The organism is Novosphingobium sp. BL-A-28-Hi1-0D (assembly GCF_055521755.1).
The window spans coordinates 1,392,711-1,503,417 of sequence record NZ_CM145502.1 but is presented as its reverse complement, the minus strand read 5'-3'; the positions used below and the strand labels follow the sequence as shown (position 1 = coordinate 1,503,417).

Sequence of the window (110,707 nt, the reverse complement as noted above, 5' to 3'; positions counted from 1 at the left end):
GCATCGGTCAGCTGGATCTCGCCACCTGCACCCTTTTCCTGGCTTTCGAGCGTGCGCATCACCTCAGGCTGGAGAATGTAGCGGCCAGAGATGATCAGGTTAGACGGGGCATCCTCGCGCCTGGGCTTCTCGACCAGACCGGTCACTTCCGTGAGCGTATCAGAAACGCGCGCGCCCGGCGCGATCACGCCATAACTTGAAACCTCTTCCTCGGGCACTTCGAGCACCGAGATCAGGTTGCCGCCGACTTCGTTGTAGGCATCGACCATCTGCTTCATGCAGCCGGGGCTGCCGACCATCATCTCGTCGGGCAGGAAAATGGCGAAGGGTTCGTCGCCGACCACGGCGCGGGCGCACCAGATCGCGTGACCGAGGCCCATCGGCACCTGCTGGCGCACGGTAACGAGGTTGCCGGGCAGGATACGCGTGGCGTCAAGCACTTCGAGGTGCTTGCCACGATCTTCCATCGTCCGCTCGAGTTCGTAGGCGGTGTCGAAATGCTCGACGATCGCCGTCTTGCCGCGACCGGTCACGAAGATGAGTTGCTCGATACCGGCCTCGCGCGCTTCGTCGACCGCATACTGAATCAGCGGGCGGTCGATGATCGGCAACATTTCCTTGGGGATGGCCTTGGTGGCGGGAAGAAAGCGGGTGCCAAGCCCTGCAACCGGGAAAACGGCCTTGCGGATCGGCTTTTGTGCCACGTTCAAACTCATTTGCCTGCGGTATCCGTGATTTGTTGCACCCTCATGATGCACTGCACAATTACTTAGGTTGAATGTCAAGCACGTGGCACAACGTTAACGTATGCCCCAAGCTTGCACAGGCCCGCAAACCGGTTAAACGGCAGCGATGGACAAGATCATTATCCGCGGCGGCAAGCGCCTTTCGGGAACGGTACCGGTCTCCGGTGCAAAGAATTCGGCACTCACCCTGCTGCCATGCGCGCTGCTGACCGACGAGCCGGTGACACTGCGCAACCTGCCGCGCCTGGCTGACATCGACGGTTTCCAGCACCTGATGAACCAGTTCGGCGTCTCGACCTCGATCGCGGGCGCACGGCCGGAAGACTTCGGCCGCGTGATGACGCTGCAGGCGACGCGCCTGACCTCGTCGGTCGCGCCTTACGATCTCGTGCGCAAGATGCGCGCCTCGATCCTCGTGCTCGGCCCGATGCTGGCGCGTGCGGGCGAGGCCACGGTTTCGCTCCCCGGCGGCTGCGCCATCGGCAATCGTCCGATCGATCTGCACCTGAAGGCGCTTGAAGCGCTCGGCGCGCAGATCGAACTGGCTGCCGGTTACGTGCGCGCGATTGCGCCTGATGGTGGCTTGCCGGGCGGGCGCTATTCCTTCCCGGTCGTGTCCGTCGGCGCAACCGAGAACGCGCTGATGACCGCTGTGCTGTGCAAGGGCAAGTCCACCCTGCACAACGCTGCGCGCGAGCCGGAGATCGTCGATCTTTGCAACCTGCTCGTCGCCATGGGCGCGCAGATCGAAGGTATCGGCACGTCGGATCTGACGATCCATGGCGTCGACCGCCTGCACGGCGCGACCTACATGGTCATGCCTGACCGTATCGAGGCGGGCTCCTATGCCTGTGCCGCGGCGATCACCGGGGGCGAGGTCATGCTGCAGGGTGCGCGCATCGAGGAGATGGAAGCGACGGTGCAGGCGCTGCGCGATGCAGGCGTGCACGTGGAACCGCGCAAGGGTGGCATCTTCGTGGCGGCTGAAGGGCCGCTCAAGCCCGTGACGCTTTCGACCGCGCCTTACCCCGGCTTTGCCACCGACATGCAGGCGCAGCTGATGGCGATGCTGTGCCTTGCCAAGGGATCGTCGGTGCTGACCGAGACGATCTTCGAGAACCGCTACATGCACGTGCCCGAACTCAACCGCATGGGCGCGCGGATCGAGACCAAGGGCCGCACCGCCGTGGTCCATGGCGTTGAAAAGCTGACCGGCGCCGAAGTGATGGCGACCGACCTTCGCGCCTCGATGAGCCTGGTGATCGCCGGCCTTGCTGCCGAGGGCGAGACGCAGGTGCACCGCCTGTACCACCTCGACCGTGGGTACGAGCGGCTTGAGGAAAAGCTGTCATTGCTCGGCGCGGAAATCGAGCGCGTCGGCGGGGATTAATCCAGCCGCACCTTGCCGCGCCCGGCCTTTACCGCGCCTCTGATCTTCTTGCCTGCCAGCCGCTCGGTCTTGCCGACGCGGTTGAGGCGGGTCTTGGCGCGCTTTTGCGGCAGGTTGCAGGCCTCGCGCAGCAGTTCGGACAGGCGCTTCCTTGCGTCTTCGCGGTTCTGTTCCTGCGTGCGGTAGCTGCGCGCGGTCAGGACGATTTCGCCCTTGGCGGTCATCTTGCTGCCCGCAAGGGTCTTGAGGCGGTGGAAGATCTCCGGCGGCAAGCGCAGCATGAAGACGTCGAGCCGCAGCTGGACTGCCGTGGCCACCTTGTTGACGTTCTGACCGCCCGGCCCCGCCGATGCGATGAAGCTTTCTTCGACCAGCGTCAGCGCATGGGCGACGAGAGCATCGGGCGACATTTCAGGCCCCAGTGTCAGGTCGTTCGGCGGCCGGCTGATCGCCGTCTGTCTGTTCAGCCACTGGCAGTTCGAAAGCAAAGGCAGCGAAATCGAGCGGCATCGGCGAGTAGGCGTCAATCGGCTCCTTGCCTTCGCGCATGACCTTCAGTTCCGAAGCGTGGAGCATCGTGCGCCAGGCGACCTTGCCGTCACCATAGACCGGATCGCCGACCAGCGCATGACCCAACCCGGCCAGCGCATGAATGCGGATCTGGTGGGTGCGGCCGGTCTCGGGGCGGAATTCCACCAGCGTCATGCCGGGCTTGCGCGACAGGACTTTCCAGTGGGTGACCGAAGGCTTGCCCTTCTTCGCCGGGATCATCCGCCAGCCCTTTTCGGCCGAGCTGATCTTCGAAAGCGCAAGGTCGATGGTGCCGCTCTCGCCCTGAACTTCACCGGCGACGATGCCGAGATAGACTTTCTCCACCTCGCGCGCCTCGAACGCGGCGGCAAAACGCTTGAGCGCCTTGGGATTGCGGGCGAGCAGCAGGCAGCCCGAGGTGTCCTGATCGAGACGGTGGACGGGATGCGGTTCGCGCTGGAAACCGAAGCGCAGGGCATCGAGGTGGTCCTCAAGGCACGGGCCGCCTGCGCGTGGACGGTCGAGCGGCAGGCCCGCAGGCTTGTCGATGACCAGGGCTTCGCCGTCTTCGAACAGGATGGAAAAATCGATCACGCTACGGCCTTTGCTATACGCCGGAGCGCTTCTTCGAGTTTGGATTCATCAGCGGCAAAGCTGATACGGAAGCCGTCCTTGCCGCCAAATGCGGAAGCCGGAACAACCGCCACGCCGCTTTCCAGCAGGTGCAGGCACAGCGCCTCGTCATCCCCGAAGCGCGCCATCAGCGGGGCGGCATCGACCATGCAGTAGAATGCGCCATCGGGGATCGGGGTGGAGAGGCCGGGGATCGCGTTGATCGCCGAGCAGACCATGTCACGCCGCGCGCGGAAGCGTTCGCGCCAGTCGAGCAGGAATTCCTGCGGGCCTTCAAAGGCGGCGACAGCGGCGGCCTGGGAGATCGAGGCGGGGTTGCCCGAGGAGTGCGACTGCAGCCGTCCCATCGCGCCGATCAGCCATGCCGGGCCTGCCGAGACGCCGATGCGGAAGCCGGTCATGGCGTGGCTCTTGGACACACCGGAAACGGTCAGGATTCGGTCGGCCAAGTCCGGGCATTCGACTGCGAGCGTGGCGTGGAGGCCTTCGCCAAAACGCAGCGGAGCGTAGATGTCATCGCTCATCACCAGCACGCGCGGGTGGCGGCGCAGGACTTCACCCAACGCGCGCAGTTCATCAGCCGGGTAGGTCGCGCCAGTCGGATTGCCGGGGCTGTTGAGCAGGAGCCAGCGGGTGGCGGGGGTAATGGCTGCTTCAAGCTGGGCGGACGTGATGCGGAAGCCGCCTGCAGCCGTGGTTGGCAGGTCCACCACTTCGGCGCCTGCAAAGCGCACGATTTCAGGGTAGCTGACCCACCATGGGCTCGGCACCAGCACCTCGTCACCAGGGTCCAGCGTGGCGAGCAGGGCATGGAAGATCGCCTGCTTGCCGCCCGCGCTGACGATCACCTGAGACGGCGGCACCGTGATGCCAAGATCGCGCTTGAAGTGCAGCGCGGCGGCCTCGCGCAAACGCTGCGTGCCGACGACAGCGGTGTATTTGGTATCGCCTGCGTCGAGCGCGTCCTTCGCGGCCTGCACCACGTGCGCAGGGGTGGCGAAGTCGGGTTCGCCCACCGAGAGCGAAATCACATCACGCCCTTCGGCGCGAAGCTGGATGGCGCGGTCGGTGATGGCGGTGGTGCGCGAAGGCGCGATCCGCGCGAGGGCTTTCGAAAGCTGGGTCATGGGGTTCAGGAGCCGAGCAGGCGCGCGGGGATGAGGCCGCGCAGGGCATTGCCGACGAGGAAGCCGCCCGCCAGATCTTCGAGTGTCAGGTCCGCCTCGACCGCGCGGCCCGCCTCGAGCAGCGAGCGGCGCAATACGCCCGGCAGCAAGCCGAGATCGGCGCGCGGGGTGAGCAGCTTGCCGTCGCGCTCGACGAACAGGTTGGTGAACGTGCCTTCGGTGAGCAAGCCATCATCGCGTAGGAACAACGCCTCGCCCGCGCCCGCCTGCTTCGCGGCGGCAAGGCCTGCTTCGTAGAAGCCACGGTCGGTGGTCTTGTGGCGCAGGCGCCAATCGCCGTCCGAAACCGGCAGTGGAAGGACGGCGCAGGTCAGGCTTTCCAGCGGTGCGGGCATGGCGCTGGCGTCCAGCGCGTGGGCGCCGCCCTTCGAGGCGACGAGACGCACTTTTGCGGGCGCTTCCAGATCGAAGCACAGCGCGTGGATGGCATTGCGCACGGCGTGGCGATCAAAGCTGAAGCCCAGCGCCAGCGCGCTCGCCTTCATCCGTTCAAGATGCAGTTCGAGCAGTTCGATGCCCTTGGCGGGATCGAAGGCCATCGTCTCGATCAGATCGGCGTGCCCGGCAGACAAGCGCAAGAAATTCCCCTTCACCACGCATTCGCGCCATTCGCCGATCATCTCGGAATCGGCAACCACCGCCGAGCCCACGCCCATCACGGCGCGGCCATCGGGCGACAGGCGTACGGTGCGGATTGCCACATTGAACGCGGCATCGCCAGAGGGGTCGATGCGTCCTATCGAGCCGCAATAAGCCCCGCGCGCATCACGCTCTGCCTGATGGATGATCTCCATCGCGCGGATCTTGGGCGCGCCGGTGATCGAGCCGCAGGGGAAGATCGCGCGGAGCAGGCTGCGGACGTCCTGGCCTGAATCCAACTCTGCCCTAACTGTCGTGACCATCTGGTGAACTGTGGGGTATGTCTCGATGGCAAACGGGGACTCGACGCGCACCGAACCGGGGCGCGAGACGCGCGAGAGGTCGTTGCGCATGAGGTCGACGATCATCAGGTTCTCGGCGCGGTCTTTCACGCTCGCGGAGAGGTCCGCCTTGAAGCGCGCGTCCTCTTCCGGCGTGGCGCCGCGCGGGGCCGTGCCCTTCATCGGGCGCACCCGTGCCTCCCCGCCAGAGAGCTTGAAGAACAGTTCGGGCGAGAACGAGAGGTGCCAGTGTGCGCCGTCCCAGATCACGCCGCCGTAGCCCGCGCGGGCATCGCAGCGGACATCGGCATAGATTGCAAGCGGATCGCCGTCCCACGTTCCGGCGAGCGGAAACGTGAGGTTTGCCTGATAGATGTCGCCCGCGCGGATCGCTTCCTGGACGAGATTGAAGGCATTGGCATAGCCGCCCGAGGAGATCGCCGCGCCCATCGGGCCGAGTCTGCCGGAGCCTGTGGCGGTATTCGCCAGCCAGCGTTCGACCTCGGCGCTGGCCATGCGGGTGACCTTGCCGAACCTTGCAAACCACACCAGCGGTCCGGCTGCGCCAGTGCGTTCCGCCGCAAGCTTGGCAAGGCGGGGTTCGAGGGCGAGGCCTGCTTCATAGGCGAGGTAGCCTGCCCAGTGGCCCGGCGTCGCGGCGATCTGCGCAAGCGCCGCTTCCACTTCGTCTGCACGGCGGGCCACTACGAGTTCGAGCACGTCCTCATAGAGGCGCGCATCGCTGGCGCCTTGGTCGCGGGCATCGTCGAGCAGGATGAAGGGGGCGCGGGTCATGGCTTTCCGGCGCGCTCTAGCCGTTCCCCGCTCCGGATGCAAAAACCCCTCGCAAGGCCGCGTGGGCCGTCCTAGTCTTGGGCCAAATCGATGGGGTGCTGTGCATGGACGATATCTACCTTGGCCTTGGTTCCAACGGCGAACGGCAGGTGCTGCGCCTTGGCCGCGCCAACCGCCACGGGCTGATCGCGGGCGCGACCGGGACCGGCAAGACGGTGACGCTGCAGGGCGTTGCCGAACAGTTTTCCGCGCGCGGCGTACCCGTGTTCATGGCCGACGTGAAAGGCGACCTTGCGGGCATCGCCATGCCGGGCAGCCCGACCTTCAAGCACGCCGCTTCGCTCGAAGCGCGCGCCAAGGAACTGGGCATCGAGGACTATGCCTATTCCGACAATCCGGCGGTGTTCTGGGATCTTTATGGCGAGAGCGGCCACCCGATCCGTACCACGATTTCGGAGATGGGCCCGCTGCTGCTGTCACGGCTGATGGGCCTCAATGAAACGCAGGAAGGCGTGCTCAACATCGCCTTCCGCTATGCCGATGACAACGCGCTGCTGCTGATCGACCTGCCCGATCTGCAATCGGTGCTGATGGCCTGCGCCGAGAATGCCAGCGCGCTTTCGGGCAAGTACGGCAATGTATCCAAGGCCAGCGTCGGCACGATCCAGCGGCAATTGCTGGCGTTTGAAAGCCAGGGCGCGGACCGGTTCTTCGGCGAACCGGCGTTCGAGGTGAACGATTTTCTGAAAGTGGACGATCAGGGCCGGGGCATGGTCAACGTGCTCGCCGCCGACAAGCTGATGCAGAGCCCCAAGCTCTATGCCACGTTCCTGCTGTGGCTGCTGTCCGAACTGTTCGAAGCGCTGCCTGAAGTGGGCGATCCGGAAAAGCCGTGCCTGGTGTTCTTCTTCGATGAAGCGCACCTGCTGTTCGAGGACGCGCCCGATGCGCTGATGGACAAGGTGGAGCAAGTGGTGCGCCTGATCCGCTCAAAGGGCGTGGGCGTCTATTTCATCTCGCAGAACCCGATCGACATTCCCGAGAAGATCGCGGGCCAGCTCGGCAACCGCGTGCAGCACGCCCTGCGCGCCTTCACCCCGCGCGACCAGAAGGCAATCCGCGCGGCGGCCGAGACTTTCCGCATCAACAAGGACCTCGATGTCGAGACGGTCATCACCGAACTGAAAGTGGGCGAGGCGCTGGTCTCGACGCTGGACGATGACGGCGCACCTTCGGTCGTCCAGCGCACCCTGATCGCCCCGCCGCGCTCGCGCCTCGGGCCGCTCAGCCCGAACGAGCGCGCGGTGATCCAGTCGGTCAGCCCGTTCGACGGCAAGTACGATACGGCGGTGAACCGCGAATCCGCCGCCGAAGTGCTGGCGCAAAAAGCGGCTGATGCCGCCGCAGCGGCGCAGCAGGTGGAGGAGCAGGGCGAAGAGGCACAACGCGCCTCGCCGCGCCGGACCACGACCATGTGGGAGCGCGCGGGCAAGGCGGCGGCGGGCGCGGTCGCCTCATCCGCAGGCGCGGTGATCGCCGCCAGCATCACCGGCAAGAAATCCCGCGCGGCACCGGTGGCTTCAGGGGTTACGGCAATGGTCGGCTCGATCGCGACGTCGATCGGCGGGGAAGCACTTGGCCGCTTCGCGCGGGGGATTTTGGGTGGGTTGTTGCGTTAAGGTTTGGACTGGAAGGATGATTCCGTGATGGCCGAGTCGGCAGTTATCCGCCATTTTGCGGTGAAAGCAGACTTTCCGGATACGACGCCATTTCGGTCATAGCGCTAACATGCAATACCTAGAATGCGAGTAGGTGAGCGAGCATGATGCCATCAGACAACGAGACTTGGCTCATCGATACGGGCGACGACGTCATCCAGAAAAAGTCCGAGCAGGGTCGGAATGCCCTCACCACCTGCGAGCGCTTAATTCATTGCGTTTGGGTAGCAGACTACAGCATGCGGAGTGCCGGTGATCTGCTCACGGCGTCAGACCTCTACCCGCCTTTTCAGGAGGAGGCCGCGCGACTTGCGGGCGAGTTAGCACTTGCGAGGACCACAGCGGCTTTCAGTTTGCCAGCAGCGGAGTTGGAGCGAGCCTACTTTGATGCGTTCGATGATGTCTGCGCGGAGCTTCAAGACTGCCTAAGAACCTGACAGCAAAAATCCACCCCAAAGCAGTCAACATGCTCCCAGCAATGAGGACCCAAAACCCGTCGTCCCGGACTTGATCCGGGACTTGGCTTTTCTTGTTCAGCGCTGGGCTGCGAAGAGAAGCCAAGCCCCGTGTCGAGCACGGGGCGACGGTTAGTTTGTTTGGAAGTTCTTCGCTTTCCACCCTTCTCTGCCGCTCTATCCGCTGGCAGCGATCTAAAGCGGTGTGGGCCAGTTTGGATCGCGTCGAATAGGGGAATTGCGGAAGATTGCGACGGTTAAAGACCTCACCCGCTCACCCTGAGCCTGTCGAAGGGTGCTGGCGCGGCGGTTGCGCCGGGTGCTTCGACAAGCTCAGCATGAGCGGGGTTGGATTGGTGGATTGCCTCTTTGACAGGCCGCAATGATCGCGGTCCCTAGCGCCCCTCCCCCTTGAGGGGGAGGTTGGGTGGGGGTGTACCACGGCGAGCGTGGACGCTCGGCTTTGCCTCGCTCCCCCCACCCCCAATCCCTCCCCGCCGGGGAGGGGAGACCAATCAAAATAATCGCCGATTGGCCCTTACTTCCCCTTCGCGTTCTGCCAGTCGGTCAGGCCCTTGATGAACTGCGGGCGGGTGCGGGCCTTTTCGGTGAGGACGCCAATCACGCGGTCCACCGGGCGGGCGGCTTCGGCGGGGACCGTGGCCTTGAACGCCTTGAGCTTTTCGATCATCGCCGGATCGTTCGATTGCCCGCCGAGGCTGGCGATGAACGTGACGCGGCTCTGCGCATCCACCAGCGATTCGATCTTCGCGCGGTTGGTCAGGGCGAAGTCGTAGGTCTCGTCCGGGTGCAGGCCGGCCGAAGCGACGATCATGGCCGCGCTGGTGGTCTTGCCCGGCGCATCGGTCAGCGCAAGCTCACGCGCCGCCTTGGCGAGCGAGGCATCGGCGGGGCGGCCCAGCAGCGTGTAGAGGAACTGGCGTTCCACCGCGCTGTTGCTGGCCGCGGCCATGGTCTTGATCGCATCCCAATCGGCCTTGGTCGCATTGCGGGCGACGATGTTGAGCCAGGTCGTCTTGAGCGGACCGTCGAGCGCCTTGGGGTTGCTGGCGAGCATGGCGAAGCGGCGGCGCGCTTCGGCCACGACGTCAGGATCACCCATGGTGCCGAAGCCCCCAATCAGCGTGGAGCGCAGGTCTGCGTCACGCAGGGGCTCGTCCGCCTTGGGTTCAAAGCCCAGCGCCATGAGGCGCGGCTTGTAGGTTCCTGCGACCTTGCCGTAGAGCTTCTTCTGCGCGGCAGGGTCCTTGTCGAGCACGCGCCATGCGCCGACGAAATCGCCGAAAGCATTGGCGAGGACGACGGGATTGGCATTGCCGGGGATGGCCGCCAGCAGATCAAACGAGGGGCCATAGGGCTGGTAGCCGCTGGCCGAGAGCGCGAGGTTGTCGGCAATCAGGCCCATCTGGTCGACCGGCTGCAGGCTCGGCATGGCCTTCTTCAGCGAGCTGAGCATCTGCGGGGTGTAGAGCGAGCGGTAGTAGCCGAGCTGGCCTGCGTTGATCACGATCGGACCACAGCCATTGACCGTGACGGTCGCCTTCCCGCCATCGAGGATCGTGCGCACTGGCTCACCTGAACCTGCCGAGACGATCAGCGGCACCTTCCACTGCTGTGGCTTGGCGGCGACTTCTGCCTGACGGTCGACGCTGAACTCGCTCTGTTCGAGGTTCAGCGTGGCCATGCCCTTCTTGCAGGTCATGCCCGAAACCTTGACCAGCGGAATACCGGGCTTGGTGGTGAAATCGGTTGCGATGGCGGTGAGGCCGGGGGCGCCAGCCTTTTCGATGGCCTGCCACAGGTCCTTCGAGCGGGTGTTGCCGAACTTGTGATCGCGCATGTAGGCGCGCAAACCATCACGCCACACCGTCTCGCCCGCGAAGGATTCGAGCATCGAGATGACCGCTTCGCCCTTCTGGTAGGTGATCGCGTCAAAGGCCTGGTTGGTCTCGTCGACGGTCTTGATCTCCTGCACGATCGGGTGCGTGGTCTTGAAGCCATCGAGGCCCATCGCCGCATCACGACCGTTCACGCGCTCCAGCAGCGGGAACCAGTCGGGGTGGAAGTGCGCGGTGGCCTTGGTTTCCATCCAGCTGGCAAAGCCTTCGTTCAGCCAGAGGTCTTCCCACCATGCCATGGTCACGAGATTGCCGAACCACTGGTGCGCCACTTCGTGGGCCTGCGTGGTGACGATGTTCTGGCGGGCAGCAGCGCTGGTGATGGCCGGATCGTTGAGCAGGATGCGCTCGAACGTCAGGATCGCGCCCCAGTTTTCCATCGCCGAGAAGAACTGCGACTGGCCGGGAGCGGCAACGTTGTCGAGCTTGGGCAGCGGATAGGGCTGGCCGAAGTAATCGGAGTAGTAGGGGATCAGCGGGGCCAGCTCGTCGAGCGCGAAGCGGCCCTGCTCGCCGCTGCCCTTGGGAGCGACGATGCCGACCTGCACGCCGGGAGCGGCTTCCTTGGCCAGCCGCTCGAAATCGCCGAGGCTGAAGAACAGGAGATAGGACGACATCTTCGGGCTGGTGCCGAATGTCACGCGCTTCATGCCACCCGCGAGCGGCTCTTCCTTGGCCACCGGCATGTTGCTGATCGCCATTTGCGAGGCGGGGACGACGGCGGAAAGATCGAAGGTCGCCTTGTAGATCGGCTCGTCGAACATCGGAGCGAAGCGGCGCGCGTCGGGCGCTTCGAACTGGGTGAACAGGCCGCGCACGTCCTTGCCGGTGACCTTGTCAGGGTAATCGAGCGCGAAAAGGCCGTTGGCCTGCGTGTTGATGAAGCCCGAGTAGGTGGTATCGAGGCGGTACTTGCCGGGCTTGAGCGGAGCGGCGGCGGTGAACGTCGCGGTCTGGCTCCTGGCGTCCATCGTCACGGTGACCGGCATCGCCGCGCCGCCTTCGGGCGTGAGCGTGGCGGTGGCGATCTTGAGGTCGAGCGCGTGGAGCGTAAGGGCCGGGGCCGCTTCGGTGACTTCAAGATCGACCGACGAGGTGCCGGTGAAGGTCAGCGCCTTGGCATCGGGCGTGATCGCGATGGTGTAGTGCGAGGGATGCGCGACGCGGGGCAGATCGGTGTGGACGCCAGCGGCAGCGGAAGGATTGAGCGGCGCCTGCTGGGCAATGGCTGACGGGGCGGCAATGGCAATCGAAAGCGCAAGTGCCGAAACAAATGAAATGGTACGCATGCCGACTGTGACTCCCCGGCGCAATGAAGATTGGTTGCACTAGCAACCGGTCGTCGCTCGCGCGACTCCTTTCGACGAACGGCATTGCCTCGCCGACCAATGTCGGTTGAATAATGCCCTTGGAATGAGTGCTCGCTTAACCGAGCGGGAGCCGCAAGGTGGCCTCAAGGCCGGTGATCTGGCCATCGCCACCGCGCCGGTTGGCCAGCGTCAGCGTGCCGCCGTGCTGGTCGGCAATGGCTCGGGCGAGCGTGAGACCGAGTCCGGTCCCGCCGGTGCCGCTGTTGCGCGAGGCATCGAGCCGGGTGAACGGCTCCATCATACGGGCGATCTCGTGCTCGGGAATGCCGGGGCCATCGTCTTCGATGCGCAGAACGGCGGTGCGACCTTCCTTGGCAAGTTTGACGCGTGCCCGTTCGCCATAGCGCAAGGCGTTGGAGACAAGGTTGCGCAAGGCGCGGCGCATCCACGTGGCGCGAACCGGCAGGACGACGCGGTCGGTATCGCCCAGTTCCACGGGCTCGCCCATGTCCTCGAACTCCCCGATGACGTCGGCGACGAGTGCGGAAAGTTCGGTTGGCTCCACAGGGTCCGACGGGCGACCGACGCGGGCGAGCGAGAGGATGTCGTCGAGCGAGCGGTTGATGTCCTCGATCGTTGCGGCCATGCGACCACGCTCGACATCGTCCTCGACCGCCTCAATGCGGACGCGCAGGGCGGCGAGCGGCGTTTTCAGGTCATGCCCGATCGCGCCGAGCATCACGTCCTTTTCATCGAGCATCGCGGCAATGCGCGCTTCCATCGCATTGTGCGCGACGATCAGACCCTGGATGTCTTCGGGCCCGTCTGGCTGAAGCTGGCCATCGAGCGCGCGGTTGCCGGCAAAATCCTCCACGCGGCGGGTGAGCGCCTTGAGCGGCCGCGCCATGCGGCGCAGGATCAGCGCCATGGCCCCGACGAGCACGAAATAGAGCACGATGGTCTGACCGACCAACGGGGCCAGCACGCGCAACTCGCCGCCTTCGGAAAAGACGCGGGTCGAGAGCCATTGCCCGGATGACTGGCGCACCGAGGCAATGACCAGGCGTGGCATCGGCTCTCGGGAGATGGCGGCCAGTTCGCGGCGGTGTCGCTGCATGAATTGCAGGCTGGGCCGGTCAGTGAGCGGATTGCGCTCGAAGACGACCACTTCGGCTGCATCGAAGCCTTGCGCGGCCAGGACTTCGGCCAGTTCACGTTCAACGCGCGGCAGACGGGCTTCGCCTGTGCGTTGGGGCAGAGTCTGGGTACGTTCGAGCCGGAACGGCGGGGGCACGCGATCTTCATCGTCGCGATGCCTGCGCCTGGTTTCAGACATCGGGCCCAGCAGGCGGAAAGCAGCCGAGCTGACCATGCCGGATTCGCGCCGATGGCTCTGCTCCTTCCAGATCAGCACAGCCGAGATCGTCTGCGCAACCAGCAGCGCCAGCGCGATGGCGAGGAGGACCTGACCCTGAAGGCTGCGCGGCCAGAGGCGGAGATTTCTCACCTTGGGGTCAGGCTTCTTCAGGAGTGGGCGCACGCTTGCGCACTTCGGCGGCGAGCATGTAGCCCCCGCCCCACACCGTCTGGATCAGCTGCGGATTGCGGCTGTCGACCTCAACCTTGCGGCGCAGGCGCGATATCTGGTTGTCGACCGCGCGGTCGAACAGGTGCGCCTCGCGGCCTTGCACCATGTCGAGCAGGCGATCACGGTCGAGCACCTGGCGGGGATGGTCGAGGAAGGCCATGAGCAGGCGGAATTCGGCCGAGGAAATGGCGACGACCGCGCCTTCGCGGTCGATCAGGCGGCGCTTCAATGGATCGAGGCGCCAGCCTTCGAACTCGTAGATCACCGCGTCGGACACTTCGCTCGACTGCTTGGTGGCGCGGCGCAGGACCGAACGGATGCGGGCGACCAGTTCGCGCGGGTCGAAAGGCTTTACCACGTAGTCGTCGGCACCGATTTCCAACCCGACGATTCGATCGGTCGATTCGCCCTTGGCGGTGATGAAGATGACCGGCAGGCGCTTGGCCTCGACCAGATGGCGGCAGAGCGACAAGCCGTCCTCGCCCGGCATCATGATGTCGAGCAGGACGAGGTCGCAGCCTGCCTCCAACAGGCGGCTGCGGGCTTCGGCAGCGGTGGCGGCCTGGGTTACGACAAACCCCTGCCGGACGAGGTAGTCCGCCAGGGGTTCGCGCAGCGCAGGTTCGTCATCGACCAGGAGCAGTCGGATCGGCGCTTCGTTCATCGTGGATCAGTTTGCCGGAGGGGGCGGCGGAGGTCCATCACCCATCGCGCCATGACCTGCGTGCGGGCCCTTCATCTTGCCCATCATCGCTTTCATTGCAGCGCGACGCTCTTCAGGCGTGATCTTGCCGTCCTTGTTGGCGTCGGCCATGTCGAAGTGCGCCTTCACGCCAGCGTCGAACTCGGCGCGGGTGACGGTGCCGTCTTTGTTGGCATCGGCCATCATGGCCATGTGCCCGCCAGCCATCATACCACCCATACCGCCGTAGCCGCGACCACCGTGAGGACCCTTGCGATCACCATCATGATCGCCTTCCGGGCCCTTCATCTGCTGGTGATGCGCGATGAATTCGTCGCGGCTGATCGAGCCGTTCTTGTCGGTGTCGATCTCGGCGAACTTCTCTGCCCACTTGGCGCTGCGATCAGCCTGATCGAGCTTGCCGTCCCTGTTGACATCGAGCTTGGCCCACATCTGGTCGGACTTGGCCTTGGCTTCGGTCCAGGTAATGGTCTTGTCGCCATCGGCGTCCATCTTCTGTGCGAAGGCGGGCGTTGCGGCATAGAGCGCCAGCGAGGCCGTTGCCGTCACAGCGGCGAGCGCTGCAATCTGGAATTTCTTCATCGTGGTGCTCCGTAAGCAGGAGAGAGGGAGGAGACTGCGGCCACCGGCACTTCGGCAAGGAGAGGGGGAGGGAAGACCTTGCCCAGGGGGGACTGAACACCGGCGACCGCAGTTCCTATGACACCTATCTAGGCGCACCTTGTCGCGGGACTATGCCGCGCAGGCAGGTTTATTGTCGCAATTTGTCGCGTGAGGCGGCCTGCGTTCATCCCGACGCAAGCCCGCGCCATCAGCCCATCACGAAAGCGTTGAGCTTGTTGCCATCGGGATCGCGGAAATAGGCGGCGTAGAATCCGCCACCGCGCAGGCCCGGCGCGCCTTCATCGCTGCCGCCGTTAGCAAGCGCGATCGCGTGGAGCCGGTCCACCTGCTCATTGTCCTTCGCCTCGAGCGCGACCATCACGCCATTGCCGACGGTTGCGGGCTGACCATCGAACGGAGCCATCGCGCCGATGCCGGCCCCGCCGCCCGGAGCGCCCCATGCGATGCCGGTCTCGAACTCCATCATCCGACCGACGCCCATTTCCGCAGCGATGGCGTCATAGAACTTCGCCGCGCGGGCGAGATCGTTGGTTCCGACGGTGACGTATCCGATCATGGCACTGCTCCTTGTCTGCGATTCGATGTAGGGAACAATACGTGAACATAGACTCTCTCACAAGGGCGAGCAGGCAGCCTCAAGCCATGCCAGATCGTCGCCGGACAGTTGCGGCGCGAGGACTTCGCGGACCTTTGCGTGATAGGCATCGAGCCAAGCGCGCTCCTCGCCCGAGAGCAGCGCCACGTCGATGAGGTCACGCGCGATGGGGGCAAATGTGAGCGTCTCGAAGCCGTAGAATTCGCCCTCGGCCCCGGCTATGTCCCGCCTTTCGACTAGCACGAGGTTCTCGATACGGATGCCGTACTCGCCGGTCTTGTAATAGCCCGGCTCGTTCGAGAGGATCATGCCCGGCATGAGCGGCTGGCCGGTGCCCGCCTGCCCGCCACTGGCCTTGGCGATACGCTGCGGGCCTTCGTGGACGGCAAGGAAGCTGCCGACGCCGTGGCCGGTGCCGTGGGCATAATCGAGGCCCGCTGCCCACAGGAATTGGCGGGCGAAACTGTCGAGCTGGCTGCCTGCGGTTCCCTTGGGGAACACGGCGCGCGCCAAGGCGATGTGGCCCTTGAGCACGCGGGTGAAGCGGTCCTTGACCTCTGCATGGGGGGCATCGGGGCCGACCCAGACCGTGCGGGTGATGTCGGTGGTGCCATCGACGTACTGCCCGCCCGAATCGACCAGATAGACGCTGTTGGGTTCGAGCGTGCGGCTGGTTTCCTCGCTGACGCGGTAGTGCACGACAGCCCCGTTCGGCCCCGCGCCCGAGATCGTGTCGAACGACAGATCCTTGAGCAGCCCGCCCTCGGCGCGGAATGCCTGAAGGCGATCAGCGGCAGACAGTTCGGTGACGCTGCCCTTGGGTGCTTCGACCTCGACCCAGCGCAGGAAGCGGGCGATGGCGGCACCATCGCGCGCCTGCGCGGCGCGATGACCGGCTTGCTCGGCGGCGTTCTTGATCGCCTTGGGCAGGACGACCGGGTCGATGACTTCAACGACTTGCGCGCCTGCGCCTTCGAGCGCCTGAAATATTGCGGCAACGGCGCGTTCGGGATCTGCGGCAACCTTCTTGCCTCTGAGCGCCTGAAGCGCGGGCACGAAAGCCTCGCGCGGCTGGACGCGCACGGCGTTGCCGAGATGTGCGGTAAGGTCTGGCGTCACCTTCTCGGGTGCGATGAACAGGTCTGCCGTGCCATCGGCATTTGCGATCACGAACGACAACGCAACCGGCGTACGGTCCACGTCGGCGCCGCGGATATTGAGCAGCCATGCGACGGAATCGAGCGCGGTGATGACGGCGGCGTCCAGCCCTTGCGAGGTGAGCCATTCGGCAACTTCCGCACGCTTCTCGGTCGCGGACTTGCCTGCGTGTTCGGTCGCGTGAGGGACAGCCACGGCGAGTGAAGGCGCGGGCTGGTCCTGCCATACCGCGTCAACCGGATTGCTGGCCACGGCCACCAGCGTTGCGCCACGGGCTTCCAGCGCCTTTGCCACGCCTTGTGCCCAGCCCTTTGCATGGAGCCAGGCATCGTAGCCGATCCGCGCGCCTTGCGGGGCGTGGCTGCCAAGCCATTCGGCCACGCTGGTCTGCGGCACAGACTGGTACGACCACAGCTTTCCGTCCACCTGATCGCGCACCTGCAGGGTATAGCGCCCGTCGACGAAGATCGCGGCTTCATTGGCCAGCACAACTGCCGTGCCTGCCGAACCGCCAAAGCCGGTGAGCCATTCCAGCCGCTGGGCATAGGCGCCGACATATTCGCTCATGTGCTCGTCGGAAATGGGGATGACGAAGCCGTCGAGGCCGTCCTTGGCCAGCTGCTTGCGCAAGGCGTCAAGACGGGCTTCATGTGTCTGCATCAGCATGGGATAAGTCCTGAATGAAGGCGGCCCGCCTTGCGGGCATCATGCGCACAACATAGATGCGGGGGATGAGCATTGCCACACCTCCTGTCGCCGCCAAGAAGCCGCACAGCTTTTCGCACCATGGCCTGACCGTCACCGACGATTACGCATGGCTGCGCGATCCGGGCTATCCGGAGGTGAAGGACAAGGAGGTCCTTGCCCATCTCGAGGCGGAAAACGCCTGGTTCGAGAGCCGCATGGCCGAGCGCCAGCCGGTGATCAATGCGCTGTTCAAGGAAATGCGCGGCCGCATCAAGGAGGCTGACAAGTCGGTCCCGCAGAAGGATGGCGATTTCCTCTACTGGATCGAGTTCGAGGAAGGCGCCGAATACAAGAAGTGGTGGCGCCGCCCGGTCGGCGCGCCCGACGATGGCAGCGCGGACGAGCTGATCCTTGACGAAGTCGCGCTGGCCGAGGGCAAGGAATACTTCCGGTTGGGCGCGATTGCCGTATCGAAGGACGGCACCAAGCTGGCGTGGTCGGTGGACGACAATGGCTCGGAGCGCTTCACCGCGCGGATCAAGGTGATTGCCACCGGCGAAGTCCTGCCCGACGAGATTCCGGGCACGCTGTCCGGCCTGATCTGGGTGAAGGACGATACCGGCCTCGTCTACAGCCTCGCCAACGAAAACTGGCGGACCGACAACGCGCGGCTGCACTGGATCGGCCAGCCGCTGGAGAACGACGTCGAACTCTACCACGAGGATGACGAAGGCTTCCGCGTCGGCGCGTCGCTTTCGGCCAACGAGAAGTGGCTGATCATCTCGACCGGCGACCATGAGACTGGCGAAGTGCGGCTGGTGCCAACCGATGATCCGCTGGCAGAACCGCTGCTGGTCAAGCCGCGCCAGAAGGGCGTTGAGTACGACGTCGATGAGCGTGACGGCGTGCTCTACATCCACGCCAACGACACCCACGAGAATTTCCGCCTAGCAACGGCGCCATTGTCCAGCCCCGGCGATTGGACCACGTTGATCGAAGGCACCGACGACTTCTACCTCACCGGCTTCGACCTGTTCCGCAATTTCTACGTCACCGAAGGCCGGGTGCGCGGGTTGGACCGGATCGAGGTGCGCTATTACGACGATCCTTCGCGCGTCGAACCGATCGAGTTTCCCGAAGAGAGCTACGAAGCTTCGCTTGGCGACAATCCCGAATGGGACATGAGCGTGCTGCGGGTGGGCTATGAGTCGATGGTCAGCCCTGCTTCGTCATATGATTACGACGTTGCCACGCGCAGCCTCAAGCTGCTCAAGGTGCAGGAAATCCCGAGCGGTTATGACGCTTCGCTCTATGAAACCGCGCGTCTTGAAATCGCCGCGCGCGATGGCACGATGGTGCCGGTCAGCGTGGTCTGGAGGAAGGATCGCGCACCCGGCGGACCGCTGCATCTTTATGGCTACGGCGCCTATGGCATCGCCATCGGACCCGGCTTCTCGACAACGCGGCTCAGCCTTGTCGATCGCGGCTTTGCCTATGCCATCGCGCATATCCGCGGCGGCGACGACCTTGGCCGCGCCTGGTACAAGGCGGGCAAGCTCGAGGCGCGGACCAACACCTTCAACGACTTCGTGGATGTCGCCAAGGGCCTGATCGAGCGCGGATTCACGGCTCCGGGCAAGATCAGCATCTCGGGCGGTTCGGCCGGTGGCGAACTGATGGGCGCGGTGATCAATTCCAACCCTGAGCTTTGGGGCGCGGTCGTGGCGCATGTGCCGTTCGTCGACGTGCTCAACACCATGCTCGACGAGGAACTGCCGCTCACTCCCGGCGAGTGGCCCGAATGGGGCAATCCTATCGAGGACAAGGCGGCGTTCGAGCTGATCCGGTCCTATTCGCCCTATGATCAGGTTAGTCCCCAAGCCTACCCGCCGCTGATGGTGACCGCAGGGCTGAACGATCCGCGCGTGACCTACTGGGAACCTGCCAAGTGGGTGGCTCGTCTGCGCGAGGTGAAGACCGACGGCAACGAGCTGATCCTCAAGACCAACATGGGCGCAGGCCACGGCGGCAAGTCGGGCAGGTTCGAGAGCTTGAAGGAAACGGCGGAGGAATTCGCCTTCATCCTGTGGCAGCTAGGGGTGGACGCTTGAGCAACCGCCACACCCTGACCTTCACCGCAGGCCCCGAGCACATCGACGAGTTGGGCCACGTCAACAATGCGGTGTGGGTGAACTGGATTCAGGACATTGCCACCGCGCACTGGTCTGCAGTGGCCTCGCCAGAACACCAGGACGCATACGTCTGGGTCGTGACGCGGCATGAGATCGACTATCGCGGCAACATCGTGTCTGGAGAGAGCGTGACTGCCGAGACTTTCATTCCGGAACCACCCACCGGCGCGCGATTCGACCGGCGGGTGGACTTCCGCAACGCTGCGGGCAAGGTCATCGTCAGCGCCAAGACCACCTGGGCGATCATCGACCGTGCCTCGGGCCGCATCCTGCGCGTTCCCAAGGACGTGGCCGCGCCGTTCCTGCCTTAGGCGATTTCGCGTCCGGCAGGTTCAAAGCCTGTCACTTTCTCGCGCATCGTCCGGTTCCGGCCGAGGCGCTTGGCTTCGTAAAGCAACTGGTCGCAGCGGGCGTAGAGCGAGGCGAAGTCGATCTGCAGGTTTCCGCGGGTATCGTGCTCGACCAGCCCCATGCTCGCCGTGACAATGTGTTCGAGGCCCGGGACTTCGGCGGTGATGCGGGTGGTGATCGCCCTGCGGCAACGCTCTGCGCGGGCCGCGGCATCGACCCCGCGCAGCAGGAGCAGGAACTCCTCGCCTCCCATGCGGATGGCCTTGGTGTCGCGATCGTCGGTCAGGGCCCCGGCGGCTGCACGCAGGACAATGTCGCCGGTGGAATGGCCGTGGGTATCGTTGACCACCTTGAAATGATCGAGATCTATCACCGCCATGGTGCGGAATCCGCGTTCGAACAGGTTCTCAAAGCGCTTTTCGATCGTCCGCCGGTTGCGCAGGCCGGTCAGCGGATCGCGGTCGGCCACGCCTTCGAGTTCGAGCGCGCGCGCGGTGGCGCGGTCGCGCTCCTGGCGCACCGCAACGAAGCGATTGACGATGCCGAGCGCGGTCACCAGCACTTCGAGCGCCAGTGCCAGCTGGTACAGCTCGATGGCTTCGGTCGGATGCAGGCCGGGCACGAGGTAGGCGATGATCCGCCACGAGCCGATGGCCATGATCGGCGTCCATGCCACGATCTGAAGCCCCACGAACCTGCTGCCGCGACGCCTTGCATCCCAGAGCATCGTCGCCAGCACGATGATCACTGCCCCGATCGAGATGTGCATCGCAGGGGCAGACCACGACCGCACGGCTTCTGCCGGAATCGAACACACGATGCCGACAGCCCAGACTGCCGGCCCGGTCCGCGTGGCCAGACGGCGCAGGCGGGGTGACAGCGCATCGGCCTCGATGAACGTTGCCGCAAACATCAGCGCCGCTCCGGCCATTGTCGAGAAGGCTATGTTGGAGGCCTGCCATTCCCACAGGGCATGAAAGCCGAACATGACATGGAAGAAGCCGGTGGCAAAAGCCGCCTGCACCAGCATCGATGCCACCATCACGAGATGCCAGATGACGTAGCGTTCAGGCAGGACCGAATAGAAGGCGGTGTTTATCAGGAGTGGCACGAGCAGCATCCCGCAGATCGCCGCCATCGCCACGATCCTTTGCAAGGGCCAGCCGCTGCCTTCGGGAAACGGATCGAGCCGCATCTCGCTGAGCGTGGTCTTGCTCCAAGGACGGACTACGCGCACTGCGACCGCGCGGGTATCGGACGTTACGCCCGGCACAGGCACAACCATGTAGGGACCTGTCGCCAGGTGGTGGACGTCCGCTGGCCACGACGAAAACCATCGGGCCTTCCCGTTGGCTTCGATCACCCCCACGTCGATGCGTTCGAAATTGCCCGTATGCGTGACGACGCTTTGCGGCAGGACACGACCTTCGGCCTGCCCCAGTTCGAAACGGACGAGCACGGCGTCGGTCGAGAGGCTCCAGCCACCGTTGTCGCAGCGCCAGCGTTCAGGCCGGGCATCGACGTCGGCCCACCTTTCGCCCACCGCTGCATCGGCGTGGCACATGCGCTCGGGACGAACGTTCTGCGCCCCTGCCGTCACTGGCAATGCGCCAGCAAACAGCAGGACGAAGAGGCACAGCCAACGTCCGATCCCACCAGTCATGCTGCACAAGCTAGACGAGCAAGCTTAGGAGCCCGTTAATTGCCAGCAACAAACAGCCTGAAGTTTCCCTGAGAATGGAATTGCGAATTGTTCACCCGGGTAAGGTCCGCGTGAACAATCACAAGACGTTACCGTCCTTGTCGCGATAGATCTCCCGACGGCCGACATGGTTGGCCGGCCCTACCAGACCATCGGCTTCCATCCGCTCGATCCACTTCGATGCGGTATTGTAGCCGACGCCCATCTGGCGCTGGATCCAGCTGGCCGAAGCCTTCTGGCTTTCGAACACCAGCTGGCACACCTGGCGGTACTTGCGGTCTTCCGGGTTGTCCGAGGCACTGTCGATATCGTCGAAGCCGAAACCGCCATCCTCGGGCTCTTCGGTGACCGAATCGACGTAGTCCGGGCTGCCCTGCCCGCGCCAGTGATCGGCGACCTTCTCGACTTCCTCGTCCGAAACGAATGGGCCGTGGACGCGCTTTATCGGGTCGGTGTTCGGCTTGTAGAGCATGTCGCCCTTGCCCAGCAGCTGCTCTGCGCCCTGTTCGCCAAGGATAGTGCGACTGTCGATGCGGCTGGTCACGGCAAACGAGATGCGCGTCGGCAGGTTGGCCTTGATCACGCCGGTGATGACGTCGACCGACGGGCGCTGCGTGGCCATGATCAGGTGGATGCCTGCCGCGCGGCTCTTCTGCGAAAGGCGCTGGATCAGGACTTCGATCTCCTTGCCGACGGTGACCATGAGGTCGGCCAGCTCATCGACGATGACCACGATCTGCGGCAGCACTTCGTAATCGAGCTGCTGTTCCTCGAACAGTTCCTCGCCCGTATCGGGATCAAAGCCGACCTGGATGCGGCGGCCGAGCGGCTTGCCCTTGGCTTGCGCCGCGCGGACTTTCTCGTTGAAGCCCGAGATGTTGCGCACGCCGATCGAGGACATCTGGCGATAGCGCCGCTCCATTTCCTCGACCGCCCACTTGAGCGCACGCACCGCCTTCGAAGGCTCGGTCACCACCGGCGAAAGCAGGTGCGGGATGTCGTCGTAGGATTTGAGTTCGAGCACCTTGGGATCGACGAGGATCATGCGGCATTGCGCGGGCGTCAGCCGGTAGAGCAGCGAGAGCAGGATGCAGTTGAGCCCGACCGACTTGCCCGAGCCGGTGGTGCCCGCAACCAGCAGGTGCGGCATCGTGGCAAGGTCAGCCACGATAGGCTCGCCCGAGATATCCTTGCCCAGAATGATCGGCAGCAGCGCCTTGGAACTGACGAACTTTTCGCAGGCCACCAGTTCGCGGAAGCCCACCATGTCGCGGATCGCATTGGGCAGTTCGATGCCCATGACGGTGCGGCCGGGAATGGCCGAGACGCGCGCCGAAATCGCGCTCATATTGCGGGCGATGTCGTCCGCCAGGCCGATCACGCGGCTGGCCTTGATGCCGGGTGCCGGTTCCAGTTCGTACATCGTGACCACCGGCCCGGTGCGGACGGCGGTGATCTCGCCCTTCACGTTGAAATCGTCGAGCACGTTTTCGAGCAGGCGCGCGTTGCGTTCGAGCGCCAGCTTGTCGATCTTCTGCACCGAGCCTGCCGGCGCTTCGACCAGCAGGTCGATCGAGGGCAATTCGTACTTGTTGTCGAACAGATCGCCCTGTCGTGCCTTGGGCGGAGCTGCGGCAACCGTCGGCGTACGCGTGGGATCGCTGATCTCGGTAGGCTTGCGCTGCGCCAGCGCGTCCTCGAGGTCGATGCTGTCGGCAGCGGCGCGCGCTTCCTTGTCGCGGCGGTCCTTGCGGGGCGAGGGAGCAGGCGTTTCGTCCTCGGCATCCTCGTCGCCGTCAATGTCCTGCGGCGCGCGGCGGAGGAACGGCGGCAGCGTGAGCATCTGCGCCCAGTCGAAAGCAAAGACCCTTGCCGCAAGGGCCAGCCCTCCGACCAGTGCAACGAGGCCGAGCGGCACGCTGATCCACTGCGGGGCAATTTGCGGAACGAGCCTTGCAAGCGCGTTGATCGCTGCGGCACCAAGAAGCCCTGAAAGGCCCCCCGGGCCTGCCGGCAGGCGGCTTGCCGTACTCGAAGCCCAGAGCGCAAGTGCCGTGCCGATCAGCGCCATGGCCAGCAGCAGGACAAGCGCTGGACGCCACCAGCGCGGTGCGGGCACCGCCTCGCCGTCCTCGTCTTCCTCGTCGATGTCGATCAGGTCGCTCTCGGCTTCCCACATGCGCCGCGCGAACACCCACATCAGCGGGAGCAGCAAGGCACCGGGCAAACCGAACAGCATCAGCACCTTGTCAGAGGCCCATGCTCCGGCCAGCCCCATCCAGTTCTCCACCGGGCTGCCCGAAGCGGTGCTGCCGGAAGGATCGGTCTGGGTATAGCTGACAAGCGCGAGCGCGAGGAACAGCAGCGCGGCGGCCATGATTCCGCCGCCGAGCAGTTCGAGACTGCGGCGCAGCGAACGGCGCAGGACCGCACGCCAGTCTGCCCCGCGCAGGCCGGAGCTGCGCTTTCCGGGCGCGCGCGATCCAGCGTCCCGCACGCTGGCGGTCCGCCCTTTCGCGGTGTTTGCTGCCCGGCTTGCCATGTCTTTGCCTAATCCCTGCCCTTGCCGAACACATCATGCGCCCGAACGGGACTCACCGTCAAGAATCCCGACAGGAATTGCGACCAATCAAGGCGTTACGGCAAGCCCATCGATCGCAGCCCAACCGTGCACCGGCAATCGCGCGGCCCGCGCCGCTGTCATCCCGCCCAGCGCGATCACCGGAAGCGGTGAGCGTCGGGCCAACAGCAGAAATTTGACCGCGCCCAGCACCGGCGCTCCGGGGTGCGACCGCGTCGGGAACACTGGCGAAAGCAGGATCGCATGCGCCCCTGCCCTGACCGCCGCTCCGATCTCGGCCAGCGAATGCGCGGTGGCCAGCCGCAAGCCGCTCTGCCCTGCGACCGCGCGGGGTGATCCATAGACGCCGTCAAGGCCCCAGCTTCGCGGCACCCGTGCACCGATCACGGCGACCCCGCGCCTTTGTGCCAGCATTCGCAAAGTCACGAACCGAGCGCGCCGAGCCGGGCCGGCAAGATGATAATGCCGGAACGCCAGCGCATCGCCGCCCCCCATCCGCGACAGGGCGCGCTCAAGGCCTGCGTCATTGCGCGCATCGCTTAGCAATACGCGTCGCGGCAAATCCCTTGCGGTGGTCTGGGCCCTTGCGATGGTCTGGCGCTTTCCCATCGCCGCGCTATAGCACCGCGCCATGGAACAGGCAGTACCCTCATCACCGCTCGAACAGGTCCGCGCCAGCATCGCCAAGGCCGCCCGCATTGCCGGACGCAATGCCGAGGACGTGACGCTGGTCGCCGTATCCAAGACCAAGCCCGCCGGGGCAATCCTCGCTCTGATTGCGCAAGGGCAGCGTGTGTTCGGCGAGAATCGGGTGCAGGAGGTGCAGGACAAGTGGCCCGCAATCCGCGCCGCGTATCCCGATGTCGAATTGCACCTCGTCGGCCAGCTGCAGTCGAACAAGGCCGAGGACGCCATCGCACTGTTTGACTGCATCCACTCGGTTGATCGCCCCAGCCTCGTCACAGCATTGGGCAAGGCGCAGGACAAGCTGGGACGCAAGGTGCCCTGCTTCGTACAGGTCAACATCGGCAACGAGGAGCAGAAGGGTGGCTGCGCCGTGGCAGACCTTCCCGCCTTGCTGGCGCAGGCGCGCGAAGCCGGCCTCGACGTCATCGGACTGATGTGCGTGCCACCCGCCGGGATCGAGGCCGCACCATTCTTCGCGCTGCTCGACAAGCTGGCGGACGACAACGGCCTTGCCGCCCTGTCAATGGGCATGAGCGACGATTTCGAGACTGCGGTGCAGCTTGGCGCGACCCATGTCCGGGTCGGATCGGCATTGTTCGGCGCCCGCTGACGGCGCAGCACGTCGGCAGGTCAACGTGGGCGCCGCTGGCACCTTATGGTTAGCGAAGGATCACCGCATCCTTGCGCAATGCGTCGGGTTGGGACTTTACCAGGCTGCAGAACGTCTTGCGTACCCTGCGTCGATTGCAGGCGGAGCAGCGCGTGGACCAGGCTTCCAGATTTGCAGATGACAGCGCCCAGGAATACTCGATAGTACCAAGGCGCGTGATCTATCTCGTTCTCGTGCTTCTGCACCTCATCGGAATCGCGCTGGCCGCCGTTCACAATCTGATCGACAATGACTTTGGCGATCCCATGCTCAATGTCTTGCTGGCAGTACTTTGTGCTGCAGCACTGACGCAATTGGGCCTTCGTAGCGTCGCCCTGCGCGAGTTTCGTCAGAAGGCGGCAGACCACGAAAGCACTGTACGGGCACGCTGGCAGACCGACGAGCTCTTCAGCATGACAGACATGCTGCAGGCAGCGGAAACCTACGACGATGCTGGTGCGGTGCTCATGGCCACTGCAAAGCGCTTGCTGCCCGAGCACGGCGTTGCGCTCTACGTTTTCAACAACTCGCGCGATCGGCTCGATCTGACCCGATCATGGGACCTGCCTGAGGGCTATGATCCGCTGCCCGCACTTTCGCCTGCGAACTGCTGGGCTCTCAAACGCGGCAAGACCCACGTGAACGTGCCTTCCATCAACGGACTGTGCTGTGCCCATCATGCAGGCACAGTGGCGACGGTGGAAATTCCAATGATGGCATGCGGACAACTTCACGGTCTGTTGATCCTCGCAAGGGACGAGGCAGAGAAGGAGGCCGACGCGGAGTCCAAGGTCCATAATGTGAGCCGTCTCGGCCGAGCGCTGGCCGACTCCATGTCGCTCGCCCTTTCGAACATTGCCCTGCGCGAGAAGCTGCGCACGCAGTCGCTGCGCGATCCGTTGACCGGGCTCTACAACCGGCGCTACATGGAGGATGCACTCGAACGCTTCGTCTCGCTTGGGTCGCGCTCAGGGGCGAGCACGGCCGTGATCATGCTGGACCTCGACAACTTCAAGAAGCTCAACGACGAGCACGGCCATGCCAAGGGCGATGCGGTGCTGCGTGACGTCGCCGCCCAGATTGTCGGCTGCCTGCGCCCGACCGACGTCGTCTGCCGCTATGGCGGGGAAGAACTGGTCGCGATCCTGCCGGACTGCTCGCTGGAGGACGTGCTGGAGAAGGCAGAGATCTTGCGCCAGCGCATCGAATCCCTGAGCGCCAGCCACGAATGTGCGATTTCGGCATCGCTCGGCGTGGCCACCATCCCCGAAACGGCAACGTCGGCAACCGACATCGTGCCGATTGCCGACGCTGCACTCTATGCCGCCAAGAAAGCGGGCAAGAACTGCATTGTCGCCGCCGAGAAGCGCGCCGGACGCGAGGCTCCGAGGCTGGCCGCGATCAAGACCAAGCAGAACTGATGCGCGACTGACAGCGACGCTGCGCAATTCCTGAACCGCGCAGCGTCCTCCTCATCAGAAGTTGGCGTTCAGTTCCACACCGAGGACGCGGCCGCGCGTGAGTGGCGAGAACGTGCCGACGGCGGGATTCTCGGCGAACGGGCGGTTCACTCCGGTCGACAGAGGTCCGCCGAACACCGGGATCTGCGCAGCGCCACTACCGATCTGCGTATCACCACCATGCTGCACCTGATCGAGCAGGTTGCGGCCATAGAGCGTGAAAGTGAGCCCGCCGGTATTGTAGCTGATCGAGGCGTCGAGGTTGTTGGCAGACGCGATCCAGCCGAAGTTGTTGTCGGTATAGGCAAAGCGATCGCGGAACTGCCAGTTGGCGCGCGCCAGAATGCTGGAATCCTCGCCGGTGGGGAAATCGAGCACCGCGCCCGCACCATAGGTCCACTTCGGCAAGCGCGGCAGAGCCAGCGCACGGTCGGCGGCATTGACGGCACCGTCGCTCGAAAGATCGAAAAGCACCTTGGTGTAGCGTCCGTCGATGTAGCCGAAGTTGGCCGTGAGCAGCAGATGCTTGTTCACGGCAAAACGCCCCTCACCCTCGATACCGTCGATCCGGGCATCGGCGGTGTTGAAGATCGACTGCGCCACGCCCGCTGCCGAGCCCTCGTTCACTTCGCGCTGCATGTTGCCCACCTCGGTGCGGAAGGCGGCAAGGTTGACCGTCAGCTTGCGGTCGGGCGTGCGGTACTTCACGCCGATTTCGTAGCTGTCGACCTGCTCCTCGTCGAAGGCGTAGTTGGGGTTGGGTCCACCCACGCCGGCCAGCAGTTCGAACGCGCGCGCGTTGGTGATGCGGAAGTTGTAGCCGCCGGAACGGAACGCCCGCGACCAGCTGCCATAGACCTGCGCATCGCCGTTGAACTTGTACTGGAAGCCCAGTTTCGGTCCCCAGTTCTCCCAGGTGCGCTTGTCCGTGAAGCCGTTGTTTTCGGCCGGCAGCGCGCCGGGAATCGCGGTGTTGCGCCCGGACGTGGCACAGGTGCCCGCAATGACCGAACAATTCGCCCGCGGGCGGATATAGGTGACTGCCACATCCTTTGTTTCGCGCGACCAGCGCAGGCCGGCGGTCAGAGTCAGTTTCTCGGTCACGTCGTAGTCACCGGCTGCGAAGAGTCCGAGCACGTCGTGGTCCTGCCTGCCGCCACCGATGCTCGGGCCCAGCGGGCTGATGAAGGAAGGGAACCGGCGCACTTCATCATAGCCGAGATTCTGCTGGAACCAGAAGCCGCCCGTGGTCAGATCAAGATCACCCAGGCGCACGTTGTAGCGCAGCTCGTTCGAATACTGCCGCTGGTTGAAGGCTGATTCCGAATGGAAACGGAACACTGGCAAGGCGTCGATGTCTCCGCTTGTGGAAGACTTGAAATCGCGGAAGCCGAAGATGTTGGTCAGCTGGCCGTCGCCGATGTCGATCTCGGTCTTGTGCGTGGCGAACCATGCCTCATTGCGATAGAATCCGCGGTTGTCGACCGAGAAGTCGAAGGTATCGCGCTTGAACCGGGCACGGTTCTGCGCGGCAGGGCCATCGCCGTCGCTGGTGAAGTATTCGACCTTTGCGACCATCCGGATGGCTTCGGTCGGCAGGAATTCCAGCGCACCGCGCACGATCTCGGTATTGGCCTTGCCGAAGTTGCTGCCATCGAACTGGTTGCGGAAATAGCCTTGGTCGTTGTTGACGTATCCGGCGATCTTGAAGTTGAGCTTGTCCTTGATCAGCGGACCCGAAACCACTGCCTGCGCGGCAAAGTTGCCCGACCCCCTGCCGGAATCGACCGGTCCTTCGTAGAAAACCCGGAAATTGCCGCGGAAATCCGAGGTCGGATCACCCGTATTGACCAGCACCGCGCCGCCAGTGGTGTTGCGGCCATAGAGAATGCCCTGCGGCCCGCGGGCAACTTCGACCGAGCCGAGATCGAACACGTCGAACACCAGACCGCTGTTCACCCCGATGTAGACGCCATCGACAAAGACGCCAACGGTGGGATCGATCGAGGGGATCGAGCTGTTCACGCCGAGGCCGCGGATCGAGAAGTTGGCCGTACCGCGCGACGTGCCGATCTGATCAAGCGAAACGTTCGGCGCGCTGAAGGTCAGGGTCTGCAGGTCGCGAACCTGCAGCGTTTGCAGGGTCTGGGCATTGAAGGCCGTGATCGCCATCGGCACCGCCTGGACGTTCTCGACGTCCATCTTCTTGGTGGCCGTGACGATGATGTCTGCGTTGAGCGCATCGATAGCCGACTGCTCCTGCCCTTCCGTAGCTTCCTGCGCAAGAGAAACCCCCGCGCCCGAGGCGACGAGCGCGAGCGCACTGAGGCCGCCGGAGATTGCACGGACGGCCCTCTTTGAAGTGATTGGCATTCACAGCTCCCGATTATGTTGTGGAGCCGTAAATGCCTGCTGCTCACCAGCATTCAACCTGTTTTCAAGTGAGCAATTAAATCTTACATGCCGGGTACCGAATTTACACAGTTGTCAGTTGTGCTGATCCAGCTCGTTGCCGGTCAACGTGACCACGTGGAGCAGGTTCGTGGCCCCCGGCGTTCCGAACGGAACACCTGCCAGCGCGACCAGTCGCGAGCCTGCCTTGCCGAAGCCATGGCGCAGGGCCATGCGCTTGCCCTTGCCGATCATTTCCTCGAAGCTGCCGATGTCCTTGGTGCTGACGGCATGGGCGCCCCACAGCAGACCGACCTTGCGCGCGGTCTTCTGCGAAGGGGTGAGCACCAGCATCGGCACGCCGGGACGTTCGCGCGCCACGCGGCGGGCGGTGGAGCCCGAGCCGGTGAACACGATGATGCCGGCGATCGGCAGGGTGTTGGCGATGCTCGCAGCGGCTTGTGCGAGAGCATCGGCGGTCGTCGGGTCGGGCAGGGTCTCGATGAAGTGGACGCGCGCGCCATATCCGGGATCGGCTTCGACTTGCGCGGCGATGCGATGCATGATCGTCACCGCCTCTTCCGGCCAGGCACCGGCAGCGGTTTCGGCCGAAAGCATGACCGCATCGGCGCCATCGTAGACCGCGTTGGCGACGTCGGACACTTCGGCGCGCGTCGGCGTCGGCGCCTCGATCATCGATTCGAGCATCTGGGTGGCAACGACGACCGGCTTGCCCTGGCGACGCGCGCTTTCGACGATGCGCTTCTGCAGCGGCGGCACTTCCTCGGGGTTCAGTTCGACGCCCAGATCGCCGCGCGCGACCATGATGCCGTCCGAAAGTTCGATGATCTCTTCCAGCCGCGAAATCGCCGCAGGCTTCTCGATCTTGGCCATGAGCGAGCCATATCCGCCCATCAGGCGGCGCGCCTCGGCGACGTCCTCGGGGCGCTGCACGAACGACAGCGCGATCCAGTCCGCGCCTTGCTCTACCGCGAACGACAGGTCGCGCCGGTCCTTCTCGGTCAGCGCCGGCACCGGCACCACGGCATCGGGCACGTTCACGCCCTTGCGATCCGAGATCACACCGCCGACTTCAGCCGAGCACAGGATCTCGTTCATGTCCGCCCGGATCACGCGCAGGCGCAGCTTGCCGTCGTCGATCAGCAGGCGCTGGCCCTTCTGCAGCACCCCGAACAGTTCGGGATGCGGCAGGCAGACGCGGGTTTCGTCGCCCGGCTCGGGATTGCGGTCGAGCGTGAAGTGGCCCGAGTGGCGGATCACCGCGCGGCCTTCCTTGAACTGGCCGACACGCAGCTTCGGTCCCTGAAGGTCGCACAGGATCGTGATCGGGCGGTTCATCTTCTTTTCGAGCGCGCGAATGTTCGCGATCGTCTCGGCGTGGATCGCATGCTCGCCATGGCTCATGTTCACGCGGAAGGCATCGGCGCCTGCGCGGAAGAGCTTTTCGAGCATTTCCGGCTCGCGGCTGGCGGGGCCGACCGTGGCGAGAATCTTTACCTTGCGTTCGCGAGGATCGAGCTTGGCCACGGCTTAGGTACTCCTTATGAAACTTGCGCGATGCGCTATGGCCCATGCCATTTCAAAACCCAAGGATGTTTACAGTGGATACGAATGCAATCGATGCGCTGCCCGATTCCGTAGCGGCTGCCGCCTTCCGCCGCCTCGTGAAGCACCTCCAGCATCGCCACGATGCCCAGAACATCGACCTGATGGGGCTTTCGGGATTCTGCCGCAACTGCCTTGCCGACTGGATCATCGAAGGCGGCTTCGAAGGCGACAAGGCCGCCGCACGCGAAGTGATCCACGGCCTGCCAGCTGCCGAATGGAAGGCCCGCTACCAGACGGAAGCGACGCCCGAGCAGCTCGCGCGCATGGCTGAGAGCGTCAAGAAGAACGCCCCCGGTCACTGACCGCAACTATCCACAGCCCCGTCTTTGCCCGAATCCCGCGCCGCCGCTATCAGCGCGGCCAACCGATTCACGCAATCCTACCCGGAGACTTTCCCGATGGCCGAAACCGCCGATGACCGCCTGCGCCTCCTGATCGAGCGCATCGAACGCCTCGAAGAGGAAAAGAAGGGCATCGGCGACGACATCAAGGACGTCTACAGCGAAGCCAAGTCCACCGGCTACGACGCCAAGATCATGCGCCAGATCGTCCGCCTGCGTAAGATGAAGCCTGACGACCGTCGCGAGATGGAAGCCGTGCTTGAAACCTACAAGAACGCTCTCGGCATCGACTGATGCCTGCGGCCGAAGGTTAACTGGACGACTGCCGACAAGCTGCTAGCCTCGCTCATGCAACAGGGAGGCCAGCATGCTCGTATCCACCACCAGCCTGATCGAAGGTCGGCCCGTCCAGCGCTATCTCGGCGTTGTGACCGGCGAAGTCATCCTCGGCGCGAACATCGTGCGCGACATATTCGCATCGATCACCGACATCTTCGGAGGCCGCTCCGGCAAGTACGAGGAAGTCCTGTCGCGCGGCCGTGAACAGGCGCTGCAGGAACTCGAAGCCAAGGCACATGCGCTCGGCGCAAACGCCGTGATCGGGGTCGACTTCGACTATGAAACCATCGGTGCCCGCGGCTCGATGCTGATGGTCAGCGTCAGCGGAACCGCCGTGGTGCTCTGAGCGATGTTCCTGCGCAACGTGGTCGGCGCGCTACGCGGCGGCCTTGGAATGTGGCGGCATCCAGCAGTCTGGGTCGCGCTGTTCCTTCTGGTCATCGGCATGATCGCGCGAGTCCGCACGAGCCTCGCCTTCATGCCGGGTCTGGGCGGGGGTCAGTTTGAAGCGGTGTTCCCGTTTCTGGCGGGGATGGCAGTCCACCTTGTGTTCCTTGCTGGCGCGATCGTCCTGATCTCGTCGCTGACCGGCAGCGACGGGCTCAGGCAAGAGCCGCAATGGGGCGCGGCCGGAGGGACATTGCTGCTCGGGATTTTCGCTGAGATTGCCTTCGTCATTGTCCTTGGCACGACGTTGCGTCGCGCGGCTATCGGGCCGCCCTGGCCCGAAATGGTCGGATTCGCGGGAGATGCCGTGATCATGCCGGCCTACGTCCTGATGTTCGCCCGCCTTGATGGCGACGGGATCACCGGCATCAGCGAGGCGCTACGGGCGACGTATGTGGTCTTGGCGGCGCTGATCATAATTGCGCTGGGCACCGTATTGCAGACCATCACACCGAAGGCCGACGTCTCGATGGGGCTCGTTCCCTTGCTACCCTCCTTCACCGTCACCGCTGCGGTGACGACCATGCAATTGCTGATCGCCTGCTCGGTCAGCCGCGCCATGACCGGTGCCAGCCCGCCCGGACACGCATTCCTCTAAGTATCAGCCCCCGAGCAATGCCGCGGTCAGCATGATCGCATTAGAGGCGATGTGGTTGAGGATCGATCCGGCAAGGCCGATCCGCACGCGCATGTGCCCGAACATCACGCCCGACCAGAACTGCGGCAGGACCATCGGCACCGCCAGCAGGCTGATCGAGGGATAGTTGAACAGGTGCATCGCGGCGAAGACGGCTGTCGTAAGATAGAACAGTGCCGGGAACGCCCGCACGAACCCGGCCGGTACGTCCGTTCGCTTCCGCAATCGCCACCAGACGATCGCTGCCACGACGACTGTCGCCAGCAGGATGCCCCCGCCGACCAGAGGCTTGCCCCGGCCCAGTGCGACAAACAGGGCCAGCCCCGCCACGACCACGGCCATGAGCCAGAGTGCACGCCGTGTCCCGCTCATCCAGCCGCGAAAGAACAACTCCTCCAGCATCGGCCCGAGCAGGACCGCCCCGCCCCATAGCGCCAGCGGTCCCAGCCCTTCGAAGGCGTCGGGCGAGGGCAGGGCGAAGGCTTTCTGCCACGCGAGCATGATCGGCATGACGACGAAGCCGAGCAACAGTATCTGGAATACCGTCAGCACCAGCCAGCGAGAGATCGCGCCATCGGCTTGCAATCCCGATGCCTGCATCGGTGCGGGTCGGCGTAGAAAGGCAAGGAGTTCGGCAAGGAGGTCACGGATCATGGGGCCATTGATGCCCGCAAAATCCTGACCGCGCCACACCGATTGCCGGAATGCCCTGTCTCGGCTAGGGGCACATCAGACTCAGACCCGCAAGAAGACGGACCATGGCAGGCCATTCCAAATTCAAGAACATCATGCACCGCAAGGGCGCGCAGGACAAAAAGCGCTCTGCACAGTTTTCCAAGCTCAGCCGCGAGATCACCGTGGCTGCCAAGATGGGCCTGCCCGATCCGGACATGAACCCGCGCCTGCGCGCCGCCGTCAACGCGGCCAAGGCGCAGTCAATGCCGAAGGACAACATCGCCCGCGCCATCGACAAGGCGTCGAAGGGCGAAGGCGATAACTACGAGGAAGTGCGCTACGAAGGCTACGGCCCGGGCGGCGTGGCGATCATCGTCGAGGCGCTGACCGACAACCGCAACCGCACCGCGACCAACGTGCGCACTGCCTTTGCCAAGAACGGCGGCAACCTCGGCGCCTCTGGCGCGGTGAGCCACGGCTTCGAACGCCTCGGCCTGATCGAATACCCCGGCAAGGTCGGTGACGAGGAAAAGGTCCTCGAAGCCGCCATCGAAGCCGGAGCAGACGACGTCGAATCCGATGCTGGCGACGGGGACGAGAACCCCGGCAGCCACCAGATTTGGGTCGCGATCGAGAACCTCCACGAAGTCGCCCGCGAACTCGAAAAGACCCTCGGCGAAGCCGAAGGCGTCAAGCTCGCCTGGCGCCCGAACCTGAAGACCGAAGTCTCGGCAGACGACGCCGCCACGCTGCTCAAGCTGATCGACGTGCTTGACGATGACGACGACGTGCAGACCGTCTGGGGCAACTACGAGATCCCCGACGAAGTGATGGAAAAGCTGGGCTGATGTACAAGGCGGCGGCAGCCTTGCGCTTTGCCGCCGCACTTGCCGTGCTGCTCGCAACCCACGGGTCGGTGGCGGAGCCTGCACGCCCTGGCCTCGCACCGCCCGCCAGTCTCTGCGCTGGCGCCGAACGGGTGGTTTACTCCTGCCGGTTCGGGGCAAAACTCGGCAGCGTCTGCCTTGGCCGCAACGCGCTCCGCTATCGCTACGGCAGGCCGGGCAAGCCAGAGATCGAAGTCAGCAGCACGCCGGACTGGAGCAACATCCACACCGGCGGCAATCGCAGTCAGGGCGGCCTGAACCAGGACTACATCCGCATCACCAACGGCAAGACGCATTACGTCGTCCATGTCGATGAAACCGGTTCGCTGAACGAAAACCCCGGTCGCAGGTCTTCCGGCATCGAAGTGCTTCAGGGAGACGCCGAACCCGCCACGATTGCCAGCCTTTCCTGCCCGTCGCGCACGGGCTTCAGCACGGACGCATGGCTCGCCCTCAACCGGTCAGCCCCCGAGGCTTGGGAGGGCGCGGAAGTGCCCGGCGGCCCCTTCGAGATGATCTACTGAGCGATGATGCCATTAGCCATCAAGGCCGTGCTTTCAGGACTCCTGATCGCGCTGATCTCCGAGATCGGGCGCAAGCTCCCCACCGTCGGGGCCCTTGTCGCATCGCTGCCCCTCGTCTCGGTGCTCGGGATGGTGTTCCTGTGGAACGCCCGCCCCGATGCCGAGAACATGGCGATCCATGCCGAGGCGACCTTCTGGTACGTGCTGCCGAGCCTGCCGATGTTCCTGCTGATCCCCGTACTGCTGCGCCATGGCGTGTCCTTCTGGATAGCGCTTGTCGCAGGCTGCTTGCTGACGGTGCTGCTTTACCTTGCGATGATGCAACTGGCCCCGCGTTTCGGACTGAAGCTCTGACATGATCATCCTCGGGATTGACCCCGGCCTCACTGTGACCGGTTGGGGCGTCATCGCCAAGTCAGGCAGTCGCCTCAGCCACGTCGCCAACGGCCAGATCCGCACCGACAACAAGGCGACCATGGCAGAGCGCCTTGTCGAACTCGATTCCGCGCTTGCCGCCGTGATCGATATCTACAAGCCCGATAGCGGCGCGGTCGAAGAGATCTTCGTCAACGTCAATCCGCAGTCGACGCTGAAGCTTGGGCAGGCGCGTGGCGTCGCCATGGTCGCCGTGGCGCGCTCGGGCATCCCGGTGGCCGAATACCCCACCAAGGTCATCAAGAAGGCGCTGGTCGGCACGGGCGGCGCGGAAAAGCAGCAGGTCCAGCACATGCTCAAGATCCTGCTCCCGGGCGTGCACCTTGCAGGCGAAGACGCCGCCGATGCCCTCGCCGTGGCGATCACCCACGGCAACATGCTCGGCAGCCATCGCTGACCCCAAGCTGACGCCCGCCTCCTTTCCCGCGTCATCCCGCATCCCCCGTCACCCCGGCGAAGGCCGGGGCCCATGACCTCACTGCATGCCCGAAACCCACGACTTTCGCACACCCGAGAAGCAATGGGTCCCGGCCTTCGCCGGGACGACATAGTCTATGGAAAGCTCGCGGCCATTCGCCCGCTTGCCCGTTCCCGAGTTCCCTGCCATAGGAACAAACCATGATCGCCAAGCTGACAGGCATTCTCGATGACACCGGGCCCGATTGGGCCGTGATCGACGTGAACGGCGTCGGCTATCTCGTGCAGTGCTCTGCCAAGACGCTGACCCACCTCGGCATCCGGGGCGACAAGGTGGTCGTCCACACCGAAATGCAGGTGAGCGAGACCGACCAGCGCCTGATCGGCTTCACCAGCGCCGGGGAACGCGCCTGGTTCCGCCTGCTGACGGCGGTGCAGGGCGTCGGCAGCAAGGTGGCGCTGGCCATTCTTTCGGCCCTCTCGATCGAAGAACTCCAACGCGCCTGCGCCCACGGAGACAGCGCCATGGTCGCCCGCGCCAACGGCGTCGGCCCAAAGCTCGCCAGCCGCATCGTCAACGAGCTGAAGGACAAGGCCGGCGGCCTCGCAGGCTACGCCTCTCCAGTCGGCATGGGCAACGGTGAAGTATTCTCCCCGCCTCCCGGCAACGCCAGCGCGGATGCGGTTTCGGCATTGCAGAACCTTGGCTTCAAACCTGCGGTGGCAAGCTCTGCCGTGGCCGCTGCGGTGAAGGAACTGGGCGAGGATGCGGGGCTGAACGATCTGGTGAGGGTGGCGCTGAAGAGGGCGGCGGGGTGAAACGCATGTTGCTACTCGGCTCGCTTGCGGGCGGCTTGGCGCTTATTTGGCATTTTGGAAGTGCTGAGGTTGCCATCGACAGTTGCCTCGATGCCGGCGGGTCCTGGGATTACGCCGCACAGAATTGCCAGGACAGATGACCGATAACCCCCTCCTCTCCCCCGCTTCGCAGATCGAGGATCAGGATGCCGCGCTGCGGCCCAAGACGCTGGCCGAGTTCGTCGGGCAGGCGGCGGCCAAGGACAACCTGCAGGTGTTCATCGAAAGCGCCAAGATGCGGCGCGAGGCGATGGATCATGTGCTATTCTTCGGCCCGCCGGGCCTTGGCAAGACCACGCTCGCCCAGATCATCGCGCGCGAACTCGGCGTCAATTTCCGCGCCACTTCCGGTCCGGTCATCGCCAAGGCGGGCGATCTTGCCGCGCTGCTGACCAATCTCGAGCATGGCGATGTCCTGTTCATCGACGAGATCCACCGCCTCAATCCCGTGGTAGAGGAAGTGCTCTATCCGGCTATGGAGGACCGCGCGCTTGATCTGATCATTGGCGAGGGCCCCTCGGCGCGGTCGGTGCGGATCGATCTTCCGCCCTTCACCCTGATCGGCGCGACCACGCGGCAGGGCCTGCTGCAGACCCCGCTGCGCGACCGTTTCGGCATCCCGGTGCGCCTGCAGTTCTACTCGGTCGAGGAACTCGAACGCGTCGTCGCGCGCGGGGCCAGCCTCATGGGGATCGGCATCGACAAGGGCGGCGCCACCGAAATCGCCCGCCGCTCACGCGGCACCCCCCGCGTCGCCGGACGCCTGCTGCGCCGGGTGCGCGATTTCGCGCAAGTGGCGGGGGCGGAGAAGATCACGCAAGCAATTGCCGACAACGCGCTGACCCGGCTCGAGGTCGACAAGATCGGGCTCGACCTGCAGGACCGCCGCTACCTCACGATGATCGCCGATATCTACAAGGGCGGCCCGGTCGGCGTGGAAACGCTGGCCGCGGGTCTGTCAGAACCGCGCGACACGATCGAGGAAGTGATCGAGCCCTATCTGATCCAGCTCGGCATGATCGCCCGCACCGCGCGCGGGCGGTGCCTGAATGATCGGGGGTGGCAGCACCTTGGCCTCACCCCGCCAACCGGGTCCACGCCCACACTCTTCGACCAGCCGGAATAGCTCCTCGACCGGTTTGCCGAGAGCTGCCGCGAGCTTCAGCGCGATGACCGTGGAGGGGATGAACACCTCGTTCTCGACCGTGTTGATGGTCTTGCGTGACACCCCGATTGCCTCGGCGAGTTGCCCCTGAGTCCAGCCCTTGCCTTCGCGAGTTGCCTTGAGGTTATTGGTGAGTCTCTCAGGCAAGCGCGTCACGCTCCAGCCGGACGAAGCGCATGGTTGCGACGAACATTCCTGCGAGAATGACCATGCGCAAGGCAAAGACCGAAGGCATTGCGGTGAGCGAGGCGACAACTGCTCCGACAATCGCGGTCGCCATGGCTGCGGAAAAACCCCATTCCATCGCCTCGGCCCGGTTCGCGCGCGTAACTTCATCGTTCGAAAGACGCCGCGCCACCGGGTCGCGCAGCCACATGCCGCCAGTGCGCAGGATCAGCAGCATGACCAGCGCCAGCGCGAGCCAGGCGAAATGGCCGACGTATTCGACGGTGCGCTGCGGCATGTCGACAGGGGGGCGCGCGGACTGGGCGGCGAAGATGATCATCACCGCCGTCATCACGCGTACGCGCCGCGCGCTGAGGCGATCGGCGGCTTCGGCAGAATCGGACATCGCTTGGCACTCCCTGATGATATGTAACTTCAAGGTTACATGAAACCCAAAGGTTACTTACCGTCAACTCCAGCCTTCATCCCACCGCCCGGTTCGGTCCCATTCTGGCACAGAGTTAACCGCAGCTCGGCTGCGGTCCCGTTTTCGGGCAGATTCAAGGCTTGGAAGACGGTTAACGCCATTGCTCCTGCGTTGCCCATCTGCGTTCTTCGACAGGTAAGGAAGGGTCAGCAGAGCATTAACCTGCGTCTGATAGCCCTCCGCCTGGAACGAGAACGAAAGCAACGATCATGTCGGTTCGGATGGCATTGGCAAAACTGGCAGCGGCGGCCGCAGGCGGCGCGATGCTCGGCGGCGGTGCGGTGCACGTGTCGGAAGCCCCTTCCAAGGGCGAGATCCACCACGTGAAGCCGGTCAAGGTCAAGACGACCAAGCCTGCCAAGCGCATTGCCCAGCGCCCGGCCAAGCGCGTCGTTCACCGTGCGCGCCGCGTGGTGACGACGACCACGACCAAGACCTGCGAACCCGCACCGCAGATGGCGATGGTGCCCGTGCCCTACATGCCGCCCATGCCCCCGCAGCCCACTGGATCGACCGGTGGCGGCGTGCCGGTGGTGATCGGCGGCGGCGGCATCGGCGGGTTCGGCGGCGGTTTCTTCGGCGGGTTCTTCGGTGGCAGCAGCGGCGGTGGCGGCAGCGTCGTCGTGTCCTCCACCAGCACCGGCTCCTCCTCCACCTCGGGTGGTTCGACGTCCTCGTCGACCTCGGGCGGCTCGACCTCGACCAGTTCGGGTGGCATCACCAGCTCGACCACCACCGGTGGCGTCTCCACTTCGACCGGCGGCGTTTCCACCTCGACCTCGACTTCCTCGGGCAACGTCAGCACCTCGAGCGGCTCGGTCAGCACCAGCTCGGGCAACGTCTCGACCTCAAGCGGGAACGTCAGCACCTCTTCAGGCAACGTCAGCACGAGTTCGTCGACCTCGTCGTCCACGTCCTCGGGCAACGTTGCCTCGAGCTCGTCGACGTCATCCTCGACATCGAGCAGCACCAGCAGCTCGACCTCTTCGTCAACCTCATCTTCGACCTCGTCCTCCACCTCGACGTCGAGCGGCGCGACCACCAGCTCGAACGGCGGCACGACCACGTCGTCGACCAGCAGCGGCACCGAAGTGCCCGAGCCCTCGATGGTTATCCTGTTCGGCGCGGCCGCAGCGGCTCTGGTCGCGCGTCGCCGTTACGGGAAGCAGGCTTCGGCCTGAGCGAAGTTCTCTCCCCGCTACGGCGGGTGACGGGAGGGGCGGCATCCGGGGGGAAGCCGCCCTTTTTTGCGTGGCAAAGCGAGGGGAGTGCTAGTCGCAGCCGCCATCGCCGCCATCGCCGCAATCGCCGCTGCCGGCATCGGTGGCCCACCACATTCCGCCCGCACTGTCACCGGATTCGCGACGGCTTTCGCGCGCCGGTCCCTGTGGCTTGAGCGCGAGCAGCGCCAGCCCCAGCACGAGAACAACGATTGCCACGAAACCCCAGAACAGCGCCGGCATAAACTGATCCCTCCGTCCGGAAGATTGCGCGCGATGGCAGGCCTCGTCAAACGGCGATTGCGTCACTGTTGGAGCATCCCGCCCGCATACCAGCCGAGCGCGCCGCCCAGCCCCACGATCTGGAGAAAAGCGATCGTCCAAAGCTGGCCGACAAAGGGCTGCTTGCGCGTCTTGTGCCGGAACAGGCGTCGGGCAAGGAATGCACCCGGCGTGCCGCCCAGGAAGGCGCCCATCAGCAGGCTGGATTCGGGCGTGCGCCAGGTGCCACGCAGTGCGGCGCGCTTGTCGAACCAGAACGCGGTGAAGGTGTGGAGGTTGACCAGCGCGAGCCAGGCACCCGCCATCGTCGGCAGCGGCAGATCAGCCAGCGCTTGCGGCACGATCGACCATATCCATGAAATCGCGCGCCGCATCGCGATCCGCCGCTTCCTTGAACGCCACGTCAAGATCTGGGGCGCTGCCCAGCATGTGCAGCAAGGTCCACAACCCGAACCTGCGCGCGCGGTCCTTCTCCAGCCCGAAATCCACCAGCATCCGCTCGATCCCGGCTTCGAGCACGGCGGGCGTGGTGGCGGCAAGATCATCGGTGCCGAAATAGCGGCGGAGCTGGTCGTCTAGTTCCATTTGGCGGCGTTAAGGGAGCGGTGGGGTTGGTGCAAGGTTCTGGCGTTGCGCTTGAACGGTCCGGCTGTCGCCGGATGCCCACCCCCAACCCCTCCCGCTTGCGGGAGGGGGGCCAGAAGGCAACGGGTGCAGCTTGGAACGATGGAGCCCTTTTCTTCCCCCCTCCCGCAGGCGGGAGGGGCCGGGGGTGGGCATTCGCCGAACAGGCGAACACGAATCCTCCATTCCCGCACCATCTCCCGTTGCCGCCAAGCCCGCCCGCGCCACCCTGCCGAAGATGCGAGAATTCAAACCCCGCAACACCGACCGCGCCCGCAGCCTGCGGCGCGAGGCGACGCCGATGGAGCGGCTGCTCTGGCGCTATCTTTCAGGCGGAGCGCTGGGCGCGAAGTTCAGCCGCCAGATGCCGGTGGGGCCGTACTTCGCCGATTTCCTGTGCCGGGAACTGATGATCGTGGTCGAACTGGACGGTCACAGCCACGACCTGCGCCTTGCCCACGATGCGGCGCGGGACCGGTTCATGGGCGAGGCTGGCTACAAGGTCCTGCGCTTCACCAACGCCGATGTGCGCGACAATGTGGAAGGCGTGGCCACCGCGATCCGTCTCGCCATCGAAGCGCGCCGTCGGGACCGGTCCGGCTGACGCCGGATGCCCACCCCCAACCCCTCCCGCTCATCCTGAGCCTGTCGAAGGGGGGAGGGGGGCAAGAGGTTGCGCGATGGGGTGAGGTTGGTGCGGCAACGATGGTCAGCCGCCTGTCCGAAAGAGCGCCCCGCCACCCGCACAAACAAGCCCCCTTCTTCCCCCTTCCCGCAAGCGGGAGGGGCCGGGGGTGGGCATTCGCCGTCAGGCGAACCAGCGCCAGAAGCCACGCATTTAACTCAGTCCATCTGAGGCCAGATCATGCTGCGTACTGATCCCGGATATGCTGGTTAAAATAACGCCCAGCAGAACTGGCCTTAAGTAAGCCCTGATAAACCGACGTTGGCACCCCGAAGTAATCGTAGGGATGACCTCCGTGAGTGAACCAGACCGTCAACGTCAGGGTGGCTGGATTATGGCTTGCCGCCCAGATGGCGGACGAGCGGATATATTCCATGATTTTGCCTCCGCTGAGACGGAGGGTGATCGTTTGACCACCCCCCTTATAGCTCAGTTATCGTTCTCGGGGCGATCTACCGACACAGGCTTCTTGCTGATCGGAATGCGGAATGCTTGCCCCTTGGGCTTGCAGATCCGCTGTCCATTGCGCAGCGTGATGCACTGGCGGTAGATGTAGGATACATCCTGAGACATACCTGACTCCTTTCGCACAGGGTTGACCAATGCGCCGGGAGTTGCGAGATATAGCTTGTCTAGGGCGTACCTCGCGTCTCCCGACGCGGTGATACGATCGGAGGTCGCTTCCATTGGAAGCGGCCTCTTTTCGTTTGTGCATAGTGCCGATTGACATGTGCAGGCACAAGCGCGGAGCACGACGTTTCCACAGTTTCCACAGACTTATACACAGGGCCGGAGCGTTTCTGTTGGGATTTTTACACCAATGAGATAACTAGGTTATCTTTTAGGATAATGCTCCGACTATGGATCACATCGACTTAAAGAGACTTCGGATTTCGCTCGGTCTTTCCCAAGCTGAAATGGCCAATCAGATTGGAGTATCGCGAGTCTATTTTGGACTAATGGAGCGAGGAATAAAGCCAATTACGCGGAGAAGCGCGGCAGCGGCCCAAGCAGTGCTCCCAAGGGTTAAACAGGAGCGTTCGACTGAGGCTGATCCGGTTCTTAGAGGCTTTGAAGAGGCAATCATAAAATCTGGTTTCAGGTTCGAAATTTCAGAGGACTCCGATTTTGAGGTGCTTACTTATATATTTGAGGAGCTTGATCTAAAAATCTTCGTTTCTCGCTACGATAGACAAAAAATAGCGGAATATGTGAGCAAAGGCGAGTCCGGCATTTTTTTGGTGGGCACCAGATCAATCAATACGTTCAAGGAAATTGTGGCTTTTTCTGGGAATCGCTCCCTGACCTTGAAGGATCTGAAAAATTAAAAGGAGCGCGAGGGGCTATGCCCCTCGCATTAATCCCTTCTTACTTCTTCAACTCCGCCTAAATCACTCCGCCGCAATCCCGGCAGCGCCGAACATATCGACATCCACCTCAACCGGCGCTTCCACATTCGCGGCCGACTTAGCACTCCGCCGCTTATCGAAGCTTGACCACACCGTGTTCCAGTCGCCCTTTGTTGCCGCCTTCGAGTATTCCGTGGCGCGGGTTTCGAAGAAGTTGGCGTGTTCGACGCCGTTGAGCAGCGGGGCAAGCCAGGGGAGGGGGTGGTCTTCGATCATGTAGATCGCGGGCAGGCCGAGCTGGCTGAGGCGCCAGTCGGCGATGTAGCGGATGTAGCGCTTGATTTCCTTGGCGCTCATGCCCGGGACCGGGCCTTGTTCGAAGGCGAGATCGATGAAGGCGTCTTCGAGGCGCACCGTCTTCTGGCAGCAATCGATGATGTCTTCCTTCACCGCCTTGGTCAGGCAGCCGCGCTCTTTCACGAAGGCGTGGAACAGGCGGGTGATGCCTTCGCAGTGGAGCGATTCATCGCGGACCGACCACGAGACGATCTGGCCCATGCCCTTCATCTTGTTGAAGCGCGGGAAGTTCATCAGCATGGCGAACGAGGCAAAGAGCTGGAGCCCTTCGGTAAAGCCGCCGAACATGGCGAGCGTGCGGGCGATGTCCTCGTCGTTGTCGACGCCGAAGGTCTGCAGGTAATCGTGCTTGGCCTTCAGTTCCTCGTATTCGAGGAACATGCCGTATTCGCTTTCGGGCATGCCGATGGTGTCAAGCAGGTGCGAATAGGCGGCGATGTGCACCGTCTCCATGTTGGAGAAGGCGGCGAGCATCATCTTGACCTCGGTCGGCTTGAACACGCGGCCGTACTGTTCGTGGTAGCAGTTCTGCACTTCCACGTCGGCCTGGGTGAAGAAGCGGAAGATCTGCGTCAGCAGGTTGCGCTCATGATCCGAGATCTTCTGCGCCCAATCGCGGCAATCCTCGCCCAGCGGCACTTCTTCCGGCATCCAGTGGATCTGCTGCTGGCGCTTCCAGAACTCGTAGGCCCAGGGATATTCGAAGGGCTTGTAGGTGTTGCGGGCTTCAAGAAGGGGCATGGGCGGTGTCCTGTGCTGATTCTGTCAATGTAGGGTCTGTCAGGGTCTGGCGAAAGCGCGCGGGGGGCCTCTGCCGGGGATAGTGGCGGCGTTTTCCACGCCTAAGAATCGTGTCCTTTGGGACAGGAACGCTCGGGCTGGCGATGCGGGCCATCGCACTGGCGCGAAGGGGCGCTGCAGGCCGGAACGGGTGGGGCTGCGGACGGTTGGATTGAAAGCGGCGGGCGAGAGGCCTTGCCCGCTCAAAGCCAATGAATTCGCAGGAGAATTGCCATGGGCGAATATGAACCGAACGACTCGCGCAACGTGACCGGTGCTGATGCGGGCAGCCGCGACTGGTCCTCGCAGATTCAGGAGCACATGGAAGTGATCGGCGCGGACGGCACCCATGTCGGCACCGTCGACCACATGGATGGCAACCGCATCAAGCTGACCAAGCGTGACAACGACGCCGGGCACGAAGGCGGAACCCATTCGGGCCACCACCATTACCTCTCCAGCGGCCTGATCGCAGAAGTTGAGGGCGACAAGGTGCGCCTTTCGGCCAACGGCGACGTTGCCTGGGGCATGCTCGAGGAAGAATAAGTCCGGCAAGGCAGCGAGGGGCTCTCGCCGTCCGGCTGCGGACTGCAAGAACGTCCCGCCCCCTTCGGGACCAGGTCGCACATTGCGGCCGGAGAGCGCCTCGCTGAAAAGCGGGGCGTTTTTCCTGATCTGGCGGATGCGCTTTCGCGCATGCCCACCCCCGCCCCCTCCCGCTTGCGGGAGGGGAGAGGCGAGCGCCGTATTCAGCCCTCCCGCAAGCGGGAGGGCCGCGAGACTTGGCGAGCCGCAGGCGAACCTGGTCGCAGCGGGGTGGGCAAGCCTGTCAGCTTTTACTTCCAGAACCAGCCGGGCTTGAGGCTGCGGTCCTTGCGGTTCTTCCACATGGAGAAGTACATCCACAGGCCCGAGATGCTGAAGAACATCAGCGCCAGACCGGTCATCAGCGAGATCGCCGTTCCGACAGGGCCGAATTCCTCGCCCGAGTGCAGATGGTGGAACCAGCCGACCAGCGACTTCATACCGCCCGGAGGTGCCTTGGGGCGGCACATCATGGTTTCGGGGCAGACGAAGCCCTGCGGAACCGGCGGTGGCCCGGCCTGTTCGCCTGCTGGCCAGAGCGCGGTCACGTGGCTGGCGACGCCCGTGAAGGCCATCCAGATCATGAAGACCCCGAAAAACACCGTGATCCAGCGGTGCCACTTGCGCATGTAACGGACCCCTTTGATAATGCGAATTGATCGCAAGATTAGACAAAACCGCCTTAGCGGGCCTGCCTGGGATCGTGCAAGCACAAGTCTTGTCGCGGATTGTCGCAAGTCTGCGCCAGCCGCAAAGTGTCGCGGGATGTAACAAGGCGCTGCTTTCCGGCAGCCGCCTGGACGTCTCGGGACGTGCTTTGGCTGCCGGACGTGGCATGAGCGCTCTCAGGCGTCCAAGGTCACTGGACTGCCATTACTGGCAGGCCAGGCATTCCTCGTAGTCGGTCTCGCCGGCTGACAGCTCGATCTTGGGCGCTTCGGCGGTGTTGTCCGCCTCGACGCCGCCGGCAAAGCCTGCGCGCTGGACCGACTTCGAGCGGAGGTAGTAGAGCGACTTGATGCCCTTCTCCCATGCCTGGAAGTGCAGCATCATCAGGTCCCACTTGTCGACGTCGGCCGGGATGTAGAGGTTCAGCGACTGGGCCTGGTCGATATAGGGCGTGCGGTCTGCCGCGAATTCGAGCAGCCAGCGCTGATCGATCTCGAAGCTGGTCTTGTAGACGGCCTTTTCCTCTGGCGAGAGGAAATCGAGGTGCTGGATCGAGCCGCCGTGTTCGAGGATCGAGTTCCACACATTGGTGGAATCCTTGCTCTTTCCGGCCAGCAGCTTCTGCAGATAGGGGTTCTTGACCACGAACGAGCCCGAGAGGGTCTTGTGCGTGTAGATGTTGGCCGGAATCGGCTCGATGCAGGCAGACGTGCCGCCGCAGATGATCGAGATCGATGCGGTAGGGGCAATCGCCATCTTGCAGCTGAAGCGCTGCATCACGCCCATGTCGGCCGCATCGGGGCACGGTCCGCGCTCCTGCGCCAGCACCAGCGAAGCCTCGTCGGCCTTGGCGGCGATGTGCTTGAACATCTTGAGGTTCCACGCCTTGGCCATCGCGCTTTCAAAGGCGATGCCCTTGAGCTGGAGGAAGGAGTGGAAGCCCATCACGCCCATGCCGACCGAACGCTCGCGCATGGCCGAATACTTGGCGCGGGCCATCTCGTCGGGCGCGCGGTCGATGTAGTCCTGCAGCACGTTGTCGAGGAAGCGCAGCACGTCCTCGATGAAGCGCTTGTCCGCGTTCCACTCGTCCCAGGTTTCGAGATTGAGCGAGGACAGGCAGCACACCGCAGTGCGATCGTTGCCGAGGTGGTCGCGGCCCGTCGGCAGGGTGATTTCAGAGCAGAGGTTCGAGGTCGAGACCTTGAGGCCCAGATCGCGGTGATGCTTGGGCATCATGCGGTTCACCGTGTCGTTGAACACGATGTAGGGCTCACCCGTGGCAAGGCGGGTTTCGACCAGCTTCTGGAACAGCGAGCGCGCATCGACCGTGGCGCGGACGGAGCCGTCCTTGGGGCTGCGCAGGTGGAATTCCGAACCATCGCGCACGGCTTCCATGAACTCGTCGGTCAGCAGCACGCCGTGGTGGAGGTTGAGCGCCTTGCGGTTGAAGTCGCCCGAAGGCTTGCGGATTTCGAGGAACTCCTCGATTTCCGGGTGGCTGACGTCAAGATAGCAGGCAGCCGAACCACGGCGCAGCGAGCCCTGGCTGATCGCCAGCGTGAGCGAATCCATCACGCGCACGAAAGGAATGATGCCGCTGGTCTTGCCGTTGAGGCCGACGCTCTCGCCGATGCCACGGACCTTGCCCCAATAGGTGCCGATGCCGCCGCCGCGCGAGGCGAGCCAGACGTTCTCGTTCCAGGTGGCGACGATGCCTTCGAGGCTGTCATCCACCGAGTTCAGGTAGCACGAGATCGGCAGACCACGCCCGGTGCCGCCGTTCGACAGGACCGGCGTTGCCGGCATGAACCACAGCTTCGAGATGTAGTCGTAAAGACGCTGGGCGTGGTCCTGATCATCGGCATAGGCATCGGCCACGCGGGCGAACAGGTCCTGATACTTCTCGCCCGGCAGGAGATAGCGGTCGTCCAGCGTGTCCTTGCCGAAATCGGTGAGGAGCGCATCGCGGGAATCGTCGGTGACGATGGTGAAACGGCGCGGATTGACCTTCTTGGAATCGCTGACCGGCGCAGCCGCGACGGCCGCTGCCGCAACGCTTGCCGCCATGCCTGCCACGAGAGCCTCGCTGCCCGCGTCCTTGCTGTTCATGTCCACTGCCTTCGCCTCACCGGCAGATGCCGGGGCGCCTGCAAGCGCCAGTTCGTCCTGCGCAACCACGGAGCCGTCTCCAGTCCTGAAATCCACGTCGCAACCCCCGTTCGCAGGCCCGACAACCATGAGGGCCGGGCCTAAATCCACACTCGAATCGGGCGATATCCCGATCCTACAGGAGACGGAACGAAAGTGGAACGACAATGTCCCGCAACGCTCTGCCCCGAAAACGCCTGATCACGGCCTTGATGCCCTGAGCGCAGGCAAAGCGTTGCCAATGCGCGCAAAACACGCCCAAGCGCTCTAAACTAGGTTTAGAGGTCCCCCTGAAGCCCGACCACAACCTATAGTGCCTCAACCGGAATCAGACACAAGAGGGTAAACGTCCGGACTAGGACTCGATTCGTCGCACGCCCGATTCGCTTCGTCGCTCGAAATGCCATGCTGCAGTGCAGCGACGCGTGGGAAGAGCGGCACTTCAAGTGGCAAATGACGTTCGTCGAAATATTTTTCACGCAGCTCAGCAAATTGTGGACAAGAACCGGTCAACCGCCACCATATGTGGTGTCCACAGGAATGGAGTGCGCGTGTGCTGAATCTTGTCTCGATCGTGTTCACCGGTCTGGTCGTCGGCGTGCTGGCGCGGTTCTTCTATCCTGGTGCCGTGGACATCGGCCTGCTCAAGACAATCCTGCTCGGAGTGGGCGGTGCGCTGGTTGCGGGCGTGTTCGCCAGCTGGAAATCGGGCGGTACGTTCGGCGAGGGCGTCAATCGGGCCGGGTGCCTTGCATCGGTGGTGGGGGCGATGCTGCTGATCTTCCTCGGGCGGAATCTTTAAGCACGAGGCGCGACCCGCCGGTAGCTGAGTGCTTCGGCTACGTGAATGCGGCCCACCGTCTCCACGCCTGCCAGATCGGCGATGGTGCGGGCGACGCGCAACATGCGGGTATAGCCGCGCGCGGAAAGGCGCATCGCTTCGGCGGCTTGGGCCAGCAGCTTGCGACCCGGCTCGTCCGGCGTGGCGTGAGCGTCGAGCAGATCCCCATTCAGTTCGGCGTTGCTGCGCATGCCTGTACCTTCGAGGCGGGCTGTCTGCACCGCTCTTGCCCGCTCCACGCGCGCGGCCACCTGATCCGAACCTTCAGCGGGCGGCGGCAGGGCAAGATCTGCGGCTGACACGGGGTCGACTTCGACGTGGAGGTCTATGCGATCGAGCAGGGGACCTGAGACCTTTGACTGGTAATCCGCAGCACAGCGCGGGGCCCGGCTGCAGCCGAGCGCGGGATCGCCAAGGTGTCCGCAGCGGCAAGGGTTCATCGCGGCAATCAGCTGGACCCGCGCCGGGAAGGTGACATGGGCATTGGCGCGGGCCACGGTGACCTCGCCGGTTTCGAGAGGCTGGCGCAGGGAATCAAGCACCACGCGCTGGAATTCGGGCAGTTCATCGAGGAACAGCACGCCGAGATGGGCAAGGCTGACCTCCCCGGGACGGACCTTCAGCCCGCCACCCGTCAGCGCCGCCATCGAGGCGGAGTGATGGGGCGCGCGGAAAGGACGGGCCCGGCTGATCCGCCCGTCCTCAAGCGTGCCCGCGACCGAGGCGACCATCGAGACTTCGAGCGCCTCTGCCGGGGTCAGTTCGGGCAGGATGCCGGGGAGGCACGAGGCCAGCAGCGACTTTCCGGCACCGGGCGGGCCTGACATCAGCAGGTTGTGCGAGCCAGCCGCAGCAATCTCCAGCGCGCGCTTGGCGGTTTCCTGCCCCTTCACCTGTTTGAGATCGGCCATGCGGCGGGGCGGGTCTGCCACGCCCTGTGTGGGCTGCGGCAGGCGGCTGGTGCCCTTGAGGTGGTTGAGCAGGCCGATCAGGTCGGGCGCGGCGATCACGTCAATCCCGCTGGCCCAGCGCGCCTCGGGCCCTTGTGCGGCGGGGCAGATCAGGCCCTTGTCCTCGCCACTGGCGTGCAATGCCGCCAGCAACACGCCGGGCGACGGCAGCACCCGGCCGTCGAGTGCCAGTTCGCCCACCGCCACGTAATCGGCGATCTGTTCGAGATCGACCACGCCCATGGCTGCCAGCAGCGCGAGCGCAATCGGCAGGTCATAGTGCGAGCCTTCCTTGGGCAGGTCCGCCGGGGAGAGGTTCACGGTGATCCGCTTGGGCGGCAGGGCAAGGCCGAGCGCGGAGAGCGCAGAGGACACCCGTTCGCGGCTTTCGCCCACGGCCTTGTCCGGCAGGCCGACGACGCGAAACGCGGGGAGGCCGGGGGCGACCTGGCACTGCACTTCCACCGCGCGCGCCTCGAGCCCGAGATAGGCAACCGTCGATACCAGCGCGACCATGCATCCTCCTGCCCGATAAGGGACAATACGGATCGTAGCGCCTTCGGGCGGGTCTTGGGGCCGGGATGCTGCCATTTCCGAGGCATCCCGGGCGGAACCGCTCTACAGAAAACACGGTGAACCGAATTTAACCCCGTTCCTTGGCAATTCGGCAATCCGGTCGGGCGGAAAGCTTAAGACTATGCTGCGCCGCCTCGCCTTGCCTGCACTCTGCGCGCTGCTCGTGTGCCAGCCTGTGCTGGCGCGCGAGGTCTCCACGCGGTCATGGGTCGAGAACGGCGTCACCTGGACCGAGACGACGGTCGTTGAAGTCGAGGAGCCGGGATCGGAGCGCCTTGTCGGCCCCGCTCTCACCCCTGCCCTCGCTGATGTGAAGGGCGTGGCGAGCTTCGGGCCGTTCGAGGTGCTCGACGGCAATCGCGCGGCGCTGGTGGCCGAGACCGACAGCTATTCCCCCACCGACTTCCAGAAGATGCTGCGCGCCTTTCCCGGCATCCGCGTGCTGGAAATGCCCGATTGCCCCGGCACGGTCGACGATTTCGCGAATCTGCGCCTTGGCCGGATGATCCGCGCGCAGGGCATCGCCACGCATGTGCCCGACCACGGATCGGTGCGCTCAGGTGCGGTCGAACTGTTTCTGGCAGGCGCGAGCCGCAGCGCCGCTCCTGACGCCGAATTCATGGTCCATTCGTGGATCGACGAGGACGGGCACGAACCCGACGACTTTGCAGCCTCTGCCCCGGTCAACCGTGCCTATCTCGACTACTATCGCGAGATGGGACTGGCGGCGGACAAGGCAGCGGCGTTCTATGCGCTGACCAACTCGGTGCCGAACGAGCAGGTCCTGACGCTTGGTACTGACGATCTGGCGCGGTACGCGGCGCTGAACTGATCGGCTGTCGCCGATGCCCACCCCTAGCCCCTCCCGCTTGCGGGAGGGGAGAAAGATGGGCCTAGTGCGCCGCGCCCCATGACAGGCCGGTGCCGATTTCCACGCCCAGCGGCACGGTGAGCTTGACCGCTGGTTCTGCCGCCGTCGCCATCACCCGCTCGATCACAGGCTTTGCCGCAGCCACGTCTGCCTCGGGCAGTTCAAACACCAGTTCGTCGTGCACCTGCAGCAGCATCTTCACGTGGCCCAGCCCCGCTTCGGTCAGAGCCGGCATCATGCGGGCCATCGCCCGCTTGATGATGTCGGCACTGGTACCCTGGATCGGCGCGTTGATCGCGGCGCGCTCGCTGCCTTGGCGCTCGGCCTGGTTCTTGGAGTTGATGCGCGGGAACCACGTCTTGCGGCCGAACAGCGTCTGCGAATAGCCGCACTCACGCACGCTCTCGAGCGTCTCGTGGATGTAGCGCTGGATGCCGGGGAAGCGTTCGAAGTAGCGGTCGATCATCGCCTGAGCCTCGTCCGCACTGACGCCGAGACGTCCGCCAAGGCCCCAACGGCTGATGCCGTAGAGGATGGCGAAGTTGATCGTCTTGGCGCGGCCGCGCGTATCGCGGTCCACCGTGCCGAACATCTCCATCGCAGTGCGCGCGTGGATGTCTTCGCCAGCAGCGAAAGCCTCCTTGAGCGCCGGGACATCGGCCATGTGCGCGGCGAGGCGCAGCTCGATCTGGCTGTAGTCGGCGGCAAGCAGCACGTTTCCGGGCTCTGCCACGAAAGCATCGCGAATCTGGCGCCCGATCTCGGTGCGGATCGGGATGTTCTGGAGATTCGGCTCGTTGGACGAGAGGCGTCCGGTCTGTGCCCCGACAAGGCTGTAGCTGGTGTGGACGCGCCCGGTATCGGGGTTGATCGCGGCCTGCAGTGCATCGGTGTAGGTCGATTTCAGCTTGGACAGCTGGCGCCATTCCAGCACCAGCGTGGCGACTTCGGCCCCTTGCGCGGCAAGGCCTTCGAGCACCGACTGGTCTGTCGAATACTGGCCGGTCTTGCCCTTCTTGCCGCCCTTGTAGCCAAGCTTGTCGAACAGCACTTCGCCAAGCTGCTTGGGACTGCCGATGGTAAATGCCATGCCCGCCGCTTCGTGGATCACGCCTTCGAGGCGGGCGATCTGGGTGGCGAATTCGGACGAGAGCCCCGCAAGGCGCTCGCGATCGACCTTGATGCCGTTGCGCTCCATCATCGCGACGACGGGCACGAGCGGCCGATCAACCTTCTGATAGATGCGCATGCCGCCCTCCTCCACCAGCCGGGGCTGGAACAGGCGGTGGAGGCGCCAGGTCACGTCAGCGTCTTCGGCGGCATAGCGCGTGGCATCCGCCAGTGGCACTTCGGCGAAGGAAATCGCCTTCTTGCCCGTGCCGCAAAGATCCTTGAACTTCATCGTGGTGTGCAGCAGGTGCCGTTCGGACAATTCGTCCATGCCGTGCCCGGCAAGGCCCACTTCGCCCCGGCCCGCATCGAGGCAGAAGCTCATCACCATGGTATCGTCGATGGGCGCGACCATGATGCCATGTCGGGCAAGGATGTTGAGGTCGTACTTGATGTTCTGGCCGACCTTGAGCACCGCATCGCTTTCCAGCAGCGGCTTCAGCGCGGCAAGCGCTTCGGCGCGATCCACCTGCACCGGCTTTTCCGCGAACATGTCCTGCCCGCCGTGTCCGAGCGGAATGTAGCAGGCATCGTTGGGGCCAAGCGCAAGGCTTACGCCGACCAGATCGGCGCGCATCGCATCAAGCGCGCTTGTTTCGGTGTCGACCGCCACAACCCGCGCGGCAAAGGCACGCGCGATCCACTGCTGGAGCTCGCCGATCGACTGTATGCAGGCATAAGTCGAGAGATCGGGCGCGGGCCACGTGGGCAGTGGCTGGCGATTGCCGTCCTGCGTCGTGGCGGGGGCCGCCGCCTTGTTCTCGGGCTTGGCGGGATTGAGCTGCGTCTTCGGACCCGGGCTGCCCTTGCCGTCATCGAGGCGGCGCAGAAGGCTGGTGAAGCCATGCTCTTCGAGGAAGGCTGCCAATGGTTCGCGGGGAATCTGGCCAAGCGCGAAGTCTTCGATCGGGATCGGCAGCGGGCAGTCTTCCTTGAGCTGGACCAGCACGCGCGAGAGACGCGCCATGTCCGCCTGCTCGATCAGGCTTTCGCGCAGCTTGCCCGGCTTCATCGTCGGCGCGGCGGCAAGGGCTGATTCGAGATCTCCGTGTTCCTGAATCAGCTTCGTCGCGGTCTTTGGGCCGATGCCGCGGATTCCGGGCACGTTGTCGACCGAATCACCCATCAGGGCGAGGACGTCGCCGACCTTCTCGGGCGGGACGCCGAACTTCTCGACCACTTCGGGCACATCGATGCGCAGGTTCTTCATCGTGTCGAGCATATCGACGCAGCCGCCGCCTGTGCCGCACTTGCCGACAAGCTGCATCAGGTCCTTGTCGGACGAGACGATCGTGACGTCCCAGCCGCGCAGCGTGGCGGCGCGGGCGTAGGAGGCGATGAGATCGTCAGCCTCGAGGGCGTCTTCCTCGATGCAGGCGAGGCTGAACGCCCGTGTCGCATCGCGGATCAGCGGGAACTGCGGGACCAGGTCCTCGGGCGGCGGGGGACGGTTGGCCTTGTACTGGTCGTAAAGATCGTTGCGGAACGAGGTACCGGCCTTGTCGAGAATCACCGCGAGGTGCGTCGGGCCATCGGCCTTGTGCAGATCCTCTGCCAGTTTCCACAGCATCGTCGTGTAGCCGTAGACTGCTCCGACGGGCGTTCCCGCCGGATTCGTCAGGGGCGGCAGGCGATGGTAGGCGCGGAAGATGTAGGCCGACCCGTCGACCAGATAGAGATGCTGCTTTTCGTCCATCGGAAGGTGTTAGCAGGGCCGGAGGGCTGCGTCATGGGGGTTGCAGGAGGAACTCTCAGCAACGTTCCGACGTATGCGCAGGTCGGCTCAACGCACGGAAATCCGGCAAAAAAAAGGCATAGCGGGCCGCACAGGACGCAGCCTGCGACAGAATGCTTACGTCTTGTGCTTGCAACGCGATGAATTGCCGATTAATTGGGTCGCGAAGTCTACCGGCTGAGTAGGCTTTGCGGCGGGCTGCTTGCCCGGCGCTGTTCACTTCAATCCAGGGATTGTAACGCATGCGCAAGCTCATCCTCGCCGCTGTCGCCGGCACCGCCTTCGCTCTCGCTGGCTGCTCGGAAAAGCCGGCTGCTGAAGCCACCGAAGCTGCTGTTGAAGCAACCGACGCTGCAACCGACGTCGCTGCTGACGCTTCGGGCACCGCTTCGGAAGCCGCCGCTGACGCGAGCGAAGCTGCTTCGATGTAATTCCCGCCCGCAAGGGCAGGTTACACGAGATAGAGGGGGCGTGGTCTTCGGACCGCGCCCCTTTCGCTTTTCTGGCCTTGTGATGACGACGTAGCGCCAGAACGCGTCCCACGCATGACAACGCCTTCGAGGGAGACGTTCCCTGCGTCAGTTACCCGAACTTGGGAAACGCATCAGCGGCGGCGGACAAGGTCCTGCGTGCTCTTGGCAAGCGGCGCGCTGTAACCGTCATAGATCGTGCGCATCATCCGCGCGATGAGACCGGCATGGGCGGCATGCCCTTCAGGCCCGGTGACGAAGAACACTACCGCAAGATGACGCCCGTCGGGCAGGCGAACGATGCCCACATCGTCAGTCACTCCGGCGAGCGTGCCAGTCTTGTGCGCAACCAGCGTACCTTCGGGGAGGCCCGCCCGGATGCGGTTCTTGCCGGTGCTGGTCCGGGTCATCGTATCGAGCAGGACGGCACGGCTTTCGGGGCTCAGGGCACCGCCCCTGTCGATTGCAGAGAGCAGCGCGAGCATGGCGCGCGGCGTGCTCGACGTCTTCACGTCGATCACGCGAGCCGGATCTACCCTGCCATCGTCGCGGACCAGCGTGGCCATGGTGTGATCCAACCGCTGACCGACGATCCCCTTGGCCGAAAGCCAGCGGTTGACCTTCTCATACCCGCCGACTGCATGGATCAGCCCGTCGGTCGCCTCGTTGTGGCTGCGCGTGATCATCAGTTCCATCAGGCTCTGCGCTGTCATCACGCTGCCTGAACGGAGTGGTGCCTCCGCGCTCCGCGCTCCCGTTTCCCGCACCGGGATCATCATCGGAAACTGCTGGTCGAGCCGGAACGTGCCCTTTTCAACCTGATCAAGGAACGTGGCGGCAACTGCCACCTTGGCCGTGCTGGCCATGGGGAACGGCATGTCCGCATTCACGAAGATCTGTCCGCCCCCGTCAAGATCCATCGCGGCAACGCCGATGCGGCCGCGCCCTTCGGCGGCGATGGCTGCGACCTGCTGCTGGATCGCGAGATCGCGCTGGTCCTGCTGGGTCAGCGTCGCCCGGCTCTGCACCGCAGGGACGGTAGCGACGAGCGCGGGAGCTGCGACCATGAGTGCAGCGATGATTCTAGCGGTGCGGAACTTCATGCCCTTGCTGTACCCCGACCCCGGTTTATCCGTCTTTAACGTAAGTAACGCATTGCGAATCGTTGGCAAAGTGCCTTTCCGAGCACCTCGGCGCGCCTGATGCGCAGGTTGGCGCAATGTCGGGAACCGGATTGAGACCCGCATGTTCGCCCTGCCGATTCGCGCTGGACTTTAATCGATCGGTTAAGGATAGTGTCTTCAACCGGCGCCGTGACGCCGGAGCTGGAGATGCAATGGAAGGGCTGCTTGAAGCCGTCATGGCGCGCGCAGGCGTGGTGGGTCCGATCAGCGGACTGCAGCGGCTGTCGGGCGGCGCCAACATGGAATCGTGGGTGTTCGGCTGTGGCGATGCGCGTTTCGTCCTGCGCCGCGCACCTTCGGCGGAATGGATCGCGGGGCGAGCGCTGAACATGGCGGGCGAGGCCGAACTGATCCGCCGTGCCCATGCCGCAGGCGTCCGCGCACCCGAAGTCGTGGCCGAACTTGCAGCCGAAGACGCCTTGGGCATCGGCTTCATCATGCGCTGCCTGCCGGGCACAGCCGATCCTGAAGTGGCCCTCACCTCCCCTCCGGACCTTGCAAACGATCTCGCAAAGGCGATGGCAGGCATTCACGCGCTCGATCCCGCTGGGCTGGAATTCCTGCCGCGCCTGCTCCCCGCCGATGGCGTGGAGGGGCTGGCACAGCAGTTTGCGGATGCTGGCGGGGACCGGCCGGTCATCGCACTCGGTCTCGCCTGGCTGCGCGCCAACCTTCCCCCGCCCGCTCCACTGGTAGTGGTCCACGGCGATTTCCGCATCGGCAATCTCATGGTCGAGAACGGGCGCCTTTCGGGCGTGCTCGACTGGGAGCTGGCACACCTTGGCGATGGCCACGAAGACCTCGCTTATGGCTGCATGACCGTCTGGCGCTTCGGTCGGCTGGACAAACAGGGCTTCGGCCTGACCGATGTCACCAGTCTCGCCCGTGCCTATGAGTCTGCAGGTGGCGAGCCGTTCGACGCGGCCCGGTTCCGCTTCTGGCTGGTCTATCGCACCGTGTGGTGGGCGCTGGGTTGTCTGGCGATGGGCCGGTCCTGGCGCGAAGGCACCGACAGGTCGCTCGAACGCGTGGTCGTGGCACGCCGCTGCGCCGAACAGGAGCTCGACCTCCTGCTACTGCTGGAAAGCGAAGCGCCGGAAGTGGAGCGGGACAGGCCATTGCCAACCCCTGACCCTGTCCCGAACGCGGGCAATGGCGAACCTTCAGCAGCTGAAATTCTCACCGCGGTCTCCGAATGGCTTGCCGCAACGGTGAAAGAGAAGCTGGCCGGGCGCGAGCGCTGGGAACTCGCGGTCGCACAGAATGCGCTGGGCATCGTCCGTCGTGAACTCGCAGTTCGTGCCAATCCTGCAGACAAGGCGCTTGCCGATGACCTGCTGGCAGGGCGCAAGTCGCTCGCCACCCCCGGCCTGCTCGCCACCTTGCGCACCCGCGTGCTTTCCACGCTCACGGCCGACATGCCCAAGTACCCGGCGCTTGCCGCCGCAGCCAAGCTCTGGGAGCACCACTGATGGACTTCGATCTTCCCGCCGATCTCGTCGCCTACCTTGCCGAACTCGATGCCTTCATCGAGGCCGAGATCAAGCCGCTCGAGCAGGCGGACGACAACATCCGCTTCTTCGACCACCGCCGCGAATGGGCGCGCACCGATTTCGACAACGGGGGCCTGCCCCGCCACGAATGGGAGGCGCTGCTGGTCGAGGCGACCCGCCTCGCCGATGCCGCCGGACACTGGCGCTTCTCAGCGCCCAAGAAGTACGGCGGCAAGGACGGCCAGAACCTGTGGATGGCCGTGATCCGCGAGCATTTTGCCGCCAAGGGCCTTGGCCTGCACAACGACCTACAGAACGAGCATTCGATCGTCGGCAACTTTCCGTTCGTGAACATGTTCGAGCATTTCGGCACGGCTGAACAGCAGCAAGAATTCATCAACGGCGGCTTCGCCCGCACCCGCCGCACCGCCTTCGGCCTGACCGAGCCGAACCACGGCTCGGATGCCACCCACATGGAAACCCGCGCCGTGCCCGAGACTCGCGATGGCGTGCCCGGCTGGCGTATCGATGGCGAGAAGATGTGGACCACCGGCATGCACGTGGCGACCCACTGCGCCACCTTCGCCCGCACCAGTGGCGAGAACGGCGATGCACGCGGGATCACCTGCTTCCTCGTGCCCAATCCCACCGAAGGTCTTGTCATCGAGGAATACCTGTGGACCTTCAACATGCCGACCGACCATCCCCGCGTGTCGTTCACCAATGTCTGGGTGCCTGAATCCGCAATCCTCGGTCCCATCGGCGGCGGCCTCGCCATCGCGCAGAGCTTCGTGCACCAGAATCGCATCCGGCAGGCGGCGTCATCGCTTGGTGCGGCGACCTTCTGCGTCGAGGAATCGGTGCGTTATGCGCGCGAGCGCAAGCCGTTCGGCGAGGAGTTGGCCCGCAATCAGGCAATTCAGTTTCCGCTGGTGGAACTCGCCACCCAGTGCGAGATGCTGCGCCTGCTGATCCGCAAGACCGCCTGGGCGATGGACCAGCTCGAAGCCGAAGAGGGCGGGCACAAGCGGATCGAGCGCGAACTGTCCGACAAGGTCTCGATGTGCAACTACTGGGCGAATCGGCTGGTCTGCGAAGCGGCAGACCGCGCGATGCAGGTCCACGGCGGCATCGGCTATTCGCGGCACAAGCCGTTCGAACACATCTACCGCCACCACCGCCGCTACCGCATCACCGAGGGCGCGGAGGAAATCCAGATGCGCAAGGTGGGCGCGTTCCTGTTCGGCTACCTCGGACCGCGCAAGGGCCAGTTCGGTTAAAGGGGCGCTGCCCCAAGGCAGGGCTGTCCTCGCCTGCCAAAGCTTGGCATAGCAGCCGCGATGAACAGCGTCCTTGCCTCGGCGATTGCCATGACCGTGATCGTCGCGGTGCGCTACCTGATCACCAGCGGCCTGTTCGCATGGGCCACGCACAAGGTCCGCCCCGGCCACTACACCGGGCTGGAGCGCCAGATTCGCTCGGAAATCACATGGAGCCTTGCCACGGCGGCCATCTATGGCGTGCCCGCCGGCGTCGTCGCGTGGGGCTGGCAGCAGCGCGGCTGGACCCGGATCTACACCGATCCGCAAAGCTATCCGCTGTGGTGGATGCCGGTCTCGCTGCTGCTCTACCTGCTGATCCATGACACATGGTTCTACTGGACCCACCGCTGGATGCACCGCCCGGTGGTGTTCCGGCACATCCACGCGATTCACCACGCCAGCCGCCCGCCAACAGCATGGGCGGCGATGAACTTCCACCCCATCGAGGCGGCCATCGTCTCGTTGCTGATCCCTGCGCTGGTTTTCGTCATCCCGATCCATGCCGGGATGCTGGGGCTGGTTCTGCTGGTGATGACGGTGATGGGCGTGACCAATCACATGGGCTGGGAGATGTTCCCCGGCTGGCTTGTTCATTCCCGGGCAGGGAACTGGCTGATAACGGCAAGCCACCACCATCGCCATCACGAGCAATATCGCTGCAACTACGGTCTCTACTTTCGCCACTGGGACCGGCTGTGCGGCACAGACAAGGGACTGTCCGCACCATGAAGCGCTCCTCCATCCTGTTGGCCCTGCTGCTTGCAGGCAATGCTCCAGCGCCGACCACGATCACCGTGGACCTGACCGGACTTCGCAACACCAAGGGCATGGTCTGGCTGTGCATGAGCGCCAACCCCAAGCTCTTTCCCGAAGGCTGCGACAAGGACCCCAATCGCCGCACCGCATCGATGAAAGCGGACCAGCCCGGCCCGCTGGTGATCCGCGATGTCATGCCGGGGCGCTACGCCATCGTTCTCCTCCATGACGAGAACGGGAACAAGAAGATGGACAAGACGCTGTTCCTGCCAAAGGAAGGCTTCGGCTTCTCGCGCGATGCACCGGTCCGGATGTCGGCGCCCAAGTTCGAAGCGGCAGCCTTTGACGTCACCGGCGGCGCGCCCGTTCGCATGAAGATGAAAGTCCGATACCTGTAGTGCCAGAAGCGCAAGTCCCACCGGAAACCAAGCCTTCAGGGAGCGCACTCGCGCCATTCCGCTATCCCACCTTCCGCGCGATCTGGACCGCGAACCTGTTCTCGAACATCGGTTCGATGATCCAGTCGGTCGGTGCGGCCTGGCTGATGACCGAGCTTACACGGTCGCATGTGCTCGTTGCGCTGGTGCAGGCATCGGCCACGATTCCCATCCTGCTGCTGGGGATGTTCGCCGGCGCGATTGCCGACAATTACGACCGCCGCCGCGTGATGCTCGCCGCGCAAAGCGGGATGCTCGTCGTCTCGGCCGCGCTCGCGGTCCTGTCCTATACCGGCAACATCGGTCCATTGTCGCTTCTGGTGCTGACGCTCATGGTGGGCATGGGCACCGCGCTCAACGGCCCCGCGTGGCAGGCCTCGGTGCGCCTGCAGGTGGACCGGGCCGACTTGCCACAGGCGATCTCGCTCAACGCCATTTCGTTCAACCTTGCCCGCAGCGTTGGACCGGCACTTGGCGGCATTCTCATCTCGTTGTGGAGCACGAGCCTTGCCTTCGCATTTAATGCGGTCAGCTACGTCGGGATGATCGTGGTGCTGGCACGTTGGCGTCCGGAATCGCTTCCGCCGATGCGCGAGCCGATGATGGCTGCGATTGGACGCGGCATCCGCTTCTGTGCAGCCTCCTTGCCAATCCGCAAGGTGCTGCTGCGCGGTTTTGCCATCGGCTTCGGCGCAGCTGGCCTGCAGGCTCTGATGCCGAGCATTGCGCGCGACGTGCTGAAGGGCAGCGAACTGGACTACGGGCTGATGCTCGGCGGCTTCGGCATCGGCTCGATCGTGACGGCGCTGTGGATTTCCAAGGTGCGCCGGCGGCTTGGGAGCGAAGCGGTGGTGACGGCCGCAACCGTCATCTTCGCCGCGGCGCTGCTGCTGATGGCCTCTGCGACCAGCGTGCCTGTGGCAGTTGGCGCAGCCTTCATCGGCGGGATGGGCTGGGCCAGCGCGATGACCAGCCTCAACGTCGCGATGCAGTTGCGCAGCCCTGAAGACATCCTTGGCCGCTGTCTCTCAATCTATCAGGCTGTGACCTTCGGCGGCATGGCGCTAGGCGCCTGGGCATGGGGCAGCGTGGCAGACTTGTCCTCGCTGACGACCGCGCTGCACTTTGCGGCAGGCTGGCTGGTCCTGTCTCTTGCCATGCATTTTTTTGCGCCTATGCCGACGCGCGAGGAAGGGCGGCTCGATGCCGTCCCCGATGCCAGACGCTGATAGCCGGAGCCCACGATGACCGACGCCCGCCCCCTGCGCTCGCTGCTCTACATGCCCGCGAGCAACCCGCGCGCCATCGCCAAGGCGCGCAGCCTCGATTGCGATGCGGTGGCGCTCGATCTGGAAGATGCGGTTGCGCCAGAAGCAAAGGCCGATGCGCGCGCCGCACTGGTCGCGGAGGCACAAGCCGGAGGGTTCGGCCACCGCAGGCTGATTGCCCGGATCAATGCCCTGTCGACACCGTGGGGGCACGACGATCTGACCGCCCTTGCCTCAGCCCCGGTCGAAGCGATCCTTGCGCCGAAAGTCGATGACGCAGGCGATGTCGAGGCACTGTCGCATGCCATGGACGCTGCAGGCTTTTCCGCAGACGTGGCGCTGTGGGTGATGATCGAAACGCCGCGCGCGGTGCTGGCGCTTGAACGCATTGCGGCTTGTGCAGGTCGCACCCGGCTGGCGGGCTTCGTGCTCGGCCTCAACGATCTGGCCAAGGACAGCGGCATTGCCCAGCTACCGGGGCGTGGAGCGTTCCTTCCCGTGCTGACCATTGCCGTCCTCGCCGCACGCGCGCACGGCCTCGTCATCCTTGATGGCGTCTGCAACGCGATCGACGACACGGCCCGGCTCGAAGCGGAGTGCGAGCAGGCGCGCGATTCGGGGTTTGATGGCAAGACCCTCATTCACCCCGCGCAACTTGAACCCTGCAATCGCATTTTCGCACCGACCGCCACCGATGTCGCCGAAGCGGAGGCAATTGTCGCGGCCTTTGCCGATCCTGCCAACGCAGGCCGTGGCGCCTTGCGCCTGAACGGAAAAATGGTGGAACTTCTGCATCTTGCGCAAGCCGAAAAGCTGCTTGCCACGGCAGCTGCCATCGCTGCCCGGTAACCTGCCGCAAGCCGCATTGGCGCAACTTAAGCACTTCTTCACAAAGTTGCGCCAGACCAGTTCCCGACAAATGGGATCTGGTGAGCGTGATGGATACTTTGCGTGGAATTGACCGTGACAGCGTCGAGGCGGAACTCGATCTGGCCGGATTCGAAGATGACGCGGCCAGCGAAGCGCCGCCCCCGGTTGTCGGCCAGGACGAGCGCCGCATGCAGGTGCGCGCCTACAACTACTGGGCAGGCCTGCTGGGCGACAATTCGTTCCCGCCGGTCGCCTCGCTGCTGGCAGGCCACTACCCAGACTTCGCCGACAATCTGGTGCTGCTGCACTTCGACGAAGGCATCGATGATCCCGCGATCACGTTCCTTGGCACGAAACTGGGCGAAGAATGCGGCACCGAAAGCTCGATCGAGCGGCTGAGCCAGGTTCCGGGGCGTTCGCTGCTCTCGCGCATCACCGACCACTACATGCAGATCATCGCCAATCAGGCGCCGATCGGGTTCGAGGCCGAATTCGTAAACCAGCACGGCCGCACGATTCTCTATCGCGGCATCCTGCTGCCGTTCTCGTCCGACGGGTCGAAGATCGACTACATCATGGGCGCGATCAACTGGAAGGAGCTGGCCGATCAGGCGACGACCGACGAGCTTCTGCTGGAAATCGGTCAGGCGCTCGACACGGCCCCGATCAAGCAGCAGCCACGCCGCCCGCTGATCGCACCCAGCGATGCCTGGGCCGATGGCCCTGCCGCGCTCGATCTCGATGCCTTCCCCGAACCCGCCTTCGGGCTCGACGAAGACATCTTCCCGATGCCTCCGGCCGAAGACACGCCGGAACCCGAATCGCTGGCCGACTGGCTGGTATCGGCGCGCGAGATGGCGCTTGTCGCCAATTCCAGCGAGGACCGCACCCGCAGCGCGCTCTACGCCGCCATCGGCCGGGCATGGGACTTCGCGCTGGCCGCGCAGGGCGAGCCGGAAGAGTTTGCCGAACTGCTCGAGGACGCAGGCCTGACCATGCAGGAACGCGCGCCGATGACCCCGGTCGTCAAGCTCGTGTTCGGCGCAGACTACGACAAGACCCGCCTCACCGAATACGCCACCGCCCTGACCCATGCCCAGCGGATCAGCCTCGCCCGCGGCGAACTGGGCCAGTACCTGTCCGAAGCACCCGGCGGCCTCAAGGGCGTGATCAATGCCGAGCGCCGCCTGCGCCGCGAGGAAGCCGGCAAGGCTCTGGCCAAACGCGGGCCCGAGGCCCTGACCGAATCGCTGCGCGCCCTGCCTTCGCGCAAGGTCAGCGAGATTGCGCCGCCCGAGGGCGTGGAATTCGCCCTGGTCCTCGTGCGGCGTCTGGAAAATGGCGAAGTGGTAGCGCTCGGTGACCTGGCCGACGATGCCGCCTTGTTCGAGCGCGCCGCACGCCACCTTATCGGCTAGCGCATATGCCCCTGCGACCGCTTTGCGACATAGCGGTTGCCTGCTAGCCCTTGCCGCATGACAAGCACGACGAAGGGCAAGTGGCGCATGGGTTGGATCGGCTGGACGGCGACATGCCTCGTCCTGCTAGGGCTCGTCGGGTATTTTGCCTTCCGACATGCCCTGGAGAACAACGCTGTCGCCGTGCTCGACGGGGCCGACAGGCTGCTCAATGGGGGCGATGGTGCGATCCAGCTCGTGGCGCAGGCCCAGTTTGGCAACGACCCGGCGCAAAAGCTCGAAATGTTCGTGCCGCAGGGCACCAAGGGCACCTTGCCGATCGTCATGTTCGTCCACGGCGGCGGATGGTCGAGCGGCGATCCCCACGACTACCGCTTCATCGCCCGCACTCTCTGCGCGCGCGGCTATGCCGTGGTGCTCGCTGGTTACCGGCTCTACCCGCAGGCGAAGTATCCCGCGATGCTCGAAGACGGTGCCGCCGCAGTACGCTGGGTGCACGACAATGCGGCCAGGTTCCGTGGCGATCCGGCAAGGCTTGCCCTGATGGGCCACTCTGCCGGGGCCTATAACGTGGTCATGCTCTCGCTCGACCCGCAGTGGCTCAAGGCCGTCGGCCTCGAGACGAGCATCATTCGCGGCACGGTCTCGCTGGCAGGCCCGTTCGATTTCCTGCCGTTCGATACTCCCGCCACGATCCACAGCTTCGGCGATGCGCCTGATCCGTCGATGACCCAGCCGGTCAACTTCGCCCATGCCGGTGCGCCACCGCTGCTGCTCGTCACCGGGGATGCCGACACGCGAGTCAAGCCGCGCAACTCCAAGGCCCTTGCGCGGCGGATGACCGAAGCCGGAGCGCCGACGCAGCCGGTCCTGCTCGATGGCGTCAGCCACGAGATGATAATCATGATGTTCGCCCGCCCCTTCACGCGCGACACCCGCGCGCTCGACGCAGTGCTGCCATTCCTCACGAAGGTGACGGCACCTTCAGTTGCGGTTCAGGCGCAGGGCGGATAGTCCCGCCATCGTGACGCGCAAACGCTCTGCCCCATTCCTGACGACGTTCCTGAGCCGCCTTGTCGCGGCGTTCGTGGCGCTGTCGCTGTGCCTGCAGCCGGCCACCGCGCAATCGGTGCTGCGTGATGCCGAGACCGAAGCGCTGTTCCGCGATGCCTCGGCCCCGATCTTCAAGGCGGCGGGCTTCAATCCCAATGCGGTTGACCTGATCCTGCTCAACGACGGCTCGATCAACGCCTTCGTCGCGGGCGGACAGGCGATCTACATCCATTCGGGACTCATCGGCGCGGCCGACAACGTGAACGAGCTGCAGGGCGTGATCGCCCACGAACTCGGCCACATCACCGGCGGCCACGTCATCCGCTTCGACGAAGGCCTCAAGCCCGCAACCGGCATCACCGTGCTTTCGCTGCTGCTCGGCGGATTGGCTGCCGCAGCGGGATCGCCCGACGCGGCGCTTGGCGTGTTCATGGCCGGGCAGCAGGCAGCACTGGGCAAGTTCCTCGCTTTCAGCCGCGCGCAGGAAAGCTCGGCCGACGCGGCGGGCGCGCAGTTCCTGTCCAAGGCCGGCATTTCCGGGCGCGGCTCGATCGAATTCTTCAAGAAGCTGCAGAATCAGGAATTCCGCTACGGCTTCAGCCGTCGCAGCAATCCCGATGCGGAGTTCTACAGCACCCACCCGATGACCGCAGACCGCCTGACCACGCTGCAGGACACCTACGAGAAGGACCCGGCGTGGAACACCCCGCCGCCTGCGGAGCTGCAGGCCCGGTTCCTGCGGGTAAAGGCCAAGCTCTATGGCTATCTGGCCGAGCCGCAAGACACGCTGCGCGCCTATCCCGAATACTTGACCGACGTTCCCGCGCGCTACGCCCGGGCCTATGCCTTCCACAAGGAAGCCTTCGTCGACAAGGCTTTGGACGAGACCAAGGCGCTTATCGCCAGCGATCCTGCCAACCCCTACTTCCTTGAACTGGAAGGGCAGATCCTGCTGGAATCGGGTCGCCCCGCCGAAGCGGTCGAGCCGCTGCGCAAGGCGACGCAGATGACCAACAACGAGCCGCTGATCGCCACCACTTTCGGCCATGCCCTGATCGCCACAGAGGACAAGGACAACTTTGCCGAGGCCGAGAAGGTGCTCAAGACCTCGGTCGCGCGCGACAAGGACAACCCGTTCACATGGTACCAGCTCGGCGTGGTCTACGAGGCCAAGGGCGACATCCCCCGCGCACGGCTTGCCAGCGCCGAGCAGCAGCTGATGAACATGCAACTGGGCGAGGCCGTGCGAAGTGCCGAAGCAGCCGAAAGCGCCTTGCCCAAGGGCACGCCCGACTGGCTCCGCGCGCAGGACATTGCGATGTCGGCCCGCGCGATGATGGAACGCCAGAAGAAATCGCGCTAGGCACCACACAATGTCAGAGACCCAACCCCGCCGCCTCGGTGCATTTGCCGCCGTAGCCCTGCTTTTCGCCGCAGGAGGCGCAGCTCTGGGCTGGTGGTACGAGCACCGCTCGATCGCTGCCACGCAAAGCGAGGACGCCCAGCTTGAAGCCTCGCTCGCCAGCGCCGGGATCGATGGCAAGGAACGCGCCGCCATCGAAGGGCTGGTGCGCTCCTACATTCTCGAACACCCCGAAGTCCTGCCCGAAGCGATGGAACGCCTGCAGGAGCGGGAAGCCTCGGCCCGCATCGCTCCGATGCGCGGCGCGCTCGAAACGCCATTCCCCGGCGCGGTCCTCGGCAACCCGAACGGCAAGGTCACGCTGGTCGAATTCACCGATTTTGCCTGCACTTATTGCCGCCAGAGCGTGAAGGCGCTCGATGGCCTGATCGCGAAGAATCCCGATCTGCGCGTCGTCGTGCGAGAACTGCCGATCATCGCGCCCGAAAGCGCGCCCGCCGCGCGCATGGCCCTCGCCGCCGCCGCGCAAGGGCGGTACCCGGCCTACCACAAGGCGATGTTCGAGGGCGCGCGCCCTTCGGACGAGAGCATTGCAGCTGCAGCTGGCGTTGCCGGGCTGGATCTTGCCGCCGCACGCAGCTTTGCCGCGCGGCCCGATGTCGAGGAAGAGCTCAAGCGCAACCTGCAGATGGCCCGCCAGCTCGGCATCAACGGAACGCCCGCATGGATCATCGGCGACCAGCTGGTCCACGGTGCCGTCCCCGCCGAAGACCTGCAGGCCGCAATCGATGCCGCACGCAAGGGTTAGGTCGCACTAGCCTAGCCCCCTTCGAACGGTTACAAACCTTTTCATGGCCGCGCTGCCGTTCAGACCAACGCCGTTCTTCGGCAACAAGAACCGAGCCTTCTGGCGCCTGCAGTTCATGGGCTGGGGCGGCGCGATGCTGCTGCGTGCGATGTCCTCCATCGCCAATGCGCAGCCGTGGTCATTCCTCGTCATCGTGGTGATCGCCACGATCACCGGCTTCTCGATCTCGCTGATCCTCTCTGTGATCTACCGCGCGCTGATCAACCGGCGGCCGATCGTGACCTGGGGTGTGACGGCCATCGCGATGTCGGTCGCGGTGGGCCTCTATGCCTTCATCGATTCATGGGTGATCAGCCTCTACCGGCAGGGCGGCGATGCCAGCTTCGCGCAGCTGTTCCTCGGCGTGTTCTACCTCGACCTTACGCTCGTGATCTCGTGGACCGGCCTCTATTACGCGATCAACTTCTTCCTGCAGGTGGAAGAGCAGAACGACCAGCTGATGCGGCTCGAAGCGCAGGCAACCTCTGCCCAGCTGGCCATGCTTCGCTACCAGCTCAACCCGCACTTCCTGTTCAACACGCTGAATTCGATCTCCACGCTGGTCCTGCTCAAGCAGACCGAGCCTGCCAACGCGATGCTTTCGCGCCTGTCCTCGTTCCTGCGCTACACGCTGGTCAACGAGCCGACCGCGCGGGTGACTGTGGCGCAGGAGATCGAGACGCTGAAGCTCTACCTCGATATCGAGCGGATGCGCTTCGAGGAGCGGCTGCGCACCGAATTCCGCATCGACGATGCCGTGCGCAGCGGGCTGATGCCCTCGCTGTTGCTGCAGCCGCTGGTCGAGAACGCGATCAAGTATGCCGTCAGCCCGATGGAATATGGCGCGGAAATTACCGTGGAGGCGCAACTCGTCGGCCCGATGCTGCGGGTCACCGTGTCCGATACCGGACCGGGCTTGCCACCGGGCACCGATCCTTCAAGCGTGTTTGGCGTGAGCAGCGACAGCACCGGCATCGGACTTGCAAACATCCGCGATCGTCTAGTTCAGGCCTATGGCGAGAACCAGCGGTTCGACATCTCCAACCGCCCGGAAGGGGGTTTCCAGGTCGTGCTCGAACTGCCGTTCGAGGCGAAGGCAGAGCCGGTCCCGGCCACTCCTGTCCGGCGTTCTGGCATGATCGGCGTGGGGGTCGGCGCATGAAAGCGGGAACCGACTGCCGCTTTACCCGTCCTGCCATCAGGCAATCTCCAACGGGGGGACCGTTTCGGGGGCGCAACGTGATCCATAAGGGAACCGCATGACCATCCGCACGATCCTCGTCGACGACGAGAAACTGGCCATCCAGGGGCTGCAGCTCCGCCTCCAGGCCTTCCCCGATGTCGAAGTGATCGACACCTGCTCGAACGGGCGCGAGGCCATCCGCAAGATCAAGACCGAAAAGCCTGACCTCGTTTTCTGTGACATCCAGATGCCGGGGTTTGACGGTTTCTCGGTGGTCAAGGGCGTGATGGAGATCGACCCGCCGCTGTTCGTCTTCGTGACCGCCTATTCCGAACACGCGATCAAGGCGTTCGAGGCCAACGCGGTCGACTACCTGCTCAAGCCGGTCGAGGAAGACCGCCTTGCCGACGCGCTTGACCGCGCCCGCACACGCCTTTCGGAAAAGCGCGGACGCGAAGAGGCCGACAAGCTCAAGACCGTGCTCGCCGAAGTCGCGCCCGGTGCCATGCCCGAGATCGAGGACGAGGGCGAGCCGGTGGCCGGGCGCTTCGAAAAGCTCATCAACATCAAGGATCGCGGCAAGATCTTTCGCGTCGATGTCGACACGATCGAGCGCATCGAAGCCGCAGGCGACTACATGTGCATCTACACCGGCGACAATTCGCTGATCCTGCGCGAGACGATGAAGGACCTTGAGCGCCGCCTTGACCCGCGCGTGTTCCAGCGTGTGCACCGCTCGAAGATCGTCAATCTCGATCAGGTGCGCCAGGTCAAACCGCACACCAATGGCGAATGCTTCCTCGTGCTCGAGAGCGGCGCCGAGGTGAAGGTGTCGCGCTCCTACCGCGATGTGGTGGCACGCTTCGTTCACTGAGTGGTCGATAGCGCCGCAGACTTTCCTGTTTCTCGCAGAGACGCGAAGAAGAACGGAAGAGCGCAAAGATGACGCGCTTCTTCTCTGCGATCTCTTTTCCCTCTGCGTCTTTGCGAAAAACAGAAAAATAGCGGCGCGGTGCGATCACTCGACACGTTGTCCACGCATGGGTAAGTCCGCCGCATGACCGACTTCTCCATTCCCGGTTTCGATCTTGAAGCCTTCGTCGCCGCAACGCTTGCCGAAGATCTGGGCGAAGGCCTGCCCGGCGGCGGGCATGACGTGACCAGTGAAAGCGTTATCCCGGCAGACGCTCGCTTTTCCGGCGTGATGGACAGCCGCGATGCGATCACCGTCTGCGGATTGCCGATTGCCGCTGCATTCTTCCGCACGCTTGATCCGGACATGAAGATCGAGATTCTCGTCGAGGAAGGCGCACAGGTCGCGCCCGGCTCCGATCTGATGCGCCTTGAAGGCAACGCCCGCGCAATGCTTACCGGCGAGCGCAGCGCGCTGAACACCGTCCAGCACCTGTCGGGCGTCGCCACACTGACCCGCCAGTATGTTGATGCCATGGGGGACACGAGCGCAAAGCTGCTCGACACCCGCAAGACCATCCCCGGCCTGCGCCATCTCGAAAAGTACGCGGTGCGCACCGGCGGCGGCACCAATCACCGCATGGGCCTGTGGGACGCGGCGATGATCAAGGACAACCACGTCCTCGTCGCAGGCGGCGTGGCCGAGGCCGTACGTCGCGCTTTGTCCGCAGGCGTCAGGGACGTGATCTGCGAGGTCGACCACATCGACCAGATCGAACCTGCCCTCGCCGCCGGTGCCACGCGCCTGCTGCTCGACAACATGGGGCCTGACCGTTTGCGCGAGGCCGTTGCCTTGGTCGCGGGCCGCGTGCCCTGCGAGGCCTCGGGCGGCGTCCGGCTCGACACCATCGGCGCGATTGCAGCCTCGGGCGTGGACTACGTCTCGGTCGGCCGCCTGACCCAGAGCGCGCCCGCCGCCGATATCGGCCTCGACTTCACTCCGATTGCCTGAACAGGACCAGCCCCATGCGCCCCACGACCATCCGCCTGTTCGAAGCCAGCGTGATCGCCAGCCAGCTGATCCGCATCGTCAACATCGTGATCCACGCAGACGCAATGGCGGCGGCTCTGGAGATCGGACGCAACCAGTTGCTGATCGGCCCGTTCGCCAACGCGCTGGTCGCCATCGGCCTCGCCCTTGCCGTGTCGCGCGGGCGGTTCTCGATTGCACGCTGGTTCCTCGCAGCCGTGATAGCGCTGGACCTGATCGGCCTTGGCGGCATTCCCGCCGTTGCCCTGATGATCGGCGTACCCTTCGCGATCTTCTCGGTCATCGCGATCCTGCTGATGCTGGCGGCAGGCGTGCTGATGTTCGTGCCTGCGTCGTCGCAATGGCTGAAGCAGCGCGCGTAATCGTTCGGGGCATGTGACCAAGATCGCTATCCCGCCTCGCGCGAAGGCGATAGCATGGCCGCAGTTTAAGGGAGCTGCCCGATGCGTCCACGTTCGATTACGATCTTTCATCGTCTGCTGATCGCCGTGATGGTAATCAGTCTTGTCCAGACCGCGATTTCGTGGACCTCCTCGCAGGACATTCTCCAGGCTGATCCTGCGACGCGGATGTTCGGCAGCTGGTGGTTCCTGATCGGCGTGAGCCTGATCAGCTACGGCATCTACGCGCTGATCTGGTTCAGGATCGTGGCCCGTGCCAGCAATGCCGCACGGTGGATCTTTACGGTGCTGACCGTGCTTAGCGTTGTCAGCGTACCGCTCAACCTCGCCAATGCTGTCTCCGGTTTGATCAGTCCTTTGACCGCGATCCTGATGCTGGCTTCCGCACTGGTGCAACTGGCCGCCCTCGTCTGCCTGTTCCTGCCGGATGCACGGCGCTGGTTCGCGAACAAGGGCGTAATGGCAGACCCGCTCGTCTTCGAATGAACCTCGCTCGACTGCTGACACTGCCGCTGGCCCTGCTGGCGACGCCCGCCCTCGCACAGGGCTGGCAGTGCCAGATTCCGCCGCAAATCAGCGTGCCGCCGCTGCCCGAGCCCGATGCCCCGCCGCGCATCGTGCCGACCACGGGCTACACGCTGGCCATCAGCTGGTCGCCCGAGTTCTGCCGCACGCGCAAGAACGATCCGCGCCACGCCACGCAGTGTTCGGGCAAGTACGGCCGCTTCGGCTTCGTGCTCCACGGCCTCTGGCCCGATGGCAGGGGCGGCCAGTATCCGCAGTATTGCCCGTCGCGCCGCCTGCCCGATGCGCAGACCCTGCGCCGCAACTTCTGCACCACGCCCTCTGCCGAGCTTCAGCTGCACGAGTGGGCCAAGCACGGCACTTGCATGAGCAAGGACCCGGCGGCCTACTTCGACAAGGGCCGCGCGCTGTTTCAGGCGATGCAGTTCCCCGACATGGCCCGCCTCTCGCGCACCGAGGGTCTGGACGCAGGAAAGGTCCGGCAGGCCCTGACCATCGCCAACCCGCGCCTCAAGCCCGACATGATCCGCCTGCTGCTGGGCCGCGATGGCTGGCTGCGCGAGATTCACGTCTGCCACTCGGTCCGCATGAAGCCCGCGCGCTGCCCCGGCGGCAATGGCCCGGCAGATACGGTGCCGGTGAAAATCTGGCGCAGCTTCTAGCGCCGTTCGCGGAAAAACCGGCGCAGCAGTTCCGCCGCCTCACCCTCGCCCATGCCGGAATAGACCTCGGGCCGGTGCAGGCAGGTCGGCTGCTCGAACACCCGCGCCCCATGCTCCACCGCACCACCCTTGGGATCGCTGGCGGCATAATAGACCCGCGCGATACGGGCATGGGCGATGGCACCGGCACACATCGCGCAGGGCTCGAGGCTGACCCACAGGTCGCAACCCTCCAGCCTCTCCTGCCCCAACACTGCAGCAGCGGCGCGAATCGCCAGCACCTCGGCATGAGCGGTAGGGTCGCACAGGCCGCGAGGCTGGTTGTGAGCCGTGGCAACAACCTTGCCGTCCTTGACCACGACCGCGCCGATCGGCACTTCGCCCTCGCCAGCCGCCCGCGCAGCCTCACCCAGAGCCAATCGCATCGGTTCAGGCAGGGGCCAGCGGGTCATGCCACGGGCTATAGGTGCCGGAACGTCGCTTTCAAACTCCGAATCCTTGACTTCGCTCCGTGAATCGATAAGAGCCGCGCCTTCCCGATAGGTATTATCGAACACAAGCGAGTTTTAGCCATGTCGCGTATCTGCGAACTGACCGGTAAGGGCCGCCAAGTCGGTCACAACGTAAGCCACGCCAACAACAAGACCAAGCGTCTGTTCCTGCCCAACCTGCAGAACGTCACGCTGATGAGCGAGAAGCTGGAGCGCAGCTTCAAGTTCCGCGTTTCGACCCATGGTCTGCGTTCGGTCGAACACAACGGCGGTCTCGACAACTGGCTGCTCAAGCAGTCGGACACCAAGCTCAGCACGCGCGCCCTCAAGGTGAAGCGCGAGCTGGTCAAGGCGACCGCCGCCTAATTCTTCTGCCCGCAAGGGTTGAGACATCGAAGGCCCCCATTCCATAACGGAACGGGGGCTTTTGTTGCGTCTGCTTTAGCGGGCCGGAAGGCGCGCAGGATCGAACTTCAGCTTCATCAGCCAGGTTTGCTGGAACGCCGAATCGTTGGCATCGGTCACCAGCCAGAGTGAATCGCCAACCAGCGCCATTCCTTCCCAGTTTTCACGCAGGACGCGCCCGTCGATCCGGGCAAGCTCCTGCGTGGCAAGCGGGCGCGCGAAATCCAGCTTCGTCAGATCCGCCAGCACGATTCGCGCCTCGAAGTGCGGTGGCAGGAATGCGAAGCGGCGCACCAGCACCAGCAGCCGTCCATCGGGGAGCGCTACGGCGTCAACCGGGTCGAACCCCGGCGGGACGATCAGGCCGAACGGCCGTCCCTTCACCTTGCCGGGATGCCCCGGAAACATCAGGCCCATATGCAGCCCTCCCCGCCCGGTCCCGCACGCTTCGCACAGCATGATCCAGCGCCCGTCGGGCAGCCGCGCCATGGCTTCAGCGCCGCCGTTGCGCGGCCAATCGACGATCTGAGGCACTGCAAGGAACTTCGCCCTGCCCTTGGTGGTGTCGACGCGGACAATGTGCGCTTCGTCCTCAAGGCCAAGCCACAGCGCGCCATCGGGATCGCGTACGGCCGATTCGACATCGAAGCCGACGTAGCGGCCATCTTCGCGACGCAGGGAGATGGCGCGCTGGGCCTTGGGCACACTCCAGCCCTCGCGGGGTGGCAGGGGGAGCGAGAGGACACGGTTCCGGTCGCTGACGGCCATCAGACCGCCGCTGCGCGATTGAACGAGCGCGGAGTACCCGCCGAAGAAGCGGTCGGTGCCGGTGAGGTGCCACAGACCTTCGAGCGAGAAGGGCCCGAGGCTGTCCCGTTCGGCCTTGGGCACCTTGCCCGCAATGCTTTCAACCAGAACCCGGCCGGAGGCGCGATTGGGGTTGTCTCTCGGTCCGGTCCAACTCAGCCAGAGCAGAGGAACCAACAATAGGAGGAAAGCAACCGGTTTGCGCACGAAAGCGCGTTGGCACATCCGCAGCCGTGGTCAACCTTCAACCGTGCACCCCTGCCAACAAAGGTTCAGGCCAGATGGCGTCAGGCAGGCCGGAACTTCAGCGCATCCCCATTGATGCAGTAGCGCAGGCCCGTTGGCGCAGGGCCATCGTCGAACACGTGGCCGAGGTGCCCGCCGCACTGGGTGCAATGGACTTCGGTGCGCGACATGCCGAGGCTGCGATCGGTGCTGGTGGCAACGCCCTTGGGCAGCGGCTTCCAGAAGCTGGGCCAGCCGGTTCCGCTGTCGAACTTGGTCGATGAGGCAAACAGCGCGTTGCCGTCAGCCGCGCAGACGAACGTACCCTTGCGATGTTCCTTGAGCAGCGGCGAGGTAAACGGGCGCTCGGTTCCTTCCTCGCGCAGGATGTAGAACTGCTCCGGGGTCAGGACGCGGCGCCATTCCGCCTCGCTCTTCACGATCGGGAACGTGCCCTTGGCCGCAGGCTTGGCGCTGCACGCGCTGGCAAAGGGCAAGACCGATCCTGCGGAAAGAAAAGAGACGAAGCGGCGACGTGTGGCAATCATGGTCAACCTTCAGGTATCCTGCCGATGGGTGAGAGGGTGTAACCTCGGGGGCGGAGTGCCCACCGACAGGACTTGGGCCCTTCTAGGCCTGTCCTGCTCTCACAATCGTGACACAAGTCATAGCATGACGACCTGTATGGGCGATTACCGCTTTTCGAGCACCACCTCGAGCTTGCGGAAGCCGTGGACGAAGTTCGCCCGCACGCGCTCCACTTCGCCCGCCACGCGCACCTTCATCCGGCGCTCGTGCATTTCTTCCAACAGGATGCGCAGTTGCAGCTCGGCCAGCCGCGCGCCGACGCAACGGTGCACGCCATAGCCGAACGAGAGGTGCCGCCGGGCGTTGTCGCGGTCGACGATCAGCTTGTCGGCATTCTCGAACACGGTCTCGTCGCGGTTGGCCGAGATGTACCAGAGAATCAGCTTCTCGCCGGCCTTGATGTTCTGCCCGAACACCTCGGCATCGGCCGTGGCGGTGCGGCGCATGTGTGCAAGCGGCGTGACGTAGCGGATGCACTCCTGCACCGCATTCGGGATCAGCGAGGGATCGCTTGCCAGCAGGTCACGCTGGTCAGGGAACTGGTCGAGCGCGTGGATGATGCCCGACATGGTGTTGCGCGTCGTATCGTTGCCGCCAACGATCAGCAGCACCAGATTGCCCATGAACTCCTGCGGGCTCATGTGGTTCATCGCCTCGGAATGAATCATCATCGAGATGAGATCACCCGAAGGCGCGTTGCGCATCCGTTCGCCCCACAGGCGCTGGAAGTAGTGCGCCATCTCGCCGAGGAAGCTGAAGCGCATGTCGGACAGTTCGCGCGCAAGCACCAACTCCACGTCGCCCGCCCAGTCCGACCAGAACGTCAGCAGGCGGCGGTCCTGCCACGGGAAGCCGAACAGCAGCGCAAGCATGCCGGTGGTCAGTTCGATCGAGACCTTGTCGACCCAGTCGAACTTCTCGCCCCAGGGCAGCGAATCGAGAACTTCGCCGGTGCGCTGACGAATCTCGCGCTCCATTTCGATCATCTTGGCGGGCGTGAAAGCGGGGGCGACGGTGCGGCGCTGGCCAGTATGCTCGGGCCGGTCCATGGCGATGAACATCGGCAGCTGCCGCTCGGCCAGAAGCGCAGGATCGGTGTCGGCCGGAGGATCGCCGATCGTGATGCCGCCGTACTTCCATGACGAGGAGAACAGCTCGGGCAGTGATTCGACGTGCTGGATCGCCTTGTGGTTCACCACGTTCCAGTATGCGCCATAGGGCGATTCGGGCACGAAGTTGACCGGGGCCTGCGCGCGCATCTCCGCAAAGATCGGCTGCCAGCGATCCTCCACGTAAATGTCGGAACGGCTGACGTCCCACTTGTGCGTGTGCGGCGGGAACGCCTGCGGGTTTTCCTTGAGCCAGGCGGTGAACGCCTCGATCGCGGTGGGCGAACTGCGGTAGCTGAACTGCTGGGCTTCGGGAGCAAGCTGCGTGGCCATGGTCATCCTCCGGCAGGGCCGCGCTTTGGCGCGCGGTTCCCTTCACGCTGACAAGCTGCCACAACCTACACAGATGTCAATAAGCCTTGTCCTCATTGCGACGGAACAGCTTGGCCATCAGCGACACCGAGGATTTGCCCCGTGCGGGACCGGACTTCATCACCGTGCGGCGGAACAGTTGCGCCCCTGCTCGCACGATCACGATCACCCACAGGACCTGCCAGCCCAGCGCTGCCAGATGTGGCCAGATTTCGGGCTCCTTTGCGGCGCGGGCGAGCATCGCGTAGGGCGAACTGACCGGGAAGGCGATGGAGAGCCATTCGACCCAGGTTCCCGGCATGGTCAGCGCGTAGCTCGCAAAGAAGAACACCATCAGCTGGAACATCGACACCGGCATCGACAACGTCTGCACCTCGCGCACGGTCGCAGCCATGCCGCCGATCGAGAGGAACAGCGAGCCCATCAGCAGGTAGGCCATGGCGAAGTAGAGGAAGCCGAGGATCAGGAACAGCGGCCAGCCGACCGCAGGCGTCGAGATCGCCGGAAGGCTCTTGGCACCCATCAGCACGATCACCCCGATGGCCGTTCCCCACACCGCAATGCCGACAAGGCTGACCGCCAGCATGGCGAAGAGCTTGCCCATGAACATCGCATCCATCGGAATCGCGGCGGCCAGCACTTCGATGATCTTGTTGCCCTTTTCCTCGACGAGATTGGACAGGACCATGCCTGCGAGCAGCATCGTCAACAGGAACAGCAGCACTTGCGCAGCCTGGGCCGTGTAGATCTGGCCCGTCTTCACCTTGGCGAGCGAGGTGGTGACTTCCTGCACCCTGACGTCCGGATAGGCAGTCGGAGCCGGGGCGCGGGCCCGCGCTGCAAGGTTGGACACGAGCCCGACCCATTGCCGTGCGCGCTCTGCGGGGGCTGTGAGCGTCGGCGCATCGAGCGTGCCGCCGACAACCGCCGTCACCTGCCGGTTTCCATCGGCAAGCGCTGCCTTGGCGTCGAAGTCTTCTCCCGGCCCGACGTCCTGCAAGACAAGCAGCTCAGGGATGCCCCCGGCCATGCGCCCGTCGAGTTCGTCCCGCGCCGCCAGCATCCGCTGTGAATCGCTGGCACTCATGGCAAGGCCGATGGTCGGTCGCTCGACATTCTGCTGGACCTTGGCGCCGATGTTTCCGGCAAGCCCGCCGACCAGCACCGGGAAGGCCGGGCCGATCAGGAAGAAGATGAAGGTCTTGGAGAAGACCACCGCAACAAAATCGCGCCGTGCCACGACCAGCGCCGCGCGCAGCTTTTCACGAAGGCCGGTCATCGCGCTTCTCCTTCGCTCTCTTCAAGCGCCTTGGCCGCCGCTTCGCCTGCAATGGCGACGAAGGCATCGTGCAGCCCTGCCCGCTCGATCGACAGGCTGAGGATGCCCGCATCGCCCTCGATCAGGGCGCGCAGCAGGGGCTCAACCCCGGTTTCGGGCAGGGTGAAGTACCAGAATGCGCCTTCGTGGCGCGCATCTGCGGGAAGCGCGGCGCGCCACGGCCCGTCCTGCGCGCGCGTTTCGAGCCGGACTTGCGGGCGCAGGCGGTCGCGGGCGAGATCGACCGGGCCTGCGAAGGGCACCTTCCCGCCTGCGATGATCGCGATGCGGTCGCACAGGCGCTCGGCGTGGGCGATGACGTGGGTGGAGAAGATCACCGTCGTGCCCTTCGCCGCCAGCGCGCGGATCATGCGTTCGAGCTTGCCCTGGTTGAGCGCGTCGAGGCCCGAGAACGGTTCGTCGAAGACCACCAGATCGGGCTGGTGGACCAGCGTGCCGAGCAGCTGGACGGTCTGCGCCATGCCCTTGGACATCTGCCGGATCTGCCGGTCGGCGGCATAGCCAAGCCCATGTTCTTCCAGCAATTCACGCCCCTTGCGCCGCCCTTCTTTCAGCGGCACGCCGCGCAGGGCGGCAAGGAAACCGATGGCCTCGTAGGCTTTCATCGCGGGGTAAAGCCCGCGCTCTTCGGGCAGGTAGCCGATGCGCCGCGCGACGTCGGTCGGGCGTTCAGCGCCGAGCACGCAGCGGTAGCCTTCGTCGGGATCAATGATGCCCAGCAGCATGCGCAGCGTGGTCGTCTTGCCCGCGCCGTTGGGGCCGAGAATCCCGAAGATCGAGCCCTTTGGCACCGATATGTCAACGCCATCGACGGCAGTGAAGCCATCGAAGCGTTTGACCAGCCCACGCGCCTCGATGGCGAGTTCCACACCGGCGTGGTCAACCGCGTTGCCAGTCACCGGCCATTCCCCTAGCTCGATTTTCATGGGTCATTGGCCTAGCGATAGGCGATGAACGAGCAGGGCAGCAAGTGTGGTTAACGCAAGTCCAACTCTCGGAGGCAGAGAGGCAACTCTCGAGGGCAGAGGGCCAACTCTCGAAGGCAGACTGGGGGCAGAAGCCATGCGCCTGGGCTTCGCCGCCTGCGGCATTGCACCCGCCGAGGATGACCCCGTCCGCGCCACCCGACTCGAACAGTGGCTGGGCGAAGGTCACCACGCGACGATGGAGTGGATGGAGACGCGGCTGCATCACCGGCGCGGTCCGCAATCGCTCTGGCCCGAGGCGAAGAGCGTGATCGCGCTGGGCATGAGCTATGCCCCCGCCGCCGATCCGCGCGGCCTGGAAGCCCATCCGGAGCGGGGGCGCATTTCGGTCTATGCGCAGGGCGGGGATTATCACGATGTGGTGAAGCGCAACCTGAAGGCGCTGGCGCGGTGGCTGGTGGCCGAAGTCCCTGAGGCGCAAGTGAAAGTCTTCGTCGATACCGCGCCCGTCATGGAAAAGCCGCTGGGGCAGCTGGCGGGGATCGGGTGGCAGGGCAAGCATACCAACCTGGTCAGCCGGACCCATGGGTCGTGGCTGTTTCTGGGGGCGATCTATACGACGCTCGACCTCAAGCCCGATGCGCCCCATGCCGACCGGTGCGGATCGTGCACTGCATGTCAGACGGCCTGCCCGACCGAAGCTTTTCCCGAACCTTATCAACTGGATGCGCGGCGGTGCATTTCCTACCTGACGATCGAGCACAAGGGACCGGTGGCGGAAGAATTCCGCGAGGCGTTGGGCAACCGGATCTATGGCTGCGACGATTGCCTTGCGGCCTGTCCGTGGAACAGCTTTGCCCAAGCCGCGCAGGCCAACCGGGCCTTCCTGCCGCGTGCCGAGCTTGCCGCCCCGAAGCTGGCCGAACTGCTCGCGCTGGATGACGCGACGTTCCTGCAGGTGTTCAGCGGCAGTCCGATCAAGCGGATCGGGCGGGACCGGATGGTGCGCAACTGCCTCTATGCGGCGGGAAACAGCGGCGACCGGTCGCTGCTGCCGAGCGTAACGGCCTTGGCCGCAGACCCCGACCCGGCGGTGGCAGATGCCGCCCGCTGGGCCATGGAGCGTCTGGCCTAAGCCACCATTTCCTTGAGCGGCACGCTGGCATCGGCCAGCTGCTCGGGCGAAACTTGGGCGCGGGTTTCGACCAGTTTCTTGCCCTGCACGTAGTCCTTGACCATGTTCACGCAGTCGAGCGCAACGACCTTGCCGCCCTTGAGATACACGACCGAGAACGAGCGCGTGGCCGGATCGCCGCGCAGCACGGCGGTGTCGTGGCCGGTCGAGAGGCCCACCGTCTGCAGGCGCAGGTCATACTGATTGGACCAGAACCACGGCGTGGCCTTGTAGGGCACCGGCGCGCCGCAGATGTCCTTGGCGGCAGTGGTCGCCTGATCGTTGGCGTTCTGGACGGATTCGAGGCGGATGACCGCACCGTCGACGAAATCGTTGGCGTGGGCCGCACAATCGCCGATAGCATAGACATCGGGCAGCGAGGTGCGGCAGAACTCGTCGACGTCGACGCCATTGCCGCCCGCAGCGCCTGCCGAGAGCAGCGGCCCGACGCATGGGATGATGCCGATGCCGACGATGACGATGTCGGCGGGCAGGACCGAGCCGTCCTGCATCCTGACGCCGGTGACCTTGGTGCCGTCACCCTCGATGCAGTCCATCGCAGCGCCGGTGCGCAGATCGACGCCGTGGGCGCGGTGCTCGGCCTGGTAGAATTCTGAAAGCGCCTCGCCCGCAACGCGCGCCAGCACGCGGGGCAGCGCTTCGAGCAGGGTGACCGATACGTCGAACTTCGTGAGGACGGCGGCGGCTTCGAGGCCAATATAGCCGCCGCCGATGACCACGGCGCGCTTGGCGGCACCTTTTGAATCAAGGGCATCGAGTTCGGACATCAGCCGGTCAGCATCTTCCTTGGTGCGAACGGCGTGGACGCCGGCAAGGTCTGCACCCATGCACGAGAGGCGGCGCGGATCGCCACCGGTGGCCCAGATCAGCTTGCCGTAGCCGATTTCCGAGCCATCACCGAGCTTGACCGTGTGCGCGGCGGGATCGAGCGAGACGACTTCGGCGCCGAGCTTCATCTCGACCGCCTTGTCCTCCCAGAACTGCGCCGGGCGGATGCAGATGCGATCGAACGTCTTTTCGCGCGCGAGATATTCCTTCGACAGCGGCGGACGCTCGTAGGGAATCTCCGGCTCGCGCCCGATAACGAGGATGCGGCCTTCAAAGCCATTCTGGCGCAACGCGATGGCAGCCTGTGCCCCGCCGTGCCCTGCACCCACGATGATGACGTCTGCGCGATCTGCTTCGTTGGCCATTCGAATCCTCCGATCTTTCTGTGCCGTTTGGCGAAAACCGCGCGGGCGTCAATCAGCGAAGATCAAATTGTCCTATGCTGACAAATGCAGATGCACTTGCGCCAACGAATAGACCGGGTCTATGCTATGTCATATAACATCCGGGTGAAAGCCTGGAACCGGAGAGAGAGATTCGGATCATGCGCAATCCAAAGGCCTGTCGGTTGCTAGCCAGCACCATCTCCATGCTGCTTGGCATCGCTGCCCTTCCCGCCAGTGCCGAAAGCCCGCCGACCGCCCCACCCGCCACGCCAGCAGCAACTCCGGCCGATCCGGTGATCTCGATGCGCCAGCACTGGCTGGATGGCGACATCAACAGCTTCAACTTCAGGAACTCGGCGCAGATCTTCGAGACGCGCAGGGTAGCCACCGCCGGGAAGGTCTGGGGCCTGCCCAAGGGGCCTGCCGCAGCGATGCCCGCCAACTACGACACCTGGGCTCGCCGCACTTATACCAACGCCCTGCTGGTGATCCACGATGGCAAGATCGTGTTCGAGGACTACCGCAACCGGACGACGCCCGAGGACCGGTTCATCTCGTTCTCGATGGCCAAGTCGATCACCGCGCTGCTCGTCGGCCTTGCCCTGCAGGACGGCAAGATCGCGTCCATCGACGATCCGGTCAGCAAGTACGTGCCGGAACTGAAGGGTGGCGGGTACGAGGGGGTATCGATCCGCCATGTCCTGCAGATGCGCTCGGGCGTCGCCTATGAGGAGCGCTACGACTTCGGCGAGAAGCCGAGCCTTGCCGCGCTGATCCACATGAACGCGATCGTCGCGAACAAGGAGCGCTTCGCCGACCGCGCCCGCACGGTTGGCAAGGCAGCTGAGCCGGGTTCACGCTTCAACTATGCGACGCTCGATACGGCGGTGCTGGGCTGGGTCGTGGAGCGCGCCACCGGCGAGAAGCTGGCATCCTACATGAGCCGCCGCTTGTGGCAGCCGCTGGGCGCGGAGGCCGATGGTTTCTGGATTGCCGATGGCCCGGAAGGCGTGGGGCGTGAGCTTTCAGGAATGGGCTACAACGCGCGGCTGCGCGATTTCGGGCGCATCGGGCTTATGCTGCTGAACAAGGGCAAGGCGGGTGGCAGGCAGGTGGTGCCCGCCGACTGGGTGAAGCAGCAGACCACGATGATCCCGTTTGCGGCATCGGCGGCGCTGGGCCTTGGCAAGGGCTATGGCTTCCAGACCTGGCAGCTGGATAGCGAGCCCGGGGCCTATTCGGCGGTCGGGCTGGCGGGGCAGTTCATCTATGTCCATCCCGCCAGCAACACGGTGATCGTCAAGCTGAGCCATTTCCCCAATCCGGAGCCGGAGGGAATCATCGACGAGACCTTGGGCGGCTTCCACGCGATCATTGCGGGGTTGCCGAAGTAGTTCAGAGTTCGATGATCCGGCTGGCCAGCCGTTCGACTTCGGCGCGATCGTGGCTGACGTAGAGGATCGGCAGGCTCAGTTCGTCGCGCAGGCGCTCGATGGTGCGCATGATCTCCTCGCGGCGGGCGCGGTCGAGCGCCGCCAAGGGTTCGTCCATCAGGAGGAATCGGGGGTTGCCGAGCAGGGCACGACCGATGGCGACGCGCTGGGCCTCGCCGCCTGACAGCGTGCGGGGCCAGCGGTCCAGCAGGTGGTCGATGCCGAGGAAGCGGGCGGCTTCGGCAAGCGTCATCAGGCCCTCACCGGAACTCCCGTAGACCAGATTGTCGCGCACGCGCATGTGGGGGAACAGGCGGCCATCCTGGAAGACGTAGCCTGCGCGGCGGGACTGGACCGGGACGTCGATGCCGGAGGCTGAGTCGAACAGCACTTCGCCGCCCACGGCAATACGGCCATCGTCGGGCTTTAGCAGGCCAGCGACCATGTTGAGCACCGAAGTCTTGCCCGCGCCCGAGGGGCCGAACAGGGCCGTCAGTCCGGCCTCCGCGGCGAAGGTGCATTTCACGATGGTATCGCCCAGCCGCCGCGAGACACTGACCTCAAAGGACATGGGCGCTCCTCCCCATCCGGCGGGCGAGCACTTCGGACACGACCAGCGCGGCAAGCGAGAGCGTGACGGAAATGCCCGCAAGACGGGCGACCGCCGCTTCGCCTCCCGGAACCTGAAGTGCACTGTAGATTGCCAGTGGCAGGGTCTGCGTCTCGCCGGGGATGTTGGAGACGAACGTGATCGTCGCGCCGAATTCTCCGAGCGAGCGGGCGAAGCCGAGCACCGCGCCAGCGACCACGCCGGGCAGCGCGAGCGGCAGGGTGATCGTGCGGAACACGCGCCAGCGCGAGGCGCCCAGCGTCATGGCGGCTGCTTCCAGCCGCAGATCGACGGCCTCTATAGACAGGCGCATGGCACGGACCATCAGCGGGAGCGCCATGACCGCTGCCGCCAGCGCCGCGCCGGTCCAGCGGAACATGAAAGTGAGGCCGAGCGCATTCTCGAACCAGCTGCCGATGGGGCCTTGCGGACCGAAGGCGAGCAGGAGCATCCAGCCGGTGACCACAGGTGGCAGCACCAGCGGCAAGTGGATGAGTGCGTCGAGCAGGACCTTGCCCGCAAACTTGCCGCGCGCCAGCAGCCACGCCAGCGCAAAGGCAAGCGGCAGGCAGCCGCCGACGGCGACGGCGCTGACCTTTAGCGACAGGTGGACGATGGCCCAGTCTTCTGGGGTCACTGAGTTTTGCCGAAGCCGCGGCGGGCGAGGATGGCGCGGCCCTCGCGCGAGATCAGGAAGCGCCGGAAGGCTTCGGCATCGCGGTGCTGCGAGGTCTTGAGCAGGGCCACCGGATAAGTGATCGGGCGATGGCTGGATGCCGGGAACAGGCCGACGATGCGCACGCCCTTCGAGGCCTGCGCGTCGGTCGCATAGACCACGCCGAATGGCGCAGCGCCGCGTTCGACCAGCGCCAGCGCGGCGCGGACGTTCTCGGCCGCCGCGATCTTTCCGGCAACGCCTGGCCAGACGCCGAGGTTGGTGAGCGCTTCGCGGCCATAGCGGCCTGCCGGGACCACGGCGGGATCGGCCATCGCCAATCGTCCGCTGCCCAGCGCCCGGGCAAGGGGAAAGTCGCGCGCGATGCGCAAGGTGGCGCGGGACTGGAGCGGGGCGACGAGCACCAGCCGGTTCTCGGTCAACCGTGCACGCGAGCCTGGCTTCAGCAGGCCCTTGCCTTGCAGGTAGTCCATCCACTCCTCGTCCGCCGAGGCGAACAGATCGGCGCGCGCGCCTGCATCTGCCTGGCGCGCAAGCGCGGAGGAGGAGGCGAAGGACAGGACGGGGCGGGCATGGCCCTTGGCAACCCACCGGTCGGCTGCATCGCCCAGCGCTTCCTGCAGGCTCGATGCGGCGAGCACCAGCGGCCCGCGCTCCTGCGCTGATGCTGGCACGCCAAGCGGTGTGAGCAGGAACAGGGCAAGGATCGAACGGAAGAGCAGCTTCATCAGGGCTCCGGGCACTGGCTATGTTCGGGCGTATATAACAAGCCCGTAACTTAACCAAGCACCCCTTCGCCGCTGCCGCCTCCCTTAAGTCAGCGCCCGAGCAGGGTCCTTGCCTGGCTTGCGACTTGCGCAAGCATGGCCGCCGCAACCGTGGGTGCCGCCTGCGCGCGTGCGACCAGCCCGCGGAATTGGCGGACCGCCGCTGCGTTGGACACGAGCCAGTCGGCCACGAAGGTGTCAGGCGAACGCCCCTTGGACCTTGCGAGGAAATCGAGGCGCATCTGCTCGAAATCGCGCGAGAGGCCCGCGACGATCAGGCGCTCCCACGGATCGGACGGGTTCATCCGCCGCGCCGCCTGCTGCGCCCAGTCGAGACCGAGAGCCGCGCCGAGATCGGCAAAGGCGCCGGTCAGGGCAGCGGCATCGACGGCAAGATCGCGGGCGAGATGGGCGAGGCCCACGGCGCCATCCATGTCGTAGAGATGGACCAGCCGCGCCGAGATTTCGGGCGGCGCGCCCGCAGCGGAAAGGTCGTCGGCCATCTGCCGGGCCTGTGCCTGCGCTTCGCCGCGCAGCAATTGCGCGGTGGCGTGGCTGAGCAGGCCGACGCCGCCCGAAAAATCCTCGATCAGCGCGCCGGGCTGCTGCGAGCCATTGCCGACGCGCAGGACATCGGCAACGTGGCCGCGCAGGCCTTGTGCCGTCCGGTCGAACAGGTCGAGCCTCAGCACTTCGGGCATGGCGGCCTGATCGAGCAGGTCCCAGGTCTTGCGCAAGTCGAGCAGGCGCTCGGCCGCGACGAAGGCGGCCACGACTTGCGCCAGCGAAACGCCTTCTTCCTCGCAGAGTTCGAAGGGCGCGACGGGGCCCATCCGGTTGATCACCCGGTTGGCGAGCTTGGTCGCGATGATCTCGCGGCGCAGGCGGTGGCTGGCGATTTCTTCGGCAAAGGCTTCGCGCATCTGCGGCGGGAAGGCGGCGAAGAGTTCGCTTTCGAGCATCGGATCATCGACCACTGCGCTCTCTTCGAGCGCGCGCTGGAGGACGAGCTTGGTGCTAGACAGGAGCACGGCCAGTTCGGGACGGGTAAGACCCTGACCCGACGCGGCACGGCGGGCGAGGTCTTCGGCAGACGCGAGGCCTTCGGTCTTGCGATCGAGGTCGCCGCCTTCTTCGAGCACATCGATCAGGCGTGACCAGGCGGGCATGGCGAGCGCGCCGCCGCGTTCGGCGATGGAGAGCGCGAGGGCCTGCAGGCGGTTGTCCTCCAGAACCAGATGCGCGACCTCATCGGTCATCGAGACGAGCAGGTCGACGCGGGCGTCCTCGGTGAGCTTGCCGGTGCGCTTGGCCGCGGCCAGCGCAATCTTGATGTTGACCTCGTTGTCCGAGCAATCGACGCCGGCGGAGTTGTCGATGAAGTCGGTGTTGATCCGGCCCCCGTGCTGGGAGAATTCGATGCGGGCGGCCTGCGTGGTGCCCAGGTTTGCGCCTTCGCCGATGACCTTGGCCCGAACCTCATTGGCCGAGATGCGGATGGCGTCGTTCGAGGGATCTCCGACGTCGACGTTGTTCTGGGTGCTGGACTTTACGTACGTGCCGATGCCGCCGAACCAGAGGAGATCGACGTCCCCGCGCAGGATTGCGGTGATCAGCCCATCCGGGTCGATCTCTGCCGCTTCGAGCCCCAGCATGGCCTGCACTTCCGGGGAGAGCGGGATGGACTTCATCGAGCGGGGGAACACGCCGCCGCCCTTCGAAATCAGGCTCTTGTCGTAATCGTCCCAACTGGAGCGGGGCAGCGCAAACATGCGGGCGCGTTCTTCCCAGCTGCGCGCCGGATCGGGATCGGGGTCGAGAAAGATGTGGCGGTGATCGAAGGCGGCGACGACCTTGAGCGCCTTGGACAGCAGCATGCCGTTGCCGAACACGTCGCCCGACATGTCGCCGCAGCCTGCGACGCGGACAGGCTCGGACTGCACGTCGACACCGAGTTCGAGGAAGTGGCGGCGGACAGAGAGCCACGCGCCCCTGGCGGTGATGCCCATCGCCTTGTGGTCATAGCCCTTCGAGCCACCGCTGGCGAAAGCATCGTCGAGCCAGAAATCACGCGATTCGGCGATGGCATTGGCAACGTCGGAGAAGGTTGCGGTGCCCTTGTCGGCGGCGACGACGAAGTAGGGGTCTTCCCCATCGCGGACGATGACGCCTGCGGGGTGGACGACTTTGCCTTCGACGATGTTGTCGGTGAGCGAGAGCAGGGTGCGAATGAAGACCTGATAGCTCGCCTTGCCCTCGGCCAGCCAGCCTTCGCGGTCGCGGACCGGATCGGGGAGCTGCTTGGGATAGAAGCCGCCCTTGGCCCCGGTCGGCACGATCACCGCGTTCTTGACGCGCTGCGCCTTCATCAGGCCGAGGATTTCGGTGCGGAAGTCGTCGCGCCGGTCGGACCAGCGCAGGCCACCGCGAGCGACGGGTCCAGCGCGCAGGTGGATGCCCTCGACGCGCGGGGAATAGACGAAGATCTCGCGCCACGGCAGCGGCTTGGGCAGACCGGGAACGCTTGCGGAATCGATCTTGAACGCCAGCGCTTCGGCAGCGGCGGGCGCGAAGGCGTTGGTGCGCAGGATCGCGCCGACCAGAGCGCGGAAGCTGCGCAGCAGGCGGTCGTCGTTGATCGCCGCAACGCCTGCGAGGCCCGTCCTGATGCGCTCGTCGGCAGCGGCGAAGGCGGTATCGCGCTCGCCCTTGAACGCGGGATCGTGGCGCGCGACGAAGCTTTCGATCAGCCCGCGCGTGACCGCTGGGGCATTCTTGAGCGCTTCGACCACGGTGGGCACGCCGAAGGTCATGCCTGCCTGGCGGAGGTAGCGGTAGAACGCGCGCAACCAGTTGGCCTCGACCGCAGTCAGGCCGGTGCCGACGATCAGGCGGTTGAAGGCATCGTCCTCTGCTGCGCCGTTGAGCACGGCGGAGAGCGAAGTCTCGATCGACGTGGCACGCGCCATCAGGTCTTCGATGGAGCTGTCAGCCGGGTGCGAGACGAGGAAATCGTGGATGAAGCCGAGGCGGCCACCATTGAGCGGGGTGGGCACTTCCTCAAGCACGCGGAAGCCGAAGTTTTCTAGAACCGGCACGGCATCGGACAGGACGATGGCGCCTTCGCGCTGGTAGAGCTTGAGACGCAGCGCGGCCTCGCCGGGGTGGCGGTGGAGGCGGGCCGCGCGGCGCGGGGCATTGCTGCCCGAAAGCGTGCGCAACACGCGGATGTCCTGCGCCGCTTCGGCGGGGCCGGAGATGTTGCGATAGGAAATCGGGAAGGCATCGGCATAGCGCGCGGCGATGGCGGCAGCGCGGGAGGGTTCTTCGGTGGCGCCAAGCTCTGCCTCGACCGCGCCCGCCCAGCCGCGGACCATACCCTGCAGCTGGTGATCGAGCGCGACCTCATCGGCGTGGCCGCCCTGATCGCGCACATCGAGCACGAAGCGCAGCATGGCGAGCGTGCTGCCTTCGACCTGCAGCGACCAGTCGATCACCTGCGCCCCGGCCCCGGCTTCGAGCATGGCGCGGATGGCGAGGCGGACCTCGGTGGAAAGCACGTCACGCGGGAGCCAGACGAAGGCGAAGAGGTGACGGGCAAGCGGAGCTTCGACCAGCGCAAGGCGCGGGCGTGGGCGATCCACAAGGCTCATCATCGCGGTGGCGACGCGTTCAAGATCGTCTTCGGCAAAGCTGACCAGAAGATCGTGCGGCAGCGCGGTGAGCGCGTGGACGAGTGCCTTGCCGGCATGGCCGTTGGGCGCAAAGCCGAACTTGTCCATCAGGCCGGAGAGCTGCGTGCGCAGGCGCGGCACGCGATCGGGCGCTGCGGCCAGCGCGGCGCTGGTCCAGACGCCTGCGTGGACGGAAAGCGCGACGACCTTGCCGCTTTCGACGCGCGGCACGATGAACAGATCGAGCGGAACGCGGCGATGGACGTTGGCGATGCGGTTCGCCTTGACGATCAGCGGCGCGCGGCCCGTGCCACTTTCAAACCAGCGGAAGGCGCGTTCAAATGATGAGGCGGCGAGCAGGCTGCGTTCGCTGGCACGGCAGATGCCGAGCGGGCGTTCCTCGGTGCCATCGCGCAGGCGGGTGACGCTGCCGAGTTGGGTCAGCATGCCGTCAGCCAGCCAGCGCAACAGGGCGGCACCCTCCGGATCGGCGAGCAGCGTGGCATCGTCGCGCATGGCGGCCTGCATCATCGGCCAGTCGGCGACGGCGGCGCGCACATCGGAAAGAGTTTCTTCGAGCGCGGCGATCAGGCTGCGGCGCTGGCGGGCGTCTGCGCGTTCGGTTTCGAGATAGACGATGGATTCACGCCGTTCGCCGCTGGCATCGCCTTCGGGAAATTCTGTCAGCCGCCCTTCGGCATCGCGGCGCACGGCAACGACGGGGTGGACAAGGCGATCGATGGCGAGACCCTGCGCGGTAATCGTGGCGGTTATCGAATCGACGAGAAAGGGCATGTCGTCGTTGATCACGGCGATGCGCAAGTGGCGTCCGCCGGAGTCCGAACCGCTGACGCTTTCGATGGCGATGGCAGGTTCGCTGCCCTTGCGCAGCGCTGCCGCGCCTGCCGCGAAGCGCGCCGCTTCGGCGAGACGGGAAACATCGAAATCGCGAGCCTCGTCAGGGAGCAGCGCGGCGGCAAAGCGCTCTGCAAGGGCTAACGCCAACGGGTCTGAGGGGGCCTCCGAAGCATCGGGGAGGGGTGAGCGATCAATTGCGGTCTTCGACGCCATGGCGTTTTCCCGGCTCTCCAGCGAAAGAGGATGTTACCCTCTCTTGTAATTATCGAATACGATCTTGTATCATTCTTCCAGATGGTAATCCAGCCGTTGCGGAGGCTCAAGTCCGGTTGATCGTCGCTTCCGACTTAACCTGCCGTTGTAATCCACGTGGTCGGAAATTGGTGCCGCAGCATTGCCTGCCGGTAACAATGGGTGTGAGATTCGCGCCGTCTGACGGTCAAACTCTCAAGCCGCTGCCAGTTCCCGCGCGGCCTCTGCTGTCAAACGCAGCGAGCGCAGGCGCGATGGCTGGTCATAGATCGATGCGGCGACAATGAGTTCGTCAGCGCCGGTACGCTCGGCAAATGCGGCCAGACCCGCCCGGACCGTCTCGACCGATCCGCAGGCGCTGACCTGCCGCACATGTTCGAGCATGGCGAGTGCGGGCGGCGGGAGAGTGTCGCGATAGCCCGGCACCGGAGGCCGGAGCTTGCCCGGATTGCCGGTGCGCAGGGCGACGAACGCCTGATCCATCGACGAGGCGAGCAGTTGCGCCTCCTCGTCGGTTTCAGCAGCCACGACATTGATTGCGGCGGCGCAGTAAGGGGCATCGAGCGTGACCGAAGGCTGGAAGCGCTCGCGATAGATCTTCAGCGCGGCGTCGAGGTGATCGGGCGCGAAGTGCGAGGCGAAAGCATAGGGCAGGCCGAGCATGGCGGCGAGTTGCGCGCCGAACAGGCTGGAGCCGAGAATCCACAACTGCGGCTTTGCGCCCTTGGCGGGATAGGCCTGCAACGGCACGCGCGGATCGCCCGCGAACTGGAGCTGGAGTTCGACGACGTCCTGCGGGAAGTCCTCGGCGGCGCGGTTGGTGTCCTTGTGCAGGGCACGCATGATGCGCTGGTCGGCGCCGGGTGCACGGCCAAGACCGAGGTCGATGCGCCCGGGGAACAGGGCGTCAAGGGTGCCGAACTGCTCGGCAATCACCAGCGGATTGTGGTTGGGCAGCATGATCCCACCCGCGCCGATGCGGATGGTGGACGTGGCCTGCCCGATGTGGGCGAGAGCCACTGCAGTGGCCGCGCCCGCAAGGCCTTCCATGCCGTGATGTTCGGCAACCCAGTAACGCTGGTAGCCGCATTCCTCAGCCACGCGCGCGGCGGCGGCGGAGTTGTCGAGCGCTTCCCGCGCCGTCCCGCCCTCGACCACGCTGACCAGATCGAGGACCGAGATTTTCATGGCGCGCTCCTTGCTGCGGCTTCCGGCTTTCCTGCGGTTGCCGGAGCTTCAGATTTAGGCGCAGGGCCAAGTTGTTCAAGGTAGCTCTTGGCAGTCTTGCCCGCCTCGCCGTCCTTGTCGGCCAGAACGACCGAGTCCCACGATTTGCGCGCGGCATCGTCGCGCCCGGACAGCACGGCGATGACGCCCGCCTCCAGCCCGATGCGCGGATCGCGCGGGCCGTATTGGGCTGCGACCTCGATGTCGCGCTGGGCACGATCGAGATCGCCGCCGCGCCGGGCCAGCGTGGCGGACAGCAGCCATCCTTCGGGGTCTTCGGGCGCAAGGCGATGCGCTTCATCGAGCGCGCCTGCAGCCTCGGCATTGCGGCCAAGAGCGACGAGTGCACGCGAGCGGTCGATCTCGATGGCCGCGCGGCCTGCGTTGTCGGTGCCATCCTTCACGGCGAGCGCGCGGTCGAACCAGCTGGTGGCGACCTCGGCCTTGCCAGCAGCCAGCGCGGCATTGCCTGCCATGGCCATGAGTGGCACGGCGGCCACTTCCTGCTGGCTCGGCACGCCAGCAACTGCCTGTGCGAAGGCCTCGAGCGCACCGTCGAAATCGCCCGCGTTGGAGCGCAGCATGCCGAGGCACTGGTTGGCGCGGACCTGCTGGCCGGTATCGCGGCTTTCGCCAAGCCAGGTCTGCACTTCGACCATCGCGGCATCGGGATCGTTGGCGGCCTTTTGGAGGCAGTAGGCCAACCGATCCTGCTGAGGCAGATCGGGACGCACGAGACCGGCTTCCTTTTCCACCTGCTTCTGCTTTTCAGGATCGCGGCGGCGCGGGATGGGCAAGTCGGACGGGCGCATAGGCATGGGGCTGGGGCCGATCTGCATGAGCGCGGTGCCTTTGGGCGCGCCCTGTTCGAGCCTGTGCTCCACGGCGAACAGCGGCCCAGGAAGATCGATCATCGCAGGATTGTCCTTCGGCACTTCAGTATGATCAGGCAGCATCAAGCCCGGCCAGTTCGCGCAAGAGCAGCGCGATGTCGGCCGGGCGCGAAAGCCGGTGGTCACCGTCCTTGATCAGATGCACCTGCACATCGGCTGAACGCAGGGCTCCTGCCAGCTGGATCGATATGTCCCACGGCACGTCAGGGTCTGCCTGACCGTGGATGAGACGCACCGGACCATCGAAGGCGACGCCACTGCGCAGACGCTTGTGCCGCTCCCCATCGGAGAAGAAACCGGCGTGGGTCGGGGTGGGTTCCGGGCCGTAGGGGTTGTCTTCGTAGATCGTGCGACCGGCGGCCAGTTCGATCCGCTGCGATTGTGACAGGCCCCATTCGGTGAAATCGGGCGCGGGTGCAATACCAACCAGCGCCTGCGCGCGCTCGCCCAGCGATTCGGCGATCAGCAGCATGAGCCAGCCACCCATGCTGGAGCCGACCAGCTGGACCGTGCCGATGCCGAGATGATCGATCAGGGCGACGACTTCATCGCGCCATTGCGAGAGGCGGCCATCGGCGAAATCGCCATCGCTCAGGCCGCAGCCGGTATAGTCGAGCAGCAGACAGGCGCGTCCCTGCTGGCCCCCCCATTCGAGCACGGCCTGCGCCTTGCTGCCCGACATGTCGGACATGTAGCCGGGGAGGAAAACGATGGTCGGCGATTGGCCGGGGAGATGGCGGTAGGCCATGGCCTGGCCTGAGGGCAGAGTGAAACGCGCTACGTCTGTCATACCCTTTCATGGCCCGCAGGCGCGGGCGCGGCAAGCTCAGTTGAGCGGAAACGTGAGGGTGATTCGGGCGGGCGCGTGTTCGGCGGCGGTAGCGGTCGGGCGGTCCTGCTTGTGGGGTTTGCTGGAGGACATCGAGGCTGCGGTGATGGCCACGGCAATGGCCGCCCACATCCCGAACCGGCGTGCTGGGTTCTTGCAGGGCATGTTCACTCTCCTCTTTCGAAGATCTCTTCAATGGGAAGGCCGAACAGGTCGGCGATGCGGAAGGCGAGCGGGAGGGAAGGGTCATACTTGCCCGTCTCGATCGCGTTGACCGACTGGCGGCTGACTTCGAGCTTTTCGGCGAGGTCTGCCTGGCTCCAGTCACGCATGGCGCGCAGGACCTTGAGGCGGTTCTTCACTTGCAGCCTCCGTCCCAGCCCGCGTCACCGATGGTGAGCTTGTTGAACAAGGCACCAAGGCCGAGGCCTGCAAACCAGAAGAATGCGGCGCCGAACCCGGCATCGCCCGAGGGAATCATGTCGAAGTTCTGCAGCCATTCGCGGATCGTGGTGACGGCGAGCGCAAAGCCGGTGGCGAAGAGGCACTGGCGCACCAGCAGCATGCGCAGATATTCGTCGGTCTGCTCGACCAGCAGCCGCATGACGGCCCAGAACACGCCGATGATCGGCAGAGCGGGCAGAACGGCGAGAACATAGCCGAGCGTGCCTTCGGCAAAGCCGCGCTTGAACATCCACTTGGCGAAGAGCAGCAACAGGACATAGGCGGTCATGAGCACGAAGAGCCGCAGGGTGTAGCGGCGCGCGGCAGGGTTCTTGATATTGGCGGGCATTGGTCAAGCCTCCTTGATCTGATGACAAGCTTACTTGACCAGATTCGGGATAATGTCAAGTGTCATTGTCATTGTGACGGGTTCGCTTGACCTAACAGGCGGGATGACTCTTGGGATCAACCCCGCTAAAAGCCGCCCATCATGGCGCAACGCACCACCACCTTCACTACAACCACTACCCCCGCGAGCCGGGGGCGGTCGCTGCTGGCCTAGCGCCTGAGCGATGCCGCCGCCCGGTTCGGGTGGCTTTGCGCATCGCCTCCCGAACCGAACGATTTGCCTGATGCGCGCCCTTTCGATGGCGGCGCTCCTGTGCCAAAGCGCTGCCACGAGATTGCAGAGAGACCCGCATGTCCGAGTTGCTGAAGATCACCCTGCCCGATGGCTCCGTGCGCGAGGTTGCACCCGGCAGCACGCCTGCGGACATTGCCGCCGCAATCGGCCCCGGCCTTGCCAAGGCCGCGCTGGCGGCGAGAGTCGATGGCGAACTGGTAGACCTTTCGCGGCCCTTCACGGCGGACGCGCAACTCGCGCTGGTGACGGCCAAGGACGAGGCCGAAGCGCTCGATCTTGCGCGGCATGATTTTGCCCACGTTCTGGCCGAAGCAGTGCAGGCGCTGTTTCCGGGCACGCAGATCACCTTCGGGCCGAGCACGGACGACGGGTTCTATTACGACTTCGCCCCGAAGGATCGTCCGTTCACCGACGAAGACCTGCCCGCGATCGAAGCGAAGATGCGCAAGATCATCGCTGCCAACAAGCCGCTGCGCCGCGAAGTGTGGAGCCGCGAGCAGCTGATCAGCCGCTGGAAGCAGCAGGGCGAAAGCTTCAAGGCGGAATGGGCGGCGGAACTTCCCGGCGACGAGCCGCTGACGGTATACTGGTCGGGCGACGACTGGCTCGACATGTGCCGCGGGCCGCACCTGCCTTCGACCGGCAAGCTCGATCCGCACGCGTTCAAGCTGACGCGGGTTTCGGGGGCATACTGGCGCGGCGACCAGAAGAACGCGATGCTTTCGCGTGTCTATGGCACCGGCTGGCTCAACAAGAAGCAGCTCGATGCGCACCTGACGCGGCTTGAGGAAGCGGCCAAGCGCGACCATCGCAAGCTGGGCAACGAGATGGACCTGTTCCATCTTCAGGCCGAAGCCCACGGCAGCGTGTTCTGGCACCCCAAGGGCTACCTGATCTGGCGCGAGCTGGAAGCCTACATGCGGCGCGCCATCGACGGCGCGGGCTATCGCGAGGTGAAGACGCCGCAGGTCATGGACGCGCGGCAGTGGGAGCAGTCCGGCCACTGGGGCAAGTATCGCGAGAACATGTTCGTGATCCCCGACGAGGTGCCGAACGTCGAGGACGAGGGTCCGGTCATCAGCGGCGAGGCCGACTGGATGGCGCTGAAGCCGATGAACTGCCCAGCGCACGTGCTGATCTTCCGGCAGGGCATCAAGTCCTACCGCGAACTGCCCATGCGCCTCTACGAGAACGGCTGCTGCCACCGCAACGAGCCGCACGGCGCGCTGCACGGGCTGATGCGCGTGCGCCAGTTCACGCAGGACGATGCGCATATCTTCTGCCGCGAAGACCAGATCGTCGATGAAGTGCAGGCGTTCTGCGAACTGGCCGACCGCGTCTACAAGCACTTCGGCTTCACCTACTCGATCAAGCTGGCGCTGCGCCCCGAAAAGCGCTTTGGCACCGAGGAGATGTGGGACAAGGCGGAAGCCGAGCTGCGCGCCGCCGTGGTCCGCGCTGGCCTTGCAACGGAAGAATACGGCTGGGAGGAACTGCCTGGCGAAGGTGCATTCTATGCGCCCAAGCTGGAATGGCACCTGACCGACGCGATTGGCCGCACCTGGCAGGTCGGCACGATCCAGTCGGACCGCGTGCTGCCCGATCGCCTTGATGCCACCTACATCGGCGAGGATGGCGACAAGCACCGCCCGGTCATGCTGCACCGCGCGATCTTCGGTTCCTACGAACGCTTCATCGGCATCCTGATCGAACACTTTGCAGGGCGCCTGCCCGCGTGGCTGGCGCCTGTGCAGGCGGTTTTCGCGACCATCGTTTCGGACGCTGACGACTATGCCAAGGATGCGCTGGCCAAGCTGAAGGCAGCCGGCATCCGTGCCGATACCGACTTGCGCAACGAGAAGATCAACTACAAGGTGCGCGAACACTCGCTGCAGAAGGTTCCCTACCTGCTGGTGGTGGGCAAGCGCGAGGCCGAGGAAGGCACCGTGGCGATCCGCACACTGGGCGAGCAGCACCAGAAGGTGATGTCGCTGGATGAGGCGATTGCGCTGCTGAAGAGCGAAACGACGCCGCCGGATCTGAAGTGATGCTTCGACAAGCTCAGCGTGAGCGGGTTTGGTGGGATTTGAATATCCCGATCCGCTCGTCCTGAGCCTGTCGAAGGACGTTTGATGCTGCTCGACCTGCCAATCCTGTCGCTCGCCCTCTGCGCGATGGCGGCATTTGTCGCTGCCTTCGTGCGCGGACTGGCGGGGTTTGGCATGGCGATCCTGCTGGTGCCCCTGATCGGGCTGGTGATCCCGCCGGGCGAGGCGGTGGTTGTTTCCAACATGCTGGGGCTGCTGATTGGCCTCGTTGGCGCGCGGAATGTGTGGAACGCGGGCGAGAAGAGCGCGGGCGTTATCGGCGGGTTTGCAATGCTGCTCACGCCTGTCGGGCTACTGGCACTGTTCGCGACTCCCCCCGAAGTGGCGCGCGTGTTGATTGCGGCGGTGGCGATCGGCGCGTTCCTGCTGGTTCTTCTGCCCGCCAAGCCTGGCCATGCACCGGGCCGGATCGAGACCGGCCTGACTGGCGTCTCGGCGGGCCTGCTCACCGGATTTGCCGGAATGCCGGGGCCTCCGGTCGTGCCCTACTACTTGCGCCGCCCGATCCCACGAGACGTGGCGCGCGCATCGATGCTCACGGTGTTCCTGCTGACCTCGATTGCGAGCACTGTCGCGGCATTGGCGCTGGGTCTTGCAACCTGGCGCGACGCGCTGTTCGCGCTACTTCTGTTCCTGCCGGTTCTGGCAGGTAACCACCTCGGCTCTCTCGCCTTCGGCAAGGTGAGCGATGCGGCGTGGCGCGGCTTTGTCGGCTTCCTGCTGGCCATTTCAGGACTGATGGCCGTGGTCAGGCTGATAACCCCAAGTTAAGCGGTTTCCCGTAAACCCGCCTGCGATTGAACGCTTGAGGGACCGAAGACGCATGACCCTGCATTTCCGCGCTTTGGCAGAGCAGGCCGCCAAGGACAGCGCAATCTCCGTGGAGGAAATCCTCGAGCTGCGCCGTTCCGCATGGCCCGACGGCAGGATCGACCCTGAAGAAGCGGAAGCGATCTTCATTCTCAACGACAAGATCGCCGAGTCGACGCCCGAATGGTCCGACTTCTTCGTCGAAGCCCTGGTCGATTTCGTTGTCAACGCAAGCCAGCCCAGGGGCCATGTATCGGAGGGGAATGCGCGCTGGTTGATCGAGCGCGTCTCGCACGATGGCAAGGTAGAAAGCCTCACCGAACTGGAACTGCTGGTGCGCGTGCTGGAAAAGGCGCTGTCCGCACCCGATGACCTGCGCATGTTCGTGCTGGAGCAGATCGAGCGTGAAGTGCTGACCGGCGAGGGACCGACGCGCTGCGGTGGCACGCTCGATCCCGGCAGCATTACCGAGGCCGAGTGCACCCTGATCCGCCGCACGATCTTTGCCTCAGGCGGGGATCGTCCGGCCGGAGTGAGCCAGCGCGAGGCGGAAATGCTGTTCCGCCTTAAGGACGCCACGCTGGGCGCAGACAACGCGGCTTCGTGGGAGCGCCTGTTCGTGCAGGGCGTGGGCAATTACCTGCAGGGCTGGAACGGGGCCAAGGGCATCACGCGCGAACGGGCGGGCGAGCTCGAAACCTTCATGGACGACCGGACCAGCCATATCGGCAAGTTCTTCGGGCGCATGGCCCGGGTCAACGGGACGGGCTTTGCCTCAAGCCATCCGTGAGGTGGGCTGTGGCCGCAAGCAGCCGGCGCGCGACATTGCGGGGGAAGCCGCTGCCGATCACGCGGTGACCGATGCCGAGAACCTGTGGTTGCAGGCACGCATCGATGCCGATGGGCAAGTCGATGCGCTTGAGCAGGCGCTGCTGAAGTTCCTGGCTGAGGGTTAGACGGTAAAGCTTTCGCCGCAGCCGCACGACCCCTTGGCGTTGGGGTTCTGGAACACGAAGCCGGCGGTGAAATCGTCTTCCTGCCAGTCCATCGTGCTGCCGATGAGGTAGAGCACCGAGGCGCTGTCGATGAAGAACAGGCCGCCGGGCGTTTCGATCTTCTCGTCGAGCGGGTTGGCTTCGGTCACGTAGTCGACCGAGTAGGCCAGACCCGAACAGCCGCGACGGGGCGTGGAAAGTTTCACGCCGATCGCGCCTTCGGGGGCCGTGTCCATGAGGTGCGCCACACGCGCTTCGGCGCTGGCCGTGAGGATCACGGCGGCGGGGCGGGGGCGGCGGACTTTGGTTTCGGTGGTCATTTCAAAATCTCCCCCCTCCCGCTTGCGGGAGGGGTCGGGGGAGGGCCTGTTGAATATAGGGATGGGTTTGGCCGCTGCCCACCCCCAACCCCTCCCGCTTGCGGGAGGGGGGAAACTCAGAGCATTCCCAGTTCAAGCTTGGCTTCGTCGCTCATCTTGGCCGGGTCCCATGCAGGGTCCCAGACGAGATTTACCTCTGCATCCCGAACGCCGGGGACCGAAGACACGCGCAGTTCGACTTCGCCGGGCATCGATTCCGCCACCGGGCAGTGCGGCGTGGTCAGCGTCATGGTGACGGTCACATCCGACTCATCCGAAACTTCGACGCCGTAGATCAGGCCGAGATCGTAGATGTTGACCGGGATTTCCGGGTCGAAGATTTCCTTGAGCGCGGCGACGACGCCTTCATAGATGTCGCCACCCGGCTCGGCGGGAGAGACGGCTTCAGGCTTGGCCGCGAGGAAGCCTTCGAGGTAATCGCGCTTGCGCTCGAGCTTTTCGGCAGGCGTTTCCTCGGGCGCGTCTTCCACGAAGGCGCGCTTGGGGGCGGTCACGGCCTCGACCTCTTCAACCACGAATTTGGATTCGTTCTCGCTCATCCGAAGATCCTCTTGGTCCTCTCGATGCCGCGCACGAGCGCGGCAATATCGCTTTCATCGCTGTAGATGCCGAAGCTGGCGCGCGCCGTGGCGGGAACGCCAAGGTGCGCCATCAAGGGCTGGGCGCAGTGATGCCCGGCGCGGATCGCCACGCCTTCCTCGTCAAGAATTGTGCCGAGATCGTGCGGGTGCACGCCTTCGAGCGCGAAGCTGAGGATGCCGGCGCTGTCGGCAGGGCCGAACAGCTTGACCGAATTCATGCGCCCGAGCGCTTCACGCGCCTTGGCCACCAGCGCGCATTCGTGGGCATGGATGGAGGCGAGGCCCTGCGCCTGAACGAAATCCACTGCCGCGCCGAAGCCGATGGCTTCGACGATGGCAGGCGTGCCAGCCTCGAACCGTTGGGGCGCGGGGGCATAAGTGGTGCGCTCGAATGTGACCTTGTCGATCATCGCACCGCCGCCCTGCCATGGCGGCATGGCATCGAGGATTTCGGCCTTGGCCCAGAGCGCGCCGATGCCGGTGGGGCCATAGAGCTTGTGCGCGGAGAAGACGTAGAAATCGCAGTCTAGTGCCTGCACGTCTACGGCGAGGCGGGCGACCGACTGGCAGCCGTCGAGCAGGATCTTTGCGCCGACGCTGCGGGCAAGCGCCACGGCGCGGGGCGCGTCGAGCACCGAGCCGAGCACGTTCGAGACATGCGCGAAGGCTACCAGCTTGTGCGCAGGCGTGATGATGCGCTCTGCAGCGTCGAGATCGATCAACCCGTCTTCGGTGAGCGGGCAGACGTCGATGTCCACGCCGGTCCGGTCGCGCAGCATCTGCCAGGGCACGATGTTGGCGTGGTGCTCGAGCGTGGAGATCAGGATGCGGTCACCGGCCTTGAGGTTCTGCACGCCCCATGTCTGCGCAACGAGGTTTATCGCCTCGGTCGCACCGCGGGTGAAGACGAGTTCGTTCTCCGCGCCGCCGATCAGGCCCGCAACCTTGCGGCGCGCGGCTTCGAAGGCCAGCGTCATGTCGGCCGAGCGGGCATAGACGCCGCGATGAACGGTGGCGTAATCGCTGCCCAGCGCGCGGGTGATGGCGTCGATGACGACTTGCGGCTTCTGAGCGGTGGCAGCCGTATCTAGGTAGTGCCAGCGACTGCCGTCAGGGTTGACGAGGCCGGGCCACTGCGAGGCGCGGGTGAGCGCATCGACCGTCACAGCACCGCCTCCAGCGCCTTGAGGGCAGCCTCGGTCAGCGCTTCTTCATCAGCGGCACCGACGAAGGCTTCGGCGATGAAGGCCTGCAGCATCAGCTTCTTGGCCACGGCGGGCGGAAGTCCGCGCTGGGCAAGGTAGAACAGCCCTTGCGGATCGAGTTCGCCGACCGCGCAACCGTGCGCGCACTTCACATCGTCGGCGTAGATTTCGAGTTCCGGGCGGGCGTTGGCAGTGGCAGTGCGATCGAGCAACATGGCGCGGATCGATTGCGAACCATCGGTGCCGATGGCGCCGCGCGCGACCGCGACCTTGCCAAGATATGTCCCCGTGGCGTGGCCACCCAGAACCGAGCGCACGATCTGGCTGGAGACCGCGTCAGGTTCGGCATGGACGACTTCGGTGACGATCTCGGCGGTCTGATCGCCGCCGGCGATCTGCGCCGCGCCCAGGTGGAACTTCGCGCCCTTGCCGAGCTTGACCTTGACCGCAATGCGGCCATAGGCATAACCGGCGTTGAGCAGGCGCAGGTCATATTCCGCGCCGTCTTCCAGGGTGATGACGATATCCTGCGCAGCATCGTTCGCGCCATTGAGCACGACTGCGCTTGCCCCCTGTTGGCCCGCCACGACGCGGATTTCCTGCACAGGCAGGGGCCAAAGCGTTTCAAGCGCCGCAAGATCGGCGTAGCGGAACGCTTCGTCCTTGCGGGTGGGGAGGGCGAGACTGGTCACAGCGCCCACTCCCATTCCACGTCACCCCGGCGCAGGCCGGACATCATGGCCGAAGTCGGAGCGCGACCTCCGACGTCATGGGCCCCGGCCTTCGCCGGGGTGACGGAAGCATTGAGGGTCATGCTGCGACGGCCTCGTAGCCGTGTTCTTCCAGCTCTAGCGCCAGTTCCGGCCCGCCGCTGCGCACGATGCGGCCACCGGCGAGGACGTGGACGAAGTCGGGCTTCACGTAATCGAGCAGGCGCTGATAGTGGGTGATCAGCAGTACGGCCTTGTCGGCTTTACGCATGATCGCATTGATGCCTTCGCCGCAGATGCGCAGCGCATCGATGTCGAGGCCGGAATCGGTCTCGTCGAGAATGGCGATCTTGGGATCGAGGATGCCCATCTGCACCATCTCGGCGCGCTTCTTCTCACCGCCCGAAAAGCCAACGTTCACCGGGCGCTTGAGCATGTCCATGTCCATGCGCAGCAGGCCCGCCTTCTCCTTGGCCAGCTTGAGGAATTCGCCGCCAGAGAGCGGAGCCTCGCCCCGCGCCTTGCGCTGGGCATTGGCGGATTCGCGCAGGAACTGGACGAAAGAAACGCCGGGGATTTCGACCGGGTACTGGAAGCCAAGGAACAGGCCGGCGGCGGCGCGTTCGTGCGGTTCGAGTTCGAACAGGTCGGTGCCATCGAGCGTGGCGGTGCCGCCGGTCACTTCGTAGCCGGGGCGCCCGCCGAGCGTGTAGCCCAGCGTCGACTTGCCCGCGCCGTTCGGCCCCATAATCGCGTGGATTTCGCCCGCGTTGATGGTGAGCGAAAGACCCTTGAGGATCGGCTTGTCGGCAACACTGGCCTGGAGATTCTGGATATCGAGCATGGTCATCTCTCTCAGTCGCGAGCCCGTGGGTAAGGGCTGCGCTGCGGGCGCGCGCCGGAGCGCGAATAGGAGGGGCGCTGCGGGCGCGAGGCGGCGCGCAATTCGTCGTAGCGGGCCTTCATCGCGGCCAACACGGCAGCGCAGGCGCCTTCGGGATCGCCGAGCACTTCAGCGGCGTCATAGCGCAGGACTTTGAGTCCGACTTCCGCAAGGCTGGCGTCGCGGCGGCGTTCGATCTCGGGTGCATCGCCACGGTCCAGCGCGACGACCAGCTTCAGCGGCTGACAGGCGAAATCGACGAGGGCCGAGCCGATCACCGCGTAGCGCTTGAACTTGTACTTGCCGAGGTCTTCCTTCGCCAGCTCCTCGGCCAGCGCGAGATGCGCCTCGTCCGGTTCACGGCGCATCTGGCGCGCGCGATCATGGATCGCATCGAGGCGCGAGCCCGAAATGGCCCAGCCACGCCCCTTCTTCTGAATCTTCGGCGCCTCGGCACGTTCCGAAACGGGGCGGAGGGAAAGGGTCTTTTTCATTTCAGCAAGTCCAATGCGAAATCCACTCCGTCATGCTGAACTTGTTTCAGCATCCATCTTGCGACCGAAGCCAACGTTGCTGGACGAGAGATGGACCCTGAAACAAGTTCAGGGTGACGATAGGAGATACACGAGGTCATCACCTCCCGCTCCCTTCAAAGCCGCGCTTCGAGCAACGGAAATAGCGTGACGAACCTGAGGTATCGGAGATCGTCAAGATACTGCCCTCAAGAATCAGGCGCATATTCATGACCTCCACATTCTTCCCATCACCATTGATATCATTGAGGAGTTCAACCGCGACTGAATGTTTGTCGATCACTTTGACTGATCGAACCGGCCATATCCATTCGACAAAGTACAACTCGCGCGGTTCGACAACGAAGAGTCCAGCGCCTTGCCCACTTTCCTCGCCATCGTCACGACGGTTCCAAGGAATGCGGCAAAGACTCGGTTCCGCCTCATATCGACCGATCAACGCAGGCGGGATGCGAGGTGCAACCGCCGGAGCAGCCGCAGCGAGCATGATGATTGGAATAATCACCCCACGCTGCCTTCAAGGCTGATGCCGAGCAGCTTCTGCGCTTCGACGGCAAATTCCATCGGCAGCTGCTGCAGCACTTCGCGGGCGAAGCCGTTGACGATCAGGGCGACGGCGCTTTCCTGATCGAGGCCGCGCTGCATGGCGTAGAACAGCTGGTCGTCGCTGATCTTGCTGGTGGTGGCTTCGTGTTCGATCGTGGCGCTGGGATTGCGCACTTCGATGTAAGGCACGGTGTGCGCGCCGCATTCCGCGCCCAGCAGCAGGCTGTCGCACTGGGTGAAGTTGCGCACGCCTTCGGCCTGCGGGGCGACGCGGACGAGGCCGCGATAGGTGTTGTTCGACTTGCCCGCAGAGATGCCCTTCGACACGATGGTCGAGCGCGACCCCTTGCCGTTGTGGATCATCTTGGTGCCGGTATCGGCCTGCTGGTGGTTGTTGGTGACGGCAACCGAGTAAAACTCGCCCACCGAATCTTCACCGTTCAGCACGCAGGACGGATACTTCCAGGTGATGGCAGAGCCGGTTTCGACCTGCGTCCACGAAACCTTGGAACGGGCACCCTGGCACAGCGCGCGCTTGGTGACGAAGTTGTAGATGCCGCCAAGGCCCTCGGCGTTGCCGGGATACCAGTTCTGGACGGTGGAATACTTGATCTCGGCATCGTCGAGCGCGACGAGTTCGACCACGGCGGCGTGAAGCTGGTTCTCATCGCGCTGCGGGGCAGTGCAGCCTTCGAGGTAGGAGACGTAGGCCCCCTTGTCGGCCACGATCAGGGTGCGTTCGAATTGCCCGGTGTTCTCCGCGTTGATGCGGAAATAGGTCGACAACTCCATCGGGCAGCGCACGCCTTCGGGGATGTAGACGAAGGTGCCGTCCGAAAACACCGCGCAGTTGAGCGTGGCGAAGTAGTTGTCGTGCATCGGCACGACCTTGCCGAGCCACTTCTTCACAAGGTCAGGGTATTCGCGGATCGCTTCGGAGATCGAGCGGAAGATGACGCCTGCGGCCTCAAGCTCCTTGCGGAAGGTGGTGGCGACGCTGACGCTGTCAAACACGGCATCGACCGCGACCTTGCGCGCGCCTTCGACGCCCGCGAGCACCTTCTGCTCCTCGAGTGGAATGCCGAGCTTTTCGTAGATGCGCAGGATTTCCGGATCGACTTCGTCAAGGCTGCCGAGCTTGGGCTTGGCCTTGGGCGCGGCCCAGTAATAGGCGTCCTGATAGTCGATCGGCGGCACGTTGAGCTTGGCCCAGTCGGGCGTGGGCATGGTCAGCCAGTGGCGATAGGCCTTCAGGCGCCATTCGAGCATCCACTCAGGCTCGTCTTTCTTGGCCGAGATATAGCGGACGGTATCTTCGGACAGGCCCTTGGGCCCATACTCCTGCTCGATATCGGACGACCAGCCGTGCTCGTACTCGGCCACCTTTGCCGCCGCCTCGCGTGCAGCCTGATCCTTTACTTCAATGTTCTCGGTCATGCCATAACCTCCGCCACCGGGACCGCCGGGACGGCGGGGCGGGACAATTGGGTAAGCGGTATTCCGGCCAGCGCGCCGCGCAGGGCGGCATCGACCGCAGGCCAGTGCGGACGGACAGTGCACGCAGCTTCCAGCGTGCAATCGTGGCGCCCATGCTCGCTGCAGGGCGTAAGAGCAATAGGGCCTTCGACCGCCTCGACGATATCCGCCAAAGTGATGGCTGCAGCCGGACGGGCAAGCTTCAGCCCGCCGCGCGCGCCACGCACCGACTTGAGCAGCCCGGCAGCTGACAGCTTGCTCACCAGCTTCTGCACGGTCGGCACCGGAAGGCCGGTTTCATCGGCGAGTTGCTGGGCACAGACGCGCTGGCCGCCGCAGTGGCGCGCAGCGGCGGTCATCGTCACGACGGCGTAATCGGCCATGCTGGAAAGGCGCATTGGCGAAGGTCCCGGGCAATGGTCCGCGAAATCGGACCGAATCACTCCGGTTATCTAGGCGCGCGTGTCTGGCGGCACAAGAGGCTGAGGCGCTTCGCGATGGCACAAAAAAAGGCGGCCGAACCCAGATGGGTCACCGGCCGCCTGAAAGTCGAGAACCCGTTGCATTGCTGCACCGAGCCCTTCGGGTCGCAGCGCTTTCCTACGCAGAAGGCCGTAAGGTGAATTGTATGGATTCGACAATTTCGGTGGCAAAGGCGCAACATACCAAGAGCAATCAATTACAAATGCTGTCAGAATCGAGAAGTTCCGGCTTGGCCATTGCGCAATCTCGTCGCAAAGACAGCGGTCAGGGGCGTGCGCGGTCTTGAAGCGTCGCGAATTTGCCCGAATCGAACCTGCTGAATCGCCAATCCGGAACCTTGTGCCCTTGACGCCTTATTCCCTGCTGCGCCCGCTGATCTTCCGCATTCCTGCAGAACCGGCCCATCGGCTGACGATCAAGGCTCTGGCGCTGAGCCAGCCTTCCGGCCCGGTCGCGCCCACGCCGACACTGGCCCAGCGCATTGCCGGGATCGCTTTTCCCAACCCGGTCGGAATGGCACCGGGTTTCGACAAGAACGCCGAAGTCCCCGATGCCATGCTCGGCCTCGGATTCGGATTTGTCGAAGTCGGCACGGTCACTCCGCTGCCACAGGAAGGCAATCCCAAGCCGCGCCTGTTCCGGCTGGTCGAGGACCGCGCCGTCATCAACCGCATGGGCTTCAACAACGAAGGCGCGCAGGCGGTCACCAACCGGCTGGTCAAGCGGCTTGAAACCGGCAAGCACGGGCTGCCCGGCATCGTCGGGGTCAACATCGGCGCGAACAAGGACTCGGCCGACCGGATCGCCGACTATGCACAGATGACCCGGATCATGGCGCCGCTGGCGTCCTATCTTACCGTCAACATTTCCTCGCCCAATACGCCGGGCTTGCGCGCGCTGCAGGACGAAGGCGCGCTTTCCGCGCTGCTCGATGCCGTCATCGAGGCGCGAGGCAACATCAACGTGCCGGTATTTCTCAAGCTGGCGCCCGATCTCGAATCTTCGGACATCGATGCGATCTGCCGCATCGCGCTGGAAAAGCGCCTTGCCGCGCTGATCATCTCGAACACCACGATCACCCGCCCGGCCCTGCGCTCGTCCCATGCTGCAGAAACAGGCGGACTTTCGGGCGAACCCTTGCGCGAGCTGGCGCTGCAGCGCCTGCGCGATTTCCGCAAGGCGAGCGGCGGGGCGATCTCGCTGGTGGGCGTTGGCGGGATCGGCACGGTGGACGATGCCTGGGCACGCATCCGCGCAGGCGCCAGCCTGATCCAGATCTACAGCGCAATGGTCTATGAAGGTCCCGGCCTTGCCAAGCGCATCGTCGCAGGTCTTGAACGCAAGGTCCGCGAAGCGGGCATGACCTCCATTGCCGAGGCAGTCGGCAGCGAATAGCAAGGGAGGCATGACCCTGCCTCTCCCGTTCCGGATTGCCCCCCTCGCCGCCGCGCTTTGCGCCAGCGCCTGCGTCCCGCCGCCCAATGCGGCGATCACACCGCCTGCCGCCTCGCCCGTTGCCTCGGCAGCGCAAGGGGTGCCGATCGAGGGACCGGGCCTGGTCTCTGCGGCTGATCCTCGTGCAGCCGAAGCCGGAGCGCAGATGCTGCGCCTTGGCGGCAGCGCAACCGATGCGGCCATCGCGACGATGCTGGCGCTGACGGTTGTCGAGCCGCAGAGTTCAGGCATCGGCGGTGGCGGCTTCCTCGTGCTGGGCGATACGGTGGGCAACGTCGATACCATTGACGGACGCGAGACCGCACCCAAGGCGGCAACCCCGCAGTGGTTCTATGTGGACGGCAAACCGCTCTCATATGGCGAGGCGATCCCCGGCGGCCGCAGCGTCGGCATTCCCGGGAACCTGCGCCTTGCGGCAAGCGCGCACAACGCCAAGGGCAAGCTGGCCTGGCGCACGCTGTTCCAGCCGGCAATCCGCCTTGCCCGCGAAGGCTATGCGATAACCCCGCGCCTCAATGCCATACTCGCTGCCGCCAGCCGCACCGGCGCGCTCGATCCGGATGCGCGTGCGCTCTATTATGGCGCTGACGGACAGCCGCTTCCCATCGGTACGGTGGTGCGCAATCCGGCACTCGCAGCAACGCTCGAGTCCATCTCGGCCCGTGGCGCGGACAGCTTCTACACGGGCGACAACGCCGCAACCATTGCCGCGAAGGTCGGGACGGCGCCGCGCAATCCTGCGCCGATGACCACGGCAGACATCGCAGCCTACCGCGCCGTGGCCCGGCCCGTCGTCTGTGGGCAGTACCGCGCTTACCGCATCTGCGGGATGGGTCCGCCTTCGTCGGGCGCAACGACAGTCTTTGCCATTCTCAAGCAGCTTGAACGCTTCGACATGAAAGCGCTCGGCCCGGCGAACCCGGTTTCGTGGCACCTGATCGCCGAATCACAGCGTCTCGCCTACGCTGATCGCGACCAGTATCTGGCCGACAGCGATTTCGTCTCGGTCCCCGTCGCGGGGCTGACGGACCCGGCCTATCTTGCGGGGCGCTCGGCGCTGATCTCGGAAGGCAGCACGTTGCCGGGCGTCCAGCCCGGCACGCCGCCCGGTGCAAAGCTCGCCTTCGCACCCGCCCCGCGTCAGGAAGAGAATGGCACCACGCACTTCGTCACCGTCGACCGATGGGGCAATGCCGCGAGCTATACCTCGACCATCGAAGGACCGTTCGGTTCGGGCCTGATGGTCGGCGGGTACTACCTCAACAACGAGCTGACCGACTTCAACATCGTGCCCGACCGCGATGGCAAGCCCACCGCCAACAGGGTCGAAGGTGGCAAGCGCCCGCGCAGTTCGATGGCGCCGACGCTGGTCTACGGCCCCGACGGCAAGCTTCGGCTCGCGGTCGGCGCGGCGGGCGGGGTGACGATTCCGGCACAAGTCGCCAAGGCGATCATCGGCGTGCTCGACTGGAACCTTTCGGCGCGCGAGGCGATTGCCCTGCCGGTGATCTTCGCGCCCGGCGGCGATATGGTCTTCGTCGAAAAGGGCACCAGCCTCGAGGCGATGATCCCCGCTCTCCAGCAACTGGGCCATGCGCAGGTCGTCGCCCGCTCGCCATCGTTCAAGGCCAATGCCATCGAACGCGTTGGCGATCGCTGGCGTGGAGCCGCCGATCCGCGCAGCGAGGGCGCCGCCATTGCTCCGTGACCCGGCCCGTTCGGGCATATCTTCCCGGCGAATGCCCTCACCGGTTGCCGTGAAGGAACTGCGTCACTAGGTTCCCCTCCAACTGGCGGGAAGCTTTGCCTCTTCCTGCCGACAAAGGGGCGAGGGTCACGACGTGCAGCTTACGGATTTCGCAGGCTTTCCGAATCTGGTTTCGATGTTCCTCGACCGCGCGGGCAAGCGCGGCGATGCGCCGTTCCTGTGGGCCAAGAGCAAGGGCGAGTGGCATTCGCTGAGCTGGGCGGAAGCGGCGCGGCAGGTTTGCGTACTTGCGCAATCACTGCGCGCGCTTGGCCTCAATCCCGGCGACCGGGTGGCGCTCGTTTCGGAAAACCGGCCCGAATGGTGCATTGCCGACCATGCGATCATGGCGGCAGGTCTCGTCACCGTGCCGACCTACATCACCAATACCGAGCGCGATCACCTGCACATTCTCGAGAACTCGGGCGCGCGGGCAGTAATCGTGTCGACGGCCAAGCTCTCGCAGCCGCTGCTTCCAGCCGCGCTGTCCGCGCCCTGCGTCGAGCATGTGATCGGCATGGAGCCGCTGCGCCAGATGCAGGCGGGCAAGCTTGCGTTCCATGACTGGCAGACGATGACCAGCGGCGACGGCGCAGAGGCGCGTGCGGCGGTCGATGAACGGCTGCGGACGACGGGCCGGGATGACCTTGCCTGCATCATCTACACCAGCGGCACCGGCGGAAGCCCGCGCGGGGTGCGGCTGCATCATGGCTCGATCCTGTGCAATGTCGAAGGTGCCGCCGAAATCCTCGCCAACGATTTCGGCTGGGGCGAGGAAGTGTTCCTGTCGTTCCTGCCGCTGAGCCACGCCTATGAACACACCGGCGGGCAGTACCTGCCGATCGGCATGGGCGCGCAGATCTACTATTCCGAAGGGCTCGAGAAGCTCGCGTCCAACATCGAGGAAGTGCGGCCGACGATCATGGTCGTCGTGCCGCGCCTGTTCGAGGTGCTGCGCACGCGGATCATGAAGCAGGTGGAGAAGCAGGGGAAGGTCGCGAACTACCTGATGGACCGCGCGCTCTCGATCGGGGGGCGCAAGGCAGCGGGCAGGGGGCGCCTGCTCGATGCACCGATGAACCTGATCCTCGAAAAGACCCTGCGACCAAAGATCCGCGCCCGCTTTGGCGGCCGGATGAAGGCGATGGTGTCGGGCGGTGCGCCGCTCAATCCCGATGTCGGCGTGTTCTTCCAGTCGATGGGCCTGACCATGCTTCAAGGCTATGGGCAGACCGAGGCTGGCCCTGTGATTTCGTGCAACCGGCCCAAGGTAGGCCTGAGAATGGATACCGTCGGCCCGCCGATGAAGGGCGTGGAAGTGAAGATCGCCGAGGACGGTGAAATCCTCGTGCGCGGCGAGCTGGTGATGCATGGCTATTGGCACAACGATGCCGAGACCGCCCGCGCGATCCCGACCGAGGGTCCCAACGCGGGCTGGCTGCACACCGGCGACATCGGCCATCTCGACGCAAAGGGCCGCATCGTCATCACCGACCGCAAGAAGGACATGATCGTCAACGACAAGGGCGACAATGTCTCACCGCAGAAGATCGAGGGCATGCTGACGCTGCAGCCGGAGATCGCGCAGGCGATGGTCTCGGGCGACAAGCGGCCCTACATCGTCGGCCTGATCGTGCCCGATCCGGAATGGTCGCTAGAATGGGCCCGCGCGCAGGGCGAACACTTCGACTTCAAGGAACTGCAGGACCTGCCCGCGTTCAAGAGCGCCATCCGCGCGGCCGTGGACCGGGTGAACAAGGATCTCTCGGTGATCGAGAAAGTCCGCCAGTTCGCCTTTGCCGACGAGGCGTTCAGCATCGACAACGGCGAGATGACGCCCAGCCTCAAGATCCGCCGCCACAAGATCAAGGAACGCTATGGCGCGCGGGTGGATGCGCTTTACAAGGGGTGAGAGATCACCGCCCCGCCATCGCCTTAACCCGCGCGAGGTAGGTTCGGCCGATCCGCTGCAACGATCCGTCGGCCAGTTCCGCTGACCATACACCAAGGCCATCATGCTTGAGGCCCGCAATCCGATCGCGGCGGACGATGGTCGAGCGGTGGAGGCGGATGAAGCGTTCGGGATCGAGGCGCGCCTCCAATCCCGCAATGGTGTGCAGCATCATGTAGCTGCGCTGTCCCACATGCAGCCGCACATAATCGCGCTCGGCATCGATGCGTTCGAGGTCGGCCGCCGCCACGCGGATCAGTTCGGAGCGGTGCGGCACCCAGAATTCCTCGATCCATTCGCTGGCGGGTTTCTCGGGCGTAAGTGGCGTTTCGACGGGAGCGCTGCGGCGCGCCTGCGCCCGTTCCACTGCACGCTCCAGCCGCTCCTGCGCGACGGGCTTGAGCACGTAATCGACCGCGTCGCAATCGAAGGCCTCGACCGCGAAATCGTCATGCGCGGTGACGAAGACCACGGCCGGGCGATTGGCCTGTCCGGCCAGCGCCCGTGCCACGCCCAGACCATCCAACTCGGGCATCGTCATGTCGAGCAGCACCAGATCGGGGGTTAACGCATCGATCAGGCGCAGCGCCGCAGCGCCATCGCTGGCAGTGCCGACCACCTGCAACGCCGGTATTCGCGCGCAGAGGATCTGCATCCGTTCGACCGCCAGTGGTTCGTCATCGACAATCAAGGTCCGCAACGACAAGTCCCCCTCAGCATTCATTCCGGACGACCGGCATCGTCAGCACAGTCGCGTATCCGCCGGCCGGCAGCGGGCCGCTTTCGACCTTGGCCACGTCTTCGCCGAAACGGGCAGCAAGGCGGCTCTTCACGTTGGCGATGCCGATCCCGGTACCGCCGTTGGCAAAGCCTTCACCCGGACCATCGTCGGCCACGGTCAGCACGAGGAAGCCTCCGGCCTCCCGCGCAGTGATGCGGATGGTGACGGGGCGGATCGTGGTCGAGACCGCGTACTTGATCGAATTCTCGACCAGCGGCTGGAGGATCATCCCCGGGACGCAGGCGCTCATCAGCTCCTCGGGAATGTCGAACTCGCAGCGCAGCCGTTCGGGAAAGCGCACCGCTTCGATCTCGAGGTAATGGCGCTGCAGGGCGATCTCGTCCTCCAGCGGCATGTCCGTGGTCGGATCGCCGGCAAGGCTGTGGCGATAGAAACGGGAAATCGACTGGATCATCCGCTCGGCCTGTTCGGTTCGTCCAACCATGACCAAAGCCGACAAGGAATTCAATGTGTTGAACAGGAAATGCGGGTTGACCTGATACCGCAAGCTGCGCAGCTCAGCTGCCTTGGCGGCACGCGCATATTGCCCTTCGCGATATTCGGCAGCGCGCAGCTGCTCGCCATTGCCCAGCGCCAGATAGAGCGCGGCCCAGGCGATCAGCAGGAAGTAGCGCCCGAGTGCCACATCGGTCAGCTGCCGCCACAACCCCTCGTTCTCGACCGTCTGGCGGATGATCGTGACGTGGTCAGGCCCGCGATAGTCCTCGGTGACGATGTCGGACGGTGAGGGCTGCGGTTTGCCGGAGCTGCCGGTGGTCGGAGCCTTGGTCGCTTGCGCTTTCGAGGCCTTAGCGCGCGCGGCGTTGGCCTTCTCCAGCGCGGCAGCGCGCAAGGTCTGTGCCCGGGCGAGCGCCTTCTCCGCCTCGCGCCGCGCGGTTTCGCGGATTTTCTCCTGCGCGGCGGCAGAGAGTGCAGGCGGGGCTGGAGGGGCAGGCGGCGCTATACTGGCCGCGGGAGCAGGCGGTTCGGGCGGGGCCGCGTCTTCACGAATCGAGGCGACCTCGCCATCTTCGTCCACCGAATAGATCTTGCCGCCGGTGCGAACTTCGGAGCGCCCATCGGCATACTGGCGAACGTAGAGACCCGGCTGGGTGATGACCGTGCTTCCATCCTCATTCTGGACGATGCCGGTGTTCTTCAGCGCCTCGAACGTCTTTTCATCGCCCAGCCGCTTGAGTTCGGCAATGTCCTCTTCGCTCAACAGCGGTTCGGGGACGGGAAGAGCCTTTGGCGCAGTAACTTTGGGGGCTGGCGGCGGAGCAGGCGGCGGCGGTGGGACGAAGCCTTCATCGAGCACATCGACCAGCACGTTTCCGGCCATGTCGTGGCGAATCTTGACTGTGCCGCCCTTGCCTTGGTCACCCACGCCATTGCCGGTTGTGACGGTGGTCTGGGTGGTGGTCTTTTCGCCGGTCTGCTGCTGCGGGTCGGTGCTGATCCGTTCGATCATCCGCTTTTCGACCGGAGCAAAGGCCCACTGGTTCACTGCAGCCAGTGCCAGGGCAGCAGGGAGCATGATGACGAGAGCGGCGGCAACGCGGGTAGCGAGCGGTCTTGCATCGAAGCGTCGCAGGAGTGGCCAGCACGCCACTGTCACGACGATCCCCGCCGCCGTCACCAGCGCGCGCCGCCAGAGCAGGTCGGAAAAGTCGCCCAGTTCGACCACGAGTCCGCGCACGGTGATCAGCAGGAAATAGCACAACCACAGCGCAGCCGCCGACAGGATCACCTGCCGGGCCGGTACGCGCGGGATACCCGGATCGATTTGCGACGACGTCATCGCACGATGTCTAAACGCGAACCGCCCGACACGCCATAACGGCGGTCGGGCGGCGTAGGTCGTTCATCGAAGCGAAAGGTTACGCGGGGAGGAGCTTCTCGTCCGCGATCTTCTTCTTCCACACCAGTGGTGCGGACTTGTGGACATTTTCGCCTTCGCTATCGACGGCCACGGTCACCGGCATGTCCTCGACGGTGAATTCGTAGATCGCTTCCATGCCGAGATCCTCGAAGCCGACCACCTTGGACTGCTTGATCGCCCGCGCCACGAGATAGGCAGCACCGCCCACGGCCATGAGATAGGCGCTCTTGTGGTTGGCGATCGACTGGGTCGCTGCAGGGCCACGCTCAGCCTTGCCGACACTGGCGAGCAGGCCGAGGTCGAGCATGGTGTCGGAGAAGCTGTCCATGCGCGTCGCCGTGGTCGGCCCTGCTGGTCCCACGACTTCATCGCGCACCGGATCGACCGGGCCGACGTAGTAGATCACACGGCCCTTGAAATCGACGGGGAGTTCTTCGCCCTTGGCCAGCATGTCCTTGATCCGCTTGTGCGCGGCATCGCGGCCGGTGAGCATCTTGCCGTTGAGCAGCAGGCGATCGCCCGCCTTCCAGCCTTGCACTTCTTCCTGCGTCAGCGTGTCGAGGTTGACGCGCTTGGCCGCGCTGTCGGGCGCCCAGTGCACTTCAGGCCATTCGTCGAGCTTGGGGCGCTCGAGGTAGGTCGGCCCCGAACCGTCGAGCACGAAGTGGGCGTGGCGGGTCGCGGCGCAGTTGGGGATCATCGCCACCGGCTTGCCAGCGGCATGGCAGGGCGCATCCATGATCTTGACGTCGAGGATGGTCGAAAGACCGCCGAGCCCTTGCGCTCCGATGCCGAGCGCGTTGACCTTGTCGAAGATCTCGATGCGCAGCTTCTCGATATCGTTCTGGGGACCTCGCTCCTTGAGCTGGGCCATGTCGATCGGCTCCATCAGCGCCTTCTTGGCGAGCAGGACGCAGTGTTCCGCCGTTCCGCCGATGCCAATGCCAAGCATGCCCGGCGGGCACCAGCCGGCACCCATCTGCGGCAGCATCTCGATCACCCAGTCGACGATCGAATCGCTGGGGTTCATCATCTTGAACTTGGACTTGTTCTCCGAGCCACCGCCCTTTGCGGCAACGTCGACCACGACCTTGGAGCCCTTGACCATTTCGACATGGAGCACGCAGGGCGTGTTGTCGCGCGTGTTGCGGCGAGTGAAGGCGGGG

At 64.7% G+C, this 110,707-nt stretch carries 110 protein-coding genes and 1 pseudogene (2 of these 111 only partly in view); 50 read left to right on the top strand and 61 right to left on the bottom strand.

What is annotated here, in order from left to right; all coding sequences use genetic code 11:
• Positions 1 to 716, bottom strand: the 5' portion of a protein-coding gene (galU, locus tag ACZ1JW_RS07440; protein ID WP_465142508.1) for a UTP--glucose-1-phosphate uridylyltransferase GalU. 172 nt of this gene lie to the left of the window's left edge; the window shows 716 of its 888 coding nt (coding positions 1-716); its start codon is at positions 714 to 716; its stop codon lies off the left edge, out of view.
• A 136-nt stretch (positions 717 to 852) separates the two neighbouring features.
• On the opposite strand from galU, the gene murA reads away from it, so the two are divergent.
• On the top strand, positions 853 to 2,136 hold the full coding sequence (murA, locus tag ACZ1JW_RS07435) for a UDP-N-acetylglucosamine 1-carboxyvinyltransferase (protein ID WP_465124153.1): 1,284 nt from the start codon (positions 853 to 855) through the stop codon (positions 2,134 to 2,136).
• Here the strand turns inward: murA and arfB are convergent.
• The 4 genes from arfB to pabB are packed head-to-tail and all read right to left on the bottom strand — an operon-like array spanning position 2,133 to position 6,202.
• A complete protein-coding gene (arfB, locus tag ACZ1JW_RS07430) occupies positions 2,133 to 2,546 on the bottom strand; it encodes an alternative ribosome rescue aminoacyl-tRNA hydrolase ArfB (protein ID WP_465124154.1) in 414 nt (137 codons plus the stop codon). The two genes, murA and arfB, sit on opposite strands and share 4 nt — an antisense overlap.
• 1 nt (position 2,547) lies before the next feature.
• Entirely contained in the window at positions 2,548 to 3,258 is a 711-nt protein-coding gene (locus ACZ1JW_RS07425) for an RluA family pseudouridine synthase (RefSeq protein WP_465126423.1), read from the bottom strand.
• Positions 3,258 to 4,427, bottom strand: coding sequence for a pyridoxal phosphate-dependent aminotransferase (locus ACZ1JW_RS07420; RefSeq protein ID WP_465142507.1), 1,170 nt, complete (start codon positions 4,425 to 4,427; stop codon positions 3,258 to 3,260). Before ACZ1JW_RS07420 ends, ACZ1JW_RS07425 begins: the two co-directional genes overlap by 1 nt.
• A gap of 5 nt (positions 4,428 to 4,432) precedes the next feature.
• Positions 4,433 to 6,202, bottom strand: coding sequence for an aminodeoxychorismate synthase component I (gene pabB, locus ACZ1JW_RS07415; protein WP_465142506.1), 1,770 nt, complete (start codon positions 6,200 to 6,202; stop codon positions 4,433 to 4,435).
• A gap of 104 nt (positions 6,203 to 6,306) precedes the next feature.
• Between pabB and ACZ1JW_RS07410 the strand changes: the two genes are divergently transcribed.
• On the top strand, positions 6,307 to 7,881 hold the full coding sequence (locus tag ACZ1JW_RS07410) for a helicase HerA-like domain-containing protein (RefSeq protein ID WP_465142505.1): 1,575 nt from the start codon (positions 6,307 to 6,309) through the stop codon (positions 7,879 to 7,881).
• 143 nt (positions 7,882 to 8,024) lie between these two features.
• Positions 8,025 to 8,357 (top strand): hypothetical protein, encoded by a 333-nt coding sequence (locus ACZ1JW_RS07405; protein WP_465142504.1) that lies wholly within the window; start codon positions 8,025 to 8,027, stop codon positions 8,355 to 8,357.
• Positions 8,358 to 8,913: 556 nt separating this feature from the next.
• On the opposite strand, the gene ACZ1JW_RS07400 is transcribed toward ACZ1JW_RS07405, so the two are convergent.
• From ACZ1JW_RS07400 to ACZ1JW_RS07375, 6 genes are all read right to left on the bottom strand, one after another.
• On the bottom strand, positions 8,914 to 11,583 hold the full coding sequence (locus tag ACZ1JW_RS07400; RefSeq protein WP_465142503.1) for a M1 family metallopeptidase: 2,670 nt from the start codon (positions 11,581 to 11,583) through the stop codon (positions 8,914 to 8,916).
• A gap of 136 nt (positions 11,584 to 11,719) precedes the next feature.
• Positions 11,720 to 13,111, bottom strand: coding sequence for a sensor histidine kinase (locus tag ACZ1JW_RS07395; protein ID WP_465142502.1), 1,392 nt, complete (start codon positions 13,109 to 13,111; stop codon positions 11,720 to 11,722).
• A 7-nt stretch (positions 13,112 to 13,118) separates the two neighbouring features.
• A complete protein-coding gene (locus ACZ1JW_RS07390) occupies positions 13,119 to 13,856 on the bottom strand; it encodes a response regulator (RefSeq protein ID WP_465142501.1) in 738 nt (245 codons plus the stop codon).
• Positions 13,857 to 13,862: 6 nt separating this feature from the next.
• Positions 13,863 to 14,477, bottom strand: a complete 615-nt coding sequence (locus ACZ1JW_RS07385) for an EF-hand domain-containing protein (RefSeq protein ID WP_465142500.1) — start codon at positions 14,475 to 14,477, stop codon at positions 13,863 to 13,865.
• A 229-nt stretch (positions 14,478 to 14,706) separates the two neighbouring features.
• On the bottom strand, positions 14,707 to 15,075 hold the full coding sequence (locus tag ACZ1JW_RS07380; RefSeq protein WP_465124163.1) for a VOC family protein: 369 nt from the start codon (positions 15,073 to 15,075) through the stop codon (positions 14,707 to 14,709).
• A gap of 57 nt (positions 15,076 to 15,132) precedes the next feature.
• Positions 15,133 to 16,938 carry an aminopeptidase P family protein gene (locus ACZ1JW_RS07375; RefSeq protein WP_465142499.1) on the bottom strand — a complete coding sequence of 602 codons (1,806 nt, stop codon included), beginning with the start codon at positions 16,936 to 16,938 and terminating at the stop codon, positions 15,133 to 15,135.
• Between the two features lie 56 nt (positions 16,939 to 16,994).
• Between ACZ1JW_RS07375 and ACZ1JW_RS07370 the strand changes: the two genes are divergently transcribed.
• Positions 16,995 to 19,070: a S9 family peptidase gene (locus ACZ1JW_RS07370; protein ID WP_465124165.1), complete on the top strand. Its 2,076-nt coding sequence runs from the start codon at positions 16,995 to 16,997 to the stop codon at positions 19,068 to 19,070.
• Positions 19,067 to 19,462, top strand: coding sequence for an acyl-CoA thioesterase (locus tag ACZ1JW_RS07365; protein ID WP_465124166.1), 396 nt, complete (start codon positions 19,067 to 19,069; stop codon positions 19,460 to 19,462). Before ACZ1JW_RS07370 ends, ACZ1JW_RS07365 begins: the two co-directional genes overlap by 4 nt.
• Here ACZ1JW_RS07365 and ACZ1JW_RS07360 read toward each other — a convergent pair.
• The 3 genes from ACZ1JW_RS07360 to ACZ1JW_RS07350 form a co-directional block, all read right to left on the bottom strand.
• Positions 19,459 to 21,165, bottom strand: coding sequence for a sensor domain-containing diguanylate cyclase (locus ACZ1JW_RS07360; protein WP_465142498.1), 1,707 nt, complete (start codon positions 21,163 to 21,165; stop codon positions 19,459 to 19,461). The genes ACZ1JW_RS07365 and ACZ1JW_RS07360 overlap by 4 nt on opposite strands.
• A gap of 118 nt (positions 21,166 to 21,283) precedes the next feature.
• A complete protein-coding gene (locus ACZ1JW_RS07355; protein ID WP_465142497.1) occupies positions 21,284 to 23,746 on the bottom strand; it encodes a DNA translocase FtsK in 2,463 nt (820 codons plus the stop codon).
• Between the two features lie 87 nt (positions 23,747 to 23,833).
• Positions 23,834 to 24,394: a thiamine phosphate synthase gene (locus ACZ1JW_RS07350; protein WP_465124169.1), complete on the bottom strand. Its 561-nt coding sequence runs from the start codon at positions 24,392 to 24,394 to the stop codon at positions 23,834 to 23,836.
• 22 nt (positions 24,395 to 24,416) lie between these two features.
• Between ACZ1JW_RS07350 and ACZ1JW_RS07345 the strand changes: the two genes are divergently transcribed.
• Positions 24,417 to 25,082, top strand: a complete 666-nt coding sequence (locus ACZ1JW_RS07345) for a YggS family pyridoxal phosphate-dependent enzyme (RefSeq protein ID WP_465142496.1) — start codon at positions 24,417 to 24,419, stop codon at positions 25,080 to 25,082.
• Between the two features lie 152 nt (positions 25,083 to 25,234).
• Positions 25,235 to 26,542, top strand: coding sequence for a GGDEF domain-containing protein (locus ACZ1JW_RS07340; protein WP_465142495.1), 1,308 nt, complete (start codon positions 25,235 to 25,237; stop codon positions 26,540 to 26,542).
• A 54-nt stretch (positions 26,543 to 26,596) separates the two neighbouring features.
• On the opposite strand, the gene ACZ1JW_RS07335 is transcribed toward ACZ1JW_RS07340, so the two are convergent.
• Positions 26,597 to 28,954 (bottom strand): TonB-dependent receptor, encoded by a 2,358-nt coding sequence (locus ACZ1JW_RS07335; protein WP_465142494.1) that lies wholly within the window; start codon positions 28,952 to 28,954, stop codon positions 26,597 to 26,599.
• Positions 28,955 to 29,068: 114 nt separating this feature from the next.
• Positions 29,069 to 30,520 carry a pyruvate kinase gene (pyk, locus tag ACZ1JW_RS07330; protein ID WP_465142493.1) on the bottom strand — a complete coding sequence of 484 codons (1,452 nt, stop codon included), beginning with the start codon at positions 30,518 to 30,520 and terminating at the stop codon, positions 29,069 to 29,071.
• Between the two features lie 74 nt (positions 30,521 to 30,594).
• Between pyk and ACZ1JW_RS07325 the strand changes: the two genes are divergently transcribed.
• The 4 genes from ACZ1JW_RS07325 (at position 30,595) to ACZ1JW_RS07310 (ending at position 32,326) form a co-directional block, all read left to right on the top strand.
• Positions 30,595 to 30,903 carry a DUF1244 domain-containing protein gene (locus tag ACZ1JW_RS07325; RefSeq protein ID WP_465142492.1) on the top strand — a complete coding sequence of 103 codons (309 nt, stop codon included), beginning with the start codon at positions 30,595 to 30,597 and terminating at the stop codon, positions 30,901 to 30,903.
• Between the two features lie 96 nt (positions 30,904 to 30,999).
• Complete coding sequence (locus tag ACZ1JW_RS07320) at positions 31,000 to 31,236, top strand: DUF2312 domain-containing protein (protein ID WP_298282411.1); 237 nt, start codon at positions 31,000 to 31,002, stop codon at positions 31,234 to 31,236.
• A gap of 73 nt (positions 31,237 to 31,309) precedes the next feature.
• Positions 31,310 to 31,627, top strand: a complete 318-nt coding sequence (locus tag ACZ1JW_RS07315) for a YbjQ family protein (RefSeq protein ID WP_465124175.1) — start codon at positions 31,310 to 31,312, stop codon at positions 31,625 to 31,627.
• Between the two features lie 3 nt (positions 31,628 to 31,630).
• Positions 31,631 to 32,326, top strand: coding sequence for a hypothetical protein (locus ACZ1JW_RS07310; RefSeq protein ID WP_465142491.1), 696 nt, complete (start codon positions 31,631 to 31,633; stop codon positions 32,324 to 32,326).
• A gap of 3 nt (positions 32,327 to 32,329) precedes the next feature.
• Here the strand turns inward: ACZ1JW_RS07310 and ACZ1JW_RS07305 are convergent, their stop codons facing one another.
• Entirely contained in the window at positions 32,330 to 33,019 is a 690-nt protein-coding gene (locus ACZ1JW_RS07305; protein ID WP_465142490.1) for a CPBP family intramembrane glutamate endopeptidase, read from the bottom strand.
• A 104-nt stretch (positions 33,020 to 33,123) separates the two neighbouring features.
• Here ACZ1JW_RS07305 and ACZ1JW_RS07300 point away from each other — a divergent pair, with 104 nt between their 5' ends.
• From ACZ1JW_RS07300 to ruvB, 6 genes are all read left to right on the top strand, one after another.
• A complete protein-coding gene (locus ACZ1JW_RS07300; RefSeq protein ID WP_465124178.1) occupies positions 33,124 to 33,888 on the top strand; it encodes a YebC/PmpR family DNA-binding transcriptional regulator in 765 nt (254 codons plus the stop codon).
• A complete protein-coding gene (locus ACZ1JW_RS07295) occupies positions 33,888 to 34,451 on the top strand; it encodes a hypothetical protein (protein ID WP_465142489.1) in 564 nt (187 codons plus the stop codon). Before ACZ1JW_RS07300 ends, ACZ1JW_RS07295 begins: the two co-directional genes overlap by 1 nt.
• 3 nt (positions 34,452 to 34,454) lie before the next feature.
• Positions 34,455 to 34,805 carry a DUF3147 family protein gene (locus tag ACZ1JW_RS07290; RefSeq protein WP_465142488.1) on the top strand — a complete coding sequence of 117 codons (351 nt, stop codon included), beginning with the start codon at positions 34,455 to 34,457 and terminating at the stop codon, positions 34,803 to 34,805.
• A gap of 1 nt (position 34,806) precedes the next feature.
• Positions 34,807 to 35,283 carry a crossover junction endodeoxyribonuclease RuvC gene (ruvC, locus tag ACZ1JW_RS07285; RefSeq protein WP_144904288.1) on the top strand — a complete coding sequence of 159 codons (477 nt, stop codon included), beginning with the start codon at positions 34,807 to 34,809 and terminating at the stop codon, positions 35,281 to 35,283.
• Between the two features lie 221 nt (positions 35,284 to 35,504).
• Entirely contained in the window at positions 35,505 to 36,122 is a 618-nt protein-coding gene (ruvA, locus tag ACZ1JW_RS07280; protein WP_465124181.1) for a Holliday junction branch migration protein RuvA, read from the top strand.
• A 136-nt stretch (positions 36,123 to 36,258) separates the two neighbouring features.
• Positions 36,259 to 37,287, top strand: coding sequence for a Holliday junction branch migration DNA helicase RuvB (gene ruvB, locus ACZ1JW_RS07275; protein WP_465142487.1), 1,029 nt, complete (start codon positions 36,259 to 36,261; stop codon positions 37,285 to 37,287).
• A 39-nt stretch (positions 37,288 to 37,326) separates the two neighbouring features.
• Here the strand turns inward: ruvB and ACZ1JW_RS07270 are convergent.
• Positions 37,327 to 37,482: pseudogene (locus ACZ1JW_RS07270) on the bottom strand (helix-turn-helix transcriptional regulator); the annotation flags it as partial.
• Positions 37,466 to 37,897, bottom strand: coding sequence for a hypothetical protein (locus ACZ1JW_RS07265; RefSeq protein ID WP_465124184.1), 432 nt, complete (start codon positions 37,895 to 37,897; stop codon positions 37,466 to 37,468). The pseudogene ACZ1JW_RS07270 and the gene ACZ1JW_RS07265, both read right to left, overlap by 17 nt.
• A 302-nt stretch (positions 37,898 to 38,199) precedes the next feature.
• Between ACZ1JW_RS07265 and ACZ1JW_RS07260 the strand changes: the two genes are divergently transcribed.
• Positions 38,200 to 39,159 carry a PEP-CTERM sorting domain-containing protein gene (locus tag ACZ1JW_RS07260; RefSeq protein WP_465142486.1) on the top strand — a complete coding sequence of 320 codons (960 nt, stop codon included), beginning with the start codon at positions 38,200 to 38,202 and terminating at the stop codon, positions 39,157 to 39,159.
• Between the two features lie 90 nt (positions 39,160 to 39,249).
• Here ACZ1JW_RS07260 and ACZ1JW_RS07255 read toward each other — a convergent pair whose 3' ends face one another.
• The 3 genes from ACZ1JW_RS07255 to ACZ1JW_RS07245 form a co-directional block, all read right to left on the bottom strand.
• Positions 39,250 to 39,441 carry a hypothetical protein gene (locus ACZ1JW_RS07255; RefSeq protein WP_465124186.1) on the bottom strand — a complete coding sequence of 64 codons (192 nt, stop codon included), beginning with the start codon at positions 39,439 to 39,441 and terminating at the stop codon, positions 39,250 to 39,252.
• Positions 39,442 to 39,503: 62 nt separating this feature from the next.
• Positions 39,504 to 39,854 (bottom strand): DUF1294 domain-containing protein, encoded by a 351-nt coding sequence (locus ACZ1JW_RS07250; RefSeq protein WP_465142485.1) that lies wholly within the window; start codon positions 39,852 to 39,854, stop codon positions 39,504 to 39,506.
• Positions 39,802 to 40,065 carry a hypothetical protein gene (locus ACZ1JW_RS07245; protein WP_465124188.1) on the bottom strand — a complete coding sequence of 88 codons (264 nt, stop codon included), beginning with the start codon at positions 40,063 to 40,065 and terminating at the stop codon, positions 39,802 to 39,804. Before ACZ1JW_RS07245 ends, ACZ1JW_RS07250 begins: the two co-directional genes overlap by 53 nt.
• Before the next feature lie 277 nt (positions 40,066 to 40,342).
• On the opposite strand from ACZ1JW_RS07245, the gene ACZ1JW_RS07240 reads away from it, so the two are divergent.
• Positions 40,343 to 40,708: an endonuclease domain-containing protein gene (locus ACZ1JW_RS07240; RefSeq protein WP_465142484.1), complete on the top strand. Its 366-nt coding sequence runs from the start codon at positions 40,343 to 40,345 to the stop codon at positions 40,706 to 40,708.
• Positions 40,709 to 40,967: 259 nt separating this feature from the next.
• On the opposite strand, the gene ACZ1JW_RS07235 is transcribed toward ACZ1JW_RS07240, so the two are convergent.
• Both ACZ1JW_RS07235 and ACZ1JW_RS07230 read right to left on the bottom strand, forming a co-directional pair.
• On the bottom strand, positions 40,968 to 41,165 hold the full coding sequence (locus ACZ1JW_RS07235; protein WP_465142483.1) for a KTSC domain-containing protein: 198 nt from the start codon (positions 41,163 to 41,165) through the stop codon (positions 40,968 to 40,970).
• Between the two features lie 53 nt (positions 41,166 to 41,218).
• Positions 41,219 to 41,362, bottom strand: a complete 144-nt coding sequence (locus tag ACZ1JW_RS07230; RefSeq protein WP_465142482.1) for a hypothetical protein — start codon at positions 41,360 to 41,362, stop codon at positions 41,219 to 41,221.
• Between the two features lie 287 nt (positions 41,363 to 41,649).
• On the opposite strand from ACZ1JW_RS07230, the gene ACZ1JW_RS07225 reads away from it, so the two are divergent.
• Positions 41,650 to 42,117, top strand: coding sequence for a helix-turn-helix domain-containing protein (locus ACZ1JW_RS07225; protein WP_465142481.1), 468 nt, complete (start codon positions 41,650 to 41,652; stop codon positions 42,115 to 42,117).
• 63 nt (positions 42,118 to 42,180) lie between these two features.
• Here ACZ1JW_RS07225 and ACZ1JW_RS07220 read toward each other — a convergent pair whose 3' ends face one another.
• Complete coding sequence (locus ACZ1JW_RS07220) at positions 42,181 to 43,236, bottom strand: ribonucleotide-diphosphate reductase subunit beta (protein WP_465142480.1); 1,056 nt, start codon at positions 43,234 to 43,236, stop codon at positions 42,181 to 42,183.
• A gap of 360 nt (positions 43,237 to 43,596) precedes the next feature.
• Here ACZ1JW_RS07220 and ACZ1JW_RS07215 point away from each other — a divergent pair, with 360 nt between their 5' ends.
• Entirely contained in the window at positions 43,597 to 43,821 is a 225-nt protein-coding gene (locus ACZ1JW_RS07215) for a DUF2171 domain-containing protein (protein ID WP_465142744.1), read from the top strand.
• A gap of 290 nt (positions 43,822 to 44,111) precedes the next feature.
• On the opposite strand, the gene ACZ1JW_RS07210 is transcribed toward ACZ1JW_RS07215, so the two are convergent.
• A complete protein-coding gene (locus ACZ1JW_RS07210) occupies positions 44,112 to 44,489 on the bottom strand; it encodes a PepSY domain-containing protein (RefSeq protein WP_465142479.1) in 378 nt (125 codons plus the stop codon).
• A gap of 244 nt (positions 44,490 to 44,733) precedes the next feature.
• On the bottom strand, positions 44,734 to 46,737 hold the full coding sequence (locus tag ACZ1JW_RS07205) for a ribonucleoside-diphosphate reductase subunit alpha (RefSeq protein WP_465142478.1): 2,004 nt from the start codon (positions 46,735 to 46,737) through the stop codon (positions 44,734 to 44,736).
• Between the two features lie 496 nt (positions 46,738 to 47,233).
• Here ACZ1JW_RS07205 and ACZ1JW_RS07200 point away from each other — a divergent pair, with 496 nt between their 5' ends.
• Entirely contained in the window at positions 47,234 to 47,482 is a 249-nt protein-coding gene (locus ACZ1JW_RS07200; RefSeq protein WP_465124194.1) for a GlsB/YeaQ/YmgE family stress response membrane protein, read from the top strand.
• On the opposite strand, the gene ACZ1JW_RS07195 is transcribed toward ACZ1JW_RS07200, so the two are convergent.
• Positions 47,479 to 48,987 (bottom strand): YifB family Mg chelatase-like AAA ATPase, encoded by a 1,509-nt coding sequence (locus tag ACZ1JW_RS07195; RefSeq protein WP_465142477.1) that lies wholly within the window; start codon positions 48,985 to 48,987, stop codon positions 47,479 to 47,481. The genes ACZ1JW_RS07200 and ACZ1JW_RS07195 overlap by 4 nt on opposite strands.
• A gap of 181 nt (positions 48,988 to 49,168) precedes the next feature.
• Between ACZ1JW_RS07195 and ACZ1JW_RS07190 the strand changes: the two genes are divergently transcribed.
• Complete coding sequence (locus ACZ1JW_RS07190) at positions 49,169 to 49,879, top strand: hypothetical protein (protein WP_465124196.1); 711 nt, start codon at positions 49,169 to 49,171, stop codon at positions 49,877 to 49,879.
• A gap of 61 nt (positions 49,880 to 49,940) precedes the next feature.
• Here ACZ1JW_RS07190 and polA read toward each other — a convergent pair whose 3' ends face one another.
• Both polA and ACZ1JW_RS07180 read right to left on the bottom strand, forming a co-directional pair.
• Positions 49,941 to 52,784: a DNA polymerase I gene (polA, locus tag ACZ1JW_RS07185; protein WP_465142476.1), complete on the bottom strand. Its 2,844-nt coding sequence runs from the start codon at positions 52,782 to 52,784 to the stop codon at positions 49,941 to 49,943.
• A 55-nt stretch (positions 52,785 to 52,839) separates the two neighbouring features.
• On the bottom strand, positions 52,840 to 53,067 hold the full coding sequence (locus ACZ1JW_RS07180; protein WP_465124198.1) for a hypothetical protein: 228 nt from the start codon (positions 53,065 to 53,067) through the stop codon (positions 52,840 to 52,842).
• Here ACZ1JW_RS07180 and ACZ1JW_RS07175 point away from each other — a divergent pair.
• Positions 53,066 to 53,254 carry a hypothetical protein gene (locus ACZ1JW_RS07175; protein WP_465124199.1) on the top strand — a complete coding sequence of 63 codons (189 nt, stop codon included), beginning with the start codon at positions 53,066 to 53,068 and terminating at the stop codon, positions 53,252 to 53,254. The genes ACZ1JW_RS07180 and ACZ1JW_RS07175 overlap by 2 nt on opposite strands.
• A 173-nt stretch (positions 53,255 to 53,427) precedes the next feature.
• Here the strand turns inward: ACZ1JW_RS07175 and ACZ1JW_RS07170 are convergent, their stop codons facing one another.
• Positions 53,428 to 54,396, bottom strand: coding sequence for a serine hydrolase (locus tag ACZ1JW_RS07170; protein WP_465124200.1), 969 nt, complete (start codon positions 54,394 to 54,396; stop codon positions 53,428 to 53,430).
• Positions 54,397 to 54,629: 233 nt separating this feature from the next.
• Between ACZ1JW_RS07170 and ACZ1JW_RS07165 the strand changes: the two genes are divergently transcribed.
• From ACZ1JW_RS07165 to ACZ1JW_RS07090, 16 genes are all read left to right on the top strand, one after another.
• Entirely contained in the window at positions 54,630 to 55,949 is a 1,320-nt protein-coding gene (locus ACZ1JW_RS07165; protein ID WP_465142475.1) for a phosphotransferase, read from the top strand.
• Positions 55,949 to 57,250 (top strand): acyl-CoA dehydrogenase family protein, encoded by a 1,302-nt coding sequence (locus ACZ1JW_RS07160; RefSeq protein WP_465142474.1) that lies wholly within the window; start codon positions 55,949 to 55,951, stop codon positions 57,248 to 57,250. Before ACZ1JW_RS07165 ends, ACZ1JW_RS07160 begins: the two co-directional genes overlap by 1 nt.
• Positions 57,251 to 57,310: 60 nt before the next feature.
• Positions 57,311 to 58,021, top strand: coding sequence for a sterol desaturase family protein (locus ACZ1JW_RS07155; RefSeq protein ID WP_465124204.1), 711 nt, complete (start codon positions 57,311 to 57,313; stop codon positions 58,019 to 58,021).
• Positions 58,018 to 58,446: a DUF2141 domain-containing protein gene (locus ACZ1JW_RS07150; RefSeq protein ID WP_465124205.1), complete on the top strand. Its 429-nt coding sequence runs from the start codon at positions 58,018 to 58,020 to the stop codon at positions 58,444 to 58,446. The genes ACZ1JW_RS07155 and ACZ1JW_RS07150 overlap by 4 nt, the downstream gene beginning before the upstream one ends.
• A complete protein-coding gene (locus ACZ1JW_RS07145; RefSeq protein ID WP_465142473.1) occupies positions 58,446 to 59,714 on the top strand; it encodes an MFS transporter in 1,269 nt (422 codons plus the stop codon). The genes ACZ1JW_RS07150 and ACZ1JW_RS07145 overlap by 1 nt, the downstream gene beginning before the upstream one ends.
• A gap of 15 nt (positions 59,715 to 59,729) precedes the next feature.
• Positions 59,730 to 60,602 carry an HpcH/HpaI aldolase/citrate lyase family protein gene (locus ACZ1JW_RS07140; RefSeq protein ID WP_465124207.1) on the top strand — a complete coding sequence of 291 codons (873 nt, stop codon included), beginning with the start codon at positions 59,730 to 59,732 and terminating at the stop codon, positions 60,600 to 60,602.
• An 89-nt stretch (positions 60,603 to 60,691) separates the two neighbouring features.
• Positions 60,692 to 62,041: a PAS domain-containing protein gene (locus tag ACZ1JW_RS07135; RefSeq protein WP_465142743.1), complete on the top strand. Its 1,350-nt coding sequence runs from the start codon at positions 60,692 to 60,694 to the stop codon at positions 62,039 to 62,041.
• A gap of 57 nt (positions 62,042 to 62,098) precedes the next feature.
• Positions 62,099 to 63,055, top strand: a complete 957-nt coding sequence (locus tag ACZ1JW_RS07130) for an alpha/beta hydrolase (protein WP_465142472.1) — start codon at positions 62,099 to 62,101, stop codon at positions 63,053 to 63,055.
• 49 nt (positions 63,056 to 63,104) lie between these two features.
• Positions 63,105 to 64,457, top strand: a complete 1,353-nt coding sequence (locus ACZ1JW_RS07125; RefSeq protein WP_465142742.1) for a M48 family metalloprotease — start codon at positions 63,105 to 63,107, stop codon at positions 64,455 to 64,457.
• A 10-nt stretch (positions 64,458 to 64,467) separates the two neighbouring features.
• Entirely contained in the window at positions 64,468 to 65,265 is a 798-nt protein-coding gene (locus ACZ1JW_RS07120; protein ID WP_465124209.1) for a DsbA family protein, read from the top strand.
• Between the two features lie 43 nt (positions 65,266 to 65,308).
• On the top strand, positions 65,309 to 66,466 hold the full coding sequence (locus tag ACZ1JW_RS07115) for a sensor histidine kinase (RefSeq protein ID WP_465124210.1): 1,158 nt from the start codon (positions 65,309 to 65,311) through the stop codon (positions 66,464 to 66,466).
• A gap of 97 nt (positions 66,467 to 66,563) precedes the next feature.
• On the top strand, positions 66,564 to 67,361 hold the full coding sequence (locus ACZ1JW_RS07110) for a LytR/AlgR family response regulator transcription factor (protein ID WP_465124211.1): 798 nt from the start codon (positions 66,564 to 66,566) through the stop codon (positions 67,359 to 67,361).
• Between the two features lie 183 nt (positions 67,362 to 67,544).
• Entirely contained in the window at positions 67,545 to 68,411 is an 867-nt protein-coding gene (nadC, locus tag ACZ1JW_RS07105) for a carboxylating nicotinate-nucleotide diphosphorylase (protein WP_465142471.1), read from the top strand.
• A 14-nt stretch (positions 68,412 to 68,425) separates the two neighbouring features.
• A complete protein-coding gene (locus ACZ1JW_RS07100) occupies positions 68,426 to 68,812 on the top strand; it encodes a hypothetical protein (RefSeq protein WP_465124213.1) in 387 nt (128 codons plus the stop codon).
• Between the two features lie 81 nt (positions 68,813 to 68,893).
• Positions 68,894 to 69,337 carry a hypothetical protein gene (locus ACZ1JW_RS07095; RefSeq protein WP_465124214.1) on the top strand — a complete coding sequence of 148 codons (444 nt, stop codon included), beginning with the start codon at positions 68,894 to 68,896 and terminating at the stop codon, positions 69,335 to 69,337.
• Positions 69,334 to 70,038 carry a ribonuclease T2 gene (locus ACZ1JW_RS07090; RefSeq protein WP_465142470.1) on the top strand — a complete coding sequence of 235 codons (705 nt, stop codon included), beginning with the start codon at positions 69,334 to 69,336 and terminating at the stop codon, positions 70,036 to 70,038. Before ACZ1JW_RS07095 ends, ACZ1JW_RS07090 begins: the two co-directional genes overlap by 4 nt.
• Here the strand turns inward: ACZ1JW_RS07090 and ACZ1JW_RS07085 are convergent.
• Positions 70,035 to 70,490 carry a nucleoside deaminase gene (locus tag ACZ1JW_RS07085; RefSeq protein ID WP_465142469.1) on the bottom strand — a complete coding sequence of 152 codons (456 nt, stop codon included), beginning with the start codon at positions 70,488 to 70,490 and terminating at the stop codon, positions 70,035 to 70,037. The genes ACZ1JW_RS07090 and ACZ1JW_RS07085 overlap by 4 nt on opposite strands.
• Before the next feature lie 120 nt (positions 70,491 to 70,610).
• On the opposite strand from ACZ1JW_RS07085, the gene rpmB reads away from it, so the two are divergent.
• A complete protein-coding gene (gene rpmB / locus ACZ1JW_RS07080) occupies positions 70,611 to 70,895 on the top strand; it encodes a 50S ribosomal protein L28 (RefSeq protein WP_465124217.1) in 285 nt (94 codons plus the stop codon).
• Positions 70,896 to 70,970: 75 nt separating this feature from the next.
• On the opposite strand, the gene ACZ1JW_RS07075 is transcribed toward rpmB, so the two are convergent.
• The 5 genes from ACZ1JW_RS07075 to ACZ1JW_RS07055 form a co-directional block, all read right to left on the bottom strand.
• On the bottom strand, positions 70,971 to 71,918 hold the full coding sequence (locus ACZ1JW_RS07075) for an esterase-like activity of phytase family protein (RefSeq protein ID WP_465142468.1): 948 nt from the start codon (positions 71,916 to 71,918) through the stop codon (positions 70,971 to 70,973).
• Positions 71,919 to 72,028: 110 nt separating this feature from the next.
• Positions 72,029 to 72,514, bottom strand: coding sequence for a peptide-methionine (R)-S-oxide reductase MsrB (gene msrB, locus ACZ1JW_RS07070; protein WP_465142741.1), 486 nt, complete (start codon positions 72,512 to 72,514; stop codon positions 72,029 to 72,031).
• A 144-nt stretch (positions 72,515 to 72,658) separates the two neighbouring features.
• Positions 72,659 to 73,996: a cytochrome P450 gene (locus ACZ1JW_RS07065; RefSeq protein WP_465142467.1), complete on the bottom strand. Its 1,338-nt coding sequence runs from the start codon at positions 73,994 to 73,996 to the stop codon at positions 72,659 to 72,661.
• A gap of 76 nt (positions 73,997 to 74,072) precedes the next feature.
• A complete protein-coding gene (locus ACZ1JW_RS07060; RefSeq protein ID WP_465142466.1) occupies positions 74,073 to 75,314 on the bottom strand; it encodes an ABC transporter permease in 1,242 nt (413 codons plus the stop codon).
• Entirely contained in the window at positions 75,311 to 76,300 is a 990-nt protein-coding gene (locus tag ACZ1JW_RS07055; protein ID WP_465142465.1) for an ABC transporter ATP-binding protein, read from the bottom strand. The genes ACZ1JW_RS07060 and ACZ1JW_RS07055 overlap by 4 nt, the downstream gene beginning before the upstream one ends.
• A 136-nt stretch (positions 76,301 to 76,436) precedes the next feature.
• Between ACZ1JW_RS07055 and queG the strand changes: the two genes are divergently transcribed.
• On the top strand, positions 76,437 to 77,435 hold the full coding sequence (gene queG / locus ACZ1JW_RS07050; RefSeq protein WP_465142464.1) for a tRNA epoxyqueuosine(34) reductase QueG: 999 nt from the start codon (positions 76,437 to 76,439) through the stop codon (positions 77,433 to 77,435).
• On the opposite strand, the gene ACZ1JW_RS07045 is transcribed toward queG, so the two are convergent.
• Positions 77,432 to 78,688, bottom strand: a complete 1,257-nt coding sequence (locus tag ACZ1JW_RS07045) for an NAD(P)/FAD-dependent oxidoreductase (protein WP_465142463.1) — start codon at positions 78,686 to 78,688, stop codon at positions 77,432 to 77,434. The two genes, queG and ACZ1JW_RS07045, sit on opposite strands and share 4 nt — an antisense overlap.
• 179 nt (positions 78,689 to 78,867) lie before the next feature.
• On the opposite strand from ACZ1JW_RS07045, the gene ACZ1JW_RS07040 reads away from it, so the two are divergent.
• A complete protein-coding gene (locus tag ACZ1JW_RS07040) occupies positions 78,868 to 80,103 on the top strand; it encodes a serine hydrolase domain-containing protein (protein WP_465142462.1) in 1,236 nt (411 codons plus the stop codon).
• Position 80,104: 1 nt separating this feature from the next.
• Here ACZ1JW_RS07040 and ACZ1JW_RS07035 read toward each other — a convergent pair whose 3' ends face one another.
• From ACZ1JW_RS07035 to ACZ1JW_RS06990, 10 genes are all read right to left on the bottom strand, one after another.
• The gene (locus ACZ1JW_RS07035) at positions 80,105 to 80,713 is read right to left on the bottom strand and encodes an ATP-binding cassette domain-containing protein (protein WP_465142461.1); all 609 of its coding nucleotides are present in this window, start codon (positions 80,711 to 80,713) and stop codon (positions 80,105 to 80,107) included.
• Positions 80,703 to 81,389 (bottom strand): molybdate ABC transporter permease subunit, encoded by a 687-nt coding sequence (modB, locus tag ACZ1JW_RS07030; protein WP_465142460.1) that lies wholly within the window; start codon positions 81,387 to 81,389, stop codon positions 80,703 to 80,705. The genes ACZ1JW_RS07035 and modB overlap by 11 nt, the downstream gene beginning before the upstream one ends.
• Complete coding sequence (modA, locus tag ACZ1JW_RS07025; RefSeq protein ID WP_465142459.1) at positions 81,386 to 82,156, bottom strand: molybdate ABC transporter substrate-binding protein; 771 nt, start codon at positions 82,154 to 82,156, stop codon at positions 81,386 to 81,388. The genes modB and modA overlap by 4 nt, the downstream gene beginning before the upstream one ends.
• A gap of 89 nt (positions 82,157 to 82,245) precedes the next feature.
• The gene (locus tag ACZ1JW_RS07020) at positions 82,246 to 86,940 is read right to left on the bottom strand and encodes an NAD-glutamate dehydrogenase (RefSeq protein WP_465142458.1); all 4,695 of its coding nucleotides are present in this window, start codon (positions 86,938 to 86,940) and stop codon (positions 82,246 to 82,248) included.
• Between the two features lie 234 nt (positions 86,941 to 87,174).
• Positions 87,175 to 88,167 (bottom strand): LLM class flavin-dependent oxidoreductase, encoded by a 993-nt coding sequence (locus ACZ1JW_RS07015; RefSeq protein WP_465142457.1) that lies wholly within the window; start codon positions 88,165 to 88,167, stop codon positions 87,175 to 87,177.
• The gene (locus ACZ1JW_RS07010; protein WP_465142456.1) at positions 88,164 to 89,120 is read right to left on the bottom strand and encodes a tetratricopeptide repeat protein; all 957 of its coding nucleotides are present in this window, start codon (positions 89,118 to 89,120) and stop codon (positions 88,164 to 88,166) included. Before ACZ1JW_RS07010 ends, ACZ1JW_RS07015 begins: the two co-directional genes overlap by 4 nt.
• Positions 89,121 to 89,151: 31 nt before the next feature.
• Complete coding sequence (locus tag ACZ1JW_RS07005; RefSeq protein ID WP_465142455.1) at positions 89,152 to 89,889, bottom strand: alpha/beta fold hydrolase; 738 nt, start codon at positions 89,887 to 89,889, stop codon at positions 89,152 to 89,154.
• A gap of 36 nt (positions 89,890 to 89,925) precedes the next feature.
• Entirely contained in the window at positions 89,926 to 90,093 is a 168-nt protein-coding gene (locus ACZ1JW_RS07000; protein ID WP_465124233.1) for a hypothetical protein, read from the bottom strand.
• Between the two features lie 2 nt (positions 90,094 to 90,095).
• Positions 90,096 to 90,290: a helix-turn-helix transcriptional regulator gene (locus ACZ1JW_RS06995; protein WP_144904392.1), complete on the bottom strand. Its 195-nt coding sequence runs from the start codon at positions 90,288 to 90,290 to the stop codon at positions 90,096 to 90,098.
• Positions 90,287 to 90,721, bottom strand: a complete 435-nt coding sequence (locus ACZ1JW_RS06990) for a hypothetical protein (RefSeq protein WP_465142454.1) — start codon at positions 90,719 to 90,721, stop codon at positions 90,287 to 90,289. The genes ACZ1JW_RS06995 and ACZ1JW_RS06990 overlap by 4 nt, the downstream gene beginning before the upstream one ends.
• A gap of 350 nt (positions 90,722 to 91,071) precedes the next feature.
• On the opposite strand from ACZ1JW_RS06990, the gene thrS reads away from it, so the two are divergent.
• The 4 genes from thrS (at position 91,072) to ACZ1JW_RS06970 (ending at position 94,889) form a co-directional block, all read left to right on the top strand.
• Positions 91,072 to 93,063, top strand: coding sequence for a threonine--tRNA ligase (gene thrS, locus ACZ1JW_RS06985; protein ID WP_465142453.1), 1,992 nt, complete (start codon positions 91,072 to 91,074; stop codon positions 93,061 to 93,063).
• 84 nt (positions 93,064 to 93,147) lie between these two features.
• Entirely contained in the window at positions 93,148 to 93,894 is a 747-nt protein-coding gene (locus tag ACZ1JW_RS06980; RefSeq protein ID WP_465142452.1) for a TSUP family transporter, read from the top strand.
• A gap of 52 nt (positions 93,895 to 93,946) precedes the next feature.
• Positions 93,947 to 94,723: a hypothetical protein gene (locus ACZ1JW_RS06975; RefSeq protein WP_465142451.1), complete on the top strand. Its 777-nt coding sequence runs from the start codon at positions 93,947 to 93,949 to the stop codon at positions 94,721 to 94,723.
• Positions 94,704 to 94,889 (top strand): hypothetical protein, encoded by a 186-nt coding sequence (locus tag ACZ1JW_RS06970; RefSeq protein WP_465142450.1) that lies wholly within the window; start codon positions 94,704 to 94,706, stop codon positions 94,887 to 94,889. Before ACZ1JW_RS06975 ends, ACZ1JW_RS06970 begins: the two co-directional genes overlap by 20 nt.
• Here the strand turns inward: ACZ1JW_RS06970 and ACZ1JW_RS06965 are convergent.
• The 10 genes from ACZ1JW_RS06965 to ACZ1JW_RS06920 all read right to left on the bottom strand — a co-directional run bounded on the left by ACZ1JW_RS06965 (position 94,886) and on the right by ACZ1JW_RS06920 (position 101,640).
• Positions 94,886 to 95,248, bottom strand: a complete 363-nt coding sequence (locus tag ACZ1JW_RS06965; RefSeq protein WP_465142449.1) for a HesB/IscA family protein — start codon at positions 95,246 to 95,248, stop codon at positions 94,886 to 94,888. The genes ACZ1JW_RS06970 and ACZ1JW_RS06965 overlap by 4 nt on opposite strands.
• Before the next feature lie 116 nt (positions 95,249 to 95,364).
• Positions 95,365 to 95,847 carry an SUF system Fe-S cluster assembly protein gene (locus tag ACZ1JW_RS06960; RefSeq protein ID WP_465124240.1) on the bottom strand — a complete coding sequence of 161 codons (483 nt, stop codon included), beginning with the start codon at positions 95,845 to 95,847 and terminating at the stop codon, positions 95,365 to 95,367.
• Positions 95,844 to 97,055 carry a cysteine desulfurase gene (locus tag ACZ1JW_RS06955; protein WP_465142448.1) on the bottom strand — a complete coding sequence of 404 codons (1,212 nt, stop codon included), beginning with the start codon at positions 97,053 to 97,055 and terminating at the stop codon, positions 95,844 to 95,846. The genes ACZ1JW_RS06960 and ACZ1JW_RS06955 overlap by 4 nt, the downstream gene beginning before the upstream one ends.
• Positions 97,052 to 97,786 carry a SufD family Fe-S cluster assembly protein gene (locus ACZ1JW_RS06950; RefSeq protein WP_465142447.1) on the bottom strand — a complete coding sequence of 245 codons (735 nt, stop codon included), beginning with the start codon at positions 97,784 to 97,786 and terminating at the stop codon, positions 97,052 to 97,054. Before ACZ1JW_RS06950 ends, ACZ1JW_RS06955 begins: the two co-directional genes overlap by 4 nt.
• A complete protein-coding gene (locus ACZ1JW_RS06945) occupies positions 97,783 to 97,908 on the bottom strand; it encodes a hypothetical protein (protein WP_465142446.1) in 126 nt (41 codons plus the stop codon). Before ACZ1JW_RS06945 ends, ACZ1JW_RS06950 begins: the two co-directional genes overlap by 4 nt.
• Positions 97,905 to 98,648 (bottom strand): Fe-S cluster assembly ATPase SufC, encoded by a 744-nt coding sequence (gene sufC, locus ACZ1JW_RS06940; protein ID WP_465142740.1) that lies wholly within the window; start codon positions 98,646 to 98,648, stop codon positions 97,905 to 97,907. The genes ACZ1JW_RS06945 and sufC overlap by 4 nt, the downstream gene beginning before the upstream one ends.
• Before the next feature lie 11 nt (positions 98,649 to 98,659).
• The gene (locus ACZ1JW_RS06935) at positions 98,660 to 99,181 is read right to left on the bottom strand and encodes an endonuclease domain-containing protein (protein WP_465142445.1); all 522 of its coding nucleotides are present in this window, start codon (positions 99,179 to 99,181) and stop codon (positions 98,660 to 98,662) included.
• A 139-nt stretch (positions 99,182 to 99,320) separates the two neighbouring features.
• The gene (locus ACZ1JW_RS06930; RefSeq protein ID WP_465142444.1) at positions 99,321 to 99,725 is read right to left on the bottom strand and encodes a hypothetical protein; all 405 of its coding nucleotides are present in this window, start codon (positions 99,723 to 99,725) and stop codon (positions 99,321 to 99,323) included.
• On the bottom strand, positions 99,722 to 101,203 hold the full coding sequence (sufB, locus tag ACZ1JW_RS06925) for a Fe-S cluster assembly protein SufB (RefSeq protein ID WP_465142443.1): 1,482 nt from the start codon (positions 101,201 to 101,203) through the stop codon (positions 99,722 to 99,724). Before sufB ends, ACZ1JW_RS06930 begins: the two co-directional genes overlap by 4 nt.
• The gene (locus tag ACZ1JW_RS06920) at positions 101,200 to 101,640 is read right to left on the bottom strand and encodes an SUF system Fe-S cluster assembly regulator (RefSeq protein ID WP_144904413.1); all 441 of its coding nucleotides are present in this window, start codon (positions 101,638 to 101,640) and stop codon (positions 101,200 to 101,202) included. Before ACZ1JW_RS06920 ends, sufB begins: the two co-directional genes overlap by 4 nt.
• A gap of 430 nt (positions 101,641 to 102,070) precedes the next feature.
• Between ACZ1JW_RS06920 and ACZ1JW_RS06915 the strand changes: the two genes are divergently transcribed.
• From ACZ1JW_RS06915 to ACZ1JW_RS06905, 3 genes are all read left to right on the top strand, one after another.
• Positions 102,071 to 103,120 carry a quinone-dependent dihydroorotate dehydrogenase gene (locus ACZ1JW_RS06915; protein ID WP_465142442.1) on the top strand — a complete coding sequence of 350 codons (1,050 nt, stop codon included), beginning with the start codon at positions 102,071 to 102,073 and terminating at the stop codon, positions 103,118 to 103,120.
• Positions 103,121 to 103,130: 10 nt separating this feature from the next.
• A complete protein-coding gene (gene ggt, locus ACZ1JW_RS06910; RefSeq protein WP_465142441.1) occupies positions 103,131 to 104,888 on the top strand; it encodes a gamma-glutamyltransferase in 1,758 nt (585 codons plus the stop codon).
• A 133-nt stretch (positions 104,889 to 105,021) separates the two neighbouring features.
• Entirely contained in the window at positions 105,022 to 106,839 is a 1,818-nt protein-coding gene (locus ACZ1JW_RS06905) for an AMP-dependent synthetase/ligase (protein ID WP_465142440.1), read from the top strand.
• A gap of 4 nt (positions 106,840 to 106,843) precedes the next feature.
• Here ACZ1JW_RS06905 and ACZ1JW_RS06900 read toward each other — a convergent pair whose 3' ends face one another.
• The 3 genes from ACZ1JW_RS06900 to ACZ1JW_RS06890 all read right to left on the bottom strand — a co-directional run.
• The gene (locus ACZ1JW_RS06900) at positions 106,844 to 107,602 is read right to left on the bottom strand and encodes a LytR/AlgR family response regulator transcription factor (RefSeq protein WP_465124253.1); all 759 of its coding nucleotides are present in this window, start codon (positions 107,600 to 107,602) and stop codon (positions 106,844 to 106,846) included.
• Positions 107,592 to 109,460 carry a sensor histidine kinase gene (locus tag ACZ1JW_RS06895; RefSeq protein ID WP_465124254.1) on the bottom strand — a complete coding sequence of 623 codons (1,869 nt, stop codon included), beginning with the start codon at positions 109,458 to 109,460 and terminating at the stop codon, positions 107,592 to 107,594. The genes ACZ1JW_RS06900 and ACZ1JW_RS06895 overlap by 11 nt, the downstream gene beginning before the upstream one ends.
• 79 nt (positions 109,461 to 109,539) lie before the next feature.
• A protein-coding gene (locus ACZ1JW_RS06890) for a fumarate hydratase (protein WP_465142439.1) crosses the window boundary here: on the bottom strand, positions 109,540 to 110,707 show its 3' portion. The gene runs 356 nt beyond the window's last position; the window shows 1,168 of its 1,524 coding nt (coding positions 357-1,524); its start codon lies beyond the right edge, outside the window; its stop codon occupies positions 109,540 to 109,542.

Bases quoted from the DNA above. Each gene is read 5' to 3' on its own strand.
- murA (WP_465124153.1), top strand. From the start codon at position 853: ATGGACAAGATCATTATCCGCGGCGGCAAGCGCCTTTCGGGAACGGTA.
- arfB (WP_465124154.1), bottom strand. From the start codon at position 2,546: ATGTCGCCCGATGCTCTCGTCGCCCATGCGCTGACGCTGGTCGAAGAA.
- ACZ1JW_RS07420 (WP_465142507.1), bottom strand. From the start codon at position 4,427: ATGACCCAGCTTTCGAAAGCCCTCGCGCGGATCGCGCCTTCGCGCACC.
- pabB (WP_465142506.1), bottom strand. From the start codon at position 6,202: ATGACCCGCGCCCCCTTCATCCTGCTCGACGATGCCCGCGACCAAGGC.
- ACZ1JW_RS07410 (WP_465142505.1), top strand. From the start codon at position 6,307: ATGGACGATATCTACCTTGGCCTTGGTTCCAACGGCGAACGGCAGGTG.
- ACZ1JW_RS07405 (WP_465142504.1), top strand. From the start codon at position 8,025: ATGATGCCATCAGACAACGAGACTTGGCTCATCGATACGGGCGACGAC.
- ACZ1JW_RS07400 (WP_465142503.1), bottom strand. From the start codon at position 11,583: ATGCGTACCATTTCATTTGTTTCGGCACTTGCGCTTTCGATTGCCATT.
- ACZ1JW_RS07390 (WP_465142501.1), bottom strand. From the start codon at position 13,856: ATGAACGAAGCGCCGATCCGACTGCTCCTGGTCGATGACGAACCTGCG.
- ACZ1JW_RS07385 (WP_465142500.1), bottom strand. From the start codon at position 14,477: ATGAAGAAATTCCAGATTGCAGCGCTCGCCGCTGTGACGGCAACGGCC.
- ACZ1JW_RS07380 (WP_465124163.1), bottom strand. From the start codon at position 15,075: ATGATCGGATACGTCACCGTCGGAACCAACGATCTCGCCCGCGCGGCG.
- ACZ1JW_RS07375 (WP_465142499.1), bottom strand. From the start codon at position 16,938: ATGCTGATGCAGACACATGAAGCCCGTCTTGACGCCTTGCGCAAGCAG.
- ACZ1JW_RS07370 (WP_465124165.1), top strand. From the start codon at position 16,995: ATGCGGGGGATGAGCATTGCCACACCTCCTGTCGCCGCCAAGAAGCCG.
- ACZ1JW_RS07360 (WP_465142498.1), bottom strand. From the start codon at position 21,165: ATGACTGGTGGGATCGGACGTTGGCTGTGCCTCTTCGTCCTGCTGTTT.
- ACZ1JW_RS07355 (WP_465142497.1), bottom strand. From the start codon at position 23,746: ATGGCAAGCCGGGCAGCAAACACCGCGAAAGGGCGGACCGCCAGCGTG.
- ACZ1JW_RS07350 (WP_465124169.1), bottom strand. From the start codon at position 24,394: ATGGGAAAGCGCCAGACCATCGCAAGGGCCCAGACCACCGCAAGGGAT.
- ACZ1JW_RS07345 (WP_465142496.1), top strand. From the start codon at position 24,417: ATGGAACAGGCAGTACCCTCATCACCGCTCGAACAGGTCCGCGCCAGC.
- ACZ1JW_RS07335 (WP_465142494.1), bottom strand. From the start codon at position 28,954: ATGCCAATCACTTCAAAGAGGGCCGTCCGTGCAATCTCCGGCGGCCTC.
- ACZ1JW_RS07320 (WP_298282411.1), top strand. From the start codon at position 31,000: ATGGCCGAAACCGCCGATGACCGCCTGCGCCTCCTGATCGAGCGCATC.
- ACZ1JW_RS07315 (WP_465124175.1), top strand. From the start codon at position 31,310: ATGCTCGTATCCACCACCAGCCTGATCGAAGGTCGGCCCGTCCAGCGC.
- ACZ1JW_RS07310 (WP_465142491.1), top strand. From the start codon at position 31,631: ATGTTCCTGCGCAACGTGGTCGGCGCGCTACGCGGCGGCCTTGGAATG.
- ACZ1JW_RS07305 (WP_465142490.1), bottom strand. From the start codon at position 33,019: ATGATCCGTGACCTCCTTGCCGAACTCCTTGCCTTTCTACGCCGACCC.
- ACZ1JW_RS07300 (WP_465124178.1), top strand. From the start codon at position 33,124: ATGGCAGGCCATTCCAAATTCAAGAACATCATGCACCGCAAGGGCGCG.
- ACZ1JW_RS07295 (WP_465142489.1), top strand. From the start codon at position 33,888: ATGTACAAGGCGGCGGCAGCCTTGCGCTTTGCCGCCGCACTTGCCGTG.
- ACZ1JW_RS07290 (WP_465142488.1), top strand. From the start codon at position 34,455: ATGATGCCATTAGCCATCAAGGCCGTGCTTTCAGGACTCCTGATCGCG.
- ruvC (WP_144904288.1), top strand. From the start codon at position 34,807: ATGATCATCCTCGGGATTGACCCCGGCCTCACTGTGACCGGTTGGGGC.
- ruvA (WP_465124181.1), top strand. From the start codon at position 35,505: ATGATCGCCAAGCTGACAGGCATTCTCGATGACACCGGGCCCGATTGG.
- ruvB (WP_465142487.1), top strand. From the start codon at position 36,259: ATGACCGATAACCCCCTCCTCTCCCCCGCTTCGCAGATCGAGGATCAG.
- ACZ1JW_RS07265 (WP_465124184.1), bottom strand. From the start codon at position 37,897: ATGTCCGATTCTGCCGAAGCCGCCGATCGCCTCAGCGCGCGGCGCGTA.
- ACZ1JW_RS07260 (WP_465142486.1), top strand. From the start codon at position 38,200: ATGGCATTGGCAAAACTGGCAGCGGCGGCCGCAGGCGGCGCGATGCTC.
- ACZ1JW_RS07255 (WP_465124186.1), bottom strand. From the start codon at position 39,441: ATGCCGGCGCTGTTCTGGGGTTTCGTGGCAATCGTTGTTCTCGTGCTG.
- ACZ1JW_RS07250 (WP_465142485.1), bottom strand. From the start codon at position 39,854: ATGCGGCGCGCGATTTCATGGATATGGTCGATCGTGCCGCAAGCGCTG.
- ACZ1JW_RS07245 (WP_465124188.1), bottom strand. From the start codon at position 40,065: ATGGAACTAGACGACCAGCTCCGCCGCTATTTCGGCACCGATGATCTT.
- ACZ1JW_RS07240 (WP_465142484.1), top strand. From the start codon at position 40,343: ATGCGAGAATTCAAACCCCGCAACACCGACCGCGCCCGCAGCCTGCGG.
- ACZ1JW_RS07235 (WP_465142483.1), bottom strand. From the start codon at position 41,165: ATGGAATATATCCGCTCGTCCGCCATCTGGGCGGCAAGCCATAATCCA.
- ACZ1JW_RS07230 (WP_465142482.1), bottom strand. From the start codon at position 41,362: ATGTCTCAGGATGTATCCTACATCTACCGCCAGTGCATCACGCTGCGC.
- ACZ1JW_RS07225 (WP_465142481.1), top strand. From the start codon at position 41,650: ATGGATCACATCGACTTAAAGAGACTTCGGATTTCGCTCGGTCTTTCC.
- ACZ1JW_RS07220 (WP_465142480.1), bottom strand. From the start codon at position 43,236: ATGCCCCTTCTTGAAGCCCGCAACACCTACAAGCCCTTCGAATATCCC.
- ACZ1JW_RS07215 (WP_465142744.1), top strand. From the start codon at position 43,597: ATGGAAGTGATCGGCGCGGACGGCACCCATGTCGGCACCGTCGACCAC.
- ACZ1JW_RS07210 (WP_465142479.1), bottom strand. From the start codon at position 44,489: ATGCGCAAGTGGCACCGCTGGATCACGGTGTTTTTCGGGGTCTTCATG.
- ACZ1JW_RS07195 (WP_465142477.1), bottom strand. From the start codon at position 48,987: ATGGTCGCGCTGGTATCGACGGTTGCCTATCTCGGGCTCGAGGCGCGC.
- ACZ1JW_RS07190 (WP_465124196.1), top strand. From the start codon at position 49,169: ATGCTGCGCCGCCTCGCCTTGCCTGCACTCTGCGCGCTGCTCGTGTGC.
- polA (WP_465142476.1), bottom strand. From the start codon at position 52,784: ATGGACGAAAAGCAGCATCTCTATCTGGTCGACGGGTCGGCCTACATC.
- ACZ1JW_RS07175 (WP_465124199.1), top strand. From the start codon at position 53,066: ATGCGCAAGCTCATCCTCGCCGCTGTCGCCGGCACCGCCTTCGCTCTC.
- ACZ1JW_RS07180 (WP_465124198.1), bottom strand. From the start codon at position 53,067: ATGCGTTACAATCCCTGGATTGAAGTGAACAGCGCCGGGCAAGCAGCC.
- ACZ1JW_RS07170 (WP_465124200.1), bottom strand. From the start codon at position 54,396: ATGAAGTTCCGCACCGCTAGAATCATCGCTGCACTCATGGTCGCAGCT.
- ACZ1JW_RS07165 (WP_465142475.1), top strand. From the start codon at position 54,630: ATGGAAGGGCTGCTTGAAGCCGTCATGGCGCGCGCAGGCGTGGTGGGT.
- ACZ1JW_RS07160 (WP_465142474.1), top strand. From the start codon at position 55,949: ATGGACTTCGATCTTCCCGCCGATCTCGTCGCCTACCTTGCCGAACTC.
- ACZ1JW_RS07155 (WP_465124204.1), top strand. From the start codon at position 57,311: ATGAACAGCGTCCTTGCCTCGGCGATTGCCATGACCGTGATCGTCGCG.
- ACZ1JW_RS07150 (WP_465124205.1), top strand. From the start codon at position 58,018: ATGAAGCGCTCCTCCATCCTGTTGGCCCTGCTGCTTGCAGGCAATGCT.
- ACZ1JW_RS07140 (WP_465124207.1), top strand. From the start codon at position 59,730: ATGACCGACGCCCGCCCCCTGCGCTCGCTGCTCTACATGCCCGCGAGC.
- ACZ1JW_RS07135 (WP_465142743.1), top strand. From the start codon at position 60,692: ATGGATACTTTGCGTGGAATTGACCGTGACAGCGTCGAGGCGGAACTC.
- ACZ1JW_RS07130 (WP_465142472.1), top strand. From the start codon at position 62,099: ATGACAAGCACGACGAAGGGCAAGTGGCGCATGGGTTGGATCGGCTGG.
- ACZ1JW_RS07120 (WP_465124209.1), top strand. From the start codon at position 64,468: ATGTCAGAGACCCAACCCCGCCGCCTCGGTGCATTTGCCGCCGTAGCC.
- ACZ1JW_RS07115 (WP_465124210.1), top strand. From the start codon at position 65,309: ATGGCCGCGCTGCCGTTCAGACCAACGCCGTTCTTCGGCAACAAGAAC.
- ACZ1JW_RS07110 (WP_465124211.1), top strand. From the start codon at position 66,564: ATGACCATCCGCACGATCCTCGTCGACGACGAGAAACTGGCCATCCAG.
- nadC (WP_465142471.1), top strand. From the start codon at position 67,545: ATGACCGACTTCTCCATTCCCGGTTTCGATCTTGAAGCCTTCGTCGCC.
- ACZ1JW_RS07100 (WP_465124213.1), top strand. From the start codon at position 68,426: ATGCGCCCCACGACCATCCGCCTGTTCGAAGCCAGCGTGATCGCCAGC.
- ACZ1JW_RS07095 (WP_465124214.1), top strand. From the start codon at position 68,894: ATGCGTCCACGTTCGATTACGATCTTTCATCGTCTGCTGATCGCCGTG.
- ACZ1JW_RS07090 (WP_465142470.1), top strand. From the start codon at position 69,334: ATGAACCTCGCTCGACTGCTGACACTGCCGCTGGCCCTGCTGGCGACG.
- ACZ1JW_RS07085 (WP_465142469.1), bottom strand. From the start codon at position 70,490: ATGACCCGCTGGCCCCTGCCTGAACCGATGCGATTGGCTCTGGGTGAG.
- rpmB (WP_465124217.1), top strand. From the start codon at position 70,611: ATGTCGCGTATCTGCGAACTGACCGGTAAGGGCCGCCAAGTCGGTCAC.
- msrB (WP_465142741.1), bottom strand. From the start codon at position 72,514: ATGATTGCCACACGTCGCCGCTTCGTCTCTTTTCTTTCCGCAGGATCG.
- ACZ1JW_RS07065 (WP_465142467.1), bottom strand. From the start codon at position 73,996: ATGGCCACGCAGCTTGCTCCCGAAGCCCAGCAGTTCAGCTACCGCAGT.
- ACZ1JW_RS07060 (WP_465142466.1), bottom strand. From the start codon at position 75,314: ATGACCGGCCTTCGTGAAAAGCTGCGCGCGGCGCTGGTCGTGGCACGG.
- ACZ1JW_RS07055 (WP_465142465.1), bottom strand. From the start codon at position 76,300: ATGAAAATCGAGCTAGGGGAATGGCCGGTGACTGGCAACGCGGTTGAC.
- queG (WP_465142464.1), top strand. From the start codon at position 76,437: ATGCGCCTGGGCTTCGCCGCCTGCGGCATTGCACCCGCCGAGGATGAC.
- ACZ1JW_RS07045 (WP_465142463.1), bottom strand. From the start codon at position 78,688: ATGGCCAACGAAGCAGATCGCGCAGACGTCATCATCGTGGGTGCAGGG.
- ACZ1JW_RS07040 (WP_465142462.1), top strand. From the start codon at position 78,868: ATGCGCAATCCAAAGGCCTGTCGGTTGCTAGCCAGCACCATCTCCATG.
- ACZ1JW_RS07035 (WP_465142461.1), bottom strand. From the start codon at position 80,713: ATGTCCTTTGAGGTCAGTGTCTCGCGGCGGCTGGGCGATACCATCGTG.
- modA (WP_465142459.1), bottom strand. From the start codon at position 82,156: ATGAAGCTGCTCTTCCGTTCGATCCTTGCCCTGTTCCTGCTCACACCG.
- ACZ1JW_RS07020 (WP_465142458.1), bottom strand. From the start codon at position 86,940: ATGGCGTCGAAGACCGCAATTGATCGCTCACCCCTCCCCGATGCTTCG.
- ACZ1JW_RS07015 (WP_465142457.1), bottom strand. From the start codon at position 88,167: ATGAAAATCTCGGTCCTCGATCTGGTCAGCGTGGTCGAGGGCGGGACG.
- ACZ1JW_RS07010 (WP_465142456.1), bottom strand. From the start codon at position 89,120: ATGATCGATCTTCCTGGGCCGCTGTTCGCCGTGGAGCACAGGCTCGAA.
- ACZ1JW_RS07005 (WP_465142455.1), bottom strand. From the start codon at position 89,889: ATGACAGACGTAGCGCGTTTCACTCTGCCCTCAGGCCAGGCCATGGCC.
- ACZ1JW_RS07000 (WP_465124233.1), bottom strand. From the start codon at position 90,093: ATGCCCTGCAAGAACCCAGCACGCCGGTTCGGGATGTGGGCGGCCATT.
- ACZ1JW_RS06990 (WP_465142454.1), bottom strand. From the start codon at position 90,721: ATGCCCGCCAATATCAAGAACCCTGCCGCGCGCCGCTACACCCTGCGG.
- thrS (WP_465142453.1), top strand. From the start codon at position 91,072: ATGTCCGAGTTGCTGAAGATCACCCTGCCCGATGGCTCCGTGCGCGAG.
- ACZ1JW_RS06980 (WP_465142452.1), top strand. From the start codon at position 93,148: ATGCTGCTCGACCTGCCAATCCTGTCGCTCGCCCTCTGCGCGATGGCG.
- ACZ1JW_RS06975 (WP_465142451.1), top strand. From the start codon at position 93,947: ATGACCCTGCATTTCCGCGCTTTGGCAGAGCAGGCCGCCAAGGACAGC.
- ACZ1JW_RS06965 (WP_465142449.1), bottom strand. From the start codon at position 95,248: ATGACCACCGAAACCAAAGTCCGCCGCCCCCGCCCCGCCGCCGTGATC.
- ACZ1JW_RS06960 (WP_465124240.1), bottom strand. From the start codon at position 95,847: ATGAGCGAGAACGAATCCAAATTCGTGGTTGAAGAGGTCGAGGCCGTG.
- ACZ1JW_RS06945 (WP_465142446.1), bottom strand. From the start codon at position 97,908: ATGACCCTCAATGCTTCCGTCACCCCGGCGAAGGCCGGGGCCCATGAC.
- sufC (WP_465142740.1), bottom strand. From the start codon at position 98,648: ATGCTCGATATCCAGAATCTCCAGGCCAGTGTTGCCGACAAGCCGATC.
- ACZ1JW_RS06935 (WP_465142445.1), bottom strand. From the start codon at position 99,181: ATGAAAAAGACCCTTTCCCTCCGCCCCGTTTCGGAACGTGCCGAGGCG.
- sufB (WP_465142443.1), bottom strand. From the start codon at position 101,203: ATGACCGAGAACATTGAAGTAAAGGATCAGGCTGCACGCGAGGCGGCG.
- ACZ1JW_RS06920 (WP_144904413.1), bottom strand. From the start codon at position 101,640: ATGCGCCTTTCCAGCATGGCCGATTACGCCGTCGTGACGATGACCGCC.
- ggt (WP_465142441.1), top strand. From the start codon at position 103,131: ATGACCCTGCCTCTCCCGTTCCGGATTGCCCCCCTCGCCGCCGCGCTT.
- ACZ1JW_RS06900 (WP_465124253.1), bottom strand. From the start codon at position 107,602: ATGAATGCTGAGGGGGACTTGTCGTTGCGGACCTTGATTGTCGATGAC.
- ACZ1JW_RS06895 (WP_465124254.1), bottom strand. From the start codon at position 109,460: ATGACGTCGTCGCAAATCGATCCGGGTATCCCGCGCGTACCGGCCCGG.